At 72.2% G+C, this 114,416-nt stretch carries 99 protein-coding genes and 3 tRNA genes (2 of these 102 cut by a window edge); 35 read left to right on the top strand and 67 right to left on the bottom strand.

Annotated elements, in window-relative coordinates; genetic code table 11:
• From DEI99_RS06145 to DEI99_RS06095, 11 genes are all read right to left on the bottom strand, one after another.
• Positions 1–749: the 5' portion of a regulatory protein RecX gene (locus DEI99_RS06145; RefSeq protein ID WP_111042169.1), read on the bottom strand. 145 nt of this gene lie to the left of the window's left edge; only the first 749 of its 894 coding nucleotides appear in the window; the start codon lies at positions 747–749; the stop codon falls past the left edge of the window.
• On the bottom strand, positions 746–1,810 hold the full coding sequence (gene recA, locus DEI99_RS06140; protein ID WP_111042168.1) for a recombinase RecA: 1,065 nt from the start codon (positions 1,808–1,810) through the stop codon (positions 746–748). The genes DEI99_RS06145 and recA overlap by 4 nt, the downstream gene beginning before the upstream one ends.
• 259 nt (positions 1,811–2,069) lie before the next feature.
• Positions 2,070–2,294: a DUF3046 domain-containing protein gene (locus DEI99_RS06135; protein ID WP_071257672.1), complete on the bottom strand. Its 225-nt coding sequence runs from the start codon at positions 2,292–2,294 to the stop codon at positions 2,070–2,072.
• An 85-nt stretch (positions 2,295–2,379) separates the two neighbouring features.
• On the bottom strand, positions 2,380–2,688 hold the full coding sequence (locus DEI99_RS06130) for a helix-turn-helix domain-containing protein (RefSeq protein WP_027464765.1): 309 nt from the start codon (positions 2,686–2,688) through the stop codon (positions 2,380–2,382).
• Between the two features lie 154 nt (positions 2,689–2,842).
• The gene (locus DEI99_RS06125; RefSeq protein ID WP_111042173.1) at positions 2,843–3,358 is read right to left on the bottom strand and encodes a CinA family protein; all 516 of its coding nucleotides are present in this window, start codon (positions 3,356–3,358) and stop codon (positions 2,843–2,845) included.
• Positions 3,359–3,384: 26 nt separating this feature from the next.
• Positions 3,385–4,029: a CDP-diacylglycerol--glycerol-3-phosphate 3-phosphatidyltransferase gene (pgsA, locus tag DEI99_RS06120; protein ID WP_181434481.1), complete on the bottom strand. Its 645-nt coding sequence runs from the start codon at positions 4,027–4,029 to the stop codon at positions 3,385–3,387.
• Between the two features lie 5 nt (positions 4,030–4,034).
• Entirely contained in the window at positions 4,035–6,968 is a 2,934-nt protein-coding gene (locus DEI99_RS06115) for an FtsK/SpoIIIE family DNA translocase (RefSeq protein ID WP_111042166.1), read from the bottom strand.
• Positions 6,969–7,070: 102 nt separating this feature from the next.
• Positions 7,071–8,747: a ribonuclease J gene (locus tag DEI99_RS06110; RefSeq protein WP_111042165.1), complete on the bottom strand. Its 1,677-nt coding sequence runs from the start codon at positions 8,745–8,747 to the stop codon at positions 7,071–7,073.
• 49 nt (positions 8,748–8,796) lie between these two features.
• Positions 8,797–9,774: a 4-hydroxy-tetrahydrodipicolinate synthase gene (gene dapA / locus DEI99_RS06105; protein ID WP_071257810.1), complete on the bottom strand. Its 978-nt coding sequence runs from the start codon at positions 9,772–9,774 to the stop codon at positions 8,797–8,799.
• 481 nt (positions 9,775–10,255) lie between these two features.
• Entirely contained in the window at positions 10,256–10,786 is a 531-nt protein-coding gene (locus DEI99_RS06100; RefSeq protein ID WP_111042164.1) for a dihydrofolate reductase, read from the bottom strand.
• The gene (locus tag DEI99_RS06095; protein WP_254784794.1) at positions 10,786–11,616 is read right to left on the bottom strand and encodes a thymidylate synthase; all 831 of its coding nucleotides are present in this window, start codon (positions 11,614–11,616) and stop codon (positions 10,786–10,788) included. The genes DEI99_RS06100 and DEI99_RS06095 overlap by 1 nt, the downstream gene beginning before the upstream one ends.
• 59 nt (positions 11,617–11,675) lie before the next feature.
• Between DEI99_RS06095 and DEI99_RS06090 the strand changes: the two genes are divergently transcribed.
• A complete protein-coding gene (locus DEI99_RS06090; RefSeq protein WP_111042163.1) occupies positions 11,676–12,596 on the top strand; it encodes a TIGR01777 family oxidoreductase in 921 nt (306 codons plus the stop codon).
• Positions 12,597–12,690: 94 nt separating this feature from the next.
• Here the strand turns inward: DEI99_RS06090 and DEI99_RS06085 are convergent, their stop codons facing one another.
• Together DEI99_RS06085 and dapB are read right to left on the bottom strand one after the other, a co-directional pair.
• The gene (locus tag DEI99_RS06085; protein WP_502867015.1) at positions 12,691–13,152 is read right to left on the bottom strand and encodes a hypothetical protein; all 462 of its coding nucleotides are present in this window, start codon (positions 13,150–13,152) and stop codon (positions 12,691–12,693) included.
• 9 nt (positions 13,153–13,161) lie between these two features.
• Positions 13,162–13,908 carry a 4-hydroxy-tetrahydrodipicolinate reductase gene (gene dapB, locus DEI99_RS06080; RefSeq protein ID WP_258369462.1) on the bottom strand — a complete coding sequence of 249 codons (747 nt, stop codon included), beginning with the start codon at positions 13,906–13,908 and terminating at the stop codon, positions 13,162–13,164.
• Positions 13,909–13,931: 23 nt separating this feature from the next.
• Between dapB and DEI99_RS06075 the strand changes: the two genes are divergently transcribed.
• Entirely contained in the window at positions 13,932–14,426 is a 495-nt protein-coding gene (locus DEI99_RS06075) for a GNAT family N-acetyltransferase (RefSeq protein WP_111042161.1), read from the top strand.
• Positions 14,427–14,474: 48 nt separating this feature from the next.
• Here DEI99_RS06075 and DEI99_RS06070 read toward each other — a convergent pair whose 3' ends face one another.
• Both DEI99_RS06070 and DEI99_RS06065 read right to left on the bottom strand, forming a co-directional pair.
• Positions 14,475–15,077, bottom strand: a complete 603-nt coding sequence (locus tag DEI99_RS06070; RefSeq protein WP_071257634.1) for a histidine phosphatase family protein — start codon at positions 15,075–15,077, stop codon at positions 14,475–14,477.
• Between the two features lie 8 nt (positions 15,078–15,085).
• Positions 15,086–16,420: a M16 family metallopeptidase gene (locus tag DEI99_RS06065; protein WP_111042160.1), complete on the bottom strand. Its 1,335-nt coding sequence runs from the start codon at positions 16,418–16,420 to the stop codon at positions 15,086–15,088.
• A gap of 250 nt (positions 16,421–16,670) precedes the next feature.
• On the opposite strand from DEI99_RS06065, the gene DEI99_RS06060 reads away from it, so the two are divergent.
• Positions 16,671–17,318, top strand: coding sequence for a TetR/AcrR family transcriptional regulator (locus DEI99_RS06060; RefSeq protein WP_181434480.1), 648 nt, complete (start codon positions 16,671–16,673; stop codon positions 17,316–17,318).
• A gap of 622 nt (positions 17,319–17,940) precedes the next feature.
• Complete coding sequence (locus DEI99_RS06055) at positions 17,941–18,468, top strand: YbhB/YbcL family Raf kinase inhibitor-like protein (protein WP_071297106.1); 528 nt, start codon at positions 17,941–17,943, stop codon at positions 18,466–18,468.
• A 74-nt stretch (positions 18,469–18,542) separates the two neighbouring features.
• On the opposite strand, the gene DEI99_RS06050 is transcribed toward DEI99_RS06055, so the two are convergent.
• Positions 18,543–20,816, bottom strand: coding sequence for a polyribonucleotide nucleotidyltransferase (locus DEI99_RS06050; RefSeq protein WP_111042157.1), 2,274 nt, complete (start codon positions 20,814–20,816; stop codon positions 18,543–18,545).
• A gap of 281 nt (positions 20,817–21,097) precedes the next feature.
• Here DEI99_RS06050 and DEI99_RS06045 point away from each other — a divergent pair, with 281 nt between their 5' ends.
• The gene (locus DEI99_RS06045) at positions 21,098–22,297 is read left to right on the top strand and encodes a coiled-coil domain-containing protein (RefSeq protein WP_111042156.1); all 1,200 of its coding nucleotides are present in this window, start codon (positions 21,098–21,100) and stop codon (positions 22,295–22,297) included.
• 19 nt (positions 22,298–22,316) lie between these two features.
• Here the strand turns inward: DEI99_RS06045 and DEI99_RS06040 are convergent, their stop codons facing one another.
• From DEI99_RS06040 to DEI99_RS06030, 3 genes are all read right to left on the bottom strand, one after another.
• Positions 22,317–22,934: a CE1759 family FMN reductase gene (locus DEI99_RS06040; RefSeq protein WP_111042155.1), complete on the bottom strand. Its 618-nt coding sequence runs from the start codon at positions 22,932–22,934 to the stop codon at positions 22,317–22,319.
• A gap of 138 nt (positions 22,935–23,072) precedes the next feature.
• Complete coding sequence (gene rpsO, locus DEI99_RS06035; RefSeq protein WP_071257618.1) at positions 23,073–23,342, bottom strand: 30S ribosomal protein S15; 270 nt, start codon at positions 23,340–23,342, stop codon at positions 23,073–23,075.
• Positions 23,343–23,443: 101 nt separating this feature from the next.
• Complete coding sequence (locus DEI99_RS06030) at positions 23,444–23,908, bottom strand: VanZ family protein (RefSeq protein WP_181434479.1); 465 nt, start codon at positions 23,906–23,908, stop codon at positions 23,444–23,446.
• Between the two features lie 152 nt (positions 23,909–24,060).
• Between DEI99_RS06030 and DEI99_RS06025 the strand changes: the two genes are divergently transcribed.
• The 3 genes from DEI99_RS06025 to DEI99_RS06015 are packed head-to-tail and all read left to right on the top strand — an operon-like array spanning position 24,061 to position 26,560.
• Entirely contained in the window at positions 24,061–25,167 is a 1,107-nt protein-coding gene (locus tag DEI99_RS06025; protein ID WP_111042153.1) for a glycoside hydrolase family 6 protein, read from the top strand.
• Between the two features lie 44 nt (positions 25,168–25,211).
• Positions 25,212–26,261: a M4 family metallopeptidase gene (locus tag DEI99_RS06020; protein ID WP_111042152.1), complete on the top strand. Its 1,050-nt coding sequence runs from the start codon at positions 25,212–25,214 to the stop codon at positions 26,259–26,261.
• A 29-nt stretch (positions 26,262–26,290) separates the two neighbouring features.
• Positions 26,291–26,560, top strand: a complete 270-nt coding sequence (locus tag DEI99_RS06015) for a protealysin inhibitor emfourin (RefSeq protein WP_111042151.1) — start codon at positions 26,291–26,293, stop codon at positions 26,558–26,560.
• Between the two features lie 150 nt (positions 26,561–26,710).
• On the opposite strand, the gene DEI99_RS06010 is transcribed toward DEI99_RS06015, so the two are convergent.
• The 3 genes from DEI99_RS06010 to DEI99_RS06000 all read right to left on the bottom strand — a co-directional run bounded on the left by DEI99_RS06010 (position 26,711) and on the right by DEI99_RS06000 (position 30,373).
• Positions 26,711–28,954: a HelD family protein gene (locus tag DEI99_RS06010; RefSeq protein WP_258369459.1), complete on the bottom strand. Its 2,244-nt coding sequence runs from the start codon at positions 28,952–28,954 to the stop codon at positions 26,711–26,713.
• Positions 28,955–29,165: 211 nt separating this feature from the next.
• Complete coding sequence (locus DEI99_RS06005; protein WP_111042149.1) at positions 29,166–30,002, bottom strand: aldo/keto reductase; 837 nt, start codon at positions 30,000–30,002, stop codon at positions 29,166–29,168.
• Complete coding sequence (locus DEI99_RS06000) at positions 30,002–30,373, bottom strand: FKBP-type peptidyl-prolyl cis-trans isomerase (protein ID WP_071257535.1); 372 nt, start codon at positions 30,371–30,373, stop codon at positions 30,002–30,004. Before DEI99_RS06000 ends, DEI99_RS06005 begins: the two co-directional genes overlap by 1 nt.
• Before the next feature lie 58 nt (positions 30,374–30,431).
• Here DEI99_RS06000 and DEI99_RS05995 point away from each other — a divergent pair, with 58 nt between their 5' ends.
• Positions 30,432–31,751, top strand: coding sequence for an MFS transporter (locus DEI99_RS05995; protein ID WP_111042148.1), 1,320 nt, complete (start codon positions 30,432–30,434; stop codon positions 31,749–31,751).
• Between the two features lie 248 nt (positions 31,752–31,999).
• Positions 32,000–33,085 carry a YihY/virulence factor BrkB family protein gene (locus tag DEI99_RS05990; protein WP_111042147.1) on the top strand — a complete coding sequence of 362 codons (1,086 nt, stop codon included), beginning with the start codon at positions 32,000–32,002 and terminating at the stop codon, positions 33,083–33,085.
• Positions 33,086–33,124: 39 nt separating this feature from the next.
• Here the strand turns inward: DEI99_RS05990 and DEI99_RS05985 are convergent, their stop codons facing one another.
• The 3 genes from DEI99_RS05985 to DEI99_RS05975 form a co-directional block, all read right to left on the bottom strand.
• Complete coding sequence (locus DEI99_RS05985; RefSeq protein WP_111042146.1) at positions 33,125–34,615, bottom strand: aspartate ammonia-lyase; 1,491 nt, start codon at positions 34,613–34,615, stop codon at positions 33,125–33,127.
• Positions 34,616–34,852: 237 nt separating this feature from the next.
• Positions 34,853–35,149, bottom strand: a complete 297-nt coding sequence (locus tag DEI99_RS05980; RefSeq protein ID WP_071257521.1) for a hypothetical protein — start codon at positions 35,147–35,149, stop codon at positions 34,853–34,855.
• Between the two features lie 55 nt (positions 35,150–35,204).
• Entirely contained in the window at positions 35,205–36,461 is a 1,257-nt protein-coding gene (locus DEI99_RS05975; RefSeq protein WP_111040641.1) for an inorganic phosphate transporter, read from the bottom strand.
• 116 nt (positions 36,462–36,577) lie between these two features.
• On the opposite strand from DEI99_RS05975, the gene DEI99_RS05970 reads away from it, so the two are divergent.
• From DEI99_RS05970 to DEI99_RS05960, 3 genes are all read left to right on the top strand, one after another.
• Positions 36,578–38,266 carry a cation:proton antiporter gene (locus tag DEI99_RS05970; protein WP_111040702.1) on the top strand — a complete coding sequence of 563 codons (1,689 nt, stop codon included), beginning with the start codon at positions 36,578–36,580 and terminating at the stop codon, positions 38,264–38,266.
• A gap of 52 nt (positions 38,267–38,318) precedes the next feature.
• Positions 38,319–39,908, top strand: coding sequence for a hypothetical protein (locus tag DEI99_RS05965; RefSeq protein WP_111040642.1), 1,590 nt, complete (start codon positions 38,319–38,321; stop codon positions 39,906–39,908).
• A gap of 621 nt (positions 39,909–40,529) precedes the next feature.
• Positions 40,530–40,817, top strand: a complete 288-nt coding sequence (locus DEI99_RS05960) for a hypothetical protein (protein WP_111040643.1) — start codon at positions 40,530–40,532, stop codon at positions 40,815–40,817.
• On the opposite strand, the gene DEI99_RS05955 is transcribed toward DEI99_RS05960, so the two are convergent.
• Positions 40,814–41,338 (bottom strand): 8-oxo-dGTP diphosphatase, encoded by a 525-nt coding sequence (locus tag DEI99_RS05955; protein WP_181434328.1) that lies wholly within the window; start codon positions 41,336–41,338, stop codon positions 40,814–40,816. The genes DEI99_RS05960 and DEI99_RS05955 overlap by 4 nt on opposite strands.
• Positions 41,339–41,402: 64 nt before the next feature.
• On the opposite strand from DEI99_RS05955, the gene DEI99_RS05950 reads away from it, so the two are divergent.
• Together DEI99_RS05950 and DEI99_RS05945 are read left to right on the top strand one after the other, a co-directional pair.
• Positions 41,403–41,753 carry a tryptophan synthase subunit alpha gene (locus DEI99_RS05950; RefSeq protein ID WP_071257513.1) on the top strand — a complete coding sequence of 117 codons (351 nt, stop codon included), beginning with the start codon at positions 41,403–41,405 and terminating at the stop codon, positions 41,751–41,753.
• Between the two features lie 19 nt (positions 41,754–41,772).
• The gene (locus DEI99_RS05945; protein WP_111040645.1) at positions 41,773–42,663 is read left to right on the top strand and encodes an aminodeoxychorismate lyase; all 891 of its coding nucleotides are present in this window, start codon (positions 41,773–41,775) and stop codon (positions 42,661–42,663) included.
• A gap of 95 nt (positions 42,664–42,758) precedes the next feature.
• Here the strand turns inward: DEI99_RS05945 and DEI99_RS05940 are convergent, their stop codons facing one another.
• On the bottom strand, positions 42,759–43,958 hold the full coding sequence (locus DEI99_RS05940) for an amidohydrolase (protein WP_111040646.1): 1,200 nt from the start codon (positions 43,956–43,958) through the stop codon (positions 42,759–42,761).
• Positions 43,959–44,206: 248 nt separating this feature from the next.
• On the opposite strand from DEI99_RS05940, the gene DEI99_RS05935 reads away from it, so the two are divergent.
• Positions 44,207–45,403: a Fic family protein gene (locus DEI99_RS05935; RefSeq protein ID WP_111040648.1), complete on the top strand. Its 1,197-nt coding sequence runs from the start codon at positions 44,207–44,209 to the stop codon at positions 45,401–45,403.
• 50 nt (positions 45,404–45,453) lie between these two features.
• A complete protein-coding gene (locus DEI99_RS05930) occupies positions 45,454–47,625 on the top strand; it encodes a S9 family peptidase (RefSeq protein WP_111040649.1) in 2,172 nt (723 codons plus the stop codon).
• 191 nt (positions 47,626–47,816) lie between these two features.
• Here the strand turns inward: DEI99_RS05930 and DEI99_RS05925 are convergent, their stop codons facing one another.
• Genes DEI99_RS05925 through DEI99_RS05915 form a run of 3 tightly spaced genes read right to left on the bottom strand, consistent with a single transcriptional unit; the run spans position 47,817 to position 50,505 of the window.
• A complete protein-coding gene (locus DEI99_RS05925; protein WP_111040650.1) occupies positions 47,817–49,346 on the bottom strand; it encodes a CYTH domain-containing protein in 1,530 nt (509 codons plus the stop codon).
• On the bottom strand, positions 49,343–50,182 hold the full coding sequence (locus DEI99_RS05920; protein WP_111040651.1) for a hypothetical protein: 840 nt from the start codon (positions 50,180–50,182) through the stop codon (positions 49,343–49,345). Before DEI99_RS05920 ends, DEI99_RS05925 begins: the two co-directional genes overlap by 4 nt.
• Entirely contained in the window at positions 50,179–50,505 is a 327-nt protein-coding gene (locus DEI99_RS05915) for a PadR family transcriptional regulator (protein WP_111040652.1), read from the bottom strand. The genes DEI99_RS05920 and DEI99_RS05915 overlap by 4 nt, the downstream gene beginning before the upstream one ends.
• 66 nt (positions 50,506–50,571) lie before the next feature.
• Here DEI99_RS05915 and DEI99_RS05910 point away from each other — a divergent pair, with 66 nt between their 5' ends.
• Positions 50,572–50,844 (top strand): mycoredoxin, encoded by a 273-nt coding sequence (locus tag DEI99_RS05910; protein ID WP_071257451.1) that lies wholly within the window; start codon positions 50,572–50,574, stop codon positions 50,842–50,844.
• Between the two features lie 94 nt (positions 50,845–50,938).
• On the opposite strand, the gene DEI99_RS05905 is transcribed toward DEI99_RS05910, so the two are convergent.
• Together DEI99_RS05905 and DEI99_RS05900 are read right to left on the bottom strand one after the other, a co-directional pair.
• A complete protein-coding gene (locus DEI99_RS05905; protein ID WP_181434329.1) occupies positions 50,939–53,065 on the bottom strand; it encodes a DEAD/DEAH box helicase in 2,127 nt (708 codons plus the stop codon).
• 816 nt (positions 53,066–53,881) lie between these two features.
• A complete protein-coding gene (locus DEI99_RS05900; protein ID WP_146247052.1) occupies positions 53,882–55,126 on the bottom strand; it encodes a phosphotransferase enzyme family protein in 1,245 nt (414 codons plus the stop codon).
• Between the two features lie 80 nt (positions 55,127–55,206).
• Here DEI99_RS05900 and DEI99_RS05895 point away from each other — a divergent pair, with 80 nt between their 5' ends.
• On the top strand, positions 55,207–56,268 hold the full coding sequence (locus DEI99_RS05895; protein WP_111040654.1) for an FUSC family protein: 1,062 nt from the start codon (positions 55,207–55,209) through the stop codon (positions 56,266–56,268).
• A gap of 257 nt (positions 56,269–56,525) precedes the next feature.
• On the opposite strand, the gene DEI99_RS05890 is transcribed toward DEI99_RS05895, so the two are convergent.
• On the bottom strand, positions 56,526–56,825 hold the full coding sequence (locus tag DEI99_RS05890) for a hypothetical protein (protein WP_181434330.1): 300 nt from the start codon (positions 56,823–56,825) through the stop codon (positions 56,526–56,528).
• Between the two features lie 229 nt (positions 56,826–57,054).
• On the opposite strand from DEI99_RS05890, the gene DEI99_RS05885 reads away from it, so the two are divergent.
• Complete coding sequence (locus DEI99_RS05885) at positions 57,055–57,732, top strand: response regulator transcription factor (protein WP_071257435.1); 678 nt, start codon at positions 57,055–57,057, stop codon at positions 57,730–57,732.
• On the top strand, positions 57,729–59,213 hold the full coding sequence (locus DEI99_RS05880) for a sensor histidine kinase (protein WP_111040656.1): 1,485 nt from the start codon (positions 57,729–57,731) through the stop codon (positions 59,211–59,213). The genes DEI99_RS05885 and DEI99_RS05880 overlap by 4 nt, the downstream gene beginning before the upstream one ends.
• Positions 59,214–59,219: 6 nt before the next feature.
• On the opposite strand, the gene DEI99_RS05875 is transcribed toward DEI99_RS05880, so the two are convergent.
• From DEI99_RS05875 to rplU, 16 genes are all read right to left on the bottom strand, one after another.
• Positions 59,220–62,633, bottom strand: coding sequence for an error-prone DNA polymerase (locus tag DEI99_RS05875; protein ID WP_111040657.1), 3,414 nt, complete (start codon positions 62,631–62,633; stop codon positions 59,220–59,222).
• 22 nt (positions 62,634–62,655) lie between these two features.
• The gene (locus tag DEI99_RS05870) at positions 62,656–64,284 is read right to left on the bottom strand and encodes a DNA polymerase Y family protein (RefSeq protein WP_111040658.1); all 1,629 of its coding nucleotides are present in this window, start codon (positions 64,282–64,284) and stop codon (positions 62,656–62,658) included.
• Positions 64,281–65,108, bottom strand: a complete 828-nt coding sequence (gene imuA' / locus DEI99_RS05865) for a DnaE2-dependent mutagenesis accessory factor ImuA' (protein ID WP_258369186.1) — start codon at positions 65,106–65,108, stop codon at positions 64,281–64,283. Before imuA' ends, DEI99_RS05870 begins: the two co-directional genes overlap by 4 nt.
• Positions 65,109–65,330: 222 nt before the next feature.
• Entirely contained in the window at positions 65,331–67,625 is a 2,295-nt protein-coding gene (locus DEI99_RS05860; protein ID WP_111040659.1) for a hypothetical protein, read from the bottom strand.
• A gap of 62 nt (positions 67,626–67,687) precedes the next feature.
• Positions 67,688–69,229, bottom strand: coding sequence for an anthranilate synthase component I family protein (locus tag DEI99_RS05855; RefSeq protein ID WP_111040660.1), 1,542 nt, complete (start codon positions 69,227–69,229; stop codon positions 67,688–67,690).
• The gene (locus DEI99_RS05850) at positions 69,208–70,131 is read right to left on the bottom strand and encodes an aldose 1-epimerase family protein (protein WP_111040661.1); all 924 of its coding nucleotides are present in this window, start codon (positions 70,129–70,131) and stop codon (positions 69,208–69,210) included. Before DEI99_RS05850 ends, DEI99_RS05855 begins: the two co-directional genes overlap by 22 nt.
• Positions 70,132–70,242: 111 nt before the next feature.
• A tRNA-Ala gene (locus DEI99_RS05845) sits at positions 70,243–70,318 on the bottom strand.
• A 107-nt stretch (positions 70,319–70,425) separates the two neighbouring features.
• The gene (gene rsfS / locus DEI99_RS05840) at positions 70,426–70,800 is read right to left on the bottom strand and encodes a ribosome silencing factor (protein WP_071298188.1); all 375 of its coding nucleotides are present in this window, start codon (positions 70,798–70,800) and stop codon (positions 70,426–70,428) included.
• A gap of 130 nt (positions 70,801–70,930) precedes the next feature.
• Positions 70,931–72,328, bottom strand: a complete 1,398-nt coding sequence (locus DEI99_RS05835; protein ID WP_111040662.1) for a hypothetical protein — start codon at positions 72,326–72,328, stop codon at positions 70,931–70,933.
• Complete coding sequence (nadD, locus tag DEI99_RS05830; protein ID WP_071257384.1) at positions 72,325–72,924, bottom strand: nicotinate-nucleotide adenylyltransferase; 600 nt, start codon at positions 72,922–72,924, stop codon at positions 72,325–72,327. The genes DEI99_RS05835 and nadD overlap by 4 nt, the downstream gene beginning before the upstream one ends.
• Before the next feature lie 11 nt (positions 72,925–72,935).
• Positions 72,936–73,136, bottom strand: coding sequence for a hypothetical protein (locus DEI99_RS05825; protein WP_071257365.1), 201 nt, complete (start codon positions 73,134–73,136; stop codon positions 72,936–72,938).
• 40 nt (positions 73,137–73,176) lie between these two features.
• Positions 73,177–74,442 (bottom strand): glutamate-5-semialdehyde dehydrogenase, encoded by a 1,266-nt coding sequence (locus tag DEI99_RS05820; RefSeq protein ID WP_284180965.1) that lies wholly within the window; start codon positions 74,440–74,442, stop codon positions 73,177–73,179.
• A gap of 49 nt (positions 74,443–74,491) precedes the next feature.
• Entirely contained in the window at positions 74,492–75,310 is an 819-nt protein-coding gene (proB, locus tag DEI99_RS05815; protein WP_071257357.1) for a glutamate 5-kinase, read from the bottom strand.
• Positions 75,311–75,317: 7 nt separating this feature from the next.
• Positions 75,318–76,853, bottom strand: a complete 1,536-nt coding sequence (gene obgE, locus DEI99_RS05810; RefSeq protein ID WP_111040664.1) for a GTPase ObgE — start codon at positions 76,851–76,853, stop codon at positions 75,318–75,320.
• 110 nt (positions 76,854–76,963) lie between these two features.
• Positions 76,964–77,215, bottom strand: a complete 252-nt coding sequence (gene rpmA / locus DEI99_RS05805) for a 50S ribosomal protein L27 (RefSeq protein WP_071257351.1) — start codon at positions 77,213–77,215, stop codon at positions 76,964–76,966.
• A 12-nt stretch (positions 77,216–77,227) separates the two neighbouring features.
• On the bottom strand, positions 77,228–77,536 hold the full coding sequence (gene rplU, locus DEI99_RS05800) for a 50S ribosomal protein L21 (protein WP_071257328.1): 309 nt from the start codon (positions 77,534–77,536) through the stop codon (positions 77,228–77,230).
• A 178-nt stretch (positions 77,537–77,714) separates the two neighbouring features.
• Between rplU and DEI99_RS05795 the strand changes: the two genes are divergently transcribed.
• Positions 77,715–77,987: a DUF4031 domain-containing protein gene (locus DEI99_RS05795; RefSeq protein WP_071257324.1), complete on the top strand. Its 273-nt coding sequence runs from the start codon at positions 77,715–77,717 to the stop codon at positions 77,985–77,987.
• Between the two features lie 243 nt (positions 77,988–78,230).
• Here the strand turns inward: DEI99_RS05795 and DEI99_RS05790 are convergent, their stop codons facing one another.
• Together DEI99_RS05790 and DEI99_RS05785 are read right to left on the bottom strand one after the other, a co-directional pair.
• Positions 78,231–79,106 carry a hypothetical protein gene (locus tag DEI99_RS05790; RefSeq protein ID WP_111040665.1) on the bottom strand — a complete coding sequence of 292 codons (876 nt, stop codon included), beginning with the start codon at positions 79,104–79,106 and terminating at the stop codon, positions 78,231–78,233.
• Between the two features lie 2 nt (positions 79,107–79,108).
• Positions 79,109–82,084 carry an Rne/Rng family ribonuclease gene (locus tag DEI99_RS05785; protein WP_111040705.1) on the bottom strand — a complete coding sequence of 992 codons (2,976 nt, stop codon included), beginning with the start codon at positions 82,082–82,084 and terminating at the stop codon, positions 79,109–79,111.
• Positions 82,085–82,433: 349 nt separating this feature from the next.
• On the opposite strand from DEI99_RS05785, the gene DEI99_RS05780 reads away from it, so the two are divergent.
• Positions 82,434–83,033 (top strand): vitamin K epoxide reductase family protein, encoded by a 600-nt coding sequence (locus tag DEI99_RS05780; RefSeq protein WP_258369189.1) that lies wholly within the window; start codon positions 82,434–82,436, stop codon positions 83,031–83,033.
• Positions 83,034–83,153: 120 nt separating this feature from the next.
• On the opposite strand, the gene DEI99_RS05775 is transcribed toward DEI99_RS05780, so the two are convergent.
• From DEI99_RS05775 to ileS, 5 genes are read right to left on the bottom strand one after another with little or no spacing between them, the layout of a single operon-like run.
• A complete protein-coding gene (locus tag DEI99_RS05775) occupies positions 83,154–84,002 on the bottom strand; it encodes a DsbA family protein (protein WP_111040667.1) in 849 nt (282 codons plus the stop codon).
• Positions 84,003–84,019: 17 nt separating this feature from the next.
• The gene (gene ndk / locus DEI99_RS05770) at positions 84,020–84,439 is read right to left on the bottom strand and encodes a nucleoside-diphosphate kinase (protein WP_111040668.1); all 420 of its coding nucleotides are present in this window, start codon (positions 84,437–84,439) and stop codon (positions 84,020–84,022) included.
• 33 nt (positions 84,440–84,472) lie between these two features.
• On the bottom strand, positions 84,473–84,889 hold the full coding sequence (locus DEI99_RS05765) for a DUF4233 domain-containing protein (protein WP_071257309.1): 417 nt from the start codon (positions 84,887–84,889) through the stop codon (positions 84,473–84,475).
• Positions 84,886–86,352: a bifunctional folylpolyglutamate synthase/dihydrofolate synthase gene (locus DEI99_RS05760; RefSeq protein WP_181434331.1), complete on the bottom strand. Its 1,467-nt coding sequence runs from the start codon at positions 86,350–86,352 to the stop codon at positions 84,886–84,888. Before DEI99_RS05760 ends, DEI99_RS05765 begins: the two co-directional genes overlap by 4 nt.
• Complete coding sequence (gene ileS / locus DEI99_RS05755) at positions 86,349–89,606, bottom strand: isoleucine--tRNA ligase (protein WP_111040670.1); 3,258 nt, start codon at positions 89,604–89,606, stop codon at positions 86,349–86,351. The genes DEI99_RS05760 and ileS overlap by 4 nt, the downstream gene beginning before the upstream one ends.
• Positions 89,607–89,846: 240 nt before the next feature.
• Between ileS and DEI99_RS05750 the strand changes: the two genes are divergently transcribed.
• Positions 89,847–90,878: a cation diffusion facilitator family transporter gene (locus DEI99_RS05750; protein ID WP_111040671.1), complete on the top strand. Its 1,032-nt coding sequence runs from the start codon at positions 89,847–89,849 to the stop codon at positions 90,876–90,878.
• Between the two features lie 91 nt (positions 90,879–90,969).
• On the opposite strand, the gene DEI99_RS05745 is transcribed toward DEI99_RS05750, so the two are convergent.
• On the bottom strand, positions 90,970–91,569 hold the full coding sequence (locus DEI99_RS05745) for an acyl-CoA-like ligand-binding transcription factor (protein ID WP_071257299.1): 600 nt from the start codon (positions 91,567–91,569) through the stop codon (positions 90,970–90,972).
• A 32-nt stretch (positions 91,570–91,601) separates the two neighbouring features.
• On the opposite strand from DEI99_RS05745, the gene DEI99_RS05740 reads away from it, so the two are divergent.
• From DEI99_RS05740 to DEI99_RS05725, 4 genes are read left to right on the top strand one after another with little or no spacing between them, the layout of a single operon-like run.
• Positions 91,602–93,221, top strand: coding sequence for an ABC transporter substrate-binding protein (locus tag DEI99_RS05740; RefSeq protein ID WP_111040672.1), 1,620 nt, complete (start codon positions 91,602–91,604; stop codon positions 93,219–93,221).
• A 5-nt stretch (positions 93,222–93,226) separates the two neighbouring features.
• Positions 93,227–94,156: an ABC transporter permease gene (locus DEI99_RS05735; protein WP_111040673.1), complete on the top strand. Its 930-nt coding sequence runs from the start codon at positions 93,227–93,229 to the stop codon at positions 94,154–94,156.
• A complete protein-coding gene (locus DEI99_RS05730; RefSeq protein WP_111040674.1) occupies positions 94,153–95,025 on the top strand; it encodes an ABC transporter permease in 873 nt (290 codons plus the stop codon). Before DEI99_RS05735 ends, DEI99_RS05730 begins: the two co-directional genes overlap by 4 nt.
• On the top strand, positions 95,022–96,608 hold the full coding sequence (locus DEI99_RS05725) for an ATP-binding cassette domain-containing protein (protein ID WP_111040675.1): 1,587 nt from the start codon (positions 95,022–95,024) through the stop codon (positions 96,606–96,608). Before DEI99_RS05730 ends, DEI99_RS05725 begins: the two co-directional genes overlap by 4 nt.
• Positions 96,609–96,711: 103 nt before the next feature.
• Here the strand turns inward: DEI99_RS05725 and proP are convergent, their stop codons facing one another.
• Positions 96,712–98,289: a glycine betaine/L-proline transporter ProP gene (proP, locus tag DEI99_RS05720; protein WP_254783029.1), complete on the bottom strand. Its 1,578-nt coding sequence runs from the start codon at positions 98,287–98,289 to the stop codon at positions 96,712–96,714.
• Between the two features lie 163 nt (positions 98,290–98,452).
• Positions 98,453–99,715 carry a glycoside hydrolase family protein gene (locus tag DEI99_RS05715; RefSeq protein WP_181434332.1) on the bottom strand — a complete coding sequence of 421 codons (1,263 nt, stop codon included), beginning with the start codon at positions 99,713–99,715 and terminating at the stop codon, positions 98,453–98,455.
• A gap of 213 nt (positions 99,716–99,928) precedes the next feature.
• On the opposite strand from DEI99_RS05715, the gene valS reads away from it, so the two are divergent.
• The 4 genes from valS to DEI99_RS05695 all read left to right on the top strand — a co-directional run bounded on the left by valS (position 99,929) and on the right by DEI99_RS05695 (position 106,045).
• Positions 99,929–102,523, top strand: a complete 2,595-nt coding sequence (gene valS, locus DEI99_RS05710) for a valine--tRNA ligase (protein WP_258369192.1) — start codon at positions 99,929–99,931, stop codon at positions 102,521–102,523.
• Positions 102,524–102,676: 153 nt separating this feature from the next.
• Positions 102,677–102,895 (top strand): hypothetical protein, encoded by a 219-nt coding sequence (locus tag DEI99_RS05705; RefSeq protein ID WP_254783028.1) that lies wholly within the window; start codon positions 102,677–102,679, stop codon positions 102,893–102,895.
• A 320-nt stretch (positions 102,896–103,215) separates the two neighbouring features.
• Positions 103,216–103,794: a TetR/AcrR family transcriptional regulator gene (locus DEI99_RS05700; protein ID WP_502867014.1), complete on the top strand. Its 579-nt coding sequence runs from the start codon at positions 103,216–103,218 to the stop codon at positions 103,792–103,794.
• Positions 103,795–104,020: 226 nt separating this feature from the next.
• Positions 104,021–106,045: a M3 family metallopeptidase gene (locus DEI99_RS05695; protein WP_111040677.1), complete on the top strand. Its 2,025-nt coding sequence runs from the start codon at positions 104,021–104,023 to the stop codon at positions 106,043–106,045.
• A 101-nt stretch (positions 106,046–106,146) separates the two neighbouring features.
• Here the strand turns inward: DEI99_RS05695 and clpX are convergent, their stop codons facing one another.
• Positions 106,147–107,427, bottom strand: a complete 1,281-nt coding sequence (gene clpX / locus DEI99_RS05690; RefSeq protein ID WP_071257273.1) for an ATP-dependent Clp protease ATP-binding subunit ClpX — start codon at positions 107,425–107,427, stop codon at positions 106,147–106,149.
• Between the two features lie 233 nt (positions 107,428–107,660).
• On the opposite strand from clpX, the gene DEI99_RS05685 reads away from it, so the two are divergent.
• Together DEI99_RS05685 and DEI99_RS05680 are read left to right on the top strand one after the other, a co-directional pair.
• Positions 107,661–108,398, top strand: a complete 738-nt coding sequence (locus DEI99_RS05685) for a YcnI family copper-binding membrane protein (RefSeq protein WP_111040678.1) — start codon at positions 107,661–107,663, stop codon at positions 108,396–108,398.
• Between the two features lie 50 nt (positions 108,399–108,448).
• A complete protein-coding gene (locus tag DEI99_RS05680) occupies positions 108,449–109,054 on the top strand; it encodes a copper resistance CopC family protein (protein ID WP_181434334.1) in 606 nt (201 codons plus the stop codon).
• A gap of 65 nt (positions 109,055–109,119) precedes the next feature.
• Here DEI99_RS05680 and DEI99_RS05675 read toward each other — a convergent pair whose 3' ends face one another.
• The 5 genes from DEI99_RS05675 to DEI99_RS05655 all read right to left on the bottom strand — a co-directional run bounded on the left by DEI99_RS05675 (position 109,120) and on the right by DEI99_RS05655 (position 112,410).
• Positions 109,120–109,779, bottom strand: coding sequence for an ATP-dependent Clp protease proteolytic subunit (locus DEI99_RS05675; RefSeq protein WP_071257265.1), 660 nt, complete (start codon positions 109,777–109,779; stop codon positions 109,120–109,122).
• A gap of 26 nt (positions 109,780–109,805) precedes the next feature.
• Positions 109,806–110,435, bottom strand: a complete 630-nt coding sequence (locus DEI99_RS05670; RefSeq protein ID WP_071257262.1) for an ATP-dependent Clp protease proteolytic subunit — start codon at positions 110,433–110,435, stop codon at positions 109,806–109,808.
• Positions 110,436–110,604: 169 nt separating this feature from the next.
• Positions 110,605–111,912 (bottom strand): trigger factor, encoded by a 1,308-nt coding sequence (gene tig / locus DEI99_RS05665; protein WP_181434335.1) that lies wholly within the window; start codon positions 111,910–111,912, stop codon positions 110,605–110,607.
• A gap of 52 nt (positions 111,913–111,964) precedes the next feature.
• A tRNA-Pro gene (locus DEI99_RS05660) sits at positions 111,965–112,041 on the bottom strand.
• A gap of 93 nt (positions 112,042–112,134) precedes the next feature.
• A complete protein-coding gene (locus DEI99_RS05655; RefSeq protein ID WP_111040681.1) occupies positions 112,135–112,410 on the bottom strand; it encodes a hypothetical protein in 276 nt (91 codons plus the stop codon).
• A 68-nt stretch (positions 112,411–112,478) separates the two neighbouring features.
• On the opposite strand from DEI99_RS05655, the gene DEI99_RS05650 reads away from it, so the two are divergent.
• A tRNA-Gly gene (locus tag DEI99_RS05650) sits at positions 112,479–112,552 on the top strand.
• Between the two features lie 12 nt (positions 112,553–112,564).
• On the opposite strand, the gene DEI99_RS05645 is transcribed toward DEI99_RS05650, so the two are convergent.
• Positions 112,565–112,855, bottom strand: coding sequence for a DUF1905 domain-containing protein (locus tag DEI99_RS05645; protein ID WP_111040682.1), 291 nt, complete (start codon positions 112,853–112,855; stop codon positions 112,565–112,567).
• 718 nt (positions 112,856–113,573) lie between these two features.
• A protein-coding gene (locus DEI99_RS05640; protein ID WP_111040683.1) for an endo-beta-N-acetylglucosaminidase H crosses the window boundary here: on the bottom strand, positions 113,574–114,416 show its 3' portion. 132 nt of this gene lie beyond the right edge of the window; 843 of the gene's 975 nt are visible here — the last part of the coding sequence; its start codon lies off the right edge, out of view; the stop codon is at positions 113,574–113,576.

Below are 114,416 nucleotides of genomic sequence, written 5' to 3'. Positions count from 1 at the left end.
TCGAGGCCGCGCATCTGCGGAGCACGCTTGTCGGCGAGCTCCTGTGCCCGGAGGAACTCGTCGTCCTCGTCGTCGGCGGCCTGCTCGAGCGCGGTGTCGATCGCGACCTGGTCGATGCCCCGTCGACGGAGCTCCGTGACCACACCCTGCCGCCCGAGACCCTTGCGGTCGTGCAGCCGGTCCACCAGGTCCGTGGCGAGTGCGACGTCGTCGAGCAGACCGACGCCGGTCAGGCGTGCGATCTCGTGCTCGACCACGTCGGGGTCGAGGTCCTGCTGGGTGAGCAGGGTCCGCATCTCCGACTCACTGACGCCCTTGCGGCCGAGCGCTCGCATGCTGACGCGTTCGGCGTCGGCTCGCTGCTCGTCGATGGGTCCGGGCACGTCGGCCGGGTCGAGTTCCTCGCCCCCGGTGATCGAGAACACCGACGCGGTCGTGGCGTCCGCCGTCTCGTCGTCGTACCCGTCGAGCTCGGCCCGTGCGCTGCGACCCGAGCCGTCGCCGATCACCGGCGAGACCCACTCGGCCTGCGCGCGTGCTCCGCCGATGGGCAGCGGCGCGGGCGTGTCCGCGTCGGCGCGCTCGTCCGCACCGGCCGGGTCGTCGACGCCCGGGTCGTCGTCACCGGCATCGACGTCGGCAGCGACCGGCGCGTGCGACGGCGACGCCGCAGGGTTCCGGCGACGGGACCTCGCACCGAACAGGTCGGTGACCGGTGCGAGGCCCTCGTCGTCGCGGTCGGTGCTCACGCGCCCTTGCGCTCCGCGAGCTTCGGCGCGATGGACTCGACCGCCGCGTCACCGTCGGCCTTGGCCCCACCGACGCCGAGCTTGGCGAGGATCTTGCCCTCGATCTCGGCGGCGATCTCGGGGTTCTGGATCAGGAACGAACGCGAGTTCTCCTTGCCCTGCCCGAGCTGGTCGCCGTCGTAGGTGTACCAGGCGCCGGACTTCTTGACGATGCCGTGGTCGACACCGAAGTCGAGCAGCGAGCCCTCGCGCGAGATGCCCACGCCGTACAGGATGTCGAACTCCGCCTGCTTGAAGGGCGGCGCCATCTTGTTCTTGACGACCTTGACGCGCGTGCGGTTGCCGACCGCGTCGGTGCCGCTCTTCAGCGTCTCGATGCGGCGGATGTCCAGGCGGACGGACGCGTAGAACTTGAGCGCCTTACCGCCGGAGGTGGTCTCCGGGGAACCGAAGAACACACCGATCTTCTCGCGCAGCTGGTTGATGAAGATCATCGTGGTCTGCGTCTGGTTCAGCCCACCGGCGAGCTTGCGCAGTGCCTGGGACATGAGGCGGGCCTGCAGACCCACGTGCGAGTCACCCATCTCGCCCTCGATCTCGGCTCGCGGCACCAGCGCGGCGACGGAGTCGATCACGATGAGGTCGATGGAGCCGGAGCGGACCAGCATGTCCGCGATCTCGAGCGCCTGCTCGGCGGTGTCGGGCTGCGACACGAGCAGCGCGTCGATGTCGACACCGAGCTTCTTGGCGTACTCGGGGTCGAGCGCGTGCTCGGCGTCGATGAAGGCCGCGATGCCGCCGTTGCGCTGTGCGTTGGCGATGGCGTGGATGGTCAGCGTGGTCTTACCCGAGGACTCCGGGCCGTAGATCTCGATGATGCGGCCGCGCGGCAGCCCACCGATGCCGAGGGCGACGTCGAGCGCCACCGACCCGGTCTGGATGACGTTGACGGGGGCTCGGTCGTCCGACCCGAGGCGCATGATCGCACCCTTGCCGAACTGCCTGTCGATCTGGGCGAGTGCGGTCTCGAGGGCCTTCTCGCGGTCTGCCGGTGATGGCATGGGGTGCTCCTTCGTGCTCGGTGTCGGCTGCCTGTAGGCTGTCGCGTCCGCTCCGGCCGGTGGTGCAAGGCCGGGGGTTCTGCGACAAGGCTTCGGGCTGTTCCCGTTGACTTCGAACCTAGGGCGGGCCACCGACATCGCTGCCGACGACCGCGCGATCTGTGGATGAGTCTCCGGGACAGCGCCGCTGTGCAGGAACGTAGCACCGATCGAACACGCGTTCGAGCAACACGCCGAACGGATGTTCGGTCAGGACCGATCAGTCGTGCGGTTCCGCGAGGCCCTTGCCGTGCCGCCGCTCCATCGGGACGTCCTGCGAGTCGCAGAGCGCGTCCCACACGCGTCGGGCGTCCACCCCGGCGCGGAGCGCGTCGACGGCGGAGCGCCCGCCGAGCTCCTCGAGCACGACGTCCCGGGTGACCACGGACCCGTACGCATCCCCGAACACCTGCTCGACGGCTCGCCAGAACTCACTCACACGCATCCGTCAAGCCTAGGCGCGCCCGCCGACGCCCGGACGCAGAACGCCCCCGCCGGCGGGGCCGGTGGGGGCGTTCGGTGCGGTGCGGTCAGCGGACCGCGAGGTCGTTGTCGAACTCGGCGACGAGGTCGTCCGGGAGCGTGTCGGGGACGGGGGTGAGTCCCTCGACGATCGCGAGGCGGTCGCCCACCTCGCGCATGATCGTGGAGATGGGAGTGTCCAGCGCGTCCGCGACGGACGCGAGGATCTCCGAGCTGGCCTCTTTCTGACCACGCTCGACCTCACTGAGGTACCCGAGGGCAACGCTGGCCTTGGACGCGACCTGTCGGAGGGTCCGGCCCTTCTGCAAGCGGAAGTCCCGAAGCACATCGCCGATTTCCTGACGAACGAGAACCATGAGAACTCCTCCTTCCTGTCGTCTCCGCGCCCGCTCGATCCGGTGGATCGAGTTCGGGTTCAGCAACAGTAGCGTTGCCGGTTCGAGCATGCTAACCAGGCTGGCTGCCGTCCTGCTGGAGATTGCGTGAGATGTAACCCGGTGGAAACGGGACCTATTCCCGGCCCCGGACCTCGGACGACATCCGTGTCAGGAGTTCGGAGACGGTCGCCGTGCGGATTGCCCCGCGGTCCCCGTCGAGGTGGAGTTCCCAGGCGGTGGCGGACCCTGCGGTCGCGATCCCGATGAACACCGTACCGACGGCCTTGCCGTCCTGCGGGTCGGGCCCCGCGACCCCGGTCGTGCTGATCCCCCACGTGGCGGGTTCGCCGTCGACACTGAGCGCGGTGCGCACCCCGGCCGCCATCTGGCGCGCGACCTCCGGGTCGACGGCGCCGTTGGCCGCCAGCAGCTCGGCCGAGACCCCGAGCACGGTGTGCTTCACCGGGGTCGCGTAGGCCACGACTCCCCCGCGCACGACGGCGCTCGCCCCCGGTACGCCGACGAGCGTCGAGACGACGAGTCCGCCGGTGAGCGACTCCGCCACGGCGACCGTCGCTCCGCGACCAGTCAGGTCGGCGACGAGCTGCCGCGCGATCGCCTCGAGCGCTCCCTGCTGGTCGGGAGGCACGACACCCGTCACCCCGTCGGCCTGCGTCACGCGGTGGTCCGGTTGTGCTTCCACGCCTGGTACAGGTAGTCGATGCCGCTCAGGACCGTCGCGAGCAGGGCGGCGGTCATGAGGATGCCGTTGACCCAGTGCGCCCAGTCCCCGACCAGGTTCCACCACGGGAACAGCGCCGCCGTCAGCGCCACGGCCTGCAGCACGGTCTTGATCTTGCCGCCGCGGCTGGCCGGGATCACCCGGTCGGACAGCACCGCGAACCGGAAGACCGTGATGCCGATCTCGCGCACCATGATGAGGACGGTCACGTACCAGGGCAGTTCGTGCAGGATCGACAGCGCGACGAGGGCCCCGCCGATGAGCACCTTGTCGGCGATCGGGTCGACGAGCTTGCCGAAGTCGGTGACGAGGTCCTGGCGTCGGGCGATGATCCCGTCGGCGCTGTCGGTGACGATGGCCACGACGAACACCACGGCGGCCCAGATGCGCAGGGACCCGTCGGCGCCGCCGTCGGTGAGCAGCAGCACGAAGAACAGCGGTGCCATGAGGATGCGCACCACGGTGATGATGTTCGCGACGTTCGCCGTCGAGGCGGGGCCGGGGCCCTTGCGGAGCAGTCGCCCGCGCCAGGGGAACTTCGCGCCGTGTGTCGTGTCCGTGCCGTCCGAGGCGGTCATCGCCTTCACTCCCTGCCCGTCAGTCCCCACGCGTCCTCATCGGGCTCGTCGTGCACTTCATCGTACCCGCGGGTCATGTCGCCCACGGGGTCGGCGCCGTAGCGGTCGCCGTCGTCGCTCGGACCGGGCACGGGGGCCGCGGGCGCCGGGGCGGCGGGCGGCTCCTCGCCGCGGAGCTTCGCGAGGACCGCGGGCAGCTGGTCCGCGGTGACGAGGACGTCGCGCGCCTTCGACCCCTCGGACGGCCCGACGATGTCGCGGGACTCCATGAGGTCCATGAGGCGCCCGGCCTTCGCGAAGCCGACGCGGAGCTTGCGCTGCAGCATCGACGTCGAGCCGAACTGGGTGGAGACGACCTGCTCCACGGCCGCGAGCAGCAGCTCGAGGTCGTCGCCGATGTCGGCGTCGATCTCCTTGCGCTCGACGACCGCCTGGACGTCCTGTCGGTACTCGGGCTGGGCCTGCCGGGTGACGTGCTGGACGACCTCGGCGACCTCGCCCTCCTGCACCCAGGCGCCCTGCACGCGCAGGGACTTCGACGACCCCATCGGCAGGAAGAGCGCGTCGCCCTGGCCGATGAGCTTGTCGGCGCCGGGCTGGTCGAGGATGACCCGCGAGTCCGTGACGCTCGTCACCGCGAACGCGATGCGCGACGGCACGTTCGCCTTGATGAGACCGGTGATGACGTCGACCGAGGGGCGCTGCGTCGCGAGCACGAGGTGGATGCCGGCCGCGCGCGCCAGCTGGGTGATGCGGACGATCGACTCCTCGACGTCGCGCGGGGCGACGAGCATGAGGTCGGCGAGCTCGTCGACCACGACGAGCAGGTACGGGTACGGCTTGAGCTTCCGCTCGCTGCCGGCGGGCAGGACGATCTCGTTGTCCTCGATCGCCTTGTTGAAGTCGTCGACGTGACGGAACCCGAACGACGCCAGGTCGTCGTACCGCATGTCCATCTCCTTCACGACCCACTGCAGCGCCTCGGCTGCCTTCTTCGGGTTCGTGATGATGGGCGTGATGAGGTGCGGGACACCGGCGTAGATCGACAGCTCGACGCGCTTCGGGTCGACCAGGACCATGCGGACCTCGGACGGCTTCGCGCGCATGAGCAGCGAGGTGATCATCGAGTTGATGAACACGGACTTGCCGGAACCGGTGGAACCGGCGACGAGCAGGTGGGGCATCTTCGCCAGGTTCGCGACGACGAAGCCGCCCTCGACGTCCTTGCCGACGCCGATCGTCATCGGGTGCTTCGACTTGCGTGCGGCGTTCGAGCGCAGCACGTCGCCGAGGGACACGATCTCGCGGTCGGTGTTCGGGATCTCGACGCCGATCGCGCTCTTGCCCGGGATCGGTGACAGGATGCGGACCTCGTTCGACGCCACCGCGTACGACAGGTTCTTCGACAGCGCCGTGACGCGCTCGACCTTGACGCCCGGGCCGAGCTCGATCTCGTAGCGGGTGACCGTCGGCCCGCGCGAGAACCCGGTGACCTTCGCGTCGACCTTGAACTCGGTGAGCACGCCGGTGATCGCGGCGACGATGTCGTCGTTCGCCTGGCTGCGGGCGACGGACGGGGTGCCCGAGCTCAGGGTGGTGGCGGCCGGCAGGCGGTACGGCTTCGACGGGTCGTCGTCGGACGCCGCGGCGGAGAGCTCGGCCGGTTCATCGGACGGCTCGTCGAGCGGCTCGTCGATCGCCTCGGGCACCGCCGGGCGGATCGCGGCCGTCGGCTCCGGGCGCGCGGGCACGTCGGTGCCGAAGTCGCGCAGGGCCTGTTCGGCGTCCTGCAGGTCCTGCTCGACCGAGTCGTTGAGGTTCACCGAGCCGGGCTCGGCGGGTGTGAGGTCGACCAGGCCGGCTGCGGCGCCGGCGTTCGGGCTGACGGACGGCGCGGCCGCGGCCGGAGCGGGGGCTGCGGCGGGTGCGGGAGCGGGAGCGGCGGCGGGTGCCGGCGCTGCGACGCCGGTCGCTGCCGGGGGCAGCACGGGGCTGTCGTAGGCCGGGTCCTCTTCGCGCCCGGACTTGTTCCGGCGCCACCAGGGCACCGTCTCGCCGCCCTCGTCCTCGCCCTCGGCGGCGGGCTGCTCGTCCGCGAAACCGAGGTCGTCGAACAGCTGGAAGTCGGTGTCGCCCTTCTTGCCGCGCTTCGTCGCCCGCGCCCGGGGAGCGGGCGCCTCGGCCACCTCGGCCTCGGGTTCGGCGGCCGGAGCCGGCGCCCCGAACAGGTACGCGTACAGCTCGTGCAGGCGACGCCCCGTCTTGTTCGGCGGGGTCTTCGTGATGATGAACAGGGAGAGCACGAGCAGCAGGACCGCCACCGGCACCGCGACCCAGGCGGTCGCGATCGCCACGAGCCAGCCGATGACGACCCATCCGAGCACGCCGCCGGCGGCTGCCAGGGCGGGCATGCCGTCCGCCGCGCTCGGCTGTCCGCCGAAGACGTGGCAGAGCGATGCGATCGAGACGAGCAGCAGGCCGAGCCCGATGCCGATCCGCGTGTTGTCGTGCACCGACGCGGGGTGCCGGAACAACCACCCGGCGAACACGACCATGATGACCGGCAGCGCGAACGCCAACCGGCCGAACAGGCCGCCGAACGTGTAGGCGTCGAGCGCGATCGAGACGTCGTTCGTCGGGTTGAGCCACTCGACCACGGCCCCGGCGATCGCGAGCACGAACAGCAGGAACGGGAACCCGTCACGCCGCTGGTCCTTCTCCAACGTCTCCTTGCCGAGCAGGCGGAACATCGCCCCGACGCCGTGCGCCATGGCGAGCCAGGCGGTCACGAGCGGGTTCTGTTCGCGGAAGACCGGGGACGGTGCGGCCTGCGGCAGCTTCTTCGTCGTGGCCTGGGTGCGCGACGAACCGCGCGTCCCGTTGCCACGGGACGACGTGGACGCGCGCGAGCGCGTGGTCGACTTGGTGCCTCCGGCCATGGGCAGGAGCCTAATCCCCACCCGGGACAAAGCGAGGAAGGCCCGCCGCAGCGTCCCTGACGGACGCTGGGCGGGCCTCCCGGCCGATCGCGACGGACCGCGCTACGCCTCGATGACCACCGGGACGATCATCGGACGGCGGCGGTGCTTCGTGTTCACCCAGCGGCCGACGGTGCGACGGACGACCTGCGCGAACGCGTGCGAGTCGCGCGTGCCGTTGGCGGCCGCTTCGGACAGCGCCTTGGCGATCTGCGGTCGGACGTCGTCGAAGACGGCGTCGGTCTCGGCGAAGCCGCGCGACTGGATCTCCGGGCCGACCACGCACTGGCCGGTGGTGAAGTCCACCGCGGCGAAGATCGAGATGAAGCCCTCCTCCGACAGGACGCGGCGGTCCTTGAGGTCGGCGTCGGTGATCTCGCCGACGGTGGAGCCGTCGACGTAGACGTACCCGATGTCGAGCTGGCCGGCGACGGTCGCGACGCCGTCCTTCAGGTCGACGACGATGCCGTCCTGCCCGAGGATCACGTTGCGCGGCGGCACACCCGTCTGGATCGCCAGGTCGGCGTTCGCGTACAGGTGGCGGTGCTCGCCGTGCACGGGGAGCACGTTGCGCGGGCGCAGGATGTTGTAGCAGTAGAGCAGCTCGCCGGCCGAGGCGTGTCCGGAGACGTGCACCTTCGCGTTGCCCTTGTGCACGACCTTCGCGCCGAGCTTGGTGAGCCCGTCGATGACGCGGTACACGGCGTTCTCGTTGCCCGGGATCAGGCTCGACGCGAGGATGACGGTGTCGCCCTCGCCGATCTCGATCTGGTGCTCGAGGTTCGCCATGCGCGCCAGGACGGCCATCGGCTCGCCCTGCGACCCCGTCGACATGTAGACGATCTGGTCGTCGGGGACGTTCTTTGCCTTCTTCGTGTCGATGAGCACGTTCTCCGGCACCCGCAGGTACCCGAGCTCGGCGGCGATCGTCATGTTGCGGATCATCGAGCGACCCATGAACGCGACCTTGCGGTTCGCGGCCGCGGCGGCGTCGAGGACCTGCTGCACGCGGTGCACGTGCGACGAGAAGCTCGCAACGACGACCTTCTTGCGGGCGCGCGTGATGATGTTCTCGAGCACCGGGCCGATGTCGCGCTCCGGGGCGGTGAAGCCCGGCACGTCGGCGTTGGTGGAGTCCGGCAGGAACAGGTCGACGCCCTGCTCGCCGAGCCGCGCGAAGGCACGGAGGTCGGTGATGCGGTCGTCCAGCGGGAGCTGGTCCATCTTGAAGTCACCCGTGTGCAGGACACGACCGGCGGGGGTCGTGATCGCGACGGCCAGGGCGTCCGGGATGGAGTGGTTCACGGCCACGAACTCGAGGTGGAACGGACCCATCTGCTCGGTCTGGTCCTCCTGCACGACGAGCGTGTAGGGCTTGATCCGGTGTTCCTTGAGCTTCGCCTCGACGAGGGCGAGGGTCAGCGTGGAGCCGATCAGCGGGATGTCGTCGCGCAGCTTGAGCAGGTACGGGACGGCGCCGATGTGGTCCTCGTGGCCGTGCGTGAGCACGACGCCGAGCACGTCGTCCAGGCGGTCCCGGATCGGCGCGAAGTCGGGGAGGATGAGGTCGACACCGGGCTGGTGCTCCTCGGGGAAGAGCACGCCGGCGTCGACGATGAGCAGCTTGCCCTCGTACTCGTAGACGGTCATGTTGCGACCGATCTCGCCGAGACCCCCGACGGGGATCACGCGGAGGGTGCCGTTCTCGAGCGGCTGCGGTGTGGAGACTTGTGTGGGCATTCGGTCCTACGGATTCAGGCGACGCGCGTGCTGCGCGCCGCGGTGTTCGCTAGCGGGTGGTGCCTGGCACCTTTGGCAGTGCGCCGCCGGCCGCTGCGTTGCGGTCGGGGCGGAAGTTCGAGAAGTCGGCACCGGGCACGTCGCGCACGGCTTCGAGCGAGGTCTCGATGGCGTACGCCTCGGAGTCCTCGGGGCCGACGAGCGGCAGTCGGACGCGCGGGCTGCCGATGCGGCCGAGCCCGTGCAGGATGTACTTCGCGGCCACGGTACCGGGCACGTGCGTCATCACGGCGCGGACGAGCGGCTCGACACGCTTGTGCTCGGCCGTCGCCGTCGCCAGGTCGCCGGCGTTCACGGCGTCGACGATCGTGCGGTACGGCCGGCTCGTGATGTTCGCCGTCACACCGATCAGGCCGGTGGCGCCGATCGACAGGTGCGGGAGCACGTTCGTGTCGTCGCCGGAGAAGTACATGAGGTCGGTGTTGTTGAGCACGCGGGACACCTCGGCGAAGTCGCCCTTGGCGTCCTTCACCGCGAGGATGTTCGGGTGCTTCGAGGCACGCACGATCGTCTCGTACGTGATCGGGATGCCCGTGCGACCGGGGATGTCGTACAGGATCACCGGCAGGTCGGTGGCGTCCGCGATCATCCGGAAGTGGGTCAGCACGCCCGCCTGGGTCGGCTTGTTGTAGTACGGCGTGACGATCATGACGCCGTCGGCGCCGGCCCGCTCGCTCTGCTTGTACAGGTGGATCGCGTGCGCGGTCTCGTTCGAGCCGCCACCCGTGATGATCTTCGCGCGGCCCGCGGCGACGGACTTGCCGACCTCGACCAGCCGGAGCTTCTCCGGGTCGGTCAGCGTGCTCGTCTCACCGGTCGTCCCGGTGACGACGATGCCGTCGGCACCGGCGCTGATGCAGTCGTCGATGTGCTGCTCGACGCCGGGCCAGTCGACCTCGCCGTCCGCGGTGAACGGGGTCACGAGGGCGACGAGGACCTGACCGAAGGGATTCTCACGCGGGGACACGGGCACCAGCGTACCGGGGTCGGGCGTCGGGCCCGCAGTCCGCCCGGACGGTGGTCCGCCTGCGGCGCGGCCGGGAGGCCCGGATCGCGTCCGTCCCGCGCCTCCGGACGAGCGGGTGGCCGGGTCGCGTCAGGCGCTGGCGCTCGGGTCCGCGAGGGGTGTGGCCGGTTCGCGCCCCGCTGCGGTCGTCGCGCCCCGGCTCCTCGGGGCGCGATGCCCGCACGGGGGCGCGTCACGAGCCGCGCGCCGACGCTCCCGCCCGGCGGGACTCCGTCTGCCCTGCGGACGGGAGGCCCGACCTGCGTCCGTTCCACTGCTCGCGCCCGACCACGCCCCGCCCTGATCCGCGCCCCGCTGCGGTCGTCGCGCCCCGGCTCCTCGGGGCGCGATGCCCGCACGGGGGGCGCGCAGCGCGCAGTGCGGCGCGGCAGGGCGGCACGCGGCGCGGTACGGCGGCACGCGGCACGCGGCGCGGCGTGCGCTACGCGCGGCGGCGCCACTCCAGGAAACGGAAGCGCGTGCCGTCGACGCGGGACTCCTGCCACGAGCCCTCGTCGACGAGCGACCAGCCGGCGGCCCCGTCGAGCGACGGCGCGACGGTGTCGCCCGGCACGTCCAGGTCGATGACGGTCTCGGAGACCCGGTCGGCCAGGTCGAGCGCCGCCGCGTACACCTGGCCGCCGCCGATGACCCACACCGAGCCGCCGGGGCCGTCGGAGCCGTCCGAACCGCCAGAGCCGTCGAGCGCGGCGCGCAGGTCGTGCACGACCTCGGCACCGTCGGCCCGCCACGAGGGGTCCCGCGTCAGCACGACGTTGCGGCGTCCTGGCAGCGGTCGGAACCGCGACGGCAGGGATTCCCACGTGCGGCGCCCCATCACCACGGTCGCGTCACCGGTGACCTGCCGGAAGTGCGCGAGGTCCTCGGGGACGTGCCAGGGCATCCCGCCGTCCGCGCCGATCACGCCGGCGGTGGACCGCGCCCAGACCATGCCGACCCGGTCGGCTGCCATCAGACGGCGACCGCGGCCGAGATCGACGGGTGGTGGTGGTAGCCGACGACGGTGAAGTCCTCGTACTCGTAGTCGTCGATCGAGTCGCGCGGTGCGAGCTCGAGCGTCGGGAGCGCGTACGCGGTGCGGGACAGCTGCTCCTCGACCTGCTCGACGTGGTTGTCGTAGACGTGGCAGTCGCCACCGGTCCACACGAAGTCGCCGACCTCGAGTCCGGTCTGCGCGGCGATCATGTGGGTGAGCAGCGCGTACGAGGCGATGTTGAACGGCACCCCGAGGAACATGTCCGCACTGCGCTGGTAGAGCTGGCACGACAGCTTGCCGTCGACCACGTAGAACTGGAAGAACGCGTGGCAGGGCGCGAGCGCCATGTCCGGCACGTCCGCGACGTTCCACGCGGAAACGATGAGTCGGCGGCTGTCCGGGTTCGTGCGGATCTGGTCGATGACCTGGGCGATCTGGTCGACGTGCTCCCCCGACGGCGTCGGCCACGAGCGCCACTGCACGCCGTAGACCGGCCCGAGGTCGCCGTCGGCGTCGGCCCACTCGTTCCAGATGCGGACGCCGTGCTCCTGCAGCCAGGTGGCGTTGCCGTCGCCGCGCAGGAACCACAGGAGCTCGTAGGCGATCGACTTGAAGTGCACCCGCTTCGTGGTGACGAGCGGGAAGCCCTGCGACAGGTCGTAGCGGAGCTGGGCGCCGAACAGGCTGCGGGTCCCGGTGCCGGTGCGGTCGCCCTTCGGGGTGCCCTCGGTCAGGACGCGGCGGAGCAGGTCCTCGTAGGGCGTCGGCACGGTGGGGTCGGGCTGCACGGTCTCGCTGTCGCTCACACACAGAAGACTACGTCGGTGTCACAGAAGACTACGTCGGCGTGAGTAGCGTTGCGGGCATGGCAGACACGGCGGCAGCACCGCTCTCGATCCTCGTCGCCGGCGCTTCCGGCTTCATCGGCACCCCGCTCGTGCGCGCGCTGCGCGACGCTGGCCACGACGTGACGACGCTCGTCCGGCGCGAGCCGCGCACCGCGGCCGAGTTCCGGTGGGCGCCCGGGCGGCGGCCGCTCGACCCCGCGGTGCTCGACGGCGCCGACGTCGTCGTCAACCTGGCCGGCGCGAACATCGGCAAGCTGCCCTGGACGGACGCGTACCGCGACGAGATCCGCCGGTCGCGGGTCGATGCCACGGACACCCTGGTCGAGGCGATGCGCCACGCGACCGCCCCGCCGGCGCTGTTCCTGTCCGGTTCGGCCTCGGGCGTGTACGGCGACCGCCCAGCCGACGTCCTGCACGACGACGCGGCCCCCGGCGCCGGCTTCCTCGCCGACGTCTGCACCGCGTGGGAGGCCGCCGCGAACGCCGCCCCCGACGGCGTCCGCGTGGTCACCCTGCGCACCGGCATCGTCGTCGGCCAGGGCGGCGGCGCGCTCGCACCGCTCGTCCCCCTGACCAAGGCCGGCCTGGGCGGTCGGCTCGGCACCGGTGGACAGTTCTGGCCCTGGATCGCCCTCGACGACGAGGTCGGCGCGATCGTGCACCTCGCGACGAGCCCCGCGGCCGCCGAGGTCTCCGGGCCCGTCAACCTCGCCGGCCCGGACGCCGCCGTCGCCGACCGCCTGACCAAGCGCGTCGCCGAGGACCTGCACCGCCCGTACCTGTTCCACGTCCCCGCCTTCGCCCTGCGGCTCGCGCTCCGCGACGCCGCGGACGACATGCTCCTGTCGAGCCAGCAGATGGTGCCGACGAAGCTGCTCGACTCCGGCTACGCGTTCCGGTACGCGCGCGCCGAGGACGCCGTCGACGCCGCCTTCTGACGGCCGGGAGGCCCGCCCCGCGTCCGTCGCGCGGCCCCGCTGACCGGGGCGGCCGGGTCCACAGCACCGCTCCGGACGGTGCGGCGTCGTGCGCTCAGGACGCGGTCGCCCGGGACCGCGCGAGCGCTTCGCGCATCGCGGCCCGGGCACGCTTCCGGTCGCCCGCGGCGTCGTAGACCACGCCGAGCCGGTACCAGCCGCGCCAGTCGCCCGGGTCGGACTCGACCGCGGCCTTGTAGCGCGGGAAGAGCTCGTCGGCCGCCTGCCGTGTCGGACGGCCGGAGGGGCGGACCGCGACGACGTCGTCGGGGGTCCCGCCCTCGCGTTCGAGCCGCGCACCGAGCCGGGTGATGCGGACGCCGAAACGCACCTCGAGCACGAGCAGCAGGGCGCCGACGGCCGCGACGACGAACAGCGCGACGCCGATCGCGATGCCGATGGGCACCCCGGTCGCCACGAACGCGACGGCACGCTGCCCGACGAGCCCGATGTAGAGCGCCAACAGGAGGGTCATCAGCGCCGCGCCCCAGAACGGCGAACGGACGGTGCGGAGCACGACGGTCGCCTAGCCGATGCCGAGCACGCTGCCGAGGCCGACGGTCAGCCCGCGCGCGGCCCCGACGGCGCCGAGCGCCGCCCGGATGCCGGCGACGTAGGCGACGTCGTCGTTCGTGTCGTGCCGGATCGTCAGGGTCTCGCCGGGACCGCTCAGCAGGACGTCCTGCACGGCCTTCACCCCGGGCAGCCGGAGCGAGTGGATCGGCACGCTGGCGACCTGCTGCCCGCGGGCACGCTGGTCGACGTGCGGGGCGTCGACCGGGCCGACGTCGCGGCGGGCCTCGGCGACGAGCTCGGCCGTGCGGATCGCGGTGCCCGAGGGCGAGTCGATCTTGCCGGCGTGGTGCGTCTCGATGATCTCGACCGCGGGGAACCACGGCGCGGCGATCGTCGCCAGGTGGGTGCCGAGCACGGAGCCGATGGAGAAGTTCGGGACGACGAGGACCCCCTGCTCCGGGCGGTCCTGCAGCCCCGAGCGGAGGGTCGCCAGTCGGTCGGCCGACCAGCCGGAGGTGCCGACGAGCACGTTCGCGCCGCTCGAGAGCGCGTTCTCGACGATCGCGGGGCTGAGCGCGGGGACCGTCACGTCGACGACGACGCGGGCGCCCGCGAAGACCTGCGGGTCGGCCTCGTGCGCGCCGTCCTTCGAGGACAGGCTCGCGACGAGCTCGAGTTCGGGGAGTTCCTGGACCACGGCGGCCACGAGACCCCCGAGACGACCGGTGGCGCCGACGACGGCGACGGGAGTGACCATGCGCTCCATCCTAGGATCGACCCATGTCAGTCGAGGTCAGGACCGTGCCGGCCGATCTGCCCGAGGTCGACGTGCTGTTGGACGCGTACCTGGACGAGCGCGAGGCGACGTTCCCGAGCGCGCAGGGCGCCTACTCGCGGAAGCGCACCCCGGCGGCCGAGTTCACGCCGCCGAACGGGGTCTTCGCGGTCGCGTACGACGCGGACGGCACCGCGGTCGGGTGCGGGGGGCTCCGGCGCATCGCGGACGGGACCGGCGACGAGGGCGCGGTCGACGTGCGCTTCGAGGTGAAGCACGTCTTCGTCACCCCGGCCGGTCGCGGGCAGGGTGTCGCCACCGCGGTGATGGACGTGCTCGAGCGCGCCGGCGCCGGCCTCGGCGCGACGAGCATCGTGCTCGACACGAACGACTCGCTCGTGGCGGCGGGCGCGATGTACCGCGGACGCGGCTACCGACGCGTCGAGCCGTTCAACGCGAACCCGAACGCGACCGCCTGGTACCGCAAGCCGGTCGCCTGAGCCGGACCGGGCCTCCCGACCGGAACGCGTGTCCCCGACCGTCGGCCGCTAGACGGGCTGGTCGACCGGCAACCCGGTGCGCAGCTCCACCGGCAGGTGGGCCAGGTCGTTCAGCGTGACGACCTCGGCCGGCTTGGCCGAGCGGATCCGGATGATGGTGAGCGCGGTGTGCGCGACGTTCGTCCCCATCCAGCGCCACTCGGGGGCCTGGAACGCCTCGCGGACGAACCAGCCGATGACGGCGTTGTGCGTGATGAGCAGGTCGTGCCGGTCCTCGCGCGCCGGGGTGAACCACTCGGCCACGGCGTCGCCCATCTGGGCCTGGCCGGCGACGATCTCCTCTTCGGTGATGCCGCCGTACCAGCCCTGGTACGCGTGCGGCATGTCCGGGGTCGGACCGGAGGGGATGCAGTCGAAGAGCAGCGTCGACGGCTCCGGCTGGATCGACGGCAGTCGCTGCGCCAGGAACGCGGCGGTCTCGCTCGGGGCCTCGAGCGGCGAGTGGTACACGCCGTCGAAGGGCACCCCGCCGAGCCGGTCGGCCACCAACATCGCCTGACGCTTGCCGCGCTCCGACAGCTTGCCGTCCCGCAGGCCGTGCTCGGCGTCCTGGTGCTCACCGTGCCGGACGAGGTACAGGTAGTGCGACATGTCGATGCTCAGCTGCCGATCCCGATCGCGGCCGCGAGCTCGTCCTGCTGCACGGCGCCGACGACCGAGGTGATCGTCGGACGGGTGAGCAGGTCGCGCGCGAGCTCGAGCACGTCGTCGGTGGTGACGCGGTCGACGCGTTCCAGGGCCGTCGCCAGGTCGGTGTACTCCCCCGTGCCGAGCTCGGACCGGCCGAGGCGGGTCATGCGGGCGTCGGAGTCCTCGAGCGAGAGCGTCAGCGCGCCCTCGATCTGGCCCTTGGCGCGCCGGAGCTCGTCGGCCGTGATGCCGTGGTCGACCATCCGGCGGAACTCGGCGTCGACGATGTCGATCACGCCGGGGACGTTGTCGGGCGCGCAGCCGGCGTAGACGCCGAACGCGCCGTTGTCGAGGTAGGCGGGCGCGAACGAGGACACCGCGTAGGCGAGCCCGCGACGCTCGCGGACCTCTTGGAAGAGCCGGGAGCTCATGCCGCCGCCGAGCACGGCGTTCAGCACGCTCAGCGCCGGACGACGCTCGTCGCGCAGGTCGAGCCCCTGCGAGCCGCGCAGCATGCTCACCTGCTCGGTGGGTCGGTGCACGACCGACAGCTTCGGTTCCACCGGGTCGGCGACGGTCTGCGGCGTGCGACGCGCCAGCGGGTCGGCGCGCGGGGCGTCGTGGAAGACCTGCCCGACGAGGTCGCACAGGCGGTCGTGGTCGACGGCGCCGGCGGCGGTCACCACGATGCCGTTCGGGGCGTAGTGCTCGCGGTAGTGGGACAGGACCTCGTCACGCCCGACGGCGCGGATGCTGTCCGGGGTGCCGCCGATCGGACGGCCGAGCGGGTGGCCGCCGAACGCCGCGGCGAAGAAGGCCTCGCCCGCCACGTCGGCCGGGTCGTCGGCCGCCATCGCGAGTTCCTCGAGGATGACGCCGCGTTCGACGTCGAAGGCGTCGGGGTCGAGCACGGACGCGGTGACCATGTCGCCGATCACGCCGATGGCCATCGGGACGTCGGTGTCCCGGACCCGGGCGTAGTAGCAGGTGTACTCCTTGGCCGTCGCGGCGTTGTGCTCACCGCCCACGGAGTCGAACGCGATCGCGATGTCGAGCGCCGAGCGGGTCTCGGTGCCCTTGAAGAGCAGGTGCTCGAGGAAGTGCGTCGAGCCGAACTGGCCGTCGCGTTCGTCGCGCGAACCGACGCCGACCCAGAACCCGATGCTCGTCGAAGCGGCACCCGGCACCGCCTCGGACAGCACGCGGACACCCGACGGCAGCACGGTGCGACGGACGAAGGCCCCGCCGGACGTCAGGAAGGACGTGTCCGGGGCCCCGAGCGGCAGTGGCACTGGCTGGTTCATCGCAGACGAGCCTACTGATCGGCTCGCGGGCCTCGCCCAGTTTGCACAGGCGCGTCGGACGCCACTCGAAGTGGGGTACAGAAAGTGTGGACAGACCGACTCGTCTGTCTGTCCTCCTTGTGCTACAGTTGGGCAAGCCGGATCGGTAGCCCCCCTAGATTCCGATCCGGTGGCTCGGGACATCAGTCCTGCGCGGTCGACGAGTCCCCCCACTCAGATCGCGGAGCCGATGAGCCCAAGGAGCCACGCTGTGACGGTCGATTCCCCCCAACCGGCCGTCCAGCGTCTCCTTGGCCCGAGCACGAACCTCGCGTCGCCGGACGGGTCGAGCGTCCCCCCGACTCCCCGCTCCGGCGGCGCGAAGGTCCGCATCCTCGAGACCGCCTCGCGACTCTTCTACGAAGAGGGCATCCACAGCGTCGGCGTCGACCGCCTCATCTCCGAGGCCAGCGTCACGAAGGCGACGTTCTACAAGCACTACGGGTCCAAGGACAACCTGATCCTGGCCTACATCCGGGCACAGGACGAGCGCGTGCAGCAGCGGATGGAATCGTTGACCGGCTCCGCCGACTCCCCCGCAGCGGCCGTCCGGGCCTGGGTCACCGCCCTGGCCGACGACGTCAACGACCCCGAGTTCCGCGGCTGCGCCTTCCTCAACGCCGCGGCCGAGTACCACGACCCCCGCGACCCGGTGCGCGAGGTCGTCGCCACCCACCGCGAGTGGTACACCGAGCGCCTCGCGACCCTGCTGCAGGAAGCCGGCCACCCGCTGCCGGGCGACGGCGCCGACGAGCTCATGCTCGCCCGCGACGGCGCGATGGCGGGAGCCTACGCCGGCGACGCCATCGCGGCCACGGCCGCACTGCAGCGCGTGGTCGACCGGGTCCTGGCCGTCTGACGCGCACCGCCGCGTGCCGGCGGGGCGCGGGTTCGTGGCGGGTCGGTGGCGGTTGACGGTTTGCGAAAGCGACATTCGCCCGCCAACAGTTCGCGGCGGTCTGTCGCCTTCGCGACACCAACCGCGCAGCTCCCCGCACGCGTGTCGCTTCCGCAGCACAACTCCGCCCCGTACCCGCCCGACACGACCGGGAGGCCCGACCCGGGCCTGCCGCGGGGCCTCCCGCCCGGCGCACGGTCACGTCCCCACGCACGGGTCGCGAAAGCGACAAGGTCCCGGCAACAGTTCGCGGCGATCTGTCGCCCTCGCGACACCAGCCGCGCAGCTCCCCCCACGAGTGTCGCTTCCGCAGCACAACGTCGCCCCGCGCTGGTCCGGACGCGGCCGGGAGGCACGGCTCGACCCCGCCGCGCAGCTCCCGCCCGGCGCACGGTCACGTCTCCACCCACGAGTCGCCAAAGCGACAAGATCCCACCAACAGTTCGCGGCGATCTGTCGCCTTCGCGACACCAACCGCGCAGCTCCCCGCACGCGTGTCGCTTCCGCGGTACAGAGCCGCCCGCGAGAAACCCGCGCGCCGCCGCCGAGCCGCCCCCGAGGCCGCGGGTGTTGGCTGGAGGGCATGGCAAACGACCCCAACTGGAACCTCCCCGAGGTCCCCGCGTTCACCCTGACCAGCCCCGACTTCGCCGACGGCGCCGAGCTCCCGACGTGGGCCCGCGGCACCGACGCCGGTGGCGAGGACCGCTCCCCCGCACTCGAGTGGTCCGACGCCCCCGAGGGCACGAAGAGCTTCGTGCTCACGGTGTACGACCCCGACGCACCGACCGGCTCCGGCTTCTGGCACTGGTCGCTCACCGACATCCCCGGCTCGGCGACCTCGCTCCCGCAGGGCGCCGGGACCGATGACGCCCTGCTGCCGGCCGAGGCGCTCCGTCGCCGCAACGAGTTCGGCACCGACACGTTCCTCGGCGCCGCTCCGCCCGCCGGGCACGGTGCGCACCGCTACTTCTTCACGCTGAGCGCGCTCGACGTGCCGGTGCTCGAGGCCCCGGCGGACGCCACCCCCGCGGTCGTCGGCTTCGTGCTCCGCGAGCACCTGCTCGGCCGCGCCCAGCTCGTCGGCACGCAGGAGACCCCGGCGGCCTGACGGCGCCCGCAACGGCGAACGGCCGCCGCCCCGGGAGGGGACGGCGGCCGTTCGTGCGTCGGGACGCGGGTGGATCAGCCCTCGGCCGGAGCCTCGGCGTGCGAGGCGTGGTCGTCACGGCCCTCGGTGTCCACGTCGTCGGCCACGACCGGCGCGAGCGACAGCTTGCCGCGGTCGTCGACCTTGGTGACCTCGACCAGGATCTTCTGGCCGACGCCGAGGACGTCCTCGACGTTCTCCACACGCTTGCCACCGGCGAGCTTGCGCACCTCGGAGACGTGGAGCAGACCGTCACGGCCCGGGAGCAGCGACACGAAGGCGCCGAAGGTGGCGATCTTCACGACGGTGCCGAGGAACTGGTCCCCGATCTCCGGGTTGGTCGGGTTCGCGATCGCGTTGACCTGGGCACGAGCGGCCTCGGCCGACGGACCGTCGACGGCGCCGATGTAGACGGTGCCGTTGTCCTCGATCGAGATGTCGGCACCGGTGTCGTCCTGGATGCCGTTGATCGTCTTGCCCTTCGGGCCGATCAGCTCGCCGATCTTGTCGACGGGGATCTGCACCGAGATGACGCGGGGCGCGGTGTCCGCCATCTCGTCGGGGGCGTCGATCGCCTCGGTCAGCACGCCGAGGATGGCCGAGCGGGCCTCCTTGGCCTGCTTCAGCGCGGCGTCGAGGACCGACGACGGGATGCCGTCGAGCTTCGTGTCGAGCTGGATGGCCGTGACGAACTCCGAGGTACCGGCGACCTTGAAGTCCATGTCGCCGAGGGCGTCCTCGGCACCGAGGATGTCGGTCAGCGCCGCGTAGCGGGTCTGGCCGTCGACGGTGTCGGACACGAGGCCCATCGCGATGCCCGCGACCGGGGCCTTGAGCGGCACACCGGCGTTGAGGAGCGACAGGGTCGACGCGCAGACGGAGCCCATCGACGTCGAGCCGTTGGAGCCGAGGGCCTCGGACACCTGACGGATCGCGTAGGGGAACTCGTCACGCGACGGCAGCACCGGCACGAGGGCGCGCTCGGCGAGGAAGCCGTGCCCGATCTCGCGACGCTTCGGCGAACCCACGCGGCCGGTCTCACCGGTCGAGTAGGGCGGGAAGTTGTAGTGGTGCAGGTAGCGCTTCTTCGTGACGGGCGACAGCGAGTCGATCTGCTGCTCCATCTTGAGCATGTTCAGCGTGGTGACGCCGAGGATCTGCGTCTCGCCGCGCTGGAAGATCGCCGAACCGTGGACGCGCGGGATCACGGCGACCTCGGCGTCGAGCGGACGGATGTCGGCGAGGCCGCGACCGTCCATGCGGACCTGCTCGGTGAGGATGCGGCCGCGGACGACCTTCTTCGTGACCGACTTGTAGGCACCGCTGACCTGGCCGTTGGCGCTCTCCGGCAGCTCGCCGGCCGACACCTTGGCGGCGACGGCCTCCTTGACGCGGGCCTTGAGGGCGTCGTCGGCGTCCTGGCGCTCGAGCTTGCCGGCGATCTTGTAGACGTCACCGAGCTCGGACAGGGCGAGGGACTCGACCACGTCGTAGACCTCGGGGGCGTACGGCGGGAAGACCGGGTAGTCCTGGATCTCCTTGGCGGACTGCGCGGCCATCTTCGCCTGCGCCTCGACCAGCACCTTGAGGAACGGCTTGGCCGCCTCGAGGCCCTGGGCGACGACGGCCTCGTCGGGCTTGGTGGCGCCGCCCTGGATGAGGTCCCAGCTGTGCTCGGTGGCCTCGGCCTCGACCATCATGATCGCGACGTCCTCGTTGCCCTGGTCGTCGGTGACGACCCGGCCGGCGACGGTGAGGTCGAACACGGCGTCGGCGAGCTGCGAGGCCTTCGGGAACGCGACCCACTGGTCACCGATGAGCGCGAGGCGCACACCGGCGATCGGGCCGGAGAACGGCAGACCGGAGATCTGCGTGGACGCGGACGCGGCGTTGATGGCCAGCGCGTCGTAGAACTCGTCCGGCGCGATGCTCAGGACGGTGATGACGATCTGGACCTCGTTGCGCAGGCCGTCGACGAACGACGGACGGAGCGGCCGGTCGATGAGACGGCAGACGAGGATGGCCTCGGTCGACGGACGACCCTCGCGGCGGAAGAACGAGCCGGGGATCTTGCCGGCGGCGTAGGAGCGCTCCTCGACGTCGACGGTGAGCGGGAAGAAGTCGAACCCTTCACGCGGGTGCTTGCCGGCGCTGGTGGCCGAGAGGAGCATCGTTTCCTCGTCGAGGTACGCGGCGACCGCGCCCTGCGCCTGCTGTGCGAGCCGGCCGGTCTCGAACCGGACGGTGCGCGTGCCGTACTTGCCGTTGTCGATGACGGCTTCGGCGAACTTGATCTCGGGACCCTCCAAAAGGGTGCCTCCTTGATGTGTGTCCGGCAGGCCGTGGCGACGGCACACGAGGGTGCGTGCGCGCCGATCGGTCGGGACGCATGTCTGGCCAGCAGTAGAAGCACTCGGGAAACCGTTCCGGCCCGCGAGCCACCACCGATGACCAGCTCCGTGCCCGGCCTGCGCAGTGTTTGTCTGACGTCCGGGGACAGTGGTCCTCGGACGGAAGCGACTTTACCAGTCCACAGGCAATCGGCGGCGCGGCTCGCTGGCTCCCTGGTGATCCTCGGTAGCCTGCGGACATGCGTCTCACCCCCTCGCGGGGCGTGCTCGTCGCGGCCGCCGTGGTCGTCGGCGCGCTCGTCGCCCCGGCACTGACCGCCGTCCCGGCGAACGCGACCGAGTACCCGACGTGGCAGGACGTCCAGCGCGCGAAGGGCAACGAGGCCGCGAAGCGCGTCGAGGTGCGGAAGGTCCAGTCGGCACTGCAGGCCGCGCAGGACGAGGCCGCGGCGAAGTCGCAGGCCGCCCTGGTGGCCTCGTCGGAGGCGGACGCGGCCGAGGCGGAGCTGGCGGAGGCCACCCAGGCCGCCACGAGCCTCCAGGCCCAGGCGCAGCACGCGAGCGAGACGGCGGACCGTGCCCAGCAGCGAGCCGGCCGGCTCGCGGCGAACCTGTACCGCGACGGCAGCACGAACCAGATGACGACCCGGATCGCGACCGCCGGTGACCCGGACCAGCTGCTGTACCAGCTCGGGGCGCTCGACCAGCTCTCGTCGACGTGGTCCGGCGTGATGGACGAGGCGTCCGTCGCCGCCGGCACGGCGTCGTCGCTGCACGAGCAGGCCGAGCGGGCCGAGACGGAACGGGCGACGCGCGCGCAGGCGGCCGAGGAACGCTCGGCCGCGGCGGAGTCGGCCGAACAGGCGGCGGACGCCGCGGTCGACTCGACCGAGCAGCACAGCGACGAGCTGTACGCGCAGCTCGCGTCGCTCAAGGACAGCACCGCGGAGCAGCAGGCCGGGTACGAACTCGGCCAGCGCGTCGCCGCGCAGAAGGCCGAACAGCAGCGCAAGCGCGCCGCGGCCGCTGCGGCCGAGGCCGCCCGGAACGCCGCGACGCCGACGAACAGCAGCGCGAGCAGCGGCGGGACGGGCACGAGCTACCCGAGCACCGGGGGCGTCGTGGTCGACCCCGCCGGTGCGCAGTCGTACGCACGCGGCGCGATCGGCGCCTACGGCTGGGGCGGCGACCAGTTCTCGTGCCTGGTGTCGCTGTGGACGCAGGAGTCCGGGTGGCGGGCGAACGCCCTGAACGCCTCGAGCGGCGCCTACGGCATCCCGCAGTCGCTCCCCGCCGACAAGATGGCGGCGGCCGGGGCGGACTGGCGGACGAACGCGGCCACCCAGATCGACTGGGGACTCGCGTACATCAAGAGCGCCTACGGCTCACCGTGCGCGGCGTGGGGGCACGAGATGAGCGTCGACCCGCACTGGTACTGAGCGCTCGGCCGACCGCCGGTCAGTGCCCGAGGCCGCCGAGCAGGCTCGCGAAGTCCGGGGTCGCCGGGAGCGCGTCGGCTTCCTGCGGGGTCCGCCGGGAGGCCCGGATCGCCCAGGCCAGGTCGACTCCCGCCCGGCGGATGCGTGCGTCCAGGGCCGCGGCGTCGCCGTCGGTCCCCCAGTCGTCCGTCGCGGCGAAGACGCCCGTCGGCACGACCGCGGCGCGCAGGTAGGCGAACACCGGCCGCAGGGCGTGGTCGATCGCGAGCGAGTGCCGCGACGTGCCGCCGGTCGCGCCGAGCAGCACCGGCAGGTCGGCCAGCGAGTCCTTGTCGAGCACGTCGAGGAACGACTTCGCGAGGCCGCTGACACCGGCCGTGAAGATCGGGGTGACGAACACGACGGCGTCGGCCCCGACCACGGTGGCCGTCGCTGCCGCGAGCCCCGGCGCCGCGAAGCCGGTGAGCATCGCGTCGGTGACCTCGTGCGCGATCGGGCGGAGCTCGACGTGCTCGACGTGGGCCGGGGTGCCCTCGGCGACGAGCGCGGCGACGGCGGCCTCGCCGAGGCGGTCGGCCAGCAGGCGGGTGGAGCTGGGCTCGGAGAGTCCGGCGGAGACGACGGCGATGGTGGTCATGGTGGGTCCCGACTTTCGATGCGTTTGCATGAACATAGCATCCAACCGGACCTGCCCGGCGAGCATTCCCCGGGAACGGAGAACGCCCCGGTCCTCGTACGAGGGCCGGGGCGTTCGGTCAAGCCGTGGGTCGGTCGACTAGCGACGCAGGCCGAGACGCTCGATGAGCGTGCGGTAGCGGGCGATGTCGACGTCGGAGAGGTAACCGAGGAGACGGCGACGCTGACCGACCATGAGCAGCAGACCACGACGCGAGTGGTGGTCGTGCTTGTGCTCCTTGAGGTGCTCGTTCAGGTCGTTGATGCGACGCGTCAGAACGGCGACCTGGACCTCGGGGGATCCGGTGTCGCCCGGGTGGGTCGCGTACTCTTCGATGATCTCCTGCTTGACCTTCGCGTCAAGTGCCATGGATGATCCCCTTCCTGTCCGTTGCGCGGTGCCCGTGCCTGATGCACGAGCGCTCTTTGTCCGCGGCCGTTCGACGGCAACCGCGCAAGACTACCAGAGATCTAGGCGGTCCTGGCCCGCAGACGGCGACGCCGCGGCGCGGGCAGCAGGCTCCGGACGAGTCCGACGAGCGTGGCGCCGAGCAGCCCGCCCAGGCCGTTCGACAGGACGTCCCGCGGGTCGGCGACGCGGTACGGCAGGTAGGTGGCCTGCGCGAACTCGATGCCGGTCGACAGCGCCACGGCGACCAGGGCACCGAGGATCCACCAGCGGCGCGGCAGCCAGAGTGCGGCGAGCGCACCCACGGGCACGAACATCGCGATGTTGGCGAGGAACTCGGTGCGCTCGTACGTGAACCACGTGCCGTGCGGCAGCTGCTGCACCCACGCGATGGCGTGCAGCACGAGCGAGTTCTGCGCCGAGGTGAAGACCTGCGGGGTCAGCGTCATTCGCCAGATCACCCAGGCGTACGCCGCGGTCAGGGCGAGGAGGAGGAGTCGTCGGAACACCGGGTCAGTGTGCTGCACGCTCCTGCACGGTCGCTGGAGCGCTCCTGGGAGCCGCGCGCACGGCGCCCGGACGGCGCAGGCGGGCACTGGCCACGGCGCACCCGGACCTGACAGCATGGACCGGGGCGTCCACGCCCGACCCGACGGTCACGTCCAGGGAGGACCGCCGCATGCCGCACCAGCACGGGCCCACCCGATCCACCCGACCCCGCCGCGCTCGCGCCCACGGCCGTCGGCAGTGGGCGTGGATCGCCGCCGCAGGGCTCGTCGTCGCGGCGGTCGTGACGACGGTCGTCGTGGTCGGCCCCTCCGGCGGGCACCGGGACGCCGCAGGACCGGACGGGACCGCCGGTCCCTCAGCGTCGACGGACCGCCCCGTCGTCGGGCGGAAGTCGGCCGCCGACGCCTTCCCCGGCGGGCTCGCCCGTCAGCCCGAGGCCGTGAACCAGCCCGGCATCCGGGAACGACGAGCACGCGCCGAGGGCCGCGAGGACACCGCTGACCGGATCGCCGCCATCGCTGACCAGCCGATCGCCACCTGGCTCACCGACACCTCGCGGTCGGCGACCCGCGAGACGGTCCGGACCGTCGTCCGCGCCGCCGAGCGTGCCGACGCGACCCCGGTGTTCGTCCTGTACAACGTGCCCGACCGCGACTGCGGGAACTACTCGCGCGGCGGCACCGAGGCCGACGCGTACCTGCCGTGGGTCCGCTCCGCTGCCGAGTCGATGTCCGGCTCGGGCGCCGTGGTGCTCGTCGAGCCGGACTCCGTCGCGCAGATCGGCAAGTGCGACCGGTTGCGGGACACCCGCCTGCCCCTGCTGCGGAAGGCCGTCGACGCGTTGTCCGGACACGGGCTGACCGTGTACCTCGACGGCGGGAACGAGAACCGGGTGCCCGTCGACACCATGGCCGACCGGCTCCGCCGGGCCGGGGTCGACCGGGTGCAGGGGTTCTTCACGAACGTGTCGAACTTCTACCGGGTCGACCAGGAGCGCGCCTACGCCGACCGGCTCGCCGACGCGATCGGCGGCGACCCGCACTTCGTCGTCGACGTGTCCCGGAACGGCCGCGGCTGGCGCGGCACCTGGTGCAACCCCGAGGGCGCCGGACTCGGGCAGGCACCGCACGTCGCCGGCGGCACGACCCGGCTGGACGCCCTGCTCTGGGTGAAGACCCCCGGGCTCAGCGACGGCAGCTGCAACGGCGGCCCGCCCGCCGGCCGGTGGTGGGAGGCGTACGCCCTCGCACTCGTGGAGCACCGCGCCCGCGACTGACATCGGCCCGACCGGGTGTCGGTACCCGGTGGTTCCATGAGCGCATGACCGCGACCGACCGCATCCGCTCCGTCGTCCCGCCGTACCTGCTCCGCGCCGTCGCCGACGCCGACGCGTACCCCCGGGCGGCCTCCGCCGCGCGCACCGCGCTGGCGTCCCTGGACACCGTCCGGTCCCCCAAGGAGCAGCACCTGACCGCGCCGCAGCAGGTCGCCGGCACCGTCGACCGGTCCCCTCGACGCACCGTGTCGGACGCCCACGGCTCGACGACCCTGCCGGGGAGGGTCGTGCGGCGCGAGGGTGACGCCGACTCCGGTGACGCCGCCGTCGACGAGGCCTACGCCGGCCTCGGCGCGACGCACGCCTTCTGGCTCGACGTGTTCGACCGGGTGTCGGTCGACGGCGCCGGACTGCCGCTCGACGCCACCGTGCACTTCGGGCAGGACTACGACAACGCCTACTGGAACGGCTCGCGGATGGTCTTCGGGGACGGCGACGGTGAGGTCTTCCGACGGTTCACCGTCGCCCTCGACGTCATCGGCCACGAGCTCGCCCACGGCGTGACGCAGTACACCGCCGACCTCACCTACCAGGGCCAGTCCGGCGCGCTCAACGAGTCGGTCAGCGACGTGTTCGGCTCCCTCGTCGCCCAGTACACCGCCGGGCAGACCGCCGAGCAGGCGTCCTGGCTGATCGGCGAGGGACTGTTCACCGAGGCGGTCCACGGCGTCGCACTCCGGTCGATGCGGGCGCCGGGCACCGCGTACGACGACCCGGTGCTCGGCAAGGACCCCCAGCCGGCGACGATGGCCGGGTACGTCGACACCACCGACGACCAGGGCGGCGTGCACACGAACTCGGGCATCCCGAACCACGCGTTCTTCCTGGCCGCCACCGCCATCGGCGGGTACGCCTGGCAGGGGGCGGGTGCGGTCTGGTGGGATGCCCTGACCTCGTCGTCGGTCACGGCGTCGATCGACTTCGCCGGCTTCGCGACCGTCACCGTCGACGCCGCCGGCACCCGCTTCGGCGACGGCTCCGCCCAGCAGACCGCCGTCCGCACGGCCTGGCAGACCGTGGGCGTGCTCGCCTGACCGACGCCGGGCGGCGTACCGTCGGAGCCATGCGCATCGAGGTCCGCCGCACCGGGGGCTTCGCCGGCACCACGCGGCGCTGGCGGGTCGACACCGACGCCGCCGGCGACCCCTCGGCGTGGTCGGACGTCCTCGACGCCCTGCAACGCAGCCCCGCCCCGACGGACGCGCCGGTCCCCGACGACTTCAGCTGGACGATCACCGTCGAGCGCACGACCGTGACGATCCCCGGCCGCCGACTCGACGGTCCGTGGGCCGACCTGGTCGCGCGGGTGCAGTCGGAGGGCGACCAGACCTGAGCCGGGAGGCCCGTGGCGGGCCCGCACCGGGCCTCCCGTCCGCCCCGCGGCGACGCCACCACCCACGGATCGTGAGCAGGAACGGTCGCGTCGCACCGACGGCTCCGACCGTTCCTGCGCACGGAGTGCGCGGCGACCCGCGCGCCGCCGTCAGTCGACGTCGATGACGGTCAGGCGGCGGGTCGGTCGGGTCATCGCGACGTAGACCGCCGCCGCGGCCCGTGCCGCGTCGGCGCCGACGCCGTCGGGGTCGACGAGCAGCACGCCGTCGAACTCGAGCCCCTTGGCGTCCGCACCGGTCAGGACCGTGAGGGACCCTGCCTGCGGCGACGCGAGCCCCCGCACGTCGGCCTCGGTACGGGTGAGGCGCTGCCGCACGGCGTCGACCTGGGACTCGGGGACGATCACGCCGATGGTGCCCGAGCCGATGCGCGCCCGTTCGGCGTCCGCCACCGCGGCGACGGTGTCGAGCAGGTCGGGGCGGGACGCCCGGACGCGTTCGACGGGGTCGCCGTCGCGGACGGCCTCGTTGCGGGTGACCGTCAGCCCGGCGGCGTCGGCGTACTCCCCCGCGGCGAGCACGATGGAGCGCGGCGTGCGGTAGTTCACGGTGAGCTGCTCCACGCGGTGGTCGAGCGGCACCTGCGGGGCACGGCCGCGCCGGCGGCGGGCGAGGGCGCCGATGACGTCGTCCCACGTGCGTGCCGCGCCGGGCGAGGAACCCTGCGCCATGTCGCCGACGATCGTGAACGACCGGAGTGGGTTGCGGCGGGCGAGCACGCGCCACTGCATGGGCGAGAGCTCCTGGGCCTCGTCGACGACGATGTGCCCGTAGGTCCACTCGCGGTCCTCGGCGGCGCGCTCGGCGGTGGAGCGCGGGTCGCCGCCCTCGGCAAAGGAGCCGGCGACCTGCTCGGCCGTGACGATGCCCTCGACGCCCATGTTCTCGATCGCCTGGCGGGCGTTCTCGATGTCGCGGTTCCGGCTGGCCTTGGCCGCGCGCTTGGCGGCGCCGCCGGTGGGGTCGAACGGGCCGAGCAGTTCGGCGGCCTCGTCGAGCAGGGGGACGTCCTCGACGGTCCACCCGGCGCCCCGGGGACGCTGCAGCAGGGCGCGGCGCTCGGGGGTCCAGTCCGGGGTGAGCGAGGCGAGCCAGTTCGGCCGGGCGTAGAGGTCCTCGAGGAACTTCTCCGGCGGCAGGGGCAGCCACGCCGTGTTGAGCAGCACCCGGGCGTCGTAGGAGCTCCGGATGTCCTCGCGCAGGACCTTCTCGTCGGCTTCGTCGACCGTGGTGCCGCGTTCGCGCAGCTGGTCGGCGAGCAGGCGGGTCATCGCGTCGAGGGCGATCTTGTTGAACGTGACACGGGCGACGTTGTGCGGCTTACCGCGGTCCTGCGCCCGCTTCATCGCGTCGGCGACGAGCTGCGGCGGGACGACGAGCCGCTCGCCCTCGACGTCGAGCGTGACGGACTCGGTCGGCACGACCTGGCGCGAGCGGACCGCGCGGCGCAGGAGCGAGGCCGTCCGCGCGGCACCCTTCACCGCGGCGACGTCCCGCGAGTCGTGCACCGTCGCGTGCACCCCCGGGTACAGCGACCCGAGCGAGGCCATCACGACACCGGTCTCGCCGAGCGACGGCAGCACCTGCTCGATGTACGTCAGGAACGCCGATGACGGGCCGACCATGAGCACGCCGGAGCCCCGGAGTCGCTCGCGGTACGAGTACAGCAGGTAGGCGGCGCGGTGCAGGGCGACGGCGGTCTTGCCGGTGCCGGGGCCGCCCTGCACGATGAGCACGCCCTCGAGCGGGGAGCGGATGATGCGGTCCTGCTCGCCCTGGATCGTCGCGACGATGTCGGTCATCCGGCCGGTGCGCTCGGCGGTCACCGCGGCGAGCAGCGCGCCCTCGCCCTGCAGGTGGGTCCGCTCGTCGTCGTACAGCGAGGCGTCGAAGACCTCGTCCTCGACGCCGACGACCCGCCGCCCCTGCAGGGACAGGTGGCGCCGGGCACGCATGCCCATCGGGTGGGCCGCGGTCGCCTGGTAGAAGGCGCTCGCGCCGGGGACGCGCCAGTCGAGCAGCAGCGGCCGGTGCGCGGCGTCTCGGAGTCCGACGCGGCCGATGTACCGGAAGGTGTCGTCGGGGTCCTCGGGTTCGGACACCTCGAGCCGCCCGAAGACCAGGCGGTCCCCCACGCGCTCGAGCGTGGCGATGGTGTCCTCGTAGAGCCGTGCGTACGCGTCGCGTTCGCTGCGGCTCTGGTGGTTCCCGCCGACCGCCTGACGACGGGTCTCGGCGAGACGCTGCTCGGCCTCGGCGGTCAGCTCGTCGAGGCGGCCGAAGAGGCCGTCCACGTAGCCGCGTTCGCGGTCGATCTCGGTCGGTTCGGACACGTACAACCCTTCGGGACAGGGGAACCCAGTGTAGTCCCGCAGGACCGACACCGCAGGACGCCTGACCCGTGACGGACGGGAGGCGCGTGGCGGACCCGCCACGCGCCTCCCGTCCGGAACCCGGTTCCGCCCGTCGAACACCGCGTTCCGGGCACAGCACCGCGGATCTCCACGGTGCCGTGTTCGGAACCTGGTTCCGGCGAGCGAGCCGCTACATCTCTTCGTGCGTGTCCGGGTCGCCGTCCCAGAGCCGTCCGCGCTCGAGCGCGGAGATCGCCCGCACCTCGTCGTCGGTCAGCTCGAAGCCGAAGACGTCGAGGTTCTCCCGCTGGCGGGCGGCGTCGCCCGACTTCGGGACCGGGACCGCACCGATCTGCACGTGCCAGCGGAGCACGACCTGACCCGGCGCGACGCCGTGGGCAGCGGCGGCGTCGACGATCGGCTGCTCGGTGAGCAGCTCCGAGCGCTTCGCCAGCGGGCTCCAGCTCTCGGTCACGATGCCGAGCTCCTGGTGGACCTTCCGCAGTTCGGCCTGCGGGAAGTACGGGTGCAGCTCGACCTGGTTCACGGCCGGGGCGACCCCGGTGGCGTCGACGATGCGACGGAGGTGCTCCGGCGTGAAGTTCGAAACGCCGATCGAGCGGACCTTGCCGCTGTCACGGAGGTCGACGAACGCCTTCCAGGTGTCGACGAACTTGTCCACCGAGGGGTTCGGCCAGTGGATCAGGTACAGGTCGACGGAGTCGAGGCCCAGGTTGCCGAGGGTCTCGTCGATCGACCGGTGCGCCTCGTCGTAGCCGTGGTGCCGGCCGGGGAGCTTCGACGTGACGACGAGGTCCTCGCGCGCCACCTCGGCCTCGCGGACGGCGCGACCGACGGCGTCCTCGTTGCCGTAGTTCAGGGCGGTGTCGAGCAGCCGGTAGCCGCTCGCGATCGCGGTGCCGACGGCCGCGGCACCCTCGTCGCCGTTCAGGCCGTACGTGCCGAGGCCGAGCTCCGGGAACCGGTGCCCGTCGTTCAGCTCGATGGTCGGGGCGCCGACCTGCATCAGCGCACCCCGAGCAGGTCGATGACGAAGATCAGGGTCTTGCCGGACAGGAAGTGCCCGCCGCCGGCGGGACCGTAGGCGAGCTCCGGCGGGACGACGAGCTTGCGGCGTCCGCCGACCTTCATGCCGGGGATGCCCTCCTGCCAGCCGCGCACCAGGGCCGCGAGCGGGAAGTCGATCGGCTCGCCGCGGTTCCAGGAGCTGTCGAACTCCTCGCCGGACTCGTACTCGACGCCGGCGTAGTGGACCTTCACGGTCGACCCGGCGCTCGCCACGTCGCCGTCGCCCTCGACGATGTCGGTGATGACGAGTTCGGTGGGGGCCGGGCCCTCGGGAGCGTCGAACTCGGGCTTGCTGTTGAGGTCAGTCATGCCCGCAAGTCAACCAGAGCCACCGGAACCGGCGTGCAACCAGCAGAATGGTTCCACCGTGACACGACCCACTCCCGCACCGCCGCGCCGCCGCCTGTTCGCCGACCTCACCCCGCTCCGCCGCTCCCCCGCCTTCGCCCGACTCTGGGCGGGGACCGCCGTCGCGGGCATCGGCACCCAGATGACCACCGTGGCCGTCGGTCTCGAGGTCTACGAGATCACGCACTCCACCTTCGCCGTCGCGCTCGTCGGCGTCATCGCCCTGCTGCCGATGATCGTCGCCGGCCTGTACGGCGGGATGCTCGCCGACGCCTTCGACCGCCGCACCGTCGCACTCGTGTCCGCGATCATCGCGTGGGTCGCTGTCGCCCTGATCGCCACCCACGCGTGGCTCGGGCTGCACAGCGTCGTCCTGCTCTACGTGCTCGCCACCGTGAACGCCGTCGCCGCGACGGTCAGCGGCGCGTCACGCTCGGCGATCGTGCCCCGGCTCGTCGGCACCGACCTGCTGCCCGCGGCGAGCGCCCTCGGCGGCATCGCCTCGGGGTTCCAGGTCACGATCGGCCCCGCGGTCGCCGGCGTCCTCATCGCCAGCGTCGGCTTCGCCCCGACGTACACGATCGACGTCGTGCTGTTCACCTTCGCCTTCCTCGGGGTCTTCACCCTGCCGCGGATGGCCGCCGACCACGGCGCGCTCCGCCCCGGGCTCGGCTCGCTCGTCGAGGGCGCGAGGTTCCTGCGCCGGTCGAAGAACATCACGATGACGTTCGTGCTCGACATCGTCGCGATGACGTTCGGGCAGCCCCGCGTGCTCTTCCCCGCGATCGGCGCGCTCGTCATCGGCGGCGGTGCCATCACGGTCGGCACGCTCACGGCGGCGTACGCGATCGGCGCGCTGCTGTCGAGCGTGTTCTCCGGCCCGCTCGGGCACGTGCGCCGCCAGGGCGAGGCGGTCGGCTGGGCGATCACCGCGTACGGCGGCGCGATCGCGGCGTTCGGTGTGGTCATCGCGCTGGCGCACGCGCTCGGTGGCCGGTCGGGCGAGACGTTCTCGGTCGGCATCCTGCCGGCGCTCGGGGCGGCGGCGCTCTTCCTCGCACTCGCGGGCGGCGCCGACAACGTCAGCTCGGTGTTCCGGAACACGATCCTGCAGGCGGCGTCGCCGGACGGCATGCGCGGGCGGCTGCAGGGCATCTTCGTCGTCGTGGTCACCGGGGGTCCGCGGCTCGGGGACCTGTACGCCGGCCTGGTCGTCGCCGCGGGCATCGCCTGGCCGCCGATCACCGGCGGCGTGCTCATCGTCGCGCTCGTCGCGCTGCTGCTCCGGCTGGTGCCGTCCTTCCGCCGCTACGACGCCCTGCACCCGCACGCGAACTGAGTCGCCGCCCTGCGGTTCCGCGCGGTTCCGCCCCGCGCGGTGCTGTTTCGCGAAAGCGACAGTTCTGCGCGGACCTTCCGCGGACACCTGTCGCCTTCGTGGCAGGGACGGCGAACAGTGGCGGGACGGTGTCGCTCCCGCGGACAGGACGGCAGCGGCTGTCGGGCACGACCGGCGGCCGGACGGGAGGCACGTGGCGGGCGCGCCCCGCGCCTCCCGTCCGTCAGGTGTCGGGTACCGTACGACGCATGCCGGACAGCGCGTCGCGCGATCTCGCGCGGACCGGTGTCCGCGCCGTCGTCCGGCGTACCTACCACTCGGTGATCCGCCACCGCGTCGTGGACGCGGCCGCCTCGCTGACGTTCTTCGCGTTGCTGACGGTGTTCCCGAGCGCGCTCGCCGTGGTGTCCGCGCTGTCCGTCGTCGACCGGCAGGGCGACAGCCTGGCCGACGTCGTCGAGGTCCTCGGCTTCATCGTGCGACCGGAGACCGCCGAGCACCTCGAGGGACCGCTCCGTCAGCTGCTCACGCTGGACAACCCGTGGCTCGGGTTCACCATCGGCCTCGTCCTGACGCTCTGGTCGCTGTCCGGGTACGCGACCGCCTTCGGCCGGGCGATGAACACCGCCTACGAGGTCGAGGAGGGGCGCCGGATCTGGAAGTTCCGCAGCATGATGCTGTTCGTCACCCTGCTCGTCATGGTGGGCGGCGCGATCGCGATCGTCATCCTGCTCGGCACGCCGACGATCGCGGCGGCGCTGGTCCGGCAGCTCGAGTGGGCGCCGTGGATCGACGACGTGTGGAACGTGGCGAAGTGGCCGGTGCTCGCCGCCGACCTCGTCGTCATGCTCGCCGTGCTCTACTACGCGACCCCGAACGTCAAGACGCCGCGGTTGCGCTGGGTGTCCGCCGGCGCCGCCTTCGCGATCGGCACGTGGGCGCTCGCGACGCTCGGCTTCGCCGTCTACGTCGAGACCCTCGGCGGCGGCAACCGGGCGTACGGGTGGCTCGGCGGGGCGATCCTGCTGCTCGTCTACCTGTACATCTCGAACTTCGTGCTCGTCGTCGGCGGCGAACTCGACTCCGAGGTGATCCGGATGCGGCAGCTGCTCGCCGGCATCGAGGCCGACGAGTCGATCCGCCTGCCGCTCCGCGACGTCACCCGGAACTTCACGCTCGCGCGCTGGCGGGACGCGGACATCGCGGCCGCGAAGCAGGTGCGGACCGAGGCGGCTCGGGTCGCCGACGACGCGGGGCACGAGCCGGACGCTGGCGAGCAGCACCTCCGTGCGATGGCGCAGCAGGTCCGAGCGGGCGAGCCACCGCTGCCCTGACCCCCGGATCGGGTCCGGGCCGGGGCCGGGGCCGGTGCGTCAGCGCTTGCGCGCCTCGGCGTCGAGCATCTCCTCGGTGATGACCGGGATCGCACCGGTCGCCAGCTCGATGCCGGACAGCCGCGCGGGGCTGAGGACCCGCTGCACTTGGTCCTCGTCCATCAGCCCCGCGGCCACCACCAGCGTCGAGATCGGCGTCGCGGTCGTCAGCGCCGTGTGGGCGATCGACGCTGCGGCCGCGTACCCGATGTACGGGGTGAGCGCGGTCACGACCCCGACGTTCGTGTCCACCTGCGCGGCGAGCCGGGCCTCGTTCGCCTCGATGCCGGTGACGCAGTGCTCGCGGAGCGTCGCACACCCTCGGGCCATCCACTGCAGCGACTGCAGGATCGAGTGCGCGATGATCGGCTCGAACGCGTTGAGCTGCAGCTGCCCGCTCTCCGCCGCCATGGTGACCGTCGTGTCGGCACCGGCGACCGCGTAGGCGATCTGGTTGACGACCTCGGGGATCACCGGGTTCACCTTGCCCGGCATGATCGACGACCCGGCCTGGCGCGCCGGCAGGGTGATCTCGCCGAGGCCGGCCTGCGGACCGGACGACAGCAGCCGCAGGTCGTTGCAGATCTTCGAGAGCTTCGCCGCGCTGCGCTTCACCGTGCCGGACAGCGTCATGAACGCGCCCGCGTCGCTCGTCGCCTCGATGAGGTCGGGCGCCGTCACGACGTCGATGCCGCTGGCCTCCTGCAGCTGCCGGCGGACCTCGTCACGGTACAGCGGGTCGGCCGTGATGCCGGTGCCGATCGCCGTCGCCCCGAGGTTCATCTCGGCGAGCAGCGGCACGACCTTCCGGAGCATGACGGCGTCCTCCTGGATGGTGTGCGAGAACCCCGTGAACTCCTGGCCGAGCGTCATCGGCACGGCGTCCTGCAGCTGCGTCCGGCCGACCTTGAGCACGTCGGCGAACGCGTTGCCCCGCTCCGCGAACGCGGCCGAGAGCTCCTCGAGCTGCACGATGAGCCGCCGCACGCCGAAGATCATCGCGATCTTGATGCTCGTCGGGTACGTGTCGTTCGTCGACTGGCTGCGGTTCACGTGGTCGATCGGGTGCAGGTACGCGTAGTCGCCCCGCTCCCGCCCGAGGAGCTCGAGCGCCCGGTTCGCGAGCACCTCGTTCGTGTTCATGTTCGTGCTCGTGCCGGCCCCGCCCTGCACGACGTCGACGACGAACTGGTCGCGGAGCGCTCCGTCCCGTACCTCCTGCGCGGCACGGTCGATCGCGTCGGCACGCTCCTCGTCGAGCACGCCGATCGCACGGTTCGCGCGGGCCGCGGCCTGCTTCACGGTGACGAGCGCCTCGATGAGGTCCGGGTACACCGCGATCGGCACCGAGGTGATCGGGAAGTTCTCCAGCGCCCGGAGCGTGTTGATGCCCCAGTAGACGTCCTTCGGGACCTCCCGCGAGCCCAGCGAGTCACTCTCGGTGCGGGTCGTCGTGTGGTCGGGGGCCTGGGATGCGTCGTTGCCGGTCACGGCTCCGAGGGTAGTCCGATCCGTCCGGCCGGTCCGGGACCGGGGGGGCGGGGTGTGCACAAGGGGCGGGCGCGCTCGGGCGCTCGGCGCGGGCGCGCTCGGGCGCTCGGCGCGGGCGGGCGGTCGCTCGGCGCGGGCGCTTGGTGAGCAGAAGATGTCGGGTCGCCGGTCCTGACCCGACATCTTCTGCTCACGAAGCGCGCCCCCGGTGCCCGTGCCCCGGCGGCGCCCCGGACGTCAGTGGAACTGCGGGACGATGAGGTAGATGCCGTACAGCACGGCCGCGCCGCACACCACGAAGCACGCGATCGCCAGGGCCCGCAGGGCGCGGACCTTCGCCGAGGCGCCGGCCGGGTTCGGGAAGCCGACGGTGGCCGGGCCGATCGTGCCGTCGTCCTTCACGGTGAACTTCCCCGCCGTGGTGTCGGCGGCGCTCCAGAGCCGGAGCCCGACCGAGTAGACCGCGACGACGAAGCACGCGGAGACGACCGCGACGAGCGCCACCGTGAGGAATGCGAACCAGTCGATGCCCATCAGCGAGCTCCCACCGTGAGGAATGCGAAACGGCGTCCATCAAGCGCGATGCCCATCAGCGTCGGCCTCCCTTGCGTGCGGCCATCCGGCGCAGGGTGCGCTCGCGGCTGAGCTCGGCGCGGCGGGCGGCGACCGCGTCCGCGCGCTTCTTGCGCTGCAGGTCGCGCAGCTCCTTGCGGGTGTACACCGCGTTCGCGGCGACGTCGACCTCGATGGCCGATGCCTGCTCGTGCGGCTTCCGCAGCGACCAGAGGTACAGCCCGAGGATGACCGCGGCACCGACGACCGCGTCGATGACGAGTCCGACGACGCCGAGGCGTGCGATGCCCGAGGCCACGGCGCCGACGGCCGCGGCGGCCGGCAGCGTGATGAACCAGGCGATGACGATCTTGCCGGCGGTGGACCACTGGATCTTCGAGCCGCGGCGGCCGAGGCCCGCACCGATGATCGAGCCGGACGACACCTGGGTGGTGGACAGCGCGAAGCCGAGGTGGCTCGACGCCAGGATCGTGGCGGCGGTCGAGGCCTCGGCGGCGAAGCCCTGCGTCGCGCGGATCTCGGTGATGCCGGAACCGAGCGTGCGGATGATGCGCCACCCGCCGGTGTACGTGCCGAGGGCGATCGCGAGCGCACACGCCACGACGACCCAGAACTGCACGCCCTGGTTCGACGACTGCGCACCCGAGGCGATGAGGGTCAGCGTGATGACGCCCATCGTCTTCTGCGCGTCGTTCGTCCCGTGCGCGAGCGACACCATCGACGAGGTGAAGACCTGGCCGATGCGGAAGCCGCCGCGCTCGTTCGGGAACACCGGGCGCTTCGTGATCCGGTAGGCGATCCGCGTCGACAGGAACGACACGAGCGACGCGATCACGGGCGACGCGAACGCCGGGATGATGACGACGGTCAGCAGCGCGACGTAGTTCACCGACTGGAACCCGGCCCCGACGATCGCTGCGCCGATGAGCCCGCCGAAGAGCGCGTGCGACGACGACGAGGGCAGCCCGCGCAGCCACGTGATCATGTTCCACACGACCGCGCCGATGAGGCCCGCGAAGATCATCTCCGGTGAGATCGCGACGCCGCCGGGGCCCTCGTTGATCAGGCCGTGCGAGATCGAGGTCGCCACGGCGGTGCTGAGGAACGCACCGACGAGGTTGAGCACCGCGGCGACGGTGACCGCGACCTTGGGCTTCATGGCCCCGGTCGCGATCGGGGTCGCCATCGCGTTGGCGGTGTCGTGAAAACCGTTTGTGAAGTCGAAGAAGAGGGCCAACGCGATGACCAGGACGACTATGAGTGTGATGTCCACCGCGGGCCAGTGTCCCAGTCAGACCGCCCTGAGGCAAACCCTGTCGGCAACCTCCTGTTCACCCGGCCTTCACACTCGTTCAGTTTCGGAACCATGCCGATGGAAGAATGGACGGCATGGACACCGTCGAGCTCCTCATCCTGCTGATCGGATCGCTCGCGGTGACCGGCTTCGCGAGAGCGAAGGGACTCCCCGCTCCCCTGCTCGTGACGGCCGTGGCACTGGCCGCGTCGTTCATCCCCGGGCTGCCGGCGATGGAGATCGACTCCGAGGTGATCCTCACGGTGATCCTGCCGCCGCTGCTGTACTCGGCCGCCCTCGACGTGTCGTGGCAGAGCTTCCGGAAGTCGATCAAGCAGATCCGGCGACTCGGCATCTTCCTCGTCATCCTCACCGCGCTCGCGGTCGGGCTGGCGGCGTACATCATCATCCCCGACATGGACTGGCCCGCCGCGATCCTGCTCGGCGCCATCGTCGCCCCGCCGGACGCGGTGTCCGCGGCGTCCATCGGTCGCAAGCTCGGACTCCCCCGACGGGTGATGACCGTGCTGTCCGGCGAGAGCCTCATCAACGACGCCGCCTCGCTCACCCTGGTGCGCGTGTTCACCCTCATCGCCGCGGGCACCTCGCTCACCATCTGGCAGGACCTCGGCATCTTCGGGCTCGCGATCGGGGTCGGCCTGGTGGTCGGCGGCGTGCTCGGTGTCCTCGTGCACTGGATCCGGATGCGCATCAACGACCCGGTCGTCGAGACGATCATGAGCATCCTGCTGCCGTTCGTCGCCTACATCCTCGCCGAGCACCTGTCCGGCTCCGGCGTCATCGCGGTCGTCACCGCCGGCCTCTACATCGGCTACAACTCGCCGAAGGAGGGCTACGCGACCCGCCTGCAGGAACGTCCGCTGTGGACGAGCATCGACGTCATCCTCGAGGGCTTCGTCTTCGCGCTCATCGGCCTGCAGCTCAACACCGTCGTGCAGGACCTCGTCAAGAGCGAGCGGAGCCTGGCGCAGACCCTGACCGCCGCCGCGGTCGTGCTCGTCGTGGTGATCCTGGTGCGCCCGCTCTTCATCTTCGAGTCGTACGTGCGCAACCGGTTCAACGGGCGGTGGCTCCGACCGCTGCGCATCCGACTGTCGCGCGGGCACCCGTCACTGCGGTGGATGCGCGGTACCGCCGAACCGAAGCTGAACTGGCGCGAACTCACCGTGATCTCGTGGACGGGCATGCGCGGGGTGGTGACGCTCGCCGCCGCGGTGTCGGTCGTCGCCAACCCGGTCGACATCAAGGCGCAGGACACCATCTTCGTGATCGCCTTCGTGGTCACCGTCGGCACGCTGCTGCTGCAGGGCCTGACGCTGCCGTTCGTCATCCGGGCGCTCAAGGTGCAGGACCCCGACGAGGACGACGAGGACGTCCGCAGCGAGATGCGCCTGAACCAGCGCACGACCGAGGCGGCGATCGACCTGCTCGAGCGACGCCGGAGCAGCTGGTCGAAGCAGTACGGGTCCGAGGCCGTCGACTCCGTCGTCACCCGGTTGAAGGCGCGGTTGGAGCGGCAGGCCGAGACCTTCCGCCGCGACGCCGAGGAAGACGAGGACGAGGAGCGCAACGCACCGGCCCGGCTGCGGGGCGCGCAGATCCAGGACATCCGTCGCGAGCTGCTCGACCGTCGCCGCGAGATCGTGCTCGAGGAACGCGAGAAGGGGAACCTCGACGAGGAGGTCATGCGCCGCGTGCTCGTGACCCTGGACGCCGAGGAACTCGCGATGGACTCCGCGCAGGCATCCCGCAGTCGGTCCTGAGGGGTCCGGGCGTATCCTGGCGCTCCGACCGAGACCAGGAGCACAGCGCCGAGTGAGCACGCCGCGGAACGACGTCCCCAGGACCGACGAGACCCCGGACCGGGGTGGTGGGTCGCGGACGCCGTCCGTTGCGAAGCAGCGGACCACCCGCCCCTCGGCCCGCGGGACGAAGCCGCGCCGCGGGGCGAAGGTCGCCGGGACGACCCGGCAGGCTCCCCGTCGGCAGGCTCCGGTGCCCGAGCCGCAGCAGCACAGCGCCTACCGCCGCTGGTACGCCACCCTGCATCCCTCGCTGCAGCTCATCGGGCTGCAGCTCTGGATGCCGCTGTTCTTCATCGTCGGCTTCTGCCTCTGCTACGTCTTCGCCTTCCACGCACCGCACCCGCACGACGTCCCCGTCGCGCTCATCGGCAGCGACCCGACGCTCGTCGCCGCCGTGCAGAAGGCCCTGCCCGGCGAGTTCGTCTTCCACACCTACGACTCCCTCGCCGCGGCGAAGCGCGACGTGCTCGCCGGGTCGATGTCCGTGGCCTACGACCCCGCCACGAACGAGTTCTTCAAGGCGAGCGCGCACCAGTTCCAGGTCGCGAGCCTGGTGCCGGCGACGCTCACAGCGGTGCTGACCGGCATCGGCGCCGCGACCCCGAAGGTCACCGAGCTCGCCCCGCTGCCCGCGTGGGACGAGTACGGCACGGTCCCGATGTACGTCATGCTCGCGTGGTGCATCGGCGGGTACATGGTCGCGATGTTCATCGGCATCATGGGCGGCCCGCTGCGCCACCGCACCCGCATGACGGTCATCGTCGTCGGCGGTCTCGTGATCTCGGTCATCACGAACACCCTCGCGGGTCCGGTCGTCGGCGCCATCCACGGCCACTGGATCGAACTCGTCCTCATCGCGTGGGGCTGGATCGTCGCCATCGGCCTGGCCGTCAACGGGCTGAGCTACTTCGTCGGCCGGTTCATCGCCGCCCCGGCGATGATCTGCTTCGTCTTCTTGTCGATGCCGTCCTCGGGCGGCGCCTACCCGAAGTGGTTCATGCCCGAGCCCTTCGCCTGGCTGAACAACGTCGTCGTCGGTTCGAGCATGGTCGACATGATCAAGCACCAGGTCTACGGCGTCGGCCCCGGTCCGGCGCGCGGGCTCATCACGATGGGCTGCTACGCGCTCGCCGGGCTCGTGCTCATGTACTTCGGCAAGCAGTGGTGGGAGCGCCGCCGCATCCGCGCGATCGTCCAGGGCCGCACGACCATGTTCCAGGACGCCAACACCGCCAACCGCGAGTTCCTCGGGAAGCAGCGCGACGCCGAGCTCGCCCGCCACGGCCTGGAGTCCACCGAGACCGGCACGCTGAGCATCCTCGACCAGGACGACGGCTGGGAGGACGAACGCACCGGCGGTGACGTCTTCACCGGTGGCCGCGACGGACTCGAGGTCGAGACCACCCCGACCGGCCGCATCCCCGTGGTCCGGTCCGGCGATCGCTCCGGTCCGCAGCAGCGGTCGGGAGGCGCGGGGACCGGTCCACGCACACGTCCCGTCCCGCGCACGGAGACTCCCCGGACCACGGCCCGGTCCGACGCGCCCGTCCGGTCCGACGCGACGGACGGCCAGCGGCACGGACGGCACGCCGACCGCTGACCGAGCGGGCGCGCTGCGTGCGGGCGTACGCATGTCACGACGGGGCACGGGTCGACGCGTGGACCGTCACACGATGCGCACGCGCCGTCTGCGTGTGCATGCTCCGACGGAGCACCGGTCGATCGACACGTAGTCCGTCGCAGCATGCGCACGCACCGTCTGCGTGTGCATGCTGCGACAGGGCACCGGTCGATCCACACGTGGATCGTCGCTCGATGCGCACGCACCTTCCGCGCGCACGCGTGCCCTCCGCCGCGGTGTCGCCCTGCGCGTCGGAGGTCGTTCCGCGCGTGGTCGGTCGATCCGCGCGTAGGAGGCCGTTCCTTCCGACTCCTCACGCGCGGATCCGCTTCCCATTCCGCGCGCGATGGGACGAAACGCTCCACGTGGTGGGACTGAACGCTGCACGCGACGGGACAGAACGCTCCACGCGACGGGACAGAGCGCTCCGCACGGTGGGACTGAACGCTCCACGCGACGGGACGGAACACTCCGCGCGACGGGACAGAACGCTCCACGCGGTGGGACGGAACGCGCGGCACGGGCAACGGGCACAGGCGGCGGGCACAGGCGGCGGAACCAGGAAGCTGGACCCCCGCGGCGCCGCGTATCCTGGACGGCATGAAGCCCCGCATCACCTGGCACCGCGTCCTCGTCGCCGTCGTCGTCGTGTTCCTCGTGCTGACGGTCGGGTTCTACGTGGCCAGCATCGTGCTCGCCCCCTCCGACGGCCGCAACACCGCTGGGCTCTTCGTCGGGTGGGCGATGTTCGCGATGGTCGGGGCGATCGTGTTCGGCATCATCGACTTCTTCGTGCGGCCCCTGGGCGGCCGGAGCGGCGACGCCGAGGTCATCGCCGCCGCCGAAGAGGCACGCACCGGCAGCACCCGCACGCAGCAGCCGCGCTAGTCGTCCGCCCCCGGGCCGACACCGGTCCCGGTGAAGCCGGCGACCGTCGCGTCGTCCTCGGCGAAGGTGAACCGTGCCCGCACGCTCCCGCCGTCGAGCACGCCCGGCAACCAGTACCGCGCGTCGTCCCACATGGCGTCGTACGGGACGGCGTCCACGGGGATCCACCGCGGCTCGAGCTCGTCGGACCCCGACGGCTCCCCCTGCCAGCGGCGGCAGACGAACACGTCCGAGACCTGGGACCAGGACGGCCGGAACGGGAACCGGTAGTCCAACGTGCCACGGGCCTCCAGGTTAGCGGCTTCGACCCGCAGGCCGACCTCCTCCGCCACCTCGCGCACGGCGGTCTCGACCGCCGTCTCGCCGGGCTCGCGCTTGCCGCCGGGGCCGACCAGGCGGCCCGTGCCGAGGCCGCGGCGTTTCTCGCCGAGCAGGACCTCCGAGCCGGCGGCGCCGTCGCGCAGCAGGTAGACGACCACCACTCGTGGGTGCTGGGACTTGCTCTCGTCGCGCAGGGTCACCCGTCCAGTGTGGCCGACGAAGTGTCGTACGCTCGTTGCATGGCAGGCGTGCTGTGGGGGCACCGTGGCTGAGTCCCGCAGGACGGGGCGCAGCCTCGAAGTGCTGCGTGCCGAGGCCGCCGAGGAGATCTCGATGCTCGTCGAGCACCGCAGCCGCCAGGGCGAGGACCCGTGGGAGTTCATGCCGACGCTGCCGACCGTCGACGAGCAGGTCGTGCTCATCCTCCGCGCGGACGCGGTCGACCTCGACGACGCGATCGGCAAGCGGAACGCGCAGTGGTCGGCGCACCCGGCGTCGGGGCAGGGCACGGCCCTCGGCGAGGAGTACCACCGCCTGCGCCGGATCGCGCTGCAGCACCCGGAGCTCACCCCCGCGGTGTGGAAGCTCATGGGTGCCCTGCCCGACGCCAGCTGAGCTGCGGTTGGATGGAGGCATGACCGACACCGTGCTCGCCGTCCTGAACCAGCCCTCCCGCGACGCCGCGCCGCACGACCCGGACGCCGACGCGTACACCTGGGTGGAGCCGCTCGAGGAGCACCTGCAGGTGCAGGACCTCGGCGCCACGCGCGGTGACGGCGTCTTCGAGACGATCACGGTCGTCGACGGACACCCGCAGGCGCTCGAGCCGCACCTCGCCCGCTTCGGCCGTTCGGCGGCGAAGCTCGACCTGCCCGCACCCGACACCGACGTCTGGCGCCAGGCGGTCGAGGCCGCGTGCGCCCGGCTCGACCCGGTCCGCGAGGCCTTCGTGAAGACCGTCATGACCCGTGGTGTCGAGGGCACCGACCGCCCGACGGGCTGGGTCTACGCCGCGCCGTCGCCGGACTCCACCCGTGCCCGCACCGAGGGCATCTCGGTCGTGCTGCTCGACCGCGGGTACCGGCACGACGTCGAGCGCACCTCGCCGTGGCTGCTGCAGGGCGCGAAGACGCTGTCCTACGGCATCAACATGGCCGCCCTGCGCGAGGCCGTCCGCCGCGGCGCCGACGACGCCCTGTTCGTCTCCACCGACGGCTACGTGCTCGAGGGAACGCGGGCGAACCTGGTCATGCGCGTCGGCGACCGCCTCGTCACGCCGCGCACCGACGTCGGCATCCTCGACGGCACCACGCAGGCCGACGTCTTCCGCTTCGCCGAGGAGCAGGGCATGGAGACCGCCTACGAGCTCGTCACGCTCGATGACCTGCGCGCCGCCGACGCGCTCTGGCTCGTCTCGAGCGTCCGGCAGGCGGCGCCGGTCCGCGCCGTCGACGGCGAGGACCGCCCCGTCGACGCCGAGCTCACGACGCGCATCAACGACTTCCTGCTCGCTCGCTCCGTCTGACACGTCACCACCGGCGCCCCCGGCGCAGACGGACGGGAGGCCCGGGTCGCGACGCGCAGGCACGTCGCGACCCGGGCCTCCCGGGCTCCACGGCGTCACCAGCGCGGTGTCGTGACCCCGGCTCCGTCGGCCCACTCGAAGACGGGCCGGCCGTCGATCCAGACGCGCGTCGCGCGGCTGGACGCGTCGAGCGGGTCGCCGTCCCACAGGACGAGGTCGGCGTCGTAGCCCGCCGCCAGGCGGCCGACGCGGTCGCCGAAGCCGAGGAAGTCCGCCGGGTTGACCGTCAGCGCCTCGAGCGCGGTCTGGGCCGGCAGGCCCTCCTTCACGGCGGCGGTCGCCTGGTCGACGAGCATGTTGATCGGCACGACCGGCGCGTCCGTGGTGATCGCGACCCGGACGCCGGCGGCGGCGATCGTCGCGAGGTTGGGGATGCCGCGGTCGCGCAGCTCGACCTTCGACCGGCTCGTGAACAGCGGACCGTAGATGACGGGGATGTCCTTCTCGGCGAGGAGGTCGGCGATCTTGTGCGCTTCGGTGCCGTGGTTCACGACGAGGCGGTAGCCGAACTCCTCGGACAGGCGGACGGCGGTCGCGATGTCGTCGTGGCGGTGGGTGTGCTGGTCCCAGACGAGCTCGCCGTCGAGCACCCGGACGAGCGTCTCCTTCGTGAGGTCGCGGGTGAACGGCTCGCCCTTCGCGGCTGCGGCATCGCGGGCGGCCTTGTAGTTCTGCGCCTCGACGAACGCGTCGCGGATGATCTTCGCGACGCCGAGCCGGGTCGACGGGGTCTGGCCCTTGCCGCCGTAGACCCGCTTCGGGTTCTCGCCGAGGGCGCTCTTCACGCTGACCGCGTCGGAGATGAGCTGCTCGTCGATCGTGCGGCCGCCCCACGTCTTGATGGCGACGGTCTGCCCGCCGATCGGGTTGCCGGAGCCGGGCTTCACCACGATGCTCGTGATCCCGCCGGCGAGCGCGTCACGGAAGCCCTCGTCGTCGATGTCGACGGCGTCGATCGCCCGCACCCCGGCCATGTTCGGGCCGGTCATCTCGTTCGTGTCGTTGCCGGCCTCGCCGTTCGCCTCCTCGTGGATGCCGACGTGGCCGTGCGACTCGACGAAGCCGGGCAGCAGCCAGGAACCGGCGGCGTCGACGACCGGCATCCCCTCGGGCGGGGTGACGTCGGGGCCGACGGCGGTGATGCGGCCGTCCTCGACGACGACGGCACCACCGTCGAAGGCGGGGGCGGCGACGGGGACGACGTGGGCACCGGTGATCGCGAAGGAGTTGCTCATGCCACCGACGCTACGCGAGGGCACCGTCGTCGTGGCCGGGCGCGGGTGTCCGGCCGTGCGCGTGCGCGTGCGCGTTCGCGTGGCCGCGTACGTGCGCGTGCGCGTGCTCGTGCTCGTGCGCGTGCGCGTGCGCGCGCTCGGGCTCGGGCTCGTGCTCGTGCTCGTGCTCGTGCTCGTGCTCGTGCTCGTCGTGGCTGCGAAATACCGATGCCTGGCGTCCGGCGTGCGGCAGGCCCTAGCGTCGCCGCATGGCACACCGGAGCGAGACCTGGCCCGTCCACGGGCACGCCGACCGACCGTGGCGCAGTGCGTCCCGGGGCCCTCGAGCAGACCGTCAGCTGACGAGCGTCCGGGTCGCCCTGCCCCCACGGATCGCCCGGGCCCGGTGGCGGCCGGACACCCGGACGCTGGCGCTGCTCGACCGGAGCGCCGCCGCCCTCCGCTCGCTCGACGTCCACCACGGATCGCGCCTCGCGCCGCTCGGCCTCGTGCTCGGCCGGACCGAGGCCCTGGCGTCGTCCCGGATCGAGGACGAGTCGGCCTCGGTCGACGACCTGGCACGGGCACTCGTCGGGATCCGGGCGAACCCGGGTGCCACCGCGGTCGTCCGCGCCGCCGGGGCCGTCGAGGGGCTCGTCGCCGCGGCCGACTCCGGCGCCGTCACCGAGGCCGCCCTGCTCGACGCACACCGGCGGCTCATGCGGGACGACCCCGTCGACGGTCGGTACGCCGGCCGCTGGCGCGACGTGCAGAACTGGATCGGTGGCGGCCGGACGCCCCGGCTGGCGACGTACGTCCCGCCGCCGCCCGAGCTCGTCGCACCGCTCATGGCCGACCTGCTCGCCTTCGTGCACCGCGTCGACCTGCACCCGGTCGCACAGGCGGCGATCGCCCACGCGCAGTTCGAGTCGATCCACCCCTTCACCGACGGCAACGGTCGCATCGGGCGCGCCCTGATCGGCGCGGTCCTGCGGCGGCGCGGCGTCACGACCACCGTCACCGCACCGATCGCGACCGCGCTGGCCGCCGACCGCGAGCGCTACTTCCGGCACCTGGAGCGCTACCGCGCGGGCCGGGTCGACGAGTTCGTGGTGGACCTCGCACTCGCCCTCGGCACGGTGTGCGACGAGGCCTCGCTCACCGCGCTGCTGCTCGCCGAGCACGAGGCCGACCGGGCTGCCGGGCCGTGCGCCGCCGCCCCGCACGCCGCGGTCGGACGGGCCCTCGCGGCCGATCCGGTCCTGACCGAGGACCACCTGCAGGACCTGGTGCCGGGGGTCGACCCCGACCGCGTCACGGACGACCTCGTCCGGGCCGGCGTGCTCCGCCCCGTCACCCGCCGCCGACGGGACCGGGCCTGGGTCGCACCCGCCGTCGTCGCCGAGCTCGAGGCCTTCGAGCAGCGCGTGCACGCCGCCGTGTGCGAGCGCGGCGCGGCGGCGTGAGCGCGGGCGGAGGCAGGGCCTGCGTCGGGGCACTCGAATAGGGTGGGACGGTGAGCAGCGAGCACACCCAGGCCACCCCGCCCAGCGCCGCCAAGCGGCCCGTCACGCGGACCCACCACGGCATCGACTTCGTCGACGACTACGAGTGGCTGCGGGACAAGGAGTCCCCCGACACCCTCGCGTACCTCGAGGCCGAGAACGCGCACACCGCCGCCGCGACCGACCACCTCGCAGCGCTGCGCGACCGCGTCTTCGACGAGGTCAAGAGCCGCGTGCAGGAGACCGACCTCTCGGTCCCGGTGCGCATGGGCGACTGGTGGTACTTCACCCGCACCGCCGAGGGCAGCCAGTACGGCGTGCACTGCCGCGCGCCGATCGCCGGCCCCGACGACTGGACCCCGCCCGTCGTGCCCGAGGGTGAGTCGACGCTCCCCGGCGAGCAGGTCGTCCTCGACGGCAACGCCCTGGCCGACGGCCACGAGTTCTTCTCGCTCGGCACTTACGACATCAGCGACGACGGCACCCGACTCGTCTACGGCATCGACGTCGAGGGCGACGAGCGCTACACCCTGCACGTGCGCGACCTGGCCTCGGGCACCGACCTCGGCGACGCGATCCCGAACACCGGGGCCGGCGCGACGTTCGACCCGGCCGGCCGCTACGTCTTCTACCCCACGGTCGACGACTCCTGGCGTCCCGACAAGATCTGGCGGCACGCGGTCGGCACCGCCGCCACCGAGGACGTCCTGGTGTTCGAGGAGCCCGACGACCGCTACTGGGTCGGGGTCGGCGTGACCCGGTCCTCGCAGTACATCGTCATCGAGCTCGGCTCGAAGATCACGTCCGAGGCGCACGTCCTCGACGCCGCCGACCCGACCGGTGAGTTCCAGGTCGTCTGGCCCCGCCGCGAGGGCGTCGAGTACGAGATCGAGCACGCCATCGTCGGCGGCAGCGACCGGTTCCTGGTGCTGCACAACGACGGCGCCGAGAACTTCGAGCTCGTCGACGTCCCCGCCGACGACCCGACCTCGGACCGCGACCGCCGCGTCGTCGTCGCCCACCACAGCGAACGCCGCATCGAGTCGGTCGACGCCTTCGCCGGCCACCTCGCGCTCGAGTACCGCTCCGAGGCGCTCCCCCGCATCGCGATCATCCCGATCGAGGGCGACGGTTACGGCGACGCGCACGAGGTCCCGTTCGACGAGGCACTCTTCTCGGCCGGTCTCGGCGGCAACCCCGAGTGGGAGCAGCCGACCCTGCGCATCGGGTTCACGTCGTTCGTCACCCCGTCCGAGGTGAGCGACCTCGACCTGGCGACGGGCGAGGTCACCGTCCTCAAGCGGCAGCCGGTGCTCGGCGGGTACGACCCCGCCGACTACGTGCAGGAGCGCGACTGGGCGACCGCCGCGGACGGCACCCGGATCCCGGTGTCGCTCGTGTGGCGCCGCGACGCCGTCGACGAGGGCACGCCCGCACCGCTGCACCTGTACGGCTACGGCTCGTACGAGCACTCGATCGACCCCGGCTTCAGCGTCATGCGCCTGTCGATGCTCGACCGCGGGGTCGTGTTCGCCGTCGCCCACGTGCGCGGCGGTGGCGAGATGGGCCGGCACTGGTACGAGAACGGCAAGACCCTGACGAAGAAGAACACCTTCACCGACTTCGTCGCGGTCGCCGAGCACCTGATCGAGTCCGGCCGGACGAGCGCGGACCGGCTCGTGGCCGAGGGCGGCAGCGCGGGAGGGCTCCTGATGGGTGCGGTCGCCAACCTCGCACCCGAGCGGTTCGCCGGCATCCTGGCCGCAGTGCCGTTCGTCGACGCCCTGACGAGCATCCTCGACCCCGACCTGCCCCTCACCGTCATCGAATGGGACGAGTGGGGCGACCCGCTGCACGACGCCGAGGTCTACCGCTACATGAGCGAGTACACCCCGTACGAGAACGTCCGCGACGACGTGCAGTACCCGCAGATCCTCGCGGTGACCTCGATCAACGACACCCGCGTGCTCTACGTCGAGCCGGCGAAGTGGACCGCCAAGCTGCGCGAGGTCGGAGCACCGGTCCTGCTGAAGACCGAGATGTCCGCCGGCCACGGCGGCGTCAGCGGTCGCTACGCGTCGTGGAAGGAGCGGGCGTTCGAGCTCGCCTGGCTCCTCGACGTGCTCGGGCTGGCGGACGAGACGCCCGCGGCGGCCTCGGCGAGCCCGATCGCGGCCGGCTGAGCACGCTCCGTCGCACTTGGTGAGCAGAAGAGGTCGGGTCCGGACGCGGGACCCGACCTCTTCTGCTCACCGAGCGAGCGAGCGAGCGCGGCGCCGCCCACGCGGCACGCAGCGCACGCGGCACGCAGCGCCAGCGGCACGCAGCACGCTGCACGCGGCACCACGCAGCGCACGCACCGTGCGCAGGGCACTCACACGCGGTTGAGCGCGTGCACCGCCTCGTCGTAGGACTCGTCCGCCAGGCGCACCCGGTCGCCGGCGAGGACACCGTAGCCGAACGTGCCCTCGCCCCCGCGCTCCGCGATCGCCGCGTTCGTCCGCAGCGTGTCGAGGGCGTGCAGGGAGCGCACCCGCTCGGTGAGCACGTCGGCCGCGGTCCCGATGCGCTTCCAGAGCGCGTGCGGGAAGGCGTCGTCGCCGAGCACGTCCATCGCGAGACGGGCACGCATCGTGGCCTGCCAGGCGGCTTCGGTCGTGGCGCGGTCGGCGGCCTCGCGCTCGGCGGCGGTGTCCGAGACGTCGTCGGCCACGGCGGCCTGCACGAGCTCGCGGACGTGCGGCTTGACGACGGCGACGACGTCCTGCGCGGCCTTCTTCGGCGAGCGGAGGGACCACTCCGTCGGCGCGGGGCGCTCCACGGCGTCGTCGAGGGCGTCGAGCAGTTCGAGGAAGGGCTCGCCGTGCAGCGAGGCGACGACGTCCCGCACGGCCTGGTCGCGGCGTTCCCGGGTGGAGGCGAGGATGCGCTCGCGGGTCATCGCGTCGATGAGGTCGTCCTGCGCGGGCGTGGACGCACGCGGCAGACGGTCGATGAGGTACTCGGCCAGCGCGGCGCGCGCGGTGACGGCGGCGAGGTCGTCGGCGGCCTGGGCGGCGCGGTCGACGGCGTCGCCGTCGGGGAACGCCGGGCGGTACGAGTCGAGGATCGCGGCGATCTCGAGCGTGGTCGCGGCCGTCTGCCGGAGGTCGGCGGTGTCGCCGGAGCGGAGCCGGGCCTCCTGGCCGAGCAGGGCGGAGCGCAGTTTCCGCAACCGCTTCGCGAGGACGCGCGCGGTCGTGCCCTTGTCCGGCTTCTCCTCGGTGCGGAGGCGCGGCGCCGGTGCGCCGGCCAGCCCGCGTGCCAGCTTGGACGCGACGGCGGCGGGGCCGGCACCGACGGCCGCGAAGCGTCCGTCGAGTGCCGCGAAGAGCTCGTGCGCGACCTGGGCGTCGACGCCCGGGACCGTCTCGACCTCGACCTCGCGCCAGGTGCGCGGGGTCTCGGGCGCGTCGTCGTCGAGCCGCTGGGCCGTGACCTGGTCGTCGGCGAGTTCTGCGACCTGGTCGCCGTCCTCGTCGAGGAGCCGGGTGACGGTGCGGGTCGTCGTGATGCGGACGACGGGGCGCAGGCCGCGGCCGCGACGCTCGGTGAACAGGGCGGCCAGGACCTCGGTCGGCACGGTGTCGGCGTCGTCGGTCAGCGGGAAGTGCTGCTCGTGCCGCACCGTGTCCGACTCGGAGCGCTTGATGTGCCATCCGGCGTCCGGGCCCCCGGTGCGGCGGCGCACCGTCACCCGTGAGGCCACGAGGTCGTAGCGCTCGGTGTCCCAGTAGGTCGCGTCGAGCTCGAACGGCTCCTGGTGCTCGGTGCGGATGATGCCACCCGCCCCGACGAGGTCGGGCAGCGCACCGCCCGCCGGCAGGTCGTAGGTGCGCTCGATCTCGAGGTGTGTGTCGCTCACACGCTCTTGTCTACCAGGGCTTCACCGTGCGGCTCGACCACCACCGGCGCATCTGTGGAGAACCGCGAGGCCACCACCCCGGCGACGACGGCGACGAGGAACGGGACGAGCTGTCCGGCCCACCACACGAGGGTCATGACCGAGTAGGACAGCCCGACGGCGGTCACCGCGTTCGCGAGCGGGGTGACCACGACGGTGGCGACCAACGGCAGGACGAGCAGCGAGAGCGTCCACCGTGGGCGGTGGAGCGTCACGAGCCAGGCCGCGAGGAACCCGTCGGCGACGAGGCCGACCTGCAGCGACCCGTACCCGGGCACGTGCAGCGTCCCGTTGGTGATCGCCCACCAGACGGCGGCGACGGCCAGTGTCGCGATCGCCCCGAGGCCACGACGCCGACGCGGGACGCCGGACGCCAGCAGCAGGCTCGTCGCGACGGCGAGGCCCGGCACCACCGCCAGCCCGACGCCGACCAGGTCGAACACCGGACGCGCCTCGGGCAGGCCGTTGTACCGCTGCAGGAGTGCGAGGACGCCGGCGGCGACCACGAAGGACAGCACGGCGACAGCGATGAGCACGGGGATCGTGCGGATGGTGTGCGGTGCGGCGCGGACGGGCGTGGGCAGTGTGGTCATCGAGTCCCCCCAGGACGATCGGTGCGGTGCGCGTCGGTGGAACAGCGCGGTGGTCAGGGCGCCGAAGGCGAGTGCGGTCGCCGACAGGTCGAGTTCGCGGGCGTCGCGGACGTCGGCGGTCCACTGCTCGCGACGTGCAGCGCGGTGCGTCGCCGGCGAGGCCGCCAGGGCCGCTCGCAGCAGCACGCGGTCGAGCGCGCTCACGGGGTCACCGGCCGGCTCGACGGCCGGGCCGCCCGGGCGGACGCCGCGGCCGCGGGGCGGGCGGCGACGAGCTCCTGCGCGGCGACGACGCCGTCCGCGGTGAACTCGTACAACCGTCGGCGCGGACCGGGGCGGTCGGCGTCGTCGTCCCACGACGACGCCACCCACCCCTGTCGCTCGAGCCGCTCGAGGATCGGGTACACGGTGCCGGCCTGCCTGCCGGTCGCCTTGATGACGAGCAGCCCCCAGGTCGGCCCGTCGCCGGCGAGCAGCGCCTCGAGCACGTCGAGCGTGGGGGCGGTCACGCGTCGGATCGGTTCCATGCGCTCAACCTACCTATGTAGAACAAGCGCCGCAAGTCCCTCAGGAGAAGGGGTTAGCCTGCTGCCATGAGCGACACGATCACCCGCGAGCAGTTCACCCCCGACGCCGGCGGGGTCACGATGTTCACGACGAGCTGGTGCGGCTACTGCGCCCGGCTGAAGAACCAGATGTCGAAGGCCGGCGTGCCCTTCACCGAGGTCGACATCGAGCAGACGCCGGGCACGGCCGAGCTCGTCGCCGAGGTCAACGGCGGCAACCAGACCGTCCCGACCCTGGTGTTCCCGGACGGCAGCACCGCGACGAACCCCTCGCTCGCCGAGGTGCAGTCCCGCATCTGAGCGGCGGAGCCCCGCACGACCGAAGTCCGTCCGAACCGCGTGATCGCGTGGTCCGGACGGACTTCGGTCGTTCGAGACCGATGTGCGCCGCGCGCTAGCCCCCGAGCGCCTCGGTCAGCAGCGCCACCATCGCGTCGAGCTGGATGTCGCCGGAGTCGACGACCTCTTCGTCCGATCCGTCGAGCGCACGGGCGGCCAGGGACGCCTTCGAGTCGATGAGCTCGGCGATCTTCGTGTCGATCGTCTGCGCGGCGATGATGCGCCACGCGGTGACGGGCTCTTCCTGCCCGATGCGGTGCACGCGGTCGATCGCCTGGGTCTGCTCGGCGCTCGTCCACGACAGCTCGGCGAGCACGACGTTCGACGACACCTGCAGGTTGAGGCCGACGCCCGCCGCGGTGAGCGAGCAGACGATGACGGCGACGTCGGGGTCGTTCACGAACGCGTCGATCTCGGCCGTGCGCTGCGCCGGGGTCTGGTCGCCGCGGATCGTGGCGGTGCGCAGTCCCCGGCGGGCGAAGACCTCTTCCGCCTGGTCCATGACGTCGAGGTGCTTCGCGAAGAACACGACCTTGCCGACGTTCGAGGCGAGCTGTGCCGCGTAGTCGGCCGCGAGCTGCGCCTTGGCGCGACCGATGCGGCGGACCATCGAGAACACGTTCTCGCCGGTCGACGAGGCGTCCTGGTCCTCGAGCTCCCAGCGTGCGACCTGCCGGACGAGCTTGTGGTCGATGCCGACGACCGGGTCCTGCCCGGTACGGGCGTCGAGTGCCTGGTGGTAGCGACGGACGAGCTTCGCGGTGAGCTCGCGCTCGGCGTCGCGGATGGAGCGGCCCTCGTCCCCGTCGAGCTCGACGGGGATGTCGGCGATCCGGCGGGCCGGGATGTCCGCGGCGACGTCGACCTTGCGACGTCGGACGATGCCCTGGTCGATGACGGCACGGCGGGCCTCGACGAAGAACCCGGGGTCGGCCGGCGTCAGGCCGATCTCCTCGAGCTCGTTCATGAGCTTCGCGCGCGGCTTCTTGTCGTCGATCCAGCCGAGGTACTCCCAGATGGTGCGGAAGTCCTCGACCGAGTTGATGAGCGGCGTACCGGTCAGCGCCATGAGCAGCGGCGCGGCGGTGCGCTGCCGGATGCGGTCGGCGATCTGCAGCACGAACCGGGCGCGCTGCGAGTCCTTGTTCTTGATGAAGTGCGCCTCGTCGACGACCATGCCCTTGAACCCGAAGTTCCCGAGCCAGCCGGCGTGCCGGTCGAGGATCTCGTAGTTCACGATGACGATGTCGGCGAACCCGTCGAGGTCGTTGCCGTCCCCGTGGATGACCGTGGCGCGGTGGTTCGGCACCCAGCGCTCGGCTTCACGCGCCCAGTTCGTCTTGACGACGTTCGGCACGACGACGAGCAGCGGGAACGCGTTCGCGGCGTCGGCGGCGAGCAGCGACTGCGCTGTCTTGCCGAGGCCCGGCTCGTCGGCGAGCAGGAACGTCCGGTGCCCCTGCGACGCGGCGGCCACGAGTTCGGCCTGGTGCTTCATGAGCGTGGTGCCCGAGCGCGAGTGCAGCGACGTCGGCTCCGGCAGCGGCATCGACGCCGCTCCCCCGCCCGCGCCGTACTCGAACGACTTGAACAGCGGGCCGAACAGCTCCCAGTTCGCCAGGCGACGCGGGTGCGCGACGGGCTGGTCGGCGAGGGCGAAGTCCGGGGCCATGAAGGGGTTGGCGAGCTGGCGCTGCACGACGGCCTGCGGCACGACCGCGCGCACCGGCGTCTCGACGATGGGAGCCGGTTCCGCCGCGATCACGAGGTCCTCCGGCTGCAGCTCCATGCCGCCGGCGATCATCATGTCGCGCTTCACCGCGCGGGTCGCCTCGGAGACCTGCACCTCTTCGGCGAGGAGCTGGATCACGCTGGTGTCCCGCGCCGCCGTCTTCGCCAGGATCGTCGCCACGCCGTCGAGCCGCTTGAGCTGCTCGGCGCGCTGCGCGTCGGTGAGGTCGGTGTCCGCCTTCACCCGCGCGCGCTCCTCACGCATGAGCAGGGCGACGGCCTGGAACTTCGTCCGGTTCGACGCCTTGAGCGGTCCGCGCTGCGCCGCCGCCTCGACCTCGCGCACCGCGCGGGCGAGGACGGGGATCACGCCGTCGTTGTCCAGCGGCCGGGTGCGGCGTGACGCGGTCCGCGTCCCGCCGGCAGCTCGCCGGGTGCCTGATCGAGCCAACGCTCCTCCTGTTCCGCCCGTTCGTGCGGGCGAGCCGCCCGTGGGCGGGAAGTCCTGCACCGGCGCCCGTCGCGGCTCCGGTGTCTCCGCGGGCCACCGTGGCCCGCCAGTACGCCGGTCCCCGCATCGGGACGTCCGGTGGACTCCCGCAGACCGTTCCACCGCGAGCGCCTGCTCGGCACCGGGTGCGACGGTCCGCGCCGGGATCCGGCGTCGTCACACGCACGCGACGCCCCCAGGAGGCGGTCACGGCCCGGTCCCCGCGTCGGTCAAGTGACCGACGGCTGCGTCCGGAATCGACGCGGCACGCGGGAACGCGGTGCGTGCGCGGTCAGTTTACTCCCGGACCCCCGACGGAGGCGACCGGCGCGCCACCCGCGCGCGTCGCACCCCTGTCTGTCGCGATCACTCCGCGAGAGCGACAGCTCCCCGCGAACGTTCTGCGTGCGCCTGTCGCGTTCGCGACGGAGTCCCCTGGCGCCGGACGGGAGGCCCGTGTCCGCCCCGCCCCGCGCCTCCTGACCGCCACCGGTCGCGACCACACCGCGAAGGCGACAGGTCCCCGCGAATGTTCCGCGTGGTCCTGTCGCATTCGCGACAGAGTCCCATGCGCCGGACGGGAGGCCCGTGTCCGCCCCGCCCCGCGCCTCCCGACCATCACCGGTCGCGACCACCCTGCGAAGGCGACAGGTTCCCACGAACGTTCCGCGTGCACCTGTCGCGTTCGTGACAGCGTCCCCGGCCACCGGTCACGATCACCCCGCAGGGGCGACATCTTCCGGCTGCCGTTCCGCGTGTGTCCGTCGCTTCCCCGGGTCAGACGCGCGGTGCCGACCGCGGCCGGACCGTGCCGCCGGACGGCAGGACCGGGGACGCCTCGGCCAGGGCAGCACGGGTGGCGGCCAGCAGCTGCTCGGCGGTCTGGATCCCGTTCGCCGAGCCGGTGGTGGCCTGGCCACCGGCGTGGGCGAGCAGCTGTGAGCCGATGGCGGGCCCGATGCGGTCGGACTCACGCGGGTTGCGGGCCACCCAGTCGCGGGCGATCGCATCGGCGAGGCGTTCGGCGGCGGCCCCGCGGTCGGCGTCGCCACGCGAGCGGTGCCACAGCCCCGTGACCACGAGGTGCGCGACGACCGCACCGATGTCCCGCACCGGGAAGCCCCAGCCGGCGGTGTCGATGTCGAGCAGGCCGGAGATCCGCCACGGCTCGTCCTCGTCGACGAAGACCTGCTCGAGGTGCAGGTCTCCGTGCACGACCTGCTTCGTGGCGTTCGTCCACCCGATCGACCGGCGTCCGATGGCGTCGTACAGGCGGTCGATCTCCTCCGCGTCCTGCGGCAACGCCGTGACGAGCGTGCGGCGGTGCCAGTCGGCGTGGTCCATCGCGTCGGCGCGGGCCTGCTGCGTCATCGGGACGGTCGCCACGCGACCGCTCAGGGCGGCGAGCGAGGCGACGAAGCGCGGGTCGTCGGCGATGTCGAGGATGCGGCTGCCGGCCGGCACGCCGCGGATCCGTTCGAGCACCAGGAGCCCGTCACCACGGCTCGACAACACCCGCGGGACCGGCAGCCCCGAGGCGACGAACTGCTCGTGCGACTCGACGATCGGCGCGACGCGGTGCGGCCGGACGACCTTGAGGAAGACGGTGCGCTCGGGGGCGTCCACCCGGACGACGGCGCGCTTGCCGGGTCGGTAGGCCGCGACGCTGAGCACCGGGTCGGTGACGGGCATGCCGAGCGTCGTGAGCAGCTCGGCCACGGCGTCGCGGTAGGTCACCTGCGCGAGCACCGGCAGCCCCGGGTCGTTCGGGTAGGCCCACACCGAGACCGGCTCACCCGTCGTCGGGTCGGTGACGATGGCGCTGTTCTGGTCGTGCGTGCCGCCGGTGTCGACGTAGGTCAGGACCGTGGCCGGCTGGCCGTTCCGGTCGACGGTGTCGACCTCGTAGCCGTACAGGTAGCCGTTGCCGGAGGGCTCGACCGAGTGCGCCCGCGCGGCCACCACGGAGGTCCCGGAGCCGGCGAAGGCCTGCGGGATGACGCGCTCATGGTTGGGCCACACGACCACAGTCAACCGTGTCCGGGCGTTTTCGTCGCGTTCGTGCACGGCTCGGCGTGCGGGCCGTGGCTAGCGTGGTCCGTGTGAACCCGGTCGCGCGCCTCCGCAGCTCCAGTCGCACGCCGTTCCTGCAGGTCGTGAAGACCGCCGTCGCGGTGGTCGCCGCGGTGCTGCTCTGCCGGATCGTCATCGACGGGCCGTTCCCGACCTTCGCCGCGATCGCCGCCCTGCTCGTGGTCCAACCGAGCATCAACCAATCGTTCGTCAAGGGCCTTGAACGCAGCGCCGGGGTCGTGCTCGGCGTCGTGCTCGCGACCGGCTTCCACCTGCTCTTCGGCGACGCCGTCTGGGTGGTGCTGCTCGTCATCGTGCTCGCGATCCTCATCGCCTGGGCCCTGCGGCTGACCCCGACGTCGGCGACCCAGGTCGGCATCAGTGGCATGCTCGTACTCACCGCCGGGGTCGTGACGCCGAACTACTCGGCGGACCGGATCCTCGAGACCGTGATCGGCGCGGTCGTCGCGCTGGTGGTGAACGCCCTCATCGTGCCTCCGGTCCTGCTCGAGCCCGCCCACCTGGCCGTCGCACGCCTGGCCCGGGACACCGCCGCGGCCTTCGAACGCGTCGCCATCGGACTGACCGAGGGGTGGGACCACGATCGCTGGCACGAGGCCCTGGTGCGGGCCCGCGCGCTGCGGCAGCAGCACGCGAAGGCCGAGGCGTCGCTGAACGCCGCACGGGAGTCCCTGACGATGAACCCGCGCGGCGGCCGCCACCGGACGATCCTCGACCGCGACGTCGTCATCGCCGAGCACCTGCGGGTGCTCGTGACCCGGGTCACCGGCATGACCCGCGCGATCCGGGACACCACCGCACCGGACCTGCGCGCCGACCCCGTCGTCGGCGGCATCGCCACCGAGGTCGCCCGGATCGGGGCCGACGTCCGGGCGCTCAGTGCCCGCGTCGAGTCGACACGGCTCGACCCCTCCACCGCCGCCACCGACCCGGTGCCCGAGGCGGTCGAACCGGCGCTCACCGCTCCGCTCGAGGTGGTCCGACCGAACTCACGGCACTGGGTGCTCATCGGCGCCCTGCTCGAGGACATCCGGCGCGTGCGCGAGGAACTGCTCGGCGAGGACGACTGAGCCGCACCGGTCGTGCGCCGGCCGGTCGGCCTGACCGCTCTGTGTGCCCGGCGGCTTGCACGACCGCGCTGCGCGGCCGGGCGCGCGCGGGCCCTTCTGCGGGCCGGGCGTGTACGGGCCGCTCGTGCGTGTGCGGGCCGCTCTGCGGGCCGGGCGTGTACGGGCCGCTCGGCTCAGCCGGGCGTGTACGGGTCGCTCTGCACGGCCGGGCGCACGCGGGCCGCTCTGCGCGGCCGGGCGTGCACGGGTCGCTCGGCTCAGCCGGTCGTGCACGGGTCGCTCGTCGCCCAAGCCGCCGCGGCCGCGGTCTTCACGACGTCGCCCCAGATGACCGCGGCCGGGACGGCGTCGTCCGAGCCGGGCAGCCCGACACCGGCGTAGCGGTCGATCTCGGCGACGACGGCCTCGGAACCGACCGCGCGGGCCGCGCGGCTCGCGACGTCCGGCACCGCGGTGCGCAGTTCCGCCACGACGCGGTCGCGCGGAGCGTCCTCGAGGTCGCCGAGCGAGCCGATGCCCTTCCACGCGGCGTCGAGCTCTGCTCGCAGCCGCGCCATGGCCGGATGGTCGGTCGAGTGGTCCATGGTGCTCCCCCGTTGCAGCGGCCGACGCTTCGGGCCACGTCCGCCGCTGCGCGAGCCTAGCAACGAAGGGTCTCCGGCCTCACGACCCACGAACGCGGGACAGACCGTTCCGCCCGCTGCTGTGACGAGATTCAGCGACTTCGGCCCCGAGAGCGGACCCGGGGGCCGGTTCGATGCCACGATGGGTCCGAGGAGGTCCACTATGCGGCTGTTGGTGGTCGAGGACGACGACGAGATGCGTGCCCTGATGGAGCGCGGTCTCGCCGCCGAGGGGTACCGCGTGACGGCGGTCGAGAACGGGGTCGAGGCGCTCATCGCCCTCGGCGAGCAGGCCTTCGACCTCGCGGTCGTGGACGTCATGATGCCGGGGATGTCGGGGTTCGAACTCGCACGGCGCATCCGTGAGCGCGAGGACCCGGTCCGGATCCTCCTCGTCACCGCCCGCGACGCGGTCGACGACCGGGTGTTCGGACTCGACGCCGGTGCCGACGACTACCTCACCAAGCCCTTCGCCTTCGCCGAGCTCACGGCCCGCCTCCGCGCGCTCGGTCGGCGCGAGTCGGCCGGTGCGCCCCGCACGATCGAGGTCGGTGACGTCTCCATCGACTCCGAGGCCCGCCGCATCGCCATCAAGGGCCAGCGCGTCGCCGTGAGCCCCACCGAGTTCTCGCTGCTCCGACTGCTCGCCCGCTCCGCCGGCACGGTCGTCGACCGGCCGAAGATCCTCGAAGAGGTCTGGGACGGGTCGCAGCACGTGGACCCGAACGTCGTCGAGCAGTACATCTCGTACCTGCGCAAGAAGCTCACCGCGCACGAGGCGACGGTCGCCATCGCGACGGTCCGCGGCCGCGGCTACCGGCTCGACCTCATCGGGGCGTGAGCGGGCCCTCTGCCACGTCGGCGCCGGAGCCTCGGCGCCGCGGCCCGGTCCGGCCGCTCCGCCTGCTGTCCCTGCGCGCGCGGATCACGATCGGCTCGACGGCGATCGCCGCGGTCGTCATCGTCCTGCTCGTCCTGGTGATGCGCTTCCAGGTGGTGAGCGTCGTCGCGAGCGCCACCCGCACCCTGCTCGACGCGGACGCCGACCCCTACGTCGCGACGCTCGAGGTCGACAGCGACCCCGACCTGTCGCCGCCGGGCAACCTGCAGCTCGTCGCCGTGGTCTCCCCCGAGGGCGACATCGTGCTGTCGACGATGCCGAACCGGGTCGAGCGCGCCCTCGGCAGCCTCACCTCGACCGCAGCCGGCACGTCGATCATCCGGGTCTCCGGCTCGGAGTACCGGGTCGTCGTCGAGCACCCCGTCAACGAGGTCGGCCGCTGGACGGTCGTCGCCGCACGCAACTCGCAGGCCGAGGCGATCGTCGTCGACGACCTGACCTCGACGCTCTCGCTCACCGGGGTCGCGATCCTCGTCGCCTTCGGCATCGCGTCGTGGGTCCTGGCCACCGCTGCACTGCGCCCGGTGAACCGGATGCGCCGCGAGGCCGAGCGGCTCTCCGTCGCCCCGGAGCGCGCCGAGCTGCCCGTCGGACCGGCCCAGGACGAGCTCGCCTCGCTCGCCACGACGCTCAACGCGTTCCTGGCCCGGACCCGCCAGGCCACCGAGCGGGAGCGGCAGATGGTCTCGGACGCGAGCCACGAGCTCCGCACCCCGCTCGCCATCCTCACCACGCAGCTCGACCTGGCGTCGCTCGACGGTGACGACGCCGCCGCCCTGGCCGCGCACATCGAGCGCGCCAAGCACAGCGTCGCCCGGCTGTCCCGCCTGGCGAACGACCTGCTCGCCCTGTCGCGGATCGAGGAGTCCGAGCGGCGGGAGCAGGACGGCGACCGGCAGCCGGAGACCGGCTGGTCGGACCTCGGCGACGAGGTGATGGCCGCCGTGGACCGGGTCCGCCTCATCGCCTCGGCGAAGGACGTCACGGTCGACTTCGACCTCGAGGCACCGGCGACCGGCGGCGACACCGAACCGCGCTACCGCATCGACACCGGCGGCATGGCGCAGCTCGTGACGAACGTGGCCGGCAACGCCGTCGCCGCACTCCCCCGCGGCGGTGGCGTCTTCGTGTCCTGGCGCAGTACCGACGGCGAAGGCGTCCTGCAGATCACGGACGACGGGCCGGGGGTGCCGGAGTCGTTCATCCCGGTGGCCTTCGACCGGTTCACGCGTCCGGACGAGGCGCGGACCTCGCGGGCGAACCCGGACCCGACCACCGGCGCGATCCCGATGCCGGGCGGCTCCGGACTGGGCCTCGCGATCGTGCGCGCCGTGGCCGAACGTGCCGGTGGGACCGCCGCCCTGCGGAACGTCCGTTCCGGGGGGCTCGAGGTCACCGTCCGCCTGCCCGAGGTCGAGTAGGGCCGCTCACTGGAAGTCGCGGGACCGGGTGCGGACCGCGAGCGGCAGGTGCTCGATGCGGTCCGCCACCAGGTTCACGACGCCGTCCGGTGAGCGCTCGAGGATCCCCCGGACGACCACCGCCGGCGATTCCCGAGCCACCCGCCGGTACCGGCCCCAGACCCCGACGCTGCAGATCACGTTGACGAGCCCGGTCTCGTCCTCGACGTTCAGGAACGTGATGCCCGAGGCCGTCGCGGGTCGCTGACGGTGGGTGACGATGCCGCCCACCTCGACACGACGCCCGGTCTCGGCGGTGGCGGTGTCCTGCACGGTGAGCACGCGTCGGGCGGCGAGCCGGTCACGGACGTGTCGCACCGGGTGGTCGTCGGTCGTCATGCCCGTCGACCACATGTCGGCGATCAGGACGTCGCCGCTGGTCATCTGCCCGAACAGCGGCGGCTGCACCACCACCTGCGTGTCCGGCAGCTGGTCCGGCCGCTCGGCCGCGGCCTGCGCCGCCGACCACATCGCCCCGCGACGGTCGATGTCGAACGGCGCGAAGGCGTCCGCTGCGGCGAGGGCCTCGAGCTGCGCCGTGGTGAGCCCCACGCGGCGGGCCAGGTCGGACATGTCGGTGTACGGGCCGTGCGCGTCGCGTTCGGCGACGATCTTCTCGGCGGTCTTCCGGCTGAGCGACGCGACCTCGGCGAGCCCGAGCCGCACCGCGAAGGCGCCGTCGCGACGGTGCTCTGCGGTGTCGTCCGGGAGCGCCTTGTCGAAGGGCAGCACCGGCGGCTGCTCGGTGGCGAGGCAGGCGTCCTGCCCGGTGGGATGGAGGGAGCCGTCGGGCAGCGGTTCGAGCGTGGCGTCCACGCCGGAGCGCAGGATGTCCGGTCGCAGCACCTGCACGCCGTGCCGTCGGGCGTCGGCGACCAGGGTCTGCGGCGAGTAGAAGCCCATCGGCTGTGCCCGCAGCAGGGCCGCCAGGAACGCTCCCGGGTAGTGGAGGCGCATCCAGGCGCTCGCGTAGACGATGAGGGCGAAGCTGATCGAGTGGCTCTCCGCGAAGCCGAAGTTCGCGAACGCCTGGATCTTGGCGTAGATCGCGTCGGCGTCCGCCCCGTGGATGCCGTTGTCCGCCATGCCCGTGTAGAGCGTGTCGCGGAGCCGGTCGATCTTCTCGTGCCCGCGCTTGGAGCCCATCGCCCGCCGCAGCAGGTCGGCGTCGTCACCGGAGCAGTTGCCCACCGCGATCGCCATCTGCATGAGCTGCTCCTGGAACAGGGGCACCCCGAGCGTGCGTTCGAGCACCGGCTCGAGCGCCGGGTGCATGTACGTGATGGGTTCCTCGCCCGTGCGGCGGCGGATGTAGGGGTGCACGGCGCCGCCCTGGATCGGCCCGGGGCGCACCAGGGCGACCTCGATGACGAGGTCGTAGAAGCGTCGCGGGAGCAGCCGGGGCAGGGTGCCCATCTGCGCGCGGGACTCCACCTGGAACACGCCGACCGTGTCCGCGCGGCAGAGCTGGTCGTAGACGCCCTGCTCCTCCTTCGGGATGGAGTGCATCTCCCAGCGCTCCCCGCAGTGCTCCGCCGCCAGGTCGAACGAGTACTGCAGCGCGGCGAGCATGCCGAGGCCGAGCATGTCGAACTTCACCAGGCCCATGTAGGCGCAGTCGTCCTTGTCCCACTGCAGCACGGTGCGGCCGTCCATCCGGGCGTGCTCGATCGGCACGACCTCGCCCACCGGGCGGTCGGTGAGCACCATGCCGCCCGAGTGGATGCCGAGGTGCCGGGGGAAGCCGAGGACGTCGCTCGCGAGACCGACGACCTCGGGCGGGATGTCGTGGTCCTGGCTCTCGGTCACCGACCCCCACCGCTCGACCTGCTTCGACCAGGCGTCCTGCTGACCGGGACTGTGCCCGAGCGCCTTCGCCATGTCCCGCACGGCGCCCTTCGGCCGGTAGGTGATGACGTTGGCGACCTGCGCGGCGTTGTACCGGCCGTACTTGTCGTAGACGTACTGGATGACCTCTTCGCGCCGGTCGGAGTCGAAGTCGACGTCGATGTCGGGTTCCTCGTCGCGCATCGCCGACAGGAACCGCTCGAAGGGCAGTCCGTAGCGGATGGAGTCGACGGCGGTGATCTCGAGCAGGTAGCAGACCGCCGAGTTCGCCGCGGACCCCCGCCCCTGGCAGAGGATCCCGCGCCCACGGGCGTACTGCACCATGTCGCGCACGATGAGGAAGTAGCCGGGGAAGTTCTTGTCCTCGATCACGGACAGCTCGCGCTCGATCCGTTCCCGCTTGTGGGGCTCCACCCCGTCGGCGCTGCCCGGGTAGAAGCGTCGCGCACCCTCCCAGGTGAGCTCGCGGAGCCAGGACATCGCGGTGTGCCCGTCCGGCACGTCGATGTCGGGCAGCCCGGGCTTCGCCGTGCGCAGCCGGAACCCGAGTTCGTCGGCCAGGGCGACGGTGTTCTCGATCGCCCCCGGGTACCGCCCGAACCGGCGGGTCATCTCAACGCCGGAGCGCAGGTGCGCGGTGTCTGCCGCCGGCAGCCAGCCGTCGATCTCGTCGAGGCTGCGCCGGGCGCGGACCGCCGCGAGTGCCGTCGCCACCGGGAAGCGGTCCGGGGTGGCGTAGTGCACGTTGCCGGTCGCGACCAGGGGCAGCGCGTACCGCTCGGCGAGCGTCGCCAGGGCGTCGTTCCGGGCGCTGTCGAGCGGGTCGCCGTGGTCGAGCAGTTCCACCACGACGTTGCCGGTGCCGAACCGGTCGAGCAGCACGCGCAGGGCGGTCTCGGCCGCCGGCTCGCCGCCCTGCTCGAGCGCCTGCCGGACGGTGCCCTTCCGGCAGCCGGTCAGGACGCGCCAGTGGCCGTCCGCGCGCGCCGCGAGCTCGTCGAGGTCGTACCGCGGGCTGCCCTTCTCGGACCCGGCGGCGAGGTGCGCGCTCGTCACCGCGCCCGCGAGCCGGTGGTAGCCGTCCTGGCCGTCGGCGAGCAGCAGCAGGTGCGACCCCTGCGGGTCGGGCACGCCGTTCTGCGGCTCGGTCAACCCCAGCGAGAGCTCGGTGCCGTAGACGGTGCCGACCGCGGGGTACGCCTCGGCGACCTCGGCCATCCGGGCGGCGCCGTAGAAGCCGTCGTGGTCGGTGAGCGCGAGGGCGTGCAGCTGCAGCCGGGCAGCTTCCTCGAACAGGTGCTCGGGCTGGCTCGCGCCGTCGAGGAAGCTGAAGGTCGAGTGCGCGTGCAGCTCGGCGTACGGCACCACGGGGGCGTCGTCGGTGTCGAGCGTCGTCGGCACGTACCGCTCACGCTTGCGCGACCACGCGGGGCTGTCGCCGCCGTCGCCGTCGTGAGCGGTGCCGGGGCTCCGCTTGTCGGACAGGGCGCGCTCGAACTGCGACCACGGGATGGCCGGGTTGCTGTAGCCCATCAGGTCCTGCTCTCGGGTCGGTTCACGTGGCGATCGCCTCTGCCCACCAGCGGTGGTCGGCGAGCACCAGGTACCAGGCACGCCCCTCGGCGTCGACGAGCTGCAGCCGGTGCAGTCGGCGTCCGCCGGACTCCCACCAGCGCACGACGAGCGGCCACGGCCCCGCCCACGCGGTGACCGCCGAGAACCCGCCCCCGCGGTCGCCCTCGGCGCGGAAGTGCTCCGGCGGACCGGACAGCGCCCCGCGCTCGTCGACGTCGACGCTCGCGCCGCCGGTGGTGACCACGTCGACCGGGCGGGGACGTTCGAGGACCGTGGCCGGCGGCGGCCCCGGCAGCCTGCCCGGCCACGGGCGGTCGCGCACGGTGGCCAGCGCGCGCTCTCCACCCGCGGGCGCGTCGCCCCACGGGACGAGCACCACGCGCTCCGACAGGGTGCGACCGCCGCCGATCCTGGGGCTGACGACACCGTCGTGGCCGACCATGCCCTGGATGCGGGCGAGCCCGTGGTGCACGCGTTCGTCGGGGCCGGCGCCCCACAGCCCGCGCTCGTGGTTCGCCACGTCGTCGACCGCGACGGGTTCGAGCACGACCGACGTGACCGGTGCCTCGAGCCCGGTCGGGTCGACCCCGCCGGCGAGCTGCCACCGCACCCGGTCGACCACGTCGGCGGCGTCGAACCAGCGCGGGTGCGCCCAGGTGCGTTCGAGCAGGACGTCGCGTTCGTCGACGATCCCGACCCGGATCGTCGTCGCGACGAGTCCGGCGGCCCGGAGCCGGGCGTCGAAGTCGTCGGCGGAGCGCCGGAACGCGAAGGCGATCTGGTCGGCACGGTCGAGCGGCGGCTCGAAGGACGCCTCGACCCGGAGTTCGGGCGGGACCTCGCGCGCCGCGACCTCGCGCGGGTCGCGGCCGCCGGCCAGCCGGTGCAGGAACGCACCGGCCACCCCGAAGCGGTCGCGGACCTGCTCGTCGCTGAGCGCCGCGAAGTCCCCCAGCGTGCCGATGCCGAGCCGGTCGAGCACGGTCGCGAGCTCGGGGTCGCCGAGGACGCCGAGGGGCAGGTCCGCGAGGAAGTCGGCCGATCCGGACACGGGCACGATCCGCACGCGTTCCCCGGGGCGGAGGGGTCGCGCGCGTGCCGCCTGCTCGGCAGCGAACGGGGTGTCCGCCACCCCCGCCCGCACCGCCGGCGCGCCGTGGTCGGCTGCGATCCCGGCGAGGGTGGCCGCCGCGGCGCGTTCGCCGCCGTAGTACCGCGCGGGGCCGCGCGAGCGCAGGGCGAGAGTCCCCGGCCGCACGACCTCGACCCCCGGCACGGCTGCCTCGACCGCACGGATGACGGGTTCGAAGGCGCGGTGGTCGAGGGCGTCGTCGTAGGGCTGCACGACGAGTTCCGTGCAGCGCGCCTGCGCCTCGCGCACGCGGAGCCCCCGGACGACGCCGTGCTGCCGGGCCGAGGCGGAGCTCGCGAACACGAGTCCCTTCGACACGACCGCGAAGGGCTGCTCCGGGGGCTCCCCGGCGGCGCGGGCAGCCGCGATCACCGGCCAGTCCGGGCACCAGAGCACGATGGTCCGGGTCGGGGGCGGTTCCGGCACGGCACCGCCGCGGGCGATCGCGTCGGCGCGGATGCGACCGCGGGCGATCACGACGCCACCGCCACCGGGCGCAGGACCCGTCCGTCGCCGGAACCGACCGACGGCACGGGGACCGCGGCGCGGACCGCTCCGTCCGCAGCGGGCAGCAGCAGCTCGGTGCTGGTCGGGCGCACCGCACCGGCTCGCCCGGTGGCCGTCACCGTGGCGCGGCGCTCGGTCAGGTGGCCGTGCCCCTGCCCGATGCCGCTCCACGTCGAGGACGTGACCCGGAGCGTGACGTCCGCTCCGGGCCAGGCGCCGAGCGCGACGAGCGCGCCGCCCCGCTGCCGCAGCCGGGCGGACAGTCGGGCCACGTCCCCGGGGACGACCCGGCCGAGCGGCCGGGTGAGGACGATCTGCGCGACGTCGGCCATCGCCGCCGTCACCGCGAGCCACTGGTCGCCCGGGTCGGGGACGAGCACGAGCCGTTCGAGGTCGATCCCCGCGGCGGCCGCGGCTTCGACCCCGAAGGACGGCACACCCACCACCGCGCACCACGCTCCTGCAGCCGAGGCCGCCTGCAGCATGGTCATCGCGAGCAGCACGGACTCGGGCACGGCGTACGTGCCACCCACGCGGATCGCCCCGCCGGGCAGCAGCGGTTCGAGGGCCGGTGCCGTGGGCAGCCCGGCGGTGTCGACCCGGGTGGACTCCATGTCGGCGACCCGGGAGCGCAGCGACGTGATGCGGTCGAGGGCCGCGCGGGCGTCGCCGAGGTGGTCGTTCCCCCGCCGTACACCACCGCCGCCGCCGCGTGCTGCACCGTTCCGCCCGCCCCGGTCGGGGGCGGGCGACCGGAGTGCGGCGGCCGTCTGCATGCCCTCATATTCGAACATGTGTTCGATGATGTCAACCGCGTCCGACATCCGTGGACAGCGCTGGTCGAACACGCGTTCGACACGCCGTGACCGATCCGACGAAGCACCGATCGAGCGCCGACGACGTGCCCCATCCTGCCCGGGACGGCCGACACGCACCCCGGGCAGGACAGCGCCGGCCACCCCCGTGACGAGGGTGCCCGGCGCGTCAGACGGACAGGTGCGTCAGTCGCGGGGGCGTCAGCCCGCAGCGACCCGGAACGTCACGTCGACCGTGGTCGGCGCGCCACCGCCGGTCGGGGTCTGCGTGATCCACAGACGATACTCGTCGTTGCCGAGGTCGAAGTCCGCCGGCACCGACCACGTGCCGTCCTCGACCGTGGTCGTCGCCACCTGGCGGCTCGACCCCTTGACCACGATCTGCGCGCCCTCGGCACCGGTGCCCTCGAACACCGGACGCTTCGACGTCACCGTCGACCCCTCGGTCGGCGCGGTCACCACGACCGGCGCGACGGCGGCGTGCCGCACGGTGAACGAGACCTCGACCGTCGTCGGCGCTGCGCCACCGGTCGGGGTCTGCGTGACCCACAGGCGGTACTCACCGTTCCCGAGGTCGAAGTCCGCCGGCACCGACCACGTGCCGTCGGCCACGGTGGTCGTCGCCACCTGACGGCTCGACCCCTTCACCACGATCGTGGCACCCTCGGCACCCGTGCCTTCGAACACCGGACGCCTCGACGTCACCGTCGACCCCTCCGTCGGCCCGGTCACCACGACCGGCGCGACGGCGGCGTGCCGCACGGAGAACGACACCTCGACCGTCGTCGGCGCTGCGCCACCGGTCGGGGTCTGCGTGACCCACAGGCGGTACTCACCGTTCCCGAGGTCGAAGTCGGCCGGCACCGACCACTTGCCGTCGGCCACGGTGGTCGTCGCCACCTGACGGCTCGACCCCTTGACCACGACCGAAGCACCCTCGGCACCCGTGCCCTCGAACACCGGGCGCTTCGACGTCACCGTCGCCCCCTCGGCCGGCGCGGTCACGACCACCGGGGCCACCGGGGCATCGTCCTCCGAGGTGAACCCGATGTCCTGCATCACCGACGTCCGCCCGTCCGGGGTGGTCTGCGTGAACGTCAGCTCGTGCGAGCCGGCAGACAGGTCGGCCTCGGCGGACCAGCTGCCGACACCCGCCTTCGCACCCGAGGCCTCGACCGAGAACAACTCCGTACCGTCGGCGTCGCGCGCGGTGACCGTCGCACCGGCCTCCGCCCGACCTGTGAACGTCTGCGGGCCCGGCACGAAGGAGTTCTCGTGGTCGGTCACCCCGTCGACCGACAGCAGGCGCGGCAGGGCGGTCCGCTCCGAGATCGTGCCGAACTGCATCGTGGCCATGTCGACCTGCTGGTCGGTGTACTCGGACCCGATCGTGTACGAGAACCCGCCGTCCGGCGACGTCCCCGCGACGACGCGGTCACCGTGCATGAACCAGATAGCCCCGGGCGCGTGCGGGTCGCCGGTCACCATGATGCGACCGTCCGGCAGGTTGAAGACGTCCCGCACGGTCGGTGCGGCGATCGACGCATCCACCGGCGCCGCGGCGAGCGACACCGCGACGGGGGTGGACGTACCGGAGAACGTCCTCGCGGCGATCGTCGCGGGTCGGCCGACGAGGCGGGCGGGGACGTCCACGACGAAACGGCCTTCCACATTCGCTTCGGCAGTGAACTCCTCGTCACCGACGGTGACCACCGCAGTACCCGCGACGGTTCCCTGCACGAAGAACTGCCCACGAACGCCGCGGTCCACGACGTCGACCGTCGGCGGCGCGATCGTCTCGTCGGACGCGGGGAGGAAGGACACTCCGCGCATGGTGGTCGTCGCACCACCCCGAACGGTCTGCGTGAAGTCCACGACGTGCGCTTCGTCGGACAGGTCCACCTCTGTGGCCCAGCGGCCTGCCGCGGTCTTGGACGTCGGCACCTCGGTGGAGAAGAGTTCGGTGCCGTCGGCGTCCTTCGCCGTGATGGTCGCCCCGGCGGTCGCGGTGCCGGCGAACGTGTGGCGCCCCGGGACGAAGCGGACCACCGACTTGGTGACGTCGTCGACCTGCAGGGTGCGGGGCAGTGCCACCGGCGCGGAACGGAGGACCTCGCCGTCGACCGTGCGCGAGGCGACGATCGTGAGCGGGGTGTCCTTGAACCGGGCGGGGACGGCGATGGAGAACAGGCCCGATCCCCCCGGCCACGCCGTCACGACGGTGTCGCCGTCGAGGACCTCGACCCGGTCGGTACCGGCGGAACCGAGCATGCGCTGTGTGCCGTTCGGGTCGGTGTCGATCCTCTGGACGACCGGCGCGGGGATGCCGGCCTGCACGGATCGGGCGGTCGTGTCGGGGCTCGACGCCGGCGCCGGGGTGCTGGTGGCGACCGACGCAGGGGCCGCGACGGCGCCGGACGCGCCGATCGTGCAGCTCAGGCCGACCGCGATGACGACGCCGAGCGTCGTCAGGTGTGCTGTGCGTGGGATTGCCAAGTGTGACTCCTCGATGTGGGGACGCCGCAGAACGCGACCCGGGCATCGTAGCGCACCGTATTTCACATATTGACAGTCCAGGATGTGCTCGCACCGACCGCCCCGAGCACCGACCGCGTCTTCGTCTCGACCTCGTCCGCCTCCTGCGTCGCGTCCGACGACCACGTCACCGCTCCCCCGGCGCCGAGCGTCCGCGACCGGACGACGCCGTCGGTGTCCACGACCGTCACCAGTGTCCGGATCACCACCGAGAGGTCCACCGCCCCGCTCGCCGAGAAGTACCCGATCGCCCCGGAGTAGACGCCGCGCGGTGCACGCTCGAGCCGGTCGGCGATCGCCGTGGCGCTGGACTTGGGCGCACCGGTCATCGACCCGGGCGGGAAGGCCGCGCGCACCACCTCCGCCCGCGACGTGCCCGTCGGCAGCCGCGCGCCGATCGTCGACACCAGCTGGTGCACGCTCGCGTAGGTCTCGACGTCGCACAACCGCTCGACGTGCACCGAGCCGGGCAGCGCCGTCCGCAGCAGGTCGTTCCGCAGCAGGTCGACGATCATCACGTTCTCGGCCCGGTCCTTCGCACTCGCCGAGAGCTCGGCCCGCACGGCCGCGTCCGCCGCGGGGTCGGCGACGCGGCGGCGCGTGCCCTTGATCGGCTCCGCCGTCACCGCCCCGTCGGCGTCGATCCGCAGGAACCGTTCCGGCGACCGGCTCGCCACGCGCAGCGTGCCGAGCCGCAGGTAGGCACCGAACGGCACGGGGTCCGACGCGCGCATGCGCAGGTACTCGACCAGGTGTGGGTCCGTGCCGGGGGCGACCCGGCCCTCCCGTCCGCCCGTCAGGACGAACGTGGTGGTGAGGCACACCTGGAAGGCGTTGCCCTCGCGGATCTCGGCGCGGCACGCGTCGACCGCGTCCTCGTAGGCGGCGCGGCCCACACGGCCGGTCGCCGTCCCGGCCGGGAGGCCCGTGGGCACGTCCCCGGGACCGCCCCCCGTCGACGACGTGGGCACCGTCCGGAGCCACGCCCGGTTCGACGCACTGGCCGCCGGTTCCGCGTCCGCGACGAGCGCGAGCGCCCAGGCGACCCCGGCTCCGGCTCCGGCCCGGTCGACCACGACAGCGCGATCCACGAAGCGCAGGTCGGCGTCGGGGTGACCGTCGGCGGTGCGGTCGGGGCCGCCGGACTCGCGGCCGAGCTCGTAGCCGAGGAACCCGGTCCAGCCGAGCGCGAAGCCGCAGCCGTCGACCGGTTCGGGCAGCACGGGCGTCGCCGCCAGCAGGTCGGCGAGCACGGCGAACGCCGGGCGGTCACCGGACCACGACCGGCCGAACCAGCGTGCAGCGGGTGCGGGGACCGCGACGTGGGCCCGTCGCGCCTCGTGCCGGAAGCGTGTCGAGAACGGGCCGTCGGTCCAGGCGAGCACCGACCAGCGGGCCCGTGGGCGTGCGGTGTCCGGGGCACCGTCCGGCAGGGACGAATCGAGCCAGACGACGTCCGCGGTCGACGCGGCGGCGAGGGCGGCGAGGTCCGGAACGGCACCGAGTCGACGGACCTCGATGCGGACGGTCCGGTCGGACCCGGTCAGACCGCGGCGATCGTCCATGCTGCGGCGTGCGCCGACCCCGGGGCCAGGACGACCAGGCCGCGGTCGACGCCGTCGTTGAAGGCATCGGGGGCGCACGTCATCGGTTCGACGGCGAGTCCGGCGCGGTGGTACGCGGGGACGACGTGGTCCGCCGTGTGCACCTGGACCCACTGGCACGCAGCGTCGAAGGCGACGCGCACCCCGTGGCCGTCCGCAGCGGTGACCGTGACGGCGGCGAGGCCGTCCGCGTCACGGTCGAAGCCGGTGAAGGCGTGGTCGATGAAGCGGTCGCCGATCAGGGTGGGGGTGCGCAGGTCGAACTCGTCGTGCACGGGCACCAGGTCCGTCGGGATGAGTCGGTCGGGGGTGACCTCGAGCACCTCGGCGGCCGGCAGCGTGAGCGTCCAGTCGTCCACCGTGCCGTCACCGGCCACCAGGTACGGGTGCGGCCCGGTGCCCCACGGGGCGTCGTCGGCACCGGTGTTCGTGCCCGTGACCGTCGTGTGCAGGCCCTCGGCGTCCAGGCGGTACTCGACGTGCACGTCGACGCGGTGCGGGTACCCCTGCTGCGCAGGGATCGTCGTGCCGAGCAGCACCCGGTCGTCGTCGTGCGCGAAGACCGCGAAGTCGGTCCAGGCGACCAGCCCGTGCAGGGCGTGGTGCCGCGCCGGTTCGGTCAGGGCGAGCTCGTGATCGACGCCCCCGGACGTGTACGTGCCGTCGACGACGCGGTTCGGCCACGGCGCGAGCACGGCGCCGCGGAACACCGGACGGACCTCGTCGGCGTCGAACGGGACGACCAGGTCGCGCCCCTCGTGACGCAGGGTGCGCAGCGTCGCTCCGACCGAGGCGACGTCGGCCGTGTACCCACCGGCGGTGATCGTCAGCGGAGTACCGGACAGGGGCGCGTCGTTGCTCATGCGCTCAGCGTATCGGCCGGGATCGCACCCGAGCGCCGCCGACGGGCCCCTGTGGAGAACGCGTCGTGGAACGACGGAACCCCCGCCGTTCCGGGGAACGACGGGGGTTGTTGGTGGATCTGAGGGGACTCGAACCCCTGACCCCCTGCATGCCATGCAGGTGCGCTACCAGCTGCGCCACAGACCCGGAAGGTGTTGCTCCGTGCCGACCGGTTCCCCGGAGGCACCAGTTAAGCGTACACCATGCGAACGCCGGGTGACGAAATCGCAGCCGTCACCCGGGCGCGTCGCCGGTCAGGCGGTGTGGTCCACCGGGAGCTCGAGCGGGATGGTCGGGCAGTCGGCCCAGAGTCGCTCGAGCGAGTAGTACTGGCGGTCCTCGTCGTGGAAGACGTGCACGACGATCTCGCCGAAGTCGATGAGGATCCAACGGCCCTCGCTGCGGCCTTCGCGCCGGAGGGTCTTCGCCCCGAGCTCGAGGAGACGTTCCTCGACCGCGTCCGCGATCGACTGCACGTTGCGTTCGTTCCGACCGGTCGCGAGCAGGAACACGTCCGTGAGCTGCAGCGGCCCGGTGACGTCGAGCGCGACGAGGTCCTCGGCCTGTTTGGCGTCGGCCGCGAGTGCGGCGGCCTGCACGAGTTCCAGTGCGCGGGTGGAGGCGGTCACGGATTCCTTCCGGTCGTCGAACCGACGGTCGTCGGCTCGCTTGATGGGTCCCGATCATAAGCCACCCCGCCGACACGCGGCCAGGCCGCGGCCGACGGGGCGTCGGGACCGGTGGTCGGGGACGAGGGCGTCAACCGCCCATGTGGGTCGTCAGCAGGGCGACGATGATGACGCCTGCCGCAGCGATGCCGACGCCGCCGACCGCGAGCCCGAGGATCACCGGGGTGCGGGACTCCTTCGGCTTCGCCGCCGCGAGCACGACCTGACGCGTCGAGGTGTGGCTCGACACCGCGCGGCTGGCGCGGACCGGGCTGGCGTCCGTCTCGGGCTGCTCGTCGTGCTGCTCGAGCAGGCGGTCGACCTCGGCGCCGTCGATCGGACGGTGCGACCCGGTCGAGGACAGCGACGCCGGCAGGTCGATCGACCCGGTGAGGATGACCTCGCCCGTGGCGTTCAGGGCGCCGGTCGGGTCGGCGAGGGCCGAGTTCGGCAGGATGATCGCGTTGGTGTTCGTCACCGCGACCCGGCGGGCACCGGTCTCCTCGTCGTGGACCTCGGAGTCGTTCGAGTCGTGGGCCTGCTGCGACCAGTGACCGGTGGGCGGCGCGAACGCCGTCGTCACCGGCTTCGGCTCGGTCGGGCGCTGCGACGCCACGGGTGCGTCCTCGGTGGCGGCGGCAGCGGGCAGCGGGACCTCGTTCGTGTCGTCGTCCTCGGCGTCGAGCGAGAGCGGGAAGACCGCGGGCGTCGACGCGGTCTGCACCGGCGGCAGCGTCACGGCGGGGGTGGCGGACTGCGGTCGCGGTGCGGCGTCGTCCGACGTCGACTCGTCGGCAGCATCGCTGTCGGTGTCGTCGTCAGAGTCCTCGTCGGCGGCGGCCGCGTCGGTCGTGTCCGCCGGGGCGGCGACGGGCGTCGCGGCATCGCCGTCGGCCTCGGACGGCGGCGACCACGTCGACCGGTGGCGGCGGGGCTCCTCGGCGTGCGCGGCGGCCTCGTCGAGGGGCTCGAGCGCGTCCGGCGACCCGTCGGCCTCGGTGGCCTGCGCCACGGCGGCCTGGTCGAGCACCGGGGACGGCTCGGCGGTGTCGGGGGTGCTCCGCTGCGCGGTGCCCGGGTCGATGGTGTCGACCGAACCGAGGACGTCCTCGACCGTGCGGTCGGACGACTGCGGCGTCGGGTTGCGGAGCGGGACGGGCTGCACGGCCTGGCTCTCGGCGGCACGGAGCTGTCGGAGCTGGCGGCGCGTCAGGCCCCCGCTGCCCGGGACGATGTCCGTGGCGGAGTCCGGCGGGAACGGTGGGACACCGGGAGCCGACGAGGGCGTGCCCGGAGCGGACGACGACGGTGCCGCGCCGGTCGGCGCCGGCGCGGCGTGGGAGCCGGGCCGGGCACGGTCGGTGGTCGACCCCTCGGGGGCGGCGACGGTGGGCGGCGGCGTCACGGGCTGCGAACCGGCTGCTGCGGCACGCTCCCGCTCGCGCGCCTGGCGCCGCGACAGGGGCGGCTGCGCGTCGGACGAACTCATGCAACGCTCCGATACAGATGGTGCTTCGAGATGTACTGGACGACACCGTCGGGGACCAGGTACCAGACGGGGTGTCCACGCCTCACCCGGTCACGGCAGTCGGTGGACGATATCGCCAGCGCGGGGACTTCGAGCAAGCTTACGTCCCGTTCGGGCAATCCGGTGATGCTGAGGGCGTGTCCCGGACGCGTCACGGCGACGAAGTGCGCGAGGTCCCACAGACCATCGTGGTCTTTCCAGTCGAGGATCTGCTGAACGGCGTCTGCGCCGGAGATGAAGACGAGCTGCGCGTCCGGCCGCTGCTCGTGCAGGTCGCGGAGCGTGTCGACCGTGTACGTGGGGCCCGGCCGGTCGATGTCGACCCGGCTGACGGTGAACATCGGGTTCGACGCGGTCGCGATGACCGTCATCAGGTACCGGTGTTCAGCGTCGGTGACGCCGGACTTCATGTACGGCTGACCGGTGGGGACGAAGACGACCTCGTCCAGGTCGAACGCGCGCGCCACCTCGGACGCCGCGACCAGGTGGCCGTGGTGGATCGGGTCGAACGTGCCACCCATCACCCCGATGCGCGGCCGTCCGGTGCTCTCGAGCATCGGGTCTGCGGTCAGTGGTCGGCGCGGCCGAACTCGTCGACGCCCGACTCGTGGTGCCGGGTGGCCTCGAACTTCTGGGAGTGGCGGTAGGCGACGTCACGGAAGCTCCAGGTGACGAAGCCGAGGAAGATGAAGAACAGCGCGCCGACGAGCGGGAAGACGAACGCGGGGGCCCCGGAGGCGTGCTCTGCAGCTTCAGCGAGGATGGTCATCGTTCGTGCTCCGTTCGGTCGGGGAAAGACGCCGCTCAGTCTAGCCGCGGATCTGGCCCTGCCCGCGCACGATCCACTTCGTGCTCGTGAGCTCCGGCAGGCCCATCGGCCCGCGCGCGTGCAGCTTCTGGGTCGAGATGCCGACCTCGGCCCCGAAGCCGAACTCGCCGCCGTCGGTGAACCGTGTCGACGCGTTCACCATCACGACCGCGGAGTCGACCGCCGCCAGGAACCGCTCGGCGGTGTCGACGTCGTTCGTCACGATCGACTCGGTGTGGTGCGTGGACCAGCGGGCGATGTGCGCCATCGCGGCGTCGACGTCCGGCACGACCCGGATCGACAGGTCGAGGTCCATCGACTCGGTCCCCCAGTCCTCGTCGGTGGCGCGGAGCACCCCGGGGACGATCGCGCGCGTGGCGTCGTCGCCGCGGAGCGTGACCCCCGCGGCCCGGAGCCGGTCGGCGAGCACCGGGAGCAGGCGCTCGGCGGCCTGCTCGTGCACGAGCAGGGTCTCGAGCGCGTTGCAGACGCTCGGGCGCTGCACCTTGCTGTTCAGCACGATGTCGACCGCGCGTCGGACCGGGGCCGACGCGTCGAGGAAGACGTGCACGACGCCCGCACCGGTCTCGATGACCGGCACCTGCGACTCGGTGACGACGGTCTGGATGAGCGAGGCGCTCCCCCGCGGGATGAGCACGTCGACGAGCCCGCGGGCGCGCATCAGCTCGGTGGCGCCGGCGCGGCCGAACTCGTCGATGGTCTGCACGAGGTCGCGCGGCAGGCCGACCGAGGCGACGGCGTCCTGGATGCGCGCGACGAGCACGGCGTTCGTCCGCTGCGCCGCCGAGCCACCACGCAGCACGACGGCGTTGCCCGACTTGAGCGCCAGCGAGGCGATGTCGACCGTGACGTTCGGACGGGCCTCGTAGATCGCGCCGACGACGCCGAACGGCACGCGCACCTGGGTGAGCTGCAGGCCGTTCGGCAGCTGCGACCCGCGGACGTGCTCGCCGACCGGGTCGGTCAGGCCGACGACGTGCTCGACCGCGGCGGCGAGCGACTCGATCCGGGCGGGGTCGAGCCGCAGGCGGTCGACGAGCCCGGAGGACAGGCCGCTCTCCTCGCCGGCGACGAGGTCGCCGTGGTTCGCCGCGACGATCTCGGCCGTCGCGGCACGGACACCGGCGGCGATCGCGAGCAGGGCGGCGTCCTTGACCGCCGTCGTCGCCGTCGCGAGGGCCGACGACGCGGCACGGGCCGCGACGAGCTTGTCGGTCAGGGTCGGGGCGGTCGCGGTGGTGGACATGCACCAAGGATAGGTCGGCGCACACCGACGTGACGGACCCCGCCGGCGGTCAGTCGCGGGGTGCTGCCGCGAACCAGGTGCCGACGTGCTCGCCCGCGAGCGCCCGCTCGACGAGTGCCGTGGCGGTCACCAGGACGGCGGTGCCGGCCTCTGCGGCGAGACGGGCGGCGGCCACCTTCGTCCCCGCTCCCCCGGTGCCGACGCCGGCGGCGCCGATCGAACCGAACGTGACGCCGGCGAGCTCGTCGCCGAGCGGGACCTCGTCGATGCGCTCCGCGCCCGGCTGCTCCGGGGGCTTCGTGTACAGCGCCTCGACATCGGACAGCAGCACGAGCGCGTCGGCCCCGAGCAGCCGCGCCACGAGTGCGGCCAGCCGGTCGTTGTCGCCGAACCGGATCTCGTGGGTGGCGACGGTGTCGTTCTCGTTGACGATCGGCAGCACCCGCAGGGCGAGCAGCCGGTCGACGGCGCGCTGCGCGTTCGTCCGGTGCGTCGGGTTCTGCAGGTCGCCGGCGGTGAGCAGGATCTGCGCCGCGACGACGCCGTGCCGGTCGAGCTCCTGCTGGTACCGGTACATGAGCACGTTCTGCCCGGTTGCCGCGGCGGCCTGCTGCGTGGCGAGGTCGTCCGGTCGGCCCTCGAGCCCGAGGAACGGGAACCCGGTGGCGATCGCGCCGGACGAGACGAGCACGACCTCGGTGCCGCGCCCGTGCGCCGCCGCGAGGGCGTCCACGAGCGCGGCGATCTGCCCGGTGTTGTCGCCGCTGACCGAGGACGAGCCGACCTTCACCACGATCCGACGCGCACGCGGGATGTCCGCACGCGTCGTGACGCGTCCCGGCCCGGTGCCGGCGGTCGTCTCGGTCATGCGGCGGTCAGCCCCGGTCGTCGGTGGTCGTGTCGGCGGGCTCGTCGTCGTCGGCCCAGAGACCGGCGATGCGCTCCTGCTCGAGCTCCGCGCGGGCGGCGGCCTTGGCGTCCATCCGCTCGAAGTACTCCTCGCGGCGTTCGTTGCGGGTCGGCCGCGAGGTCGCCCCGATGCGCGCGTCGGTGCCGCGGGCACTCGTGATGAGCTCGGCGGTCGAGGTGAGCGTGGGCTCCCAGTCGAACACCATGCCGCCGTCGCCGCCGATGACGACGGTCGACCCGGCGACGGCACCGGCCTTGAACAGGCCGTCCTCGACGCCGAGCTTGGCGAGCCGGTCGGCGAGGAAGCCGATCGCCTCCTCGTTCGTGAAGTCGGTCTGCTGCACCCAACGCTCCGGCTTCGCGCCGCGCACGCGGTAGAAGCGGTGCTCCTCGCCGCCCTCGGCGCGGACGGTGAAGCCCTGGTCGTTGACCGCGCGCGGGCGGATGACTATGCGCTCGGGCACCGGCTCGGCGGCGCGTGCGGCACGGCCCTGCTCGACGACGTCGGCGAGGGCGAAGGTGAGCTCGCGCAGTCCCTTGCGGGACGCGGTGGAGATCGGGAAGACGCGGTAGCCGCGCTCCTGCAGCTCGGCGGTGACGAACTCGGCGAGCTCCTCGGCCTCGGGCACGTCGACCTTGTTGAGGGCGACGAGCTGCGGGCGCTCGAGCAGCGGCACCTGGCCCTCGGGCACCGGGTAGCGCTCGAGTTCGCCGAGGATCACGTCGAGGTCGCTGATCGGGTCGCGGCCCGGGTCGAGCGTGGCGCAGTCGATCACGTGCAGCAGGGCCTCGCAGCGCTCGACGTGGCGGAGGAACTCGAGACCGAGGCCCTTGCCCTCGGACGCGCCCTCGATGAGGCCGGGGACGTCGGCGACGGTGAACCGGCTCTCACCGGACTCGACGACGCCGAGGTTCGGCGTGAGGGTCGTGAACGGGTAGTCCGCGATCTTCGGCTTCGCGGCGGAGATCGCGGCGATGAGCGAGGACTTGCCGGCGCTCGGGAACCCGACCAGGGCGACGTCGGCGATGGTCTTCAGCTCGAGGCTGACGTCCCCGGCCCAGCCCTCGGTGCCGAGGAGCGCGAACCCGGGGGCCTTGCGCTTCGTGGTCGACAGCGCGGCGTTGCCGAGGCCGCCCTGGCCACCGGGCGCCACGACGACGCGCATGCCCGGCTCGGTGAGGTCGGCGATGACCTCGCCCGACTCGTCGTACACGACGGTGCCGATCGGCATCGGCAACTCGAGGACCTCGCCGCTGACGCCGCTGCGCATGTCGCCCATGCCGGGCTGCCCGTTCTTCGACGACCGGTGCGGCGAGCGGTGGTACCCGAGCAGGGTCGTCACCTGCGGGTCGGCCACGAGCACGATGTCGCCGCCGTCACCGCCGTTGCCGCCGTCGGGCCCGGCGAGGGGCTTGAACTTCTCACGACGGACCGACACGCAGCCGTTGCCGCCGTTCCCCGCGGTGAGGTGCAGGGTCACGCGGTCGACGAATGTCGCCATGGGTCCACTCCTGGAAGGTCGTCGCGCCACCGGCGCAAATGAAAAACGGAGGGGCGGGCACTCGGCCCGCCCCTCCCGCTCAGAACGAGCGCAGATCAGATCGTCGTGACTTACGCGTTGACGATGTTGATGACCTTGCGGCCACCCTTGGTGCCGAACTCGACCGAACCGGCCGAGAGGGCGAACAGCGTGTCGTCGCCACCACGGCCGACGTTGGCGCCGGGGTGGAAGTGGGTCCCACGCTGGCGGATGATGATCTCGCCGGCGTTGACGACCTCGCCACCGAAGCGCTTCACGCCGAGGCGCTGAGCGTTCGAGTCACGACCGTTGCGAGTGGAACTCGCACCCTTCTTGTGTGCCATGAGTGGACTCCCTTACGCGATCTTGGTGATCTTGACGCGGGTCAGCTCAGCGCGGAAACCCTGACGCTTCTTGTACCCGGTCTTGTTCTTGAACTTCTGGATGATGACCTTCGGACCGCGGAGGTCGTCCAGCACCTCGGCGGTGACGGTCACGTTCGCGAGCTCGGAGGCCGCCGACGTGATCTTGTCACCGTCCACGAGGAGCACGGGGGCGAGGTCGATGTTGCCCTGGTCGTCCGCCTTGACACGGTCGACGGTCAGGATGGTGCCGACCTCGACCTTCTCCTGACGGCCGCCGGCGCGCACTACTGCGTAAACCACGTGGAAATCCTTACGTAACTCTGCTTGAGGGAAGTCTCGGGTGCCCACTTCTGCACGAGCGGCTCCCGGAGGCCGGGCCCGATCGGCGACGCAGGCAGAACGGCCCGCTGACACCAGGGATCGAGAATACTCGATCACCATGGGTCCGGTCAAACGGCGACACACGTACCATTGCACGGTGACCGTGTTGATCGACCCACCGACGTGGCCCGCCCACGACACACTGTGGTCGCACCTCGTCAGTGATGCATCCTACGCGGAACTGCACGCCTTCGCCGACCGGGTCGGCGTGCCGCGTCGCGCGTTCGACCACGACCACTACGACGTGCCGCTCGCCCGCTACGACGAACTGGTCGCCGCGGGGGCGTCCGCGGTCACCGGTCGCGAGCTCGTGCTGCGCCTGATCCGCAGCGGCCTCCGGGTGCCGCAGCGCGACAAGCGCGCGCACTGACCGTAACCCGGACCGACGTCAACCAGCACGCACGGCAACCAGCACGGCTGGCAACCAGCACCGACGGCAACCAACACCGACGGCAGCGCGCACGGACGGCAGCGCGCACCGCCGTCCGTGGTCACCGACGTGCACGGCGCGCCCTGCCCTGGTCCGGACCGGACGCCGGACGGGAGGCCCGTGGCGGCGTCCGCCACGGGCCTCCCGTCCGTGCCCGGAACGGTCTCCGGGCCGCCGCCCGCCCTAGTGGGCCGGCGGCGGCGCCCAGGGAGGCTGCTGGCCCGGCTGGCCCGGCTGCCCGGTGGACGGCCCGTACGGGCCGGAGGCGCGCTGCTGCGGCGGCTGCGGCTGCGCGGCGGAGGGCTGGACGGTCGACGGCGGGACGGCGTCGGCCGGTCGGACCGTGCCCGGCTGTCCGGGCGCACCGCCCGTGCCGCGACCACGCCGGGGTCGTCCGAGCCAGAGCCAGGCGGCGGTGGCGGTCGCCAGGAGCATCACGGTGAACGGCAGGCCGTTCCGCAGCGGCGTCGTGAGGACGTCCACGACCAGCCGGGACGCACCGGACCCGACCGCGGCGAACGATCCCGTGAAGACGCCGACCAGGGCGAGCGCGACCGTCCCGGCGGCACCGGCGAGCACCGCACGCAGGAGCACCGTCGGCAGCGGGCTGCGGCGGGCGATCGGCGTGAGGAACGCCAGGGCCAGGAAGGCTCCGGCGTAGAACGGGAACGGTGCCAGGAAGACCCCGTCCGTGAAGCTGCCGAGCAGGTCGGCACCGGGCCCGTAGCGCGAGAACGGGTGGACGACGAGTGCCGTGCCGAGCAGCCCGACCGCGCCGGAGACGAACTGCACGAGGACCAACGACACGACGGCGATGAGCGCGCCGGTCGTGTTCGTGACCGAGGCGCCGGGCGCGAACGCGCGACGCGGGTCCCCGGCGGGACGGGACCTGCGCGGCGGGCGTGGGGGCGCGTACGGCCCCCCGGCGCCGGGCTGGCCACCGTACGGCCGCACGGCCCCGGCCGACTGCGCGGGTGCCGGTGGCACCGGCGGTGCGGGCTGGGACCAGCCCGCACCGTAGTACCCGCGGTCGCGCTGCGGGTCGCCGGGGTTCGCCATCGTCAGTCCCCCGTGACCACGGAGCCGTCTGCGTCGGTGTCCGTCGCCGGCGCGCTGATGCTCGGCGACGACACCCGGCGGGACCGCGAACGGCCCTGCCCCGGCTGCTTCGGCTCGGGCAGCGCCTGCAGCACGGAGTCGAGCAGGGACTCGGCGTCCGGGGCGACCTGGCGCGGCTCGCGCTTCGGTGCCGCGCTCAGCGGGATGTCGAGGATCGCCACGGTGTTCTCGGTCGGGGTGACCGGGGCACTCGAGCTCACCCGTCGACGCCCCTGGGCCCTGGCGGCCTTCGGCTCGGCAGCGGGTGCAGCGGCAGCGGCGGGCGCAGCAGCAGCGGCGGGCGCAGCGGCAGCGCCCGGCGCAGCGGACGCCTCCGGTGCAGCGGCGACGGGCGCCTCGGGGGCCGGTTCGGCCGCAGGGGCGGCAGGGGCCTCGGGCGCCGACGCACCGGCGTCGGTCGTCGCGGCCTGCTGCTCGGTGCTGGTCGTCGAAGCCTGCTGCTCCGTGCCGGTCGACGAAGCCTGCTGCTCCGTGCCGGTCGTCGGAGCCTGCTGCTCGGTGTTCCGGCTGCCACGGCCACCGCGACGGCGACGCTTCGACCCGGTGGGCTGCTCGCCGTCGGACGGAGCGGACCCCGCAGCCGACCCCGGGGCGTCCGCCGAGGTCGGGGCGGCCGGCGAGGCGACACCGGCGGCGTCCTGCTCGTCGTGCGCGATGGTCGACGCCGCGATCCGCGACAGCGCGTTCTTCACGTCGTCGGTGATCTGGTGCGCCTGGGTCGCGTGCGACGACTGCCCGTTCGAGCCGGAGCCGTTCGACGAGCCCGAGCCGTTCGACCCGTTGCCGCCGTTGCCGTTGCCACCGGCACCGCCGCGACCCTTGCGACGGCCCTTGCTCGGACCCGGGTCGGCGTTGTTGTCGTTGATCTTCGCGTTGACCTCGTCGAGGGACTCGCGCAGCCCGACACCGATCTTCTTGCGGGTCATCTGCACGAGGCCGAGCGAGGTGATCTCGGCGACCTGGTGCTTCGTGCGGTCGCGGCTCAGGCACTCGACCAGGCGGCGGAGCACGAGGTCGCGGTTCTCCTCGAGCACCATGTCGATGAAGTCGACGACGATGATGCCGCCGATGTCGCGCAGGCGGAGCTGGCGGACGATCTCCTCGGCGGCCTCGAGGTTGTTCTTCGTGACCGTCTCCTCCAGGTTGCCGCCGGAGCCGACGAACTTCCCGGTGTTGACGTCGACGACCGTCATGGCCTCGGTGCGGTCGATGACGAGCGAGCCACCGGAGGGCAGCCACACCTTGCGGTCGAGCGCCTTGTCGATCTGCTCGTTGAGGCGGAACTCCTCGAAGGAGTCCGGGCCCTCGTAGCGGACCACGCGGTCCTTGAGGTCCGGCGCGACCGCCGACAGGTACTCGTCGATGGTGCCACCGGCGGCCTCGCCGTCGATGATGAGCTTCGTGAAGTCCTCGTTGAAGACGTCGCGGACGATCTTCACGAGCAGGTCGGGCTCGGAGTGCAGCATGACCGGGGCCTGGCCACCGGCGACCTTCTTCTGGATGGCCTCCCACTGGCTGGTCAGCCGCTGCACGTCGCGGGTCAGCTGCTCCTCGGTCGCGCCCTCCGCAGCGGTGCGCACGATGACGCCCGCGTGCTCCGGCAGGACCTCCTTGAGGATCTTCTTGAGGCGGGCACGCTCGGTGTCCGGCAGCTTGCGCGAGATCCCGTTCATCGAGCCGTTGGGCACGTAGACCAGGTAGCGGCCGGGCAGCGAGACCTGGCTCGTGAGGCGGGCACCCTTGTGGCCGACCGGGTCCTTCGTGACCTGAACGAGCACCTTGTCGCCCGGCTTGAGCGCCGCTTCGATCCGACGGCCGTGGCTGGTGTCGACCGAGTTCCAGTCGACCTCGCCGGCGTAGAGCACCGCGTTGCGGCCGCGGCCGATGTCGACGAACGCCGCCTCCATCGAGGGCAGGACGTTCTGCACCTTGCCGAGGTAGACGTTGCCGATGAGCGACACGTTCTCGGACTTCGTGATGTAGTGCTCGGCGAGGATGCCGTCCTCGAGCACGCCGATCTCGATGGTCGACGAGCTCGACCGCACGATCATCTGGCGGTCGACGCTCTCGCGACGGGCGAGGAACTCGTCCTCGCTGACGACCTGGCGGCGGCGGCCGGCGTCACGGCCGTCGCGACGGCGCTGCTTCTTCGCCTCGAGGCGGGTCGAGCCCTTGATCCGCTGCGGCTCGGTGATGAGCTCCGGCTCGCGTCGGCGCGGCTCCTGGTGGTCGCGGGGCTCGCGGACCTCGCGGTCCGCGCTGCTCCCCCGGCGACGCGAGCGACGGCGCGGTCCGCCCTGCTCGTCACGGTCGTCGCGGTCGTCCCGCTCGTCGCGGTCGTCCCAGCGGTCGTCACGGTCGTCGCGCTCGCGCCGCGGCGCGCGCTGGGGCAGCTCCGGCAGCACCGGGGCGTGGAAGATCAGGCTGAGCGTGCTCGTGGCCTTCGGCACGTAGGGCTCGTCGGCGGGGGCGGCGGGTGCGCTCGCCTCGGTCGTCGGCTCGGTACCGTCCGCACGGGAGGCACCGCTCGCCTCGTCGGCGTCCGCTGCGGTCGCCGCCGGCTCGGCCTCGACCACCGGCAGGTCGCCGGTCAGGGTGCTCACGTCGTCGGGCTCGCCGCTCTGGGCGGCGACCGGCTCGACCGCGACGGTGACCGTCCCGGTGTCCGTCGACAGCACCGTCGGTGCGGCCGCGTCGTCGGACACCGCCGTCGTGTCCGGCACCGTGGTGTCGGGCGCCGTCGTCCCGGCGTCCGCGCCGTCGGTCAGCGCCGGCGTCTCGTCGACGGGGGTCGACGCGGCGGCGCTCCCCGGCGCCTCCTGCCCGGACGACCGGGCGCGGCGTCCGCCGAACAGGCGGCTCCGGCGCTTCGGCGCGTTCTCGTCGTTGGTCGTGTTGTCGTTGTTCTGCTCCACCATGAACTGGCGCACTCCTCGGCCCCCACTCGCACCCTGTCGGGTGGCGGGAATTCTGTCGTTGTGGCGGGCGGCGTCGACGCCCCCGCGCTCGCTGTCTCGTGGTCGGTCGCGTCAACTTCTGGTGCGTCCGCGCGCGTTCCGCCCCGGGCACCCGGCCCGGACCGGCTCGGCGTCGGAGTGACGCTGGCCCGACCACAGTGCGCTCTCACCGCACCCGGTCGTCCGGGCACCGCCTTTGAGGGGCGCCGCCCGGAAAGCTCTCATCGGTGTGCGGTTGCCCGCACGACCTCCAGGAAGTATCGCACGCCCCGCCAGGAAAGGACCGGAAGCCCCGTGCGATGATGACGGCGTGACCACGTCTGCACGCACCACTCGTCGTCCGATCGCGATGGCGGTCTTCCTCGTCGTCACCGGAGCGGTGTCGCTGTACGCGGCCTTCCGGCTCGTGCTCGACGAGTTCGCGAAGTACGAGAACCCGAAGGCCGTGCTGAGCTGCGACGTCAGCCCGTTCGTGAACTGCTCGCAGGTCATGACGAGCTGGCAGGGCCACCTGCTCGGGTTCCCGAACCCGCTCATCGGCGTGATGGGCTTCGTCGCCCCGATCGCGGTCGGGGTCGTGCTGCTCGCCGGGTTCCGCGGCTCACGGTGGTTCTGGATCGCGTTCAACGCCGGGGTGTTCCTGGCCTGGGTCTTCGTCACCTGGCTGTTCACGCAGACCGTCTGGGTCATCGGCTACCTGTGCCCGTGGTGCATGCTCGTCTGGTCGATGACGATCCCGATGTTCTGGGTGCTGACGATCTGGAACGCCGCACGCGGCACCTTCAGCGCCCGCCTCGAACGCGTCGGCCGGGTCCTGCTGCCCTTCTGCTGGACGTTCCCGCTGGCGAACTACCTCGTGGTGATCGTGTCGATCCTCATCGTGTTCCCGACGGTCCTCACCACGCTCTGACCCCGCTGCCGGTCCGGTCGGCACGGTGCCGGTCCGGTCGGCAACCGCGACGGCCCCCGCTCCCTGGTCGGGAGCGGGGGCCGTCGTCACGCGGGCCGACCGGGGTCGTCCGCGGTCAGGTCACTTCGCGGCGGCGTCGATCTGCGTGATGACGTCGCCCAGGCTGTCCAGGCGCTTGCCGTTCACGACGATCGTCGGGGTGCCGAAGCCCTGGGCGCCCTTGAGCGAGTCGTCCGCGAGCACCTGGTTCGTCGACTTCGTCACCCAGCCCTTGAACTGCTCGTTCGACAGGCACTCGGAGACGTCGGAGCCGGTCGCACCGCCCGCCTTCACCAGGTCGGCGATCTCGGCGTTCGTCAGGCCCTTGGTGCCCTCCTGCGGCTGGTTCTCGAAGAACTGGGTCTGCACGTCGAGGAACTTGTCCGGCGCGTAGTTCGCGACGCACATCGCCGCGTTCGCGGCACGGCTGGCGTAGCGCGAGCCGTTGTAGCTGCGGTCGAGGATCGACACCGGCTTGATGGCCAGGGTCGCGTCGCCGGACTTCACCTTGTCGAGGATCTGGTCGGCGTAGGTCGCCTCGAACTGCTTGCAGACCGGGCAGGCCCAGTCCACGTACTCGGTCACGGCGACCGCGCCGTCGGCGTTCGACGTCGGCACGGCCGAGGGGCTGCCCTTCGCGGGGACGGCCTTCGTGGTCACCGGGGTGACGTCGCCGCCCTTCCCGGTGAACTGGATCGCGCCGGTGGCCATGTTCGCCGGCCCGGCCGCCGAGACGGCGGGTGCGTTGTTCACGTTCACGACGACGATGCCGATGATCGCGGCGATCGCCACGATCCCCAGACCGATGCCGCCCTGCAGGAACCACTTGTTGCGGCGCTTGCGACGCTTCTCGGCGTCGGCACGCTGCCGTGCGACCTCACGGGCGTGCTGGCGACGCTCGTTCTTGGTGGGTCGGTCGTTGTTCGTCATCTCGTCCTCCCGAACGCTCAGGCGAACCAGAGCGCGAGCTCGCGCTGGGCCGACTCGGGGCTGTCGGACCCGTGCACCAGGTTCTGCTGCACCTTGAGGCCCCAGTCGCGGCCGAGGTCACCACGGATGGTGCCGGGCGCGGCCGAGGTCGGGTCCGTCGTGCCGGCGAGCGAGCGGAACCCGGCGATGACGCCGTTGCCCGCGAGCCGCACCGCGACCACGGGGCCGGACTGCATGAACTCGACGAGCGGCTCGAAGAACGGCTTGCCCTGGTGCTCCTCGTAGTGCGCGTCGAGCAGGTCGCGCGGTGCGCTGAGCATCTTCAGGTCGACGATCTCGTAGCCCTTGGCCTCGATCCGGCGGAGGATCTCACCGGTGAGCTGGCGGGCGACGCCGTCGGGCTTGACGAGGACGAGGGTCTGTTCGAGATCGGTCACGCAGTACTCCTGGGGTCGTGGTCGACGTGGTCGTCAGTCCTCGCCCAGAGCGGCCCGGCGCGCGGCGTTCATCCGGTCGAGCTGACCGCCCTTGACGAAGCAGAACACCCACAGCGCCAGGAACACCACGGCCACCGCGAACATGAAGGGCTCGATGAACCCGGTGGCGAGGATGGCCGCCTGCAGCAGCCACCCGAACACTACACCGGCCCGGTTGCCCGTCAGGCGTGAGGCAGCTGCGAGGACGATGATCGCCGCGACCCCGCCGCCGAAGGCCACGGCCGGCGGCAGCGTGCCCTTGCCGAAGACGACGAGTGTCGGGAAGAAGAACATGATCGCCTCGAGCACGAGCGTGATCGACAGCAGGCTCTCCCGCGCCCCGCGTTCGCGACGCGGCCTGCGGGTCCGAGGTGCACGACCCGGCCGGGAAGCCCGCGGTGCGTCCGTCACTTCGTCCCGCCTTCCCGGTGCACGAGGTCCATGACCGCGCCCACCATCACGATGGAGCCCGCGACGAGCACGAGGGCGTCCTCGGCGTCGGCCTCGTCCGCCAGGTCGCGTGCTTCCTGCAGCGCCGCTGTGAGCGTCGGTTCGACGACCACGCGGTCGCCGCCGACCTCGTCGACGACCACCCGGGCGAAGGCGTCCGCGTCGAGGGCGCGCTCCCCCGGCGGCTGCGTGACGACGAAGGTCGCGACGGTGTCCTTGAGCGCGCGGACGAACCCGCGGGCGTCCTTGTCGGCGAGGATCCCGACGACGCCGACGACGTGCTCCGACGGGAACGCGACCGGCAGCGCCTCGGCGAGTGCCTTCGCGCCGTGCGGGTTGTGTGCGGCGTCGACGACCACGGTCGGCTCGGTCGCGATCGGCTGCAGGCGGCCGGGACTGGTGGCACCGGCGAGACCCTCGGACAGGACGTCCTCGTCGAGTGCCTGCGCGCCGCGGCCCAGGAACGATTCGACGGCGGCGATCGCCACGGCCGCGTTCTCGGCCTGGTGCCGGCCGAACAGCGGCAGGAACAGGTCGTCGTATCGGCCGGCGATGCCCTGCACGGTGACGAGCTGTCCGCCCACGGCCGGGGTGACGTCGACCACGCTGAACCCCGCGCCTTCGACGGCCAGGGTGGACTCGGTGAGCTCGGCGGCACGCTCGAGCTCGGCCAGCGCCTCGGGCACCTGCCGGCTCGACACCACGGCCGACGACGGCTTGACGATCCCCGACTTGGTGCGGGCGATCTCGGCCACCGTGGCGCCGAGCTGCTTCGCGTGGTCGATGGCGATCGGCGTGAACACCGACACCTGGCTCTGCACGACGTTCGTGGAATCCCACTCGCCGCCCATGCCGACCTCGACCACGGCGACGTCGACCGGCGCCTCGGCGAAGCACGCCAGGGCGAGGACGGTCAGCGCCTCGAAGAAGGTCAGCGGGAGCTCGCCCTTGTCGGTGAGCTCCTGGTCGGTCATCTCGAGGACGGGGGCGATGTCGTCCCAGTTCTCGACGAAGCGGTCCGCCGCGATCGGCTGGCCGTCGATGACGATGCGCTCCCGGATGGACACCAGGTGCGGGCTCGTCATGAGGCCGGTGCGCAGGCCGTGGGCCCGGATGATGCTCTCGGTCATGCGGGCGGTCGACGTCTTGCCGTTCGTCCCGGTGAGGTGGATCACCGGGTACGCCAGGTGCGGGTCGCCGAGGAGCTCGACGGCGCGACGGGTCGCGGTGAGCCGGTGCTCGGGCGACTGCTCGCCGATCCGGGCGTACAGCGCGGCCTCGACCCGGCGGACCTCGTCGTCGTCACCCCCGTAGGGCAGCGCCTCGACCGGGGCGTCGGCGGACGGCCCCACCGGGATCCGGATGCCGTCCTCGTCGTACCGGTCGTGCTGGTCGTGCTGGTCGTACTGGTCGTCGTCACTCATGCGCGTGACACCTCCACGGTCACCTTCGCACCGTCACCGACGTCGGTGGTGGTGTCGTCCGCCCCGAGGGGCACGATCTCGACGCTCGTCGCCAGGGTCTCCCCGGCGATGAGCTCCTGGTGGGTGCGCACCGGGCCACCGGCGGCCTCGTCCACGCGCAGGGTCAGGGCGATGCGGTCGCTGACGTCGAGGTCGGCGTCGCGGCGGGCCTGCTGGACGGCGCGGACGACGTCGCGGGCGAGCCCCTCGGCCTCGAGCTCGGGCGTGGTCACGGTGTCGAGCACCACGAAGCCGCCCTCGTCGAGGAACGCCACCGCCACCGAGGCGTCGGCCACGGTGAGGTCGAGCGAGTACTCGCCCTCGACCAGGTCGACGCCGCCGACGGTCACACCGGTGTCGGTCGCGGTCCAGTCGCCCTGCTTGGCGGCCGGGATCACCTGCTGCACCTGCTTGCCGATGCGGGGGCCGGCGACGCGGGCGTTCACGGTGAGCTTCCGCTCGATGCCGTACTGCGCCAGCGACTCCTCGACCTGCTCCTCGAGCACCACGCGCTTGACGTTGAGCTCGTCGCGCAGGATGTCGGCGAACGGTTCGACCGCCGCCGGGTCCGGCACCACCAGGGTGAGCGTGGCGAGGGGCAGCCGGACGCGCTTGCCGGTGGCCTTGCGGAGCGCCAGGCCCTTCGAGGCGACGTCGCGCACGCGGTCCATCGCGTCGACGAGGGCGTCGTCGGCGGGGAACTCGTCGGGGTCCGGGAAGTCCGTCAGGTGGACGCTCCGCCCGCCGGTCAGGCCCTTCCAGATCTCCTCGGTGACGAGCGGCGCGAGCGGCGCGGCGACCCGGGTCAGGGTCTCGAGCACGGTGTACAGCGTGTCGAACGCCGCACGGGTCTCGGCGCCGGCGTCCGCGTCGGCCCCGGTCCAGAACTTGTCGCGCGAGCGGCGGACGTACCAGTTCGTCAGCACGTCGGCGAAGTCGCGGACGGCCTGGGCCGCGAGCGGGGTGTCGAGCGCGTCGAGGTGCGTCCGGACGTCGGTGACGAGCACCCGGGTCTTCGCGAGCAGGTACCGGTCGAGCACGTCGGTGCTCGCGGTGCTGCGGGTGGCCTGGTACCCGTGGGGCCCGGAGGCGTTCGCGTACAGGGTGAAGAAGTAGTACGTCGACCACAGCGGCAGCATGAACTCGCGGACGCCCTGGCGGATGCCCTCCTCGGTCACGACGAGGTTGCCGCCGCGGATCACCGACGACGACATGAGGAACCAGCGCATGGCATCGGCGCCGTCGCGGTCGAAGACCTCGGAGACGTCCGGGTAGTTCCGCAAGCTCTTCGACATCTTCTGGCCGTCGGAGCCGAGGACGATGCCGTGGCTGATGACGTTCTCGAAGGCCGGCCGGTCGAACAGCGCGGTGGAGAGCACGTGCATGACGTAGAACCAGCCGCGCGTCTGCCCGATGTACTCGACGATGAAGTCGGCCGGGCTGTGCGACTCGAACCACTCGCGGTTCTCGAACGGGTAGTGCACCTGCGCGTACGGCATCGAGCCGGAGTCGAACCAGACGTCGAACACGTCGGTGATCCGGCGCATCGTCGACGCCCCCGTCGGGTCGTCGGGGTTCGGCCGCGTCAGGTCGTCGATGAACGGGCGGTGCAGGTCCACTTCGCCCTCGGCGTTCACCGGCAGGCGGCCGAAGTCGCGCTCGATGTCCTCGAGCGAGCCGTACACGTCGGTGCGCGGGTACTCGGGGTCGTCGGACTGCCACACCGGGATCGGCGTGCCGAAGTAGCGGTTGCGCGAGACCGACCAGTCGATGGCGTTGCCGACCCACTTGCCGAACTGGCCGTCCTTGACGTTGTCCGGCACCCAGTTGATGTCCTGGTTGAGCTGGCCCATGCGGTCGCGGAGCTCGGTGACGCGGACGAACCACGACGAGACGGCCTTGTAGATGAGGGGCTTCCGGCAGCGCCAGCAGTGCGGGTAGCTGTGCTCGTAGGACGCCTGGCGGAGCAGTCGCCCGGCGTCGCGGACGGCCTTGGTCAGCGGCTTGTTCGCGTCCGACCAGAGCATGCCGGCCACCTCGCCGAACTGCGAGGTGAAGACACCGCCCTCGTCGAGGGACAGCACGACGGGGATGCCGGCCGCGGCGCAGACCTCCTGGTCGTCGGCACCGTAGGCCGGGGCCTGGTGCACGATGCCGGTGCCCTCACCGGTCTCGACGTACTCGGCGACGAGGACCTTCCACGCGTTCTCGTACCCCTCGGTGCCGTCGAGGAAGTCGAACAGGCGCTCGTACTCGACGCCGTCGAGCTCGGCGCCGGCGACCGTGCGGAGCACGGCGGCGAGCGCGTCGTCGGCGCTCTCGTAGCCGAGCTCCTTCGCGTGCGCGGCCACGGTGTCGGACGCGAGCAGGTAGGTGGCCGAGCCGGCGGCGCCACCGTCAGCCGCGCCTCCCGGCCCGGTCGGCAGGACCGCGTACGCGATGTCCGGACCGACCGCGAGGGCGGCGTTCGTCGGCAGCGTCCAGGGGGTCGTCGTCCAGGCGAGCGCCCGCACCCCGGTCAGGTCGAGCGCGTCCGCGCGCGGGCCCCGCAGCGGGAACGAGACGGTGACGGACTGGTCCTGGCGCATCGTGTAGACGTCGTCGTCCATGCGCAGCTCGTGGTTGGACAGCGGCGTCTGGTCGTTCCAGCAGTACGGCAGGACGCGGAAGCCCTCGTACGCCAGGCCCTTGTCCCAGAGCTGCTTCCACGCCCAGAGCACGCTCTCCATGAACGTGACGTCGAGGGTCTTGTAGTCGTCCTCGAAGTCGACCCAGCGCGCCTGACGGGTGACGTACTCCTGCCACTCGTCGGTGTACTGCAGCACCGACTTCTTGGCGGCGGCGTTGAAGACGTCGATGCCCATGGCGTCGATCTCGTGCTTTTCGGTGATGCCGAGCTGGCGCATCGCCTCGAGCTCGGCGGGCAGCCCGTGGGTGTCCCAGCCGAAGCGGCGGTGCACCTGCTTGCCGCGCATGGTCTGGTAGCGCGGGAAGACGTCCTTCGCGTACCCGGTCAGCAGGTGCCCGTAGTGCGGCAGGCCGTTGGCGAAGGGCGGGCCGTCGTAGAACGTCCACTCCGGGCAGCCCTCGCGCTGGTCGATCGACGCCTGGAAGGTGTCGTCGCCCTTCCAGAAGGCGAGGATCCCGCGCTCGACGGCGGGGAAGGACGGCGACGGGGTCACGCCGTCGGCGGACGAGTTCTGGGGGTAGGCCACGCGCAGCTCCTGTGGGTTCGGTTGCTCTCCACGAGGACGGAGCGTGCTCCGCGGTACCACCTCGCTTGCCGACCGCTGCTCGCGCTGCGGTCGACCGCTCGTCGCCGGGGCTGGTGCGGCCCGGTCCGCCCGGCTCTACTGACGGCCCGTTGCTGGTCCGCGTTCTGCCGGAGGCTCCCCGGTGATGGCCGGATCGACGCCTGTGCGGACGAGTTTAGCGGACGGGAGCATGCTGGAGCGATGCCCGATCCCTCGGAGCAGAAGAGCTCCGGCTCCCTGCTCACCGTCCTCATCGCGTTCGGCGCGAACCTGCTCGTCGCGATCGCGAAGACGATCGCCTCACTCCTGTCCGGATCGGCCTCGATGGTCGCCGAGGCCGCGCACTCGTGGGCGGACACCGGGAACGAGATCTTCCTGCTCGTGGCCGAACGACGAGGCGGCAAGAAGCGGGACACCGCGCACCCGCTCGGGTACGGGCGCGAGACCTACATCTGGTCGATGTTCGCCGCGTTCGGCTTGTTCACCGCCGGCGCGATCGTCTCGATCTCGCACGGCATCTCGGAGTTCGGGGAGACCGGCCCGGCCGAGGACGTCCTGCTCAACTACGTCGTGCTCGCCCTGGCGTTCTGCCTCGAGGGGACGAGCTTCCTGCAGGCGTACCGGCAGGCGCGGGGCGCGGCGACGAAGCGCCGCGTGCCGGTGCTGCGGCACGTCCTGCAGTCCTCGAACCCCACGCTGCGAGCGGTCTTCGCCGAGGACGCCGCGGCACTCGTCGGCCTCGTCGTGGCCTTCCTCGGGGTCTTCCTGCACCAGGTCACCGGGCTCGCGGTCTTCGATGCGATCGGCTCGATCGCGATCGGCCTGCTCCTCGGCGTCGTGGCGATCGTCCTCATCGAGCGCAACCGTCGCTTCCTGCTCGGCGAGAGCACGTCGCCGGAGCTCGAGAACGCGGTGCTCGTCGAACTGCTCTCGCGCGAGCAGGTCGAGCGGGTGACCTACCTGCACCTGGAGTTCGTCGGGCCGTCCCGCGTGTACCTCGTCGCGGCCGTCGACCTGACCGGCAACGAGGACGAGTCCCGCGTCGCGGTGCGCCTGCGGCAGGTCGAGGCCTCGCTCGAGGGCAGCCAGTACGTGGAAGAGGCAGTGCTCACCCTGAGCCTGCCGGACGACGCGTCCCTGGTGCCGACCAGCGACGAGGTGCCCGAGGTCGTGCGCGACGGCACAGTCGAGGACGTCGCGGCGGGCGGAGCGGGGACCCTCCGCACCGAGTGACCGGACGGCCGCGCCGCGAGCGGCACGGCGCACGCGCGGCGCGGGGCCCGCACGGCGCGGGGCCCGCGCGGCGCTCGGCGCCCGCGCCGCCTCAGGCCCGGTCGAGGCCGTCGGCGACGGGGGCGAGCGCAGCGCCGACGTACTCGACGAGCGGTCGTCGGGCCACGCCGTCCGTGACCCAGACGCCGAACGCCGCGGCTGCGGCCCCGAGCATCGCCCCGGAGACGGTCTGCGGCCAGGCCGACCGCGGCCGCTCCCCCGTGCGCCCGGCGACGAAGGCGGCGACGGCCGCGTGCTGGGCGGTCACCCGGACGGCGACCCCGGCCACGAGCTCGGAGCCGATCCCCATCACCTCGGCCTGCGCGACGGCCCACGGCACGCGCTCGGGGTCGTGGGCGCGTGCGGCCGCGAGCAGCGCCTGCTCGACGGCCCGGACGGCGCTCGGCTCGGTGGCGGCCGCCAGGTACCCCGGCAGGGCGGCGACGGCGGCGTCGAGCTCGAGCCACATGACGTCGGCCTTCGCCGGGAAGTAGTTGAAGAACGTCGCACGGCTGACCCCGGCGCGGGCGGCGATCTGGTCGACCGTGGTGCGTCCGTAGCCCTGCTCGAGGAACAGCTCGGCGGCGGCGTCCGCGAGCACCTCGGCGCTCGACCGGCGGGGCCGCCCACCGCGGCGGATCGGTTCGTCCATGGGCCCCAGTAAACCGCTAGACTCGGTCAGCCATGATCTTGGACCCAGTACAGAAAACCCTCGCCGCGGTCGCGAGCGCCACCGTCGTCGTCCTCGCCCTCGCCGCCTGCAGCGGTCCGGGCACGAGCACGACGAGCAGCACGCCGGTGAACGGCGGCACGCTGACGTACGCGTCCGGCGACGCCGAGCCGACCTGCCTCGACCCGCACGTCGGCGGCAACTACCCGCAGGCACTCCTGGCGACGCAGTACATCGAGGAACTCGTCGGCCTCGAGGACGGCGAACCCACCCCGGAGCTCGCGACGAAGTGGACGACGAGCGACGACGGCAAGACGCTGACGTTCACCCTGCGCGACGACGTCACCTTCACCGACGGCACCCCGTTCGACGCCGCGGCGGTCGTGGCGAACATCGAGCACGTGCAGGACCCGGACACCGCGTCGAGCACCGGCTACCTGGCGCTGCAGTCGATCACGAAGGCGACCGCCACCGACGAGCACACCGTCACGCTGACGCTGAGCCGCCCGGACAGCGCACTGCTCGAGTCCTTCTCGCAGCCCTGGGTCGGCATGGAGTCCCCGAAGGCGCTCGAGCGGGCGCAGGCGACGAACTGCGAGTCCCCCGTCGGCACCGGCCCGTTCGCGGTCACCGGGTGGAAGCACGGCGACCGCGTCACCCTGACGAAGAACACCGAGTACTGGGGCGCGACGAAGCCGCGCCTGTCCGGCATCACGTGGCGGTTCCTGCCGGACTCGACCTCGCGCTACGCCGCACTGCAGTCCGGCCAGGTCGACGTCATCGACAACGCCCAGCCCGACCAGCTCAAGGCCGCGTCGGCGAAGGGCGCGATCCGCGACCTCGACGCCCCGCGCCCCGGCGCCTCGAACCGCCTCGAGCTGAACTCCGGCCACGGCGTGTTCCAGGACGAAGCGGTCCGGCGGGCCTTCATCGCCGGCGCCGAGATCGACCCCGGTCTGCAGTCGCTGTTCCTCGGCACCGCGAAGCGCTCGTACTCGGTGCTCTCGAGCGCCGAACCGCTCGCGTACTCGGAGCAGAGCCGGTTCGCGTACTCGCCGTCGACGGCGAAGCAGCTCCTCGACGACGCCGGCTGGAAGGTCGGATCCGACGGCATCCGCGAGAAGGACGGCCAGCGGCTCACCGTGACCTTCCCCGTCTCGACGAACCAGTCGGTGCCGGCCGAGCGCAGCCTGTTCCAGCAGATCCAGGCGTCCGAGAAGGCCGTCGGGTTCCAGGTGGTGCTCGACGAGCTCGACCTGTCCAGCTGGTACGCCGCCCTGGCCGCGAACGAGTACGACGTCGTCAGCGCCCCGTACACGAAGGTCGGGCCCGACGTCCTGCGGATCCTGTACGACAGCGCGAGCATCGAGCCCGCACCGTCCGGCTACTTCGCGAACCTCGCCCAGCTCGACGACCCGGCACTCGACCGGCTGCTCGAGCAGGCCGCCCGCACGTCGGACGCCGACGAGCGCGCGGACCTGTACGAGCGGGCGCAGCAGGCGATCCTGGCCAGCGACACCGTGCTGCCCCTGTACGACCAGCAGAACCACTTCCTGGTGCGCTCCGCCGTGCACGGCATCACCACCACCCCGGTGTCCACGCCCTGGTTCGGCACCGCCTGGATCGACCGCTGACGCGGATGCCGTGGGTCTGGTGGGCCGTCCGGCGGCTCGCCGGGGGCGTCGGTGTGCTGTGGGCCGTCGCGACGATCGTCTTCGTGGCGATCCGGCTCATCCCGGGTGACCCCGCCCTCGCGATCCTGGGCGGACCCGGGTCGCAGGCCTCGGCCGAGGCGGTCGCCGGGGTCCGCCGCGAGTACGGCCTCGACCAGCCGGTCCTGGTGCAGTACGCGGTGTTCCTCGGCCGCCTGGCGACCCTGCGGCTCGGCGACTCGTACGCGTTCCGGACGCCGGTCGCGACGCTGCTCGGCCAGCAGCTGCCGGTCACGCTCACCCTGGCCGTCGCCGGTCTCGTCGTCGCCTGGGCGCTGGCGATCGTCGCCGCCTGGTGGTCGACGCAACGCGGGCGGGTCGCGGCGGCGCTGACCGGGGCGATCAGCGTGACGGCGAGCGTCGTCCCGCACTTCTGGCTCGGCAGCGTGCTCATCGTCGTGTTCGCGAGCACGCTCGGGTGGGTCCCGGCGGTCAGCGACGGCAGCGTGCGCGGGTGGGTGCTGCCGGTCGTCACCGTCGCGGTGCCGGTGGCCGGGTACCTGGCCGAGACGGTCCGCGACGGCGTCGTGGACGCGCAGCGGTCCGCCTTCGCGCTCGCGGCCCGGAGCCGCGGCGAGACCCGGACCGGGTTGTTCGCGCGCCACCTGCTCCGGCACGCCGCCCTGCCCGGCATCGCCCTGTCGGCGTGGGCCTTCGGGTCGCTCGTCTCCGGCGCGGTCGTCGTGGAGTCGGTCTTCGCCCTGCCCGGGATCGGCCGTGCGCTCGTCACCGCCGTGACCCAGCGGGACATGCCCCTCGTCGCGGGCATCGCGATGGTCTCCGCCGCGGCCTACGTCGTGGTGCTCGCGGTGGCGGACCTGGTCGAACGGGCCGTCGACCCGAGGGGCGCCCGGTGAGCGGCATCGTCGACCCGGGCACGCCGGCCGCCGCGCGCTCCCGGCGTCGTCGGGCGCTCGACCCGTCCGGCACCGCGGCGGCCCTCGTCGTGCTCGTCGCGGTCGTCGCGGCCGCGTGGCCGGCGCTGCTCGGCGGGGGCGACCCGCTGGCCGTCCACCCGGCCGAGGCGCTCCTGGCACCGAGCGGCGCCCACCCGTTCGGCACCGACGAGTCCGGGCGTGACGTGCTGGCGCGCGTCGTCGCGGGGACCCGCGCGTCCCTGCTGGTCGGCGTCGCCGCGACGCTGCTCGGCGGCGGCGTCGGACTCGTGCTCGGCGTGGTCGCGGGGCTCGGCGCGGGGGCCGGACGGGTCGGGCGCCTGCTCGACGCCGTGATCGGACGGGTGACCGAGGTCGCCTTCGCGCTGCCGCTGCTCCTCGTCGCCCTGGTGGTCATCGCCGTCACCGGCCCCGGTCCGGTCCCCGCCGTGCTGGCGGTGGGCTCCGCCACGGCGCCCGGCTACGCCCGCATCGTGCGCGGCCTGGTCCGCACCGCCCGCACCTCGCAGGTGGTGGAGACGGCCGTGCTGCTCGGCCGCTCCCCCGCCGCGATCGTCGTCCGGCACGTCCTGCCCGCCGCGCTCTGGCCCGTCGTCGCCGTCGGCACGCTCGGGGTCGGCCAGGCGGTGGTCTGGGCGTCGGCGCTCAGCTACCTCGGTGTCGGCACGCCGCCCCCCGCACCGGAGTGGGGCGCGATGCTCGCCGACGGCCGGACGTACCTGCAGACCGCGCCGTGGATGAGCACCTTCCCCGGGCTCGCCATCGTGGTGCTCGCCACCGCCGTCACGGTCCTCGGACGGGCGATCCGACGAACCGGAGCCTCCCGATGACGACCGTCCTGGACATCAGCGGCCTGAGCGTGCGGATCGCCGGCACCCCGATCGTGACCGACGTGGACCTGCGGGTCGACGCCGGCGAGTGCGTCGCGCTGGTCGGTGCGTCGGGTTCCGGCAAGACCGTGACCGCACGCGCGGCCCTCGGCCTGTCGGCCGCGGGCTCCGCTGTGCGGGCCGACACGTTCACCGTCGCCGGGCTCGACGTGCGTGCGTTCTCCGAACGGCGGTGGCGACAGGTGCGTGGCGCACGCGTCGGCTACGTCGGCCAGGAGGCCCTGGGCGCGTTGGACCCGCTGCGTCCCGTCGGGCGCGAGGTCGCCGACACCCTGCGGCTGCACACCGGGATGCGTGCGGCCGAACGTGTGGACGCGGTGCGCGACGCGCTGGCGGCGGTGGGCCTCGACCCGGACACCGCGACCGACGGCCGTCTCGCCGGGACCCTGTCCGGCGGGATGCGCCAGCGGGCGCTCATCGCCGCGGCGACCGTCGGCTCGCCGTCGCTCGTCGTCGCCGACGAGCCGACCACGGCCCTCGACGCGGGCGTGGCCGTCACCGTCATGGAGCAGCTCCGCGCGGCCCAACGGCGCGGCGCCGGCCTCCTCGTCATCACGCACGACCTCGGACTCGTCGCCGGCTGGGCGGACCGCGTCGTCGTCGTGCACGAGGGGCGGGTCGTCGAACAGGGACCCGTCGCCGCGGTGTTCGACGCGCCGCGGCACGAGGCGACGCGGGCGTTGGTGCGTGCCGCCGGCCGTGGCCTCGCCCCGGCCGCTCGTGCCGGAGCGTCCACGGCGGACGCAGACGCTCCCGCGGTCGTTGCGGCGCGTGGGCTCCGGCGGGACTTCGCCGGTGTCCGCGCGCTCGACGACGTGTCGTTCGCCCTCGACCGCGGGCGGGTGCTCGGGGTGATCGGGGCGTCGGGTTCGGGCAAGACCACCCTGGCGCGCGTCCTGCTCGGCCTCGAGAGGCCGGACGCCGGCACCGTCGAGCTCGACGGGGGCGCCTGGGTGCCCCTGGCCGAGCGGGACCGCCGCCCACGACGCCACCGGGTCGCCGCCGTCGTGCAGGACCCCGGAGCGACGTTCGACGAGCGCTGGTCTGTGGAGCGCGTGCTCGCCGACGCGCTCTCGCGCGGCACCGCCCGACGCGCCACCGGTCCGCTCGCGGCGCGGGTGGACGACGCCCTGCGGCAGGTCGACCTCGACCCGGCGCTGCGCCCACGGTCACCGCTGACGCTCTCGGGCGGGCAGCGACAGCGGCTCGCGATCGCCCGGGCACTCGCGACCGACCCCGAGGTGGTCGTGCTCGACGAGCCGGTGACCGCGCTCGACGCCACCGTGCAGGACGCCGTGCTCACCCTGTTGGAGCGGCTCCGCGACGAGACCGGCGTGGCGATGGTCTTCGTGTCGCACGACCTGCGCGCGGTCCGGCGGATCGCCGACGACGTGCTCGTCGTGCACGAGGGCGCGGTCGTCGAGCACGGCCCGGCCGCCTCGGTGCTCGAGCACCCGGGCCACCCGGTGACCGCCGGCCTGCTCCGCGCCGCCGACCGACTCGCGAGCGGCCCGGCGGCCTGATCGCCGCCCCGGCAGGGGCGACCCGCCCGGAGACGACCGGAGGCACGGCGCGACGTCCGTGACGGACGCGCACCGTGCCTCCAGGCCGGCGGAGCGGCAGCGGCTACGAGCCGGCGGGTGCCTTCTCCTCGTCACCCGTCGCGGCGTCACCCGAGATGATCGGGATCTCGCTCGTCGAGAAGTCCTTCGCCCAGTCGGACTGCGCGAGCTCCGAAGTCGGGTCGTTGTAGTCCTCGATCACACCGGCGACCTCGTCCTCGGAACCGACCGTCGGCCCGGAGCCCATGAGCGGCGTGGCCGCGGTCTCCTTGGTGAAGTACACCGCCACCAGGCCGATCACCGCGGCGAGCATGAGGTAGAAGGCCGGGATGTCCTCGGCCCAGCCGAAGCCGGCGTCCTTCGCACCGTTGATGAGCGCGGCGGTGGCGAGCGGGGTCGTGCCACCGAAGAGCGACACCGAGACGTTGAACGCTATGGCGAGTGCGCCGTAGCGGATGATCGTCGGGAACAGCGCGGGCAGCGTCGAGGGCATCGTCGAGGTGAACGTCACGAGCACTACACCGAGGATGAGCAGGCCGGAGAAGACCCCGACACCCGTGCCGGTCTGGACGAGCTTGAGCGCCGGCCAGGACAGCAGGATGAAGCCGATGCAGCCGGCGGCGAGCACCGGGCGGCGGCCGAACCGGTCGGACAGCCGCCCGCCGAAGGTGATGACGACCATCATGAGCAGCATCACGACGACGATGAGGATGAGGCCGAACGTCGCGTTCTGGCCGAGATTCTGCTCGAGGTAGGTCGGCATGTACGACAGGAGCATGTAGTCGGTCACGTTGAAGACCAGGACCAGCCCGATGCAGATGAGGAGCGAGCGCCAGTTCTCGGCGAACAGCTTGAGGAACGGGGTCTTCTGGCCCTCGCGCTCGGCGGCCTGCTCCTGCTGCTTCTGGAAGGCCGGGGTCTCCTCGAGCTTGAGGCGCAGGTAGAGCCCGATGAGGCCGAGCGGCCCGGCGATGATGAACGGGATGCGCCACCCCCAGCTGAGCAGGGCGTCCTCGGACAGGCCGAACTGCAGGCCGGTGACGATCGAGGCACCGAGCACGTAGCCGGCGAGGGTGCCGAACTCGAGCCACGAGCCCATGAAGCCACGGCGCTTGTCCGGCGAGTACTCGGCGATGAACGTCGCGGCGCCGCCGTACTCACCACCGGTCGAGAAGCCCTGCACGAAGCGGGCGACGAGCAGCAGGACCGGGGCCCAGAAGCCGATCGTGTCGTACGACGGGATGAGGCCGATCATGAGCGTGCCGGCGGCCATCAGGATCATCGTCAGCGCGAGGACCTTCTGCCGGCCGATCTTGTCGCCGATCGGGCCGAACACGGCACCGCCGATCGGACGGACGATGAACGCGGCGGCGAAGAAGCCGAACGTCGCGACGATGTTCGCCGCCGGGTCGCCCTGCGGCAGGAAGACCTGCGAGATGGTGACGGTCAGGTAGGCGAAGATGCCGAAGTCGAACCACTCCATCGCGTTGCCGAGGGCGGCTGCCGCCACGGCACGCTTGAGCAGGGACTCCTCGACGACGGTGACGTCGTCCGTGGTCAGCTTGCGCCGAGCGCGCTTCGCAGCGCCCTTCGTCCGCAGCGGTCGATCGCCGTGCGCGTGGGGTGCGTCGTTCGGTGCCAAGTGGTTCCTCCGGTGTGTGGTGCGTCCTTCGGGCGTCCGGTGGGACGGCGACGGTGCAGTACCTGCGGACCCGCGCCCACCGGACAAACTCCGACAGACTACCAGGCTCTCGGCGTGTCCGTCAGGTCGGTGTGGTAGCCGACCGGACGGCAGCGCCGACGCCTCACCGGCGGGACCGCAGGAACACCGGCGCCGCCCGGACCCGCACGGCCGTCTCACCACGTACCACCACCGTGCGACTCGTCACCCCGGTCGCGGAGACCAGCGAGGTCCCGCTCGGCACCCGGACCCTCGCCGTCCGGACACCCGACGTCGACCAGGCGACGCGGACGACGTCGCGGCCGGAGCCGTAGCGGACGATCCAGACACCGCCGGCCCCGGATCGCTCGACAGCCGCGAACCGACGGTCGCCGACGGTGCGCACGAGGACCGCGTAGGCGGTGGCCGCGCGCCGGGCCGTCCAGCCGCCGCCCGCCGAGCCGTACAGGCCGTACCCGGTCGGGGTCGAGACGGCGTCGTTCAGGGTGAACGGCACGACGAGCACGGCACCGAGGTGCGCGGCGAGCGCGCCCCAGCGCACCAGCCAGGCGGACTGCACGGCGGTCGAGACGGTGCCCGCCTGCCCCGGCGGACCGGCCTGCCAGCCGCCCTCGGTCCACCACACCGGGACGGAGCGGTGCTGCGCCGCGAGGGCCGCCCGGAGCTCCCGCATCGCCGGCCCGAGGGCCGTCTCGGGCGGTCGCGTCCCGCTGTACGCGTGGACCGAGACCGCGTCCACCGTCGCCGGGCCACCGGCGGCGAGCCACTGCCGGAGCCACGGGTGCAGACCGTCGGCCCCGAGCAGGCTCATGGCGGGTCCCGCCACCACGGCCCCCGGCGCCGCGGCGTGGACGGCCGCCGACGCCGCCTTGGTCAGTGCGACGTAGCGGGACGCGCTGCGGAGTCCCGGCGCGACGGTGTTCGGCCACTCGTTCCAGACCTCGTACCCGGCGACGTCGGGGCCGAACGTCGCGGCGACGAAGCCCGCGTACCGGGCGAACGCGGCGATGCCGTCGGCCGAGGTCGGGCCGCCGCCGCCGTCGTGGTGGGGGTTGCCGTAGTCGAGGACGATGAGCGGCCGGATCCCCGCCGACCGGAGCCGGTCCACGGCCGTCCGGTACGAAGCGGGCATCACGAGGTCGCCCGGGGTCTTCTCGATCCCGGTCCACCAGAGGTCGATCCGCGCGGTCCCGACGCCGAGGCCGGCTGCGAGGCGCACCTGCGCGCCGTCCGCCGTCGTGTCGATGCCGGAGCCGATGCCGAACCGGGTCGAGCCGGGCACGGCCGTCGCGGCCTGTGCGGGTCCGGCCACGCCTGCGAGGAGCGCGCCCGCGACGAGGATCGCCGCGGCGCCGAGGACGGTCGAGGATCTTCCGGATGCATTCACGGAATGCACCATAAGGGCATTCCGAAAGAATGCAAACAATTGCATTCGTGCGGCATTTGCGTATTCTCCCCGGGGGAATTCCCCGTGCTGCATCCGGGGTGCCGCTTCCGGTCCCGCAGCACCGGGTAGCCTGGGGACACCGCGCACCGCGCGCGGACACTCAGGCACCTCATCACGGACTCGGTGCCGCACACACGAACGGAAGGCGCAGCCATGACCAAGCCCATGCCCGAGAAGCCGAGCGTCGACGGACTGGAGCAGGCCTGGGGACCGACCTGGGAGCAGGACGGCACCTACCGCTTCGACCGTTCCGCCGCCGGCGACCGCAGCAACGTCTGGTCGATCGACACGCCCCCGCCGACCGCCTCCGGTTCGCTGCACATCGGGCACGTGTTCTCGTACACGCACACCGACCTCAAGGCGCGGTTCGAGCGCATGCGCGGCAAGCACGTCTTCTACCCGATGGGCTGGGACGACAACGGTCTGCCGACCGAGCGCCGCGTGCAGAACTACTACGGCGTCCGCTGCGACCCGCAGCTGCCGTACGACGCCGCCTTCGTGCCGCCGTTCGAGGGCGGCGAGGGCAAGTCCGCCAAGGCCGCCGACCAGGTGCCGATCTCGCGCCGCAACTTCATCGAGCTGTGCGAGCGCCTGACCGTGCAGGACGAGCAGCAGTTCGAGGACCTGTTCCGCACGCTCGGCCTGTCCGTCGACTGGACGCAGTCCTACCGCACGATCGACGACACCTCGCGGGCGAGCGCCCAGCGCGCGTTCCTGCGCAACCTCGAGCGCGGCGAGGCCTACCAGGCCGACGCCCCGACCCTGTGGGACGTCACGTTCCGCACCGCGGTCGCGCAGGCCGAACTCGAGGACAAGGAGATGCCCGGCGCGTACCACGGCATCGCCTTCCACCGCACCGACGGCGGCGACGACGTCGTCATCCAGACCACCCGCCCCGAGCTGCTGGCCGCCTGCGTCGCCCTCGTCGCACACCCGGACGACGAGCGGTTCCAGGACCTGTTCGGCACCACCGTCCGCTCCCCCCTGTTCGACGTCGAGGTCCCGGTGCTCGCGCACCACCTGGCGCAGCAGGACAAGGGCGCCGGCATCGCGATGGTCTGCACCTTCGGTGACACCACCGACGTGGTGTGGTGGCGCGAGCTCCAGCTGCCGAACCGCGCCATCATCGGCTTCGACGGCCGGGTGCGCTCGGACGAGCCGACGTGGATCGAGTCGGAGCGCGGCAAGGCGCTCTACGCCGAGATGGCCGGCAAGACCGTGTTCTCGGCGAAGAAGGTCGTCGTCGACGCCCTGACCGAGTCCGGCGAGCTGATCGGCGACGTCAAGACGATCCAGCACCCGGTGAAGTTCTTCGAGAAGGGCGACAAGCCGCTCGAGATCGTCTCCACCCGCCAGTGGTACATCGTCAACGGTGCCCGCGACGAGCAGCTGAAGAGCACGCTCCGCCAGCGCGGCGAGGAGATCGCGTTCCACCCGGACTTCATGCGCGTCCGCTACGACAACTGGGTCGGCGGCCTGTCCGGCGACTGGCTCATCTCGCGCCAGCGCTTCTTCGGCGTGCCGCTGCCCGTCTGGTACCCGCTCGACGCCGACGGCAACCCCGTCTTCGACCAGCCGATCGTGCCGACCGAGGCGCAGCTGCCCGTCGACCCGGCCTCCGAGCCGGCGCCCGGCTACTCCGAGGACCAGCGCGGCGTCGCCGGCGGGTTCCAGGGCGAGCTCGACGTGATGGACACCTGGGCGACGTCGTCGCTCACCCCGCAGCTCGCCGGCAAGTGGGAGACCGACCCGGCCCTGTACGACCTGGTGTACCCGTACGACGTCCGCCCGCAGGCGCAGGACATCATCCGCACCTGGCTGTTCACCACCGTGCTCCGCAGCCAGCTGGAGGCGGACGTCGTGCCGTGGAAGCACGCGAGCATCTCCGGCTTCATCGTCGATCCCGACCGCAAGAAGATGTCGAAGTCGAAGGGCAACGTCGTCACGCCGCTGTCCATCCTCGAGCAGCACGGCGCCGACGCGGTCCGCTACTGGGCCGCCTCGTCGAAGCTCGGCACCGACGCGGCCTTCGACCCGCAGAACCCGAAGCAGATCAAGGTCGGCCGCCGCCTGGCGATCAAGGTGCTCAACGCGGCGAAGTTCGTCTACGGCTTCGAGCTGCCGTCCGGCGCGACCAGCGTCACCGAAGCGCTCGACGTCGACATGCTCGCCGAGCTCGGCACGGTCGTCGAGCAGGCAACCGCGGCGTTCGAGGGCTTCGACCACGCCCGCGCCCTCGAGGTCACCGAGCGCTTCTTCTGGACCTTCTGCGACGACTACCTCGAACTCGTGAAGGAGCGCGCCTACGGCACCGCCGCCGACGCGACGCACGAGACGCAGGCGAGCGCCGTGCTCGCACTGCGCGGTGCCATCGACGTGCTGCTCCGCCTGCTCGCGCCCTTCCTGCCGTACGCGACCGAGGAAGTGTGGGCCTGGACCCACGAGACCAGCGTGCACCGGGCCTCCTGGCCGACCACGGCCGAGCTGCCCACCCAGGCCGAGCCGACGGGGCTGCTCGCCGCCGTCGGGCAGGCGCTCATCGGGATCCGCGGCGCGAAGACGGCGGCGAAGGCGTCCCAGAAGACACCCGTGACGCGCGCCGTGGTCGCGGCGCCGGCCGAGGAGCGGGCGCTCATCGAGCGCGCGGCGGTCGACCTGGCGGCGGTCGGACGCATCGAGAACCTGTCGTTCGTCGACGGCCCCGAGCTCGCGGTCACCGAGATCGAGCTCGCGGAGCAGCAGGCGTAACGTCGGCGGGGCGGACGCGCGCTCGCGCGTTCGCGATCCACGCTTCGTGAGCAGGAATGGTCGGGTCCGTCATGCGGACCCGACCGTTCCTGCGCACAGGACGACGGACTGGAGGCACGGATGCAGTTGGGCACACGATGGAACGTCGGTGGGATGCCACCGTCGCGACTCCCCGAGGCGATGGTCGTCGCCGTGCGCGGGGTCGAGGACGAGCTCGCCGCGGAGTCGGTCGACACGGGGGCGTGGGGCTGGACGCTGACGTTCCTCGAGGGCAAGCCGATCGTCGAGCTCGACGACGGCACCTCGATCCACCTCGACGACGCCGGGCACGCCCAGGTGACGAACCCGGACGACGCGGCCGAAGAGGACTGACGCCGCGGCGCGGGTCCCGGATCCGGGGACGGCGCTCGTGCACGTCGAACATCGGGGCTCGGGCGGCGACGGCGGCCGTCGGGCTCTACCGGGTTCCGTCGCTGACGGACGCCGGGCCCTGGACGGCATGCGCCGCCAGGATGCCGGGACCGGGCGAGCCGAGCATGCTCTGCCCACCCGGGCCACGAACGACGTCGAGGAATCAGGGCTCGGCGTCCACGACGGAGAACGAGCGTTCTCCAGCCACGAGGTCTACAGTAGAGAACGTTGGTTCCCAGCGCAACTCGGAACCGGTGAACTCGCAGGAACGGGGTACCCACGTGGCCACCATCATCGGACCGGACGTCCGCGCGCACATCGTCGACGTCGCCGACCGGCTCTTCTACGCGCGTGGGATCCAGGCCGTGGGCATGGACGAGATCCGCACGAACGCCGGCGTCTCGCTGAAGAAGCTGTACGCGGCGTTCCCCGGCAAGGAGCAGCTCATCACCGCGGTGCTCTCCGGCCGGCACGAGCTCTGGGAGCGCGGCGTGCACGGAGCGGTCGACTCCGCGACGGGTCCTCGGGACAAGCTCCTGGCGATGTACGACTTCCTGGAGTCGTGGTTCGGCGACGACACCTTCCGCGGCTGCGGCTTCATCAACGCCTTCGGCGAGCTCGGGGCCACCTCGCCCGCCATCGCCGAGATCGCCCGCGAGCACAAGGACTCGTTCCAGCAGTTCGTCGCCGGGCTGACCGCCGACGTGGTCCCCGACGCCGCCCGCGCGTCCGAGCTCGCCGCACAGCTCGCACTGCTCGCCGAGGGCGCCCAGACCACGGCGGCCATCGCCGGCACCACCGAGCCCGCGGCCCACGCCCGCCGCGCCGCCGAGACCCTGATCGACGCCGCGACGCGCTGACGCGGCTTCCCCGGCGCGGCTCGGGAGCGGGTGACGGCGGGTGGGGCGGGTGCTGTTCTGCGCGTGAGAGGTCGTTCCGCGCGTGGGAGGTCGTTCCGCGCGTGGTGGGCCGGAAGTTCTGGCCCCCGACGCGCGGAACTGCTTCCCACAGCGAGCGTGATGGGAAGAACCACCGGCCGCGGCACTCCCGAGGCCTCCACGAGCCGCCAGTCCGTAGGGTGGAGCGATGGCAACCCCGTTCGATGAACCGAGCACCCTCCCCTACGCCCTCCCGCCCTTCGGCGACGTCCGGCTCGAGCACTTCCAGCCGGCCTTCGACGCCGGCATGGCCGAGCAGCGCGCCGAGGTCGAGGCCATCGCCACCGACCCGCACCCGCCGACCATCGAGAACACGCTCGTCGCACTCGAGCGGTCCGGCCAGCTGCTCGCCCGCGTCAGCCACGTGTTCTTCACGCTGTCGTCGGCGGACTCGACGCCCGAGCTGCACGACCTCGAGGCCGAGGTCTCGCCACTGCTTGCCGCACACCGCGACGCGATCACGCTCGACTCCCGGCTCTACGCCCGCGTGCAGGAGGTCCTCGACGGCGCCGAGGCCGCCGGGCTGACCGGTGAGGCCCTGCGCCTCGTGCAGCGCACCCACGCCGAGATGACCCTGGCCGGCGCCGGGCTCGACGAGGTCGGCAAGGAGCGGCTGACGGCGATCAACCAGGAGCTCTCCACCCTCACCACGACGTTCGAGCGCAACCTGCTCGAGGACACGAACGACTCCGCCGTGCACGTCACCGACGAGCAGGAGCTCGACGGTCTCGACGACGGCGCGAAGTCGGCCGCCGCCGGCGCCGCTGCCGATCGTGGCCTCGACGGCTGGCTCATCACGCTCCCGCTCTACACCGGGCACCCGTGGCTCGCATCGCTGGCCGACCGCGGCCTGCGCGAGCGGATCATGCGCGCCTCGCTCGCCCGTGGCCGTCGTGGCAACGCGCACGACAACCGCGAGGTCCTGCTCCGCATCGTCCGACTCCGGGCCGAACGTGCCGAACTGCTCGGGTTCCCGAACCACGCCGCCGTGGTGACCGCGGACGAGACCGCAGGGACCCCGGAAGCCGTCGACGGCCTGCTGTCCTCGCTCGTCGACGCCGCAGCCCGGAACGCCGACGACGAGCGCGCCGTCCGGTCCAAGACCGTCGGCTTCGAGATCGAGTCGTGGGACTGGTCGTACGCGACCGAGATCCTGCGCGGCGAGCAGTTCGCGGCCGACAGCTCGGCGCTGCGACCGTACTTCGAGGCGGACCGGGTCCTGCACGACGGCGTCTTCCACGCCGCCGGTGCCCTGTACGGGCTCTCGTTCGCCGAGCGCCCCGACCTGCGCGGGTACAACGACGAGGTCCGGGTGTTCGAGGTGACCGGCGACGGCGGCGAGCCCGTCGGCCTGTACCTGCTCGACCTGTACACGCGGGACGGCAAGCGGGGCGGCGCGTGGATGAACCCCGTCGTCGAGCAGTCCGAGCTGCTCGGGACCCTGCCGGTGGTGGTGAACAACCTCAACGTCGCGAAGCCGGCCGCCGGGTCGCCGACGCTGCTCATCCAGGACGAGGTCGAGACGCTGTTCCACGAGTTCGGCCACGCGCTGCACGGACTCCTCGCCCGCACGACCTACCCGCGCTTCTCCGGCACGAACGTCGAGCGCGACTTCGTCGAGTTCCCGAGCCAGGTGAACGAGATGTGGGTGTCGTGGCCGTCGGTCCTGGCGAACTACGCCAAGCACCACGAGACCGGGGCGCCGCTGCCGCCCGAGCTCGTCCTGGGCCTCAGCGAGTCCGAGGGCTTCAACGAGGGCTTCGGCACGACCGAGTACCTCGCGGCGGCGTTGCTCGACCAGGCGTGGCACCGGCTGTCCGCCGCCGAGGCCGCCGCGGTCACGGACGTCGAGGCGTTCGAGCGCCAGGCACTCGCCGACGCCGGCATCGCCGTCGCCGCAGTCCCGCCGCGGTACTCGTCGACCTACTTCGCGCACACGTTCTCCGGCGGGTACGACGCCGGGTACTACGGGTACATCTGGTCCGAGGTGCTCGACGCGGACACGGTCGAGTGGTTCCGCGACAACGGTGGGCTCGACCGCGAGGCCGGTCGCCGCTTCGCGGAACGCCTGCTCGGTGTCGGTGGGGCGAAGGACCCGCTCGAGGCCTACCGGGACTTCCGCGGCCGCGATGCCGAGGTCGGTCCGCTGCTGCGGCGCCGCGGGCTCGAGTAGGCGGCGGCTCGACCGGCGAACACCACGGAAACGACAGAACACCTCGAGATCTCGAGGTGTTCTGTCGTTCTGCTGGTGTCTACCGCTGACTCAGCGGCGCGCTACGCCGACTTCTCGACGCGCTTCGCCCGGGGACGCGGCACGATCGTCGGGGCTGCGTTCTCGAGCACGGACTCGCGGGTGATCACCACGCGGGCGACGTCGTCGTCCGACGGCACGTCGAACATCACCGGGCCGAGGACCTCTTCGAGGATCGCCCGGAGCCCACGGGCGCCCGTCTGTCGCAGCACCGCCAGGTCGGCGATGGCCTCGAGCGCCCCGCGGTCGAACTCGAGCTCGACGCCGTCGATCTGGAACATCCGCTGGTACTGCTTGACCAGGGCGTTCTTCGGCTCGGTGAGGATCTGCATGAGCGCGGCCTGGTCGAGCTGCGACACGGTCGTGACGACGGGCAGACGGCCGATGAACTCGGGGATGAGGCCGAACTTGTGCAGGTCCTCCGGCAGGACCTCGGCGTACAGGTCCTGGTGGTCGGTCGCGCTGTGCAGCGGCGCCCCGAAGCCGATCCCCCGCTTGCCGACGCGCGAGGACACGATGTCCTCGAGCCCGGCGAACGCACCCGCGACGATGAACAGCACGTTCGTCGTGTCGATCTGGATGAACTCCTGGTGCGGGTGCTTGCGGCCGCCCTGCGGCGGGACCGAGGCGACCGTGCCCTCGAGGATCTTGAGCAGCGCCTGCTGCACGCCCTCGCCGGAGACGTCGCGGGTGATCGACGGGTTCTCGGCCTTGCGGGCGATCTTGTCGACCTCGTCGATGTAGATGATGCCGGTCTCGGCACGCTTGACGTCGTAGTCGGCGGCCTGGATGAGCTTGAGCAGGATGTTCTCGACGTCCTCGCCCACGTAGCCGGCCTCGGTCAGGGCGGTGGCGTCGGCGACGGCGAAGGGCACGTTCAGCCGCTTCGCCAGGGTCTGCGCCAGGTAGGTCTTGCCGCAGCCGGTCGGGCCGATGAGCAGGATGTTCGACTTCGCGATCTCGATGTCGTCGCGGTCCTCGGCAGCGGTGATCTGCCCCTGCGCACGGACGCGCTTGTAGTGGTTGTAGACGGCCACGGCGAGGGCGCGCTTCGCCGGGTCCTGCCCGATGACGTACTCCTGCAGGAAGTCGAAGATCTCGCGCGGCTTCGGCAGCTCGAAGTCACCGCTCGAGGTGTCCTCGCCGGCTTCGGCCAGGCGCTCCTCGATGATCTCGTTGCACAGCTCGACGCACTCGTCGCAGATGTAGACGCCGGGACCGGCGATCAACTGCTGGACCTGCTTCTGGCTCTTGCCGCAGAAGGAGCACTTGAGGAGGTCCCCGCTCTCTCCGATGCGTGCCATTGCCGTGCCTCCCTGGTCGGACGTGCCGGCCCGCGCACTCGCACCGGCCGCCGGTGCACCGCTGCTGGTGGGCACCTCGTCGTGGACACGAGCCTAATCGCAACCGGCGACACCGACCGCGCGGCGCCGCGGGATTTCGCACGCGCGTTCGCCCAGGGCGTTCGGGCCTGCTACCGTGAACCAGTCGTCTCTACAAGTTGTAGAAACACCCTCCCGACCATCGAAGGATCCCCATGCAGAAGCGTCTCGCCGCCGGCGGCGCCGTCACCCTCGGCGCCGTGGCAGCCATCGTCCTCGGCACCGCCGGCGCAGCCAGCGCGCACGTGTCGGCGACCGCGACCTCGACCGCCGCGAACTCGTACACGACGACGACCTTCTCGGTCCCGCACGGCTGCGACGGGTCGCCGACCACGAAGCTCGAGTTCCAGGTGCCCGAGTCGGTCATCGAGGTCACGCCGACGGTGAACCCGAACTGGAAGATCTCGAAGACGACCGAGCCGTACACGGACCCGTCCGCGTCGGCCGACGCCGAGGGCTCCGCGCACGCCGAGGACACCCCCGAGCGCGTCACGAGCATCACGTACACCGCGAAGACCCCGCTGCCCGCCGACGAGCGCGACACCTTCGCGTTCTCCTTCGCCCTGCCCGACGGCAAGGCCGGCGACGTCGTGGCGTTCCCCGTGCTGCAGACCTGCGAGGAGGGCTCGGTCGAGTGGAACCAGGAGCAGCAGCCCGGCGAGGCCGAGCCCGAGCACCCGGCGCCCTCGATCACGCTGACCGCCGCCGAGGCGACCGACGACGACGGTGACCCGATCGCCGCGACCCCGACGGCCGAGGCCGCTGCCACCTCGACGACCCCGGCCGACCCCGACCTGGTCGGGCGCTTCCTCGGCCTCGGCGGTCTCGTGCTCGGCGCGGTCGCCCTGGTCGTCGCCGTCGCCGGCATGCGCCGCCGGACCACCACCAAGTGACCGAGCGCGGCGCACGTCGGTCCCGGCTGCGGTCCTCTGCCAGGAGGCTCGTGGCCGGGTCCGCCGCCGTGCTCGCGATCGCGGGCGGCGCGGTCCTCGGGCTCGCCGGTCCGGCCAGCGCGCACAACTACCTGGTCGGGTCGACGCCCGCGGTCGACGGCACGCTCACGTCGCTGCCGGAGTCGTTCGAGATCACCACGAACGACCGCCTGCTCGACATCGGCGGCTCCGACTCCGGATTCGCCTTCCGCGTCGTCGGCCCGGACGGCAAGTACTACGAGGACGGCTGCGTCGACGTCGACGGCCCCTCGATGACCACTCCCGCCGCGCTCGGCGACTCGGGGAAGTACACCGTCGAGTGGCAGATCGTCTCCGCGGACGGCCACACCGTCTCCGACGAGTACGCCTTCACGTGGGAGGCCCCGGCGGGCTTCTCCCCCGCGACCGGCTCAGCAGAGCCGCCGACGTGCGCCACCGCCGGTGACGACGCCACGAGCGGCACCACGACGGGCACCGCCGCTGGCGGGTCCGACTCGACCGCCTCGGACGCGCTCTGGATCGGCGCCGGTGGCGTCGTGCTGGTGGGCGTCGTCGTCGCGGTGCTGCTGCTCCTGCGCCGGAAGCCGGCACCGGAATCCGACGACACCGAGGACTGAACGGACCCGCACGACGAAAGGCCCCGCACCGTTCGGTGCGGGGCCTTTCGTCGTTCCTGCTGGTGCTACTTGACGAGCGCCGGCAGGTTCTTGCGGCTGGTGAGGACCTGGTCGATCAGGCCGTACTCCACGGCTTCCTGCGCGGACATGATCTTGTCGCGCTCGATGTCGTGGTTGATCTCCTCCGGCGTCTTGTTGGAGTGCTTCGACAGCGTCTCCTCGAGCCAGGTGCGCATGCGGAGGATCTCCGCCGCCTGGATCTCGATGTCGGACGCCTGACCGCCACCCTGCTGGGTCGCGGGCTGGTGGATGAGCACACGGGCGTTCGGCAGGGCGAGGCGCTTGCCGGGGGTACCACCGGCGAGGAGCACCGACGCGGCCGAGGCCGCCTGGCCGAGGCAGACCGTCTGGATCTGCGGACGGATGTACTGCATCGTGTCGTAGATCGCCGTCATCGCGGTGAACGAGCCACCGGGCGAGTTGATGTACATGACGATGTCGCGGTCGGGGTCCATCGACTCGAGCACGAGCAGCTGGGCCATGACGTCGTCAGCCGACGCGTCGTCGACCTGGACGCCGAGGAACACGATGCGGTCCTCGAAGAGCTTCGCGTACGGGTCCTGCCGCTTGTAGCCGTAGGCCGTGCGCTCCTCGAAGCTCGGCAGGATGTACCGATCGGTCGGAGCCGGGACGTTCTGCGCGCCACCGAGCATTGGGAGATGCATTCTCGTTTCCTTTTCTTCGGTGGGGGTCAGGACTGGGCGTCGGGCTCGGCCGCGCTGGTCGGTGCTTCGCCGTCGCCGACGGTGCCACCGCCGCCGATGACCTCGGCGCTCGAGGCGCGGAGGTGGTCGACGAAGCCGTACTCGAGCGCTTCCTGCGCCGTGAACCAGTTGTCACGGTCGTTGTCCTTGAGGATCTGCTCGATGGACTTGCCGGTCTGCTCGGCGGTGAGCTCAGCCATGCGCTGCTTCATGTCGAGGATGACCTTGGCCTGCGTCTGGATGTCGGCAGCGGTACCGCCGAAGCCACCGGACGGCTGGTGCAGCAGCACGCGGGCGTTCGGCGTGATGTAGCGCTTGCCCGGCGTGCCGGAGGACAGCAGGAACTGTCCCATCGACGCGGCGAGGCCGATGCCCACGGTGACGATGTCGTTCGGCACGAACTGCATCGTGTCGTAGATCGCCATGCCGGCGGTGATCGAACCACCGGGCGAGTTGATGTAGAGGTAGATGTCCTTCTCAGGGTCCTCGGCGGCGAGCAGCAGCAGCTTGGCTGCGATCTCGTTCGAGTTGTCGTCGCGGACCTCGGAGCCGAGCCACACGATCCGGTCTCTCAGAAGGCGGTCAAAAACACTGGGGTTCAGTGTTGCTTCGGCCATGGAAAAGCTCCCGTTCAGTTGTCGCTTGTTGTCGAACTTATCGGGTGCAACGCACCGATTCCCGCCTGTTCGCTGTCGGCAATGCGGTGGTGCCGAAAACGCCGGACGGGAGGCGCGGTGCCAGCTGGCACCGTGCCTCCCGTCCGTCGTGCTGGTGGCGTCGAGATCGTTACTCGGCGGCCCCTGCCGGCTCCTGCGCGACGCCCGCCGTGAAGGCGGACAGGTCGACGTCGTCACCGTTGGTGTCCTTGACGGTCACCTTGGCGAGGACGGTCGCGACCGCCTTCGAGCGGGCGACCTCGCCGACCATGCCGGGGATCTGGCCGTTCTGGTCGATGACCTTGATGAACTCGGCCGGCTCCATGCCGTACTGCGCGGCGGCCTGGATGAGGTACTGGGTCAGTTCCTCCTGGGAGACCTGGATCTCCTCCTTCTCGGCGATCGCGTCGAGGAGGATCTGCGAGCGGAAGGCCTTCTCACTGGACTCGGAGACCTCCTTGCGGTGCTCGTCGTCCTCGAGGCGGTTCTCCTGCTCGAGGTGACGGTGCACCTCGTCCTCGATGAGCTTCTCGGAGATCGGGATCTCGACGTCCTCGGTGAGCTTCTCGACGAGCTTGTCGCGCGCCGCGGCACCCTGGCCGAAGGTCTTCGACTTGGCGATCTGGTCCTTGAGGTCGACCTTGAGCTCGTCGATCGTGTCGAACTGGCTGGCGATCTGGGCGAACTCGTCGTCGGCCTCGGGGAGCTCGCGCTCCTTGACGGCGGTGACGGTGACGGCGATCTGGGCGGTCTCGCCCTCGCGGTCGCCACCGACGAGCTTCGACTCGAAGGTCGTCGACTCACCGGCGGTCAGGGACTCGAGCGCCTCGTCGATGCCCTCGAGCAGGTCGCCCGAGCCGATCTCGTAGGAGACGCCGGTGGCCGAGTCGACCTCGTCGTCGCCGATGGTGGCGGTCAGGTCGATCTGGGCGAAGTCGCCGGTCGTCGCGGGACGGTCGACCGTGACGAGCGTGCCGAAGCGGGTGCGCAGGTTTTGCAGCTCCTCCTCGATCTCGTCGTCGGAGACCTCGACCGCGTCGACGGTGAGCTCGTACGAGGCGTAGTCCGGCAGGTCGAACTCGGGGCGGACGTCGACCTCGAAGGTCAGGACGAGGTCGCCCGTGAAGTCCGCGAGGTTCGGCAGCTCGGCGACGTCGGCCTCGGCGCGGCCGAGGATGCGCAGCTCCTGCTCTTCGACCGCCTGGCGGTAGAAGGTGTCGATGGCGTCACCGACGGCGTGGTTCAGGACCTCGCCGCGGCCGACGCGCTGGTCGACGATCGCCGGCGGGACCTTGCCCTTGCGGAAGCCGGGGATGCTGATCTGCTCGGCGATGTGCTTGTACGCGTGGTCGATGCTCGGCTTGAGATCGTCCGGCGTCACGTTCACGGTGAGCTTGACGCGGGTGTCGCTCACCTTGTCGACGGTGCTGGTGGCCAAGGGATGTTCTCCTGTTGGTTGACGTTCGTGTGGTCGGTGTTTCTCGAGGACCTGGTCGGGGCGACAGGATTTGAACCTGCGACCTCCCGCTCCCAAAGCGGGCGCTCTACCAAGCTGAGCTACGCCCCGTTTGACTGGGCCAGGGTGTCCGCGCACGCCGAACGGCGCGTGCAACGCCGATGAGTCTAGCGGTCCCCCGGTGCGCGGTTCCCGGCAGTCGTGTCAGTCCTCGGCCGCGGCGCGTCGCAGGCCGTTCCGCCACCGCAGCCCGACGACGACCTGGACCCCGAGCGCCGCCACGGCCAGGGCGATGCCGGCGACGATCCGCCAGACGTGCAGCAGTGCGTGCGCGGGCTGCGACGACGGGTCGCCGAACACCTCGGGCCGCAACGACAGCACGGCCGCGGCGAGGACCACCAGGACGTACGAGACGATGCGCGACCAGCGGATCGTGCGCTCGGCACCGTGGTCCGGCTTGGGGATGACGCGCCCTGGCATGTCGTGCTCGTTCGTTCGGTGCCCGTTCGTCCGCTACGATGATCGGGCTGCGCCTGGTGCGCAGGCGCGGGGATGTAGCTCAATGGTAGAGCCCCAGTCTTCCAAACTGGCTACGCGGGTTCGATTCCCGTCATCCCCTCCACAGCCCACCCGGTCAGGGGTCGGCGAACTCGAGGGTGATCTGCGGGGCATCGCCGAGTCCGACACGGGCACGCTTCCGCTCCGCCGCACGCAACGGCACGAGGTAGCCGCCGTCCTTCGGGAAGAGCGACGTCGTCCACGTCACCCGGTCGATCGTCACGCGTGCCGGGATCACCCCCCAGCCGTAGGTGAGCACCGGCGCGAGGTCCGCGATGACCTCGGCGGCTTCCAGTGGCACGACGGCGAAGAAGAACGGTGACGGGCCGCGCCACTCGATCACCTCGCCGCGGAACTCGAGCTCCATGCGGGGATCGTACGGCCGCAGCACGCATCGCCGGAGCGACGGATCACCGAAGAACATGCACGGCAGGCTGTCGCTTCGGCGGCCTGGTCGCAGCGACACTGCGGGATCTGTCGCTTCCACGCCAGGTGTCGTGCTCGCGCCGCACGCCGAGCACACCACGGACACGAGCGGACCGCAGCGTCGAACGGGCCGCAGCGTCGAGCGGGCCGCAGCGTCGAGCGGGCCGCAGCGTCGAGCGGGCCGCAGCGTCGAGCGGGCCGCAAGGTCGAGCGGGCCGGGGCGTCGAACGTGCCGGCCCCGGTTCCGACATCAGCAGATGACGGTTCTGGTTCACGATCGCCGGAGCCTGCGAACCGGAACCGTCAAGGGCGACGAGAAACCGATGCCTCCCCCAAGCCAACGCGACCACGAGGACGGACCCGCCCCACGCCTGCAGGCCGGAGCCGGGAAGCCCGGGGCGCGAGCCGCACCGTGCCGCAGCCCCGAGCGGGCAGCAGCGTCGAGCCGACCGGAGCGTCGAACGCGCCGGACCCGGTTCCGAAATCAGCAGATGACGGTTCCGGTTCACGATCGCCGGGGTCTGCGAACCGGAACCGTCAAGGGCGGGGAGAAACCGACGCCTCCCCGGAGCCAACGGGACCACGACGACGGACGCGCCCCGCGCCTCCAGGCCGGAGCCGGGGAGCACGGGGCGCGGGTCGCCGTCCGGACGGACGCGTCAGCGGTACGACGCGGCCTGTCCGTACAGCACCTTCGTGAAGGACGACACGTAGGCCGACTCGTCACCGTCCGGCAGGTTGTACGTCATGAAGACGCCGTACCCGTCGGCCTTCGTGCGCTGCGCGAGCGAGACGGCCGTCGCCTGCGGGGTGTTCTGGATGTCGACCGCGGCGGCGGAGAGCTTCGACTTCGGCAGGCCCGGGATCGTCGGCGCCGTGTAGGTGCCGTAGTACGGGTTCCAGGCGTAGTCGAGCTTCTTGCCGATCGACGGGCTCGCGGTCTTCAGTGCGTCGGACGACGGGCCGATGTCATAGAACGAGATGATCTTGCCCGGCATGTCGGCGCGCAGCGCGCTGATGAGCCAGCCGATCGACTGGTCGTTCGGCTGCGGGGTGCCGTCGACGCCGTAGTCGGAGTACTCGTCGTCGAGGTCGACCCCGTCGAGGCCGTACTTCTCGATGGTCGCCGACACCTGCGCCGCGAAGTCCCGTGCGGCTGCCTTCGAGGTGAAGTTCGCCAGCCCGGTGCCCTGGTGGTTGCCGAGCACCGAGAGCGTCACCTTGATGCCCTTGGCCTGCAGCGGGCGGATCTGCGTCGCGGCCTGGTCGAGGGTGCGCTGCACGTTCTCGTTCGCGTACAGGACGGCCTTGCCGTTCTCGTCCCGGTTGATGTTCGCGGCGAAGATGATCGCCACGTCGAACGCGTTCGCACCGTTCGCCAGCGTGTACCGGCCGACGTTGGCGAGCTCGTCGTTGTTCACCTCGACGTAGGCGATGCTCGTCGGCCCCGACTTCGTGGGGACGGCGTGGTGCCCGTGCCCGTGCCCGGGGCGTCCGCCGTG

Source organism: Curtobacterium sp. MCLR17_036 (assembly GCF_003234445.2).
Classification (GTDB): domain Bacteria; phylum Actinomycetota; class Actinomycetes; order Actinomycetales; family Microbacteriaceae; genus Curtobacterium.
This window is presented reverse-complemented; position numbering and strand designations above follow the sequence as displayed.

Bases quoted from the DNA above. Each gene is read 5' to 3' on its own strand.
- recA (WP_111042168.1), bottom strand. From the start codon at position 1,810: ATGCCATCACCGGCAGACCGCGAGAAGGCCCTCGAGACCGCACTCGCC.
- DEI99_RS06135 (WP_071257672.1), bottom strand. From the start codon at position 2,294: ATGCGTGTGAGTGAGTTCTGGCGAGCCGTCGAGCAGGTGTTCGGGGAT.
- DEI99_RS06130 (WP_027464765.1), bottom strand. From the start codon at position 2,688: ATGGTTCTCGTTCGTCAGGAAATCGGCGATGTGCTTCGGGACTTCCGC.
- pgsA (WP_181434481.1), bottom strand. From the start codon at position 4,029: ATGACCGCCTCGGACGGCACGGACACGACACACGGCGCGAAGTTCCCC.
- DEI99_RS06115 (WP_111042166.1), bottom strand. From the start codon at position 6,968: ATGGCCGGAGGCACCAAGTCGACCACGCGCTCGCGCGCGTCCACGTCG.
- DEI99_RS06110 (WP_111042165.1), bottom strand. From the start codon at position 8,747: ATGCCCACACAAGTCTCCACACCGCAGCCGCTCGAGAACGGCACCCTC.
- DEI99_RS06100 (WP_111042164.1), bottom strand. From the start codon at position 10,786: ATGGCAGCCGACCGGGTCGGCATGGTCTGGGCGCGGTCCACCGCCGGC.
- DEI99_RS06090 (WP_111042163.1), top strand. From the start codon at position 11,676: ATGGCAGACACGGCGGCAGCACCGCTCTCGATCCTCGTCGCCGGCGCT.
- dapB (WP_258369462.1), bottom strand. From the start codon at position 13,908: ATGGTCACTCCCGTCGCCGTCGTCGGCGCCACCGGTCGTCTCGGGGGT.
- DEI99_RS06075 (WP_111042161.1), top strand. From the start codon at position 13,932: ATGTCAGTCGAGGTCAGGACCGTGCCGGCCGATCTGCCCGAGGTCGAC.
- DEI99_RS06070 (WP_071257634.1), bottom strand. From the start codon at position 15,077: ATGTCGCACTACCTGTACCTCGTCCGGCACGGTGAGCACCAGGACGCC.
- DEI99_RS06065 (WP_111042160.1), bottom strand. From the start codon at position 16,420: ATGAACCAGCCAGTGCCACTGCCGCTCGGGGCCCCGGACACGTCCTTC.
- DEI99_RS06055 (WP_071297106.1), top strand. From the start codon at position 17,941: ATGGCAAACGACCCCAACTGGAACCTCCCCGAGGTCCCCGCGTTCACC.
- DEI99_RS06045 (WP_111042156.1), top strand. From the start codon at position 21,098: ATGCGTCTCACCCCCTCGCGGGGCGTGCTCGTCGCGGCCGCCGTGGTC.
- DEI99_RS06040 (WP_111042155.1), bottom strand. From the start codon at position 22,934: ATGACCACCATCGCCGTCGTCTCCGCCGGACTCTCCGAGCCCAGCTCC.
- rpsO (WP_071257618.1), bottom strand. From the start codon at position 23,342: ATGGCACTTGACGCGAAGGTCAAGCAGGAGATCATCGAAGAGTACGCG.
- DEI99_RS06025 (WP_111042153.1), top strand. From the start codon at position 24,061: ATGCCGCACCAGCACGGGCCCACCCGATCCACCCGACCCCGCCGCGCT.
- DEI99_RS06020 (WP_111042152.1), top strand. From the start codon at position 25,212: ATGACCGCGACCGACCGCATCCGCTCCGTCGTCCCGCCGTACCTGCTC.
- DEI99_RS06015 (WP_111042151.1), top strand. From the start codon at position 26,291: ATGCGCATCGAGGTCCGCCGCACCGGGGGCTTCGCCGGCACCACGCGG.
- DEI99_RS06005 (WP_111042149.1), bottom strand. From the start codon at position 30,002: ATGCAGGTCGGCGCCCCGACCATCGAGCTGAACGACGGGCACCGGTTC.
- DEI99_RS06000 (WP_071257535.1), bottom strand. From the start codon at position 30,373: ATGACTGACCTCAACAGCAAGCCCGAGTTCGACGCTCCCGAGGGCCCG.
- DEI99_RS05990 (WP_111042147.1), top strand. From the start codon at position 32,000: ATGCCGGACAGCGCGTCGCGCGATCTCGCGCGGACCGGTGTCCGCGCC.
- DEI99_RS05980 (WP_071257521.1), bottom strand. From the start codon at position 35,149: ATGGGCATCGACTGGTTCGCATTCCTCACGGTGGCGCTCGTCGCGGTC.
- DEI99_RS05970 (WP_111040702.1), top strand. From the start codon at position 36,578: ATGGACACCGTCGAGCTCCTCATCCTGCTGATCGGATCGCTCGCGGTG.
- DEI99_RS05960 (WP_111040643.1), top strand. From the start codon at position 40,530: ATGAAGCCCCGCATCACCTGGCACCGCGTCCTCGTCGCCGTCGTCGTC.
- DEI99_RS05945 (WP_111040645.1), top strand. From the start codon at position 41,773: ATGACCGACACCGTGCTCGCCGTCCTGAACCAGCCCTCCCGCGACGCC.
- DEI99_RS05940 (WP_111040646.1), bottom strand. From the start codon at position 43,958: ATGAGCAACTCCTTCGCGATCACCGGTGCCCACGTCGTCCCCGTCGCC.
- DEI99_RS05935 (WP_111040648.1), top strand. From the start codon at position 44,207: ATGGCACACCGGAGCGAGACCTGGCCCGTCCACGGGCACGCCGACCGA.
- DEI99_RS05915 (WP_111040652.1), bottom strand. From the start codon at position 50,505: ATGGAACCGATCCGACGCGTGACCGCCCCCACGCTCGACGTGCTCGAG.
- DEI99_RS05910 (WP_071257451.1), top strand. From the start codon at position 50,572: ATGAGCGACACGATCACCCGCGAGCAGTTCACCCCCGACGCCGGCGGG.
- DEI99_RS05890 (WP_181434330.1), bottom strand. From the start codon at position 56,825: ATGGCGCGGCTGCGAGCAGAGCTCGACGCCGCGTGGAAGGGCATCGGC.
- DEI99_RS05885 (WP_071257435.1), top strand. From the start codon at position 57,055: ATGCGGCTGTTGGTGGTCGAGGACGACGACGAGATGCGTGCCCTGATG.
- DEI99_RS05875 (WP_111040657.1), bottom strand. From the start codon at position 62,633: ATGGGCTACAGCAACCCGGCCATCCCGTGGTCGCAGTTCGAGCGCGCC.
- imuA' (WP_258369186.1), bottom strand. From the start codon at position 65,108: ATGTTCGAATATGAGGGCATGCAGACGGCCGCCGCACTCCGGTCGCCC.
- DEI99_RS05855 (WP_111040660.1), bottom strand. From the start codon at position 69,229: ATGGACGATCGCCGCGGTCTGACCGGGTCCGACCGGACCGTCCGCATC.
- DEI99_RS05850 (WP_111040661.1), bottom strand. From the start codon at position 70,131: ATGAGCAACGACGCGCCCCTGTCCGGTACTCCGCTGACGATCACCGCC.
- DEI99_RS05835 (WP_111040662.1), bottom strand. From the start codon at position 72,328: ATGAGTTCGTCCGACGCGCAGCCGCCCCTGTCGCGGCGCCAGGCGCGC.
- nadD (WP_071257384.1), bottom strand. From the start codon at position 72,924: ATGCTCGAGAGCACCGGACGGCCGCGCATCGGGGTGATGGGTGGCACG.
- DEI99_RS05825 (WP_071257365.1), bottom strand. From the start codon at position 73,136: ATGACCATCCTCGCTGAAGCTGCAGAGCACGCCTCCGGGGCCCCCGCG.
- DEI99_RS05820 (WP_284180965.1), bottom strand. From the start codon at position 74,442: ATGTCCACCACCGCGACCGCCCCGACCCTGACCGACAAGCTCGTCGCG.
- proB (WP_071257357.1), bottom strand. From the start codon at position 75,310: ATGACCGAGACGACCGCCGGCACCGGGCCGGGACGCGTCACGACGCGT.
- obgE (WP_111040664.1), bottom strand. From the start codon at position 76,853: ATGGCGACATTCGTCGACCGCGTGACCCTGCACCTCACCGCGGGGAAC.
- rpmA (WP_071257351.1), bottom strand. From the start codon at position 77,215: ATGGCACACAAGAAGGGTGCGAGTTCCACTCGCAACGGTCGTGACTCG.
- DEI99_RS05790 (WP_111040665.1), bottom strand. From the start codon at position 79,106: ATGGCGAACCCCGGCGACCCGCAGCGCGACCGCGGGTACTACGGTGCG.
- DEI99_RS05785 (WP_111040705.1), bottom strand. From the start codon at position 82,084: ATGGTGGAGCAGAACAACGACAACACGACCAACGACGAGAACGCGCCG.
- DEI99_RS05775 (WP_111040667.1), bottom strand. From the start codon at position 84,002: ATGACGAACAACGACCGACCCACCAAGAACGAGCGTCGCCAGCACGCC.
- DEI99_RS05760 (WP_181434331.1), bottom strand. From the start codon at position 86,352: ATGAGTGACGACGACCAGTACGACCAGCACGACCAGCACGACCGGTAC.
- DEI99_RS05750 (WP_111040671.1), top strand. From the start codon at position 89,847: ATGCCCGATCCCTCGGAGCAGAAGAGCTCCGGCTCCCTGCTCACCGTC.
- DEI99_RS05745 (WP_071257299.1), bottom strand. From the start codon at position 91,569: ATGGACGAACCGATCCGCCGCGGTGGGCGGCCCCGCCGGTCGAGCGCC.
- DEI99_RS05740 (WP_111040672.1), top strand. From the start codon at position 91,602: ATGATCTTGGACCCAGTACAGAAAACCCTCGCCGCGGTCGCGAGCGCC.
- DEI99_RS05735 (WP_111040673.1), top strand. From the start codon at position 93,227: ATGCCGTGGGTCTGGTGGGCCGTCCGGCGGCTCGCCGGGGGCGTCGGT.
- DEI99_RS05725 (WP_111040675.1), top strand. From the start codon at position 95,022: ATGACGACCGTCCTGGACATCAGCGGCCTGAGCGTGCGGATCGCCGGC.
- valS (WP_258369192.1), top strand. From the start codon at position 99,929: ATGACCAAGCCCATGCCCGAGAAGCCGAGCGTCGACGGACTGGAGCAG.
- DEI99_RS05705 (WP_254783028.1), top strand. From the start codon at position 102,677: ATGCCACCGTCGCGACTCCCCGAGGCGATGGTCGTCGCCGTGCGCGGG.
- DEI99_RS05695 (WP_111040677.1), top strand. From the start codon at position 104,021: ATGGCAACCCCGTTCGATGAACCGAGCACCCTCCCCTACGCCCTCCCG.
- clpX (WP_071257273.1), bottom strand. From the start codon at position 107,427: ATGGCACGCATCGGAGAGAGCGGGGACCTCCTCAAGTGCTCCTTCTGC.
- DEI99_RS05685 (WP_111040678.1), top strand. From the start codon at position 107,661: ATGCAGAAGCGTCTCGCCGCCGGCGGCGCCGTCACCCTCGGCGCCGTG.
- DEI99_RS05675 (WP_071257265.1), bottom strand. From the start codon at position 109,779: ATGCATCTCCCAATGCTCGGTGGCGCGCAGAACGTCCCGGCTCCGACC.
- DEI99_RS05670 (WP_071257262.1), bottom strand. From the start codon at position 110,435: ATGGCCGAAGCAACACTGAACCCCAGTGTTTTTGACCGCCTTCTGAGA.
- DEI99_RS05655 (WP_111040681.1), bottom strand. From the start codon at position 112,410: ATGCCAGGGCGCGTCATCCCCAAGCCGGACCACGGTGCCGAGCGCACG.
- DEI99_RS05645 (WP_111040682.1), bottom strand. From the start codon at position 112,855: ATGGAGCTCGAGTTCCGCGGCGAGGTGATCGAGTGGCGCGGCCCGTCA.